The 114,645-nt window shown below is 47.3% G+C and carries 122 protein-coding genes and 3 tRNA genes (2 of these 125 running past the window's edge); 87 read left to right on the top strand and 38 right to left on the bottom strand.

Translation table 11 applies throughout. The features are described from left to right. The 9 genes in view from ptsN to FIU82_RS13410 are tightly spaced (at most 25 nt apart) and all read right to left on the bottom strand, a layout consistent with a single transcriptional unit that may run on beyond the window. On the bottom strand, positions 1–313 hold the 5' portion of the coding sequence (ptsN, locus tag FIU82_RS13450) for a PTS IIA-like nitrogen regulatory protein PtsN (RefSeq protein WP_022945549.1). 134 nt of this gene lie to the left of the window's left edge; the window shows 313 of its 447 coding nt (coding positions 1–313); the start codon lies at positions 311–313; its stop codon lies off the left edge, out of view. Position 314: 1 nt separating this feature from the next. Beyond that, positions 315–602, bottom strand: coding sequence for a ribosome hibernation promoting factor (gene hpf / locus FIU82_RS13445; protein ID WP_022945550.1), 288 nt, complete (start codon positions 600–602; stop codon positions 315–317). Positions 603–627: 25 nt separating this feature from the next. Beyond that, the gene (locus tag FIU82_RS13440) at positions 628–2,124 is read right to left on the bottom strand and encodes an RNA polymerase factor sigma-54 (protein ID WP_022945551.1); all 1,497 of its coding nucleotides are present in this window, start codon (positions 2,122–2,124) and stop codon (positions 628–630) included. A gap of 24 nt (positions 2,125–2,148) precedes the next feature. Further along, a complete protein-coding gene (gene lptB, locus FIU82_RS13435; protein ID WP_022945552.1) occupies positions 2,149–2,874 on the bottom strand; it encodes an LPS export ABC transporter ATP-binding protein in 726 nt (241 codons plus the stop codon). Then, on the bottom strand, positions 2,874–3,398 hold the full coding sequence (lptA, locus tag FIU82_RS13430) for a lipopolysaccharide transport periplasmic protein LptA (protein WP_130147159.1): 525 nt from the start codon (positions 3,396–3,398) through the stop codon (positions 2,874–2,876). Before lptA ends, lptB begins: the two co-directional genes overlap by 1 nt. Further along, complete coding sequence (gene lptC, locus FIU82_RS13425) at positions 3,388–3,942, bottom strand: LPS export ABC transporter periplasmic protein LptC (RefSeq protein ID WP_152441272.1); 555 nt, start codon at positions 3,940–3,942, stop codon at positions 3,388–3,390. The genes lptA and lptC overlap by 11 nt, the downstream gene beginning before the upstream one ends. Beyond that, positions 3,939–4,490 (bottom strand): 3-deoxy-manno-octulosonate-8-phosphatase KdsC, encoded by a 552-nt coding sequence (gene kdsC, locus FIU82_RS13420; RefSeq protein ID WP_022945555.1) that lies wholly within the window; start codon positions 4,488–4,490, stop codon positions 3,939–3,941. Before kdsC ends, lptC begins: the two co-directional genes overlap by 4 nt. Further along, complete coding sequence (locus FIU82_RS13415; protein WP_152441271.1) at positions 4,490–5,458, bottom strand: KpsF/GutQ family sugar-phosphate isomerase; 969 nt, start codon at positions 5,456–5,458, stop codon at positions 4,490–4,492. The genes kdsC and FIU82_RS13415 overlap by 1 nt, the downstream gene beginning before the upstream one ends. A gap of 9 nt (positions 5,459–5,467) precedes the next feature. After that, positions 5,468–6,439: a calcium/sodium antiporter gene (locus FIU82_RS13410; RefSeq protein ID WP_152441270.1), complete on the bottom strand. Its 972-nt coding sequence runs from the start codon at positions 6,437–6,439 to the stop codon at positions 5,468–5,470. Between the two features lie 204 nt (positions 6,440–6,643). Here FIU82_RS13410 and FIU82_RS13405 point away from each other — a divergent pair, with 204 nt between their 5' ends. The 7 genes from FIU82_RS13405 to murA are packed head-to-tail and all read left to right on the top strand — an operon-like array spanning position 6,644 to position 11,294. Further along, positions 6,644–7,438, top strand: a complete 795-nt coding sequence (locus FIU82_RS13405; RefSeq protein ID WP_081604435.1) for an ATP-binding cassette domain-containing protein — start codon at positions 6,644–6,646, stop codon at positions 7,436–7,438. Between the two features lie 8 nt (positions 7,439–7,446). Next, positions 7,447–8,226, top strand: a complete 780-nt coding sequence (mlaE, locus tag FIU82_RS13400; RefSeq protein WP_026111194.1) for a lipid asymmetry maintenance ABC transporter permease subunit MlaE — start codon at positions 7,447–7,449, stop codon at positions 8,224–8,226. Positions 8,227–8,238: 12 nt separating this feature from the next. Beyond that, a complete protein-coding gene (mlaD, locus tag FIU82_RS13395; protein WP_022945560.1) occupies positions 8,239–8,793 on the top strand; it encodes an outer membrane lipid asymmetry maintenance protein MlaD in 555 nt (184 codons plus the stop codon). A 5-nt stretch (positions 8,794–8,798) separates the two neighbouring features. Further along, positions 8,799–9,476 carry a phospholipid-binding protein MlaC gene (locus tag FIU82_RS13390; RefSeq protein ID WP_152441269.1) on the top strand — a complete coding sequence of 226 codons (678 nt, stop codon included), beginning with the start codon at positions 8,799–8,801 and terminating at the stop codon, positions 9,474–9,476. Continuing rightward, positions 9,469–9,759: a lipid asymmetry maintenance protein MlaB gene (locus FIU82_RS13385; protein ID WP_152441268.1), complete on the top strand. Its 291-nt coding sequence runs from the start codon at positions 9,469–9,471 to the stop codon at positions 9,757–9,759. The genes FIU82_RS13390 and FIU82_RS13385 overlap by 8 nt, the downstream gene beginning before the upstream one ends. A gap of 5 nt (positions 9,760–9,764) precedes the next feature. Further along, the gene (locus FIU82_RS13380; RefSeq protein ID WP_026111196.1) at positions 9,765–10,022 is read left to right on the top strand and encodes a BolA family protein; all 258 of its coding nucleotides are present in this window, start codon (positions 9,765–9,767) and stop codon (positions 10,020–10,022) included. Between the two features lie 12 nt (positions 10,023–10,034). Continuing rightward, positions 10,035–11,294, top strand: a complete 1,260-nt coding sequence (gene murA, locus FIU82_RS13375) for a UDP-N-acetylglucosamine 1-carboxyvinyltransferase (RefSeq protein ID WP_022945564.1) — start codon at positions 10,035–10,037, stop codon at positions 11,292–11,294. A gap of 74 nt (positions 11,295–11,368) precedes the next feature. On the opposite strand, the gene FIU82_RS13370 is transcribed toward murA, so the two are convergent. The 3 genes from FIU82_RS13370 to FIU82_RS13360 form a co-directional block, all read right to left on the bottom strand. Continuing rightward, positions 11,369–12,451 (bottom strand): trypsin-like peptidase domain-containing protein, encoded by a 1,083-nt coding sequence (locus FIU82_RS13370; protein WP_152441267.1) that lies wholly within the window; start codon positions 12,449–12,451, stop codon positions 11,369–11,371. Positions 12,452–12,555: 104 nt separating this feature from the next. Beyond that, positions 12,556–13,908, bottom strand: a complete 1,353-nt coding sequence (locus tag FIU82_RS13365) for a DegQ family serine endoprotease (RefSeq protein ID WP_152441266.1) — start codon at positions 13,906–13,908, stop codon at positions 12,556–12,558. Positions 13,909–14,029: 121 nt separating this feature from the next. Beyond that, positions 14,030–14,479, bottom strand: coding sequence for a YhcB family protein (locus FIU82_RS13360; protein ID WP_045979162.1), 450 nt, complete (start codon positions 14,477–14,479; stop codon positions 14,030–14,032). Positions 14,480–14,580: 101 nt separating this feature from the next. Between FIU82_RS13360 and zapE the strand changes: the two genes are divergently transcribed. The 12 genes from zapE (at position 14,581) to FIU82_RS13300 (ending at position 25,113) form a co-directional block, all read left to right on the top strand. Further along, a complete protein-coding gene (gene zapE, locus FIU82_RS13355; protein WP_130147171.1) occupies positions 14,581–15,669 on the top strand; it encodes a cell division protein ZapE in 1,089 nt (362 codons plus the stop codon). A 230-nt stretch (positions 15,670–15,899) separates the two neighbouring features. Then, positions 15,900–16,328, top strand: coding sequence for a 50S ribosomal protein L13 (rplM, locus tag FIU82_RS13350; RefSeq protein ID WP_022945569.1), 429 nt, complete (start codon positions 15,900–15,902; stop codon positions 16,326–16,328). 11 nt (positions 16,329–16,339) lie between these two features. After that, positions 16,340–16,729, top strand: coding sequence for a 30S ribosomal protein S9 (rpsI, locus tag FIU82_RS13345; protein WP_022945570.1), 390 nt, complete (start codon positions 16,340–16,342; stop codon positions 16,727–16,729). 467 nt (positions 16,730–17,196) lie between these two features. Then, complete coding sequence (gene petA, locus FIU82_RS13340) at positions 17,197–17,793, top strand: ubiquinol-cytochrome c reductase iron-sulfur subunit (RefSeq protein WP_022945572.1); 597 nt, start codon at positions 17,197–17,199, stop codon at positions 17,791–17,793. Further along, entirely contained in the window at positions 17,793–19,058 is a 1,266-nt protein-coding gene (locus FIU82_RS13335) for a cytochrome b N-terminal domain-containing protein (protein ID WP_045979164.1), read from the top strand. Before petA ends, FIU82_RS13335 begins: the two co-directional genes overlap by 1 nt. Then, positions 19,055–19,792, top strand: coding sequence for a cytochrome c1 (locus FIU82_RS13330; protein ID WP_022945574.1), 738 nt, complete (start codon positions 19,055–19,057; stop codon positions 19,790–19,792). The genes FIU82_RS13335 and FIU82_RS13330 overlap by 4 nt, the downstream gene beginning before the upstream one ends. A 127-nt stretch (positions 19,793–19,919) precedes the next feature. Next, entirely contained in the window at positions 19,920–20,546 is a 627-nt protein-coding gene (sspA, locus tag FIU82_RS13325) for a stringent starvation protein SspA (RefSeq protein ID WP_022945575.1), read from the top strand. Next, positions 20,546–21,034, top strand: a complete 489-nt coding sequence (locus FIU82_RS13320; protein ID WP_022945576.1) for a ClpXP protease specificity-enhancing factor — start codon at positions 20,546–20,548, stop codon at positions 21,032–21,034. The genes sspA and FIU82_RS13320 overlap by 1 nt, the downstream gene beginning before the upstream one ends. Positions 21,035–21,253: 219 nt before the next feature. Next, a complete protein-coding gene (gene aroK / locus FIU82_RS13315) occupies positions 21,254–21,772 on the top strand; it encodes a shikimate kinase AroK (protein WP_022945577.1) in 519 nt (172 codons plus the stop codon). Between the two features lie 21 nt (positions 21,773–21,793). Beyond that, positions 21,794–22,864 (top strand): 3-dehydroquinate synthase, encoded by a 1,071-nt coding sequence (aroB, locus tag FIU82_RS13310; RefSeq protein ID WP_152441265.1) that lies wholly within the window; start codon positions 21,794–21,796, stop codon positions 22,862–22,864. Beyond that, entirely contained in the window at positions 22,864–24,165 is a 1,302-nt protein-coding gene (locus tag FIU82_RS13305; protein ID WP_152441264.1) for an SPOR domain-containing protein, read from the top strand. Before aroB ends, FIU82_RS13305 begins: the two co-directional genes overlap by 1 nt. A gap of 69 nt (positions 24,166–24,234) precedes the next feature. Further along, the gene (locus FIU82_RS13300; RefSeq protein WP_022945580.1) at positions 24,235–25,113 is read left to right on the top strand and encodes a Dam family site-specific DNA-(adenine-N6)-methyltransferase; all 879 of its coding nucleotides are present in this window, start codon (positions 24,235–24,237) and stop codon (positions 25,111–25,113) included. Here the strand turns inward: FIU82_RS13300 and FIU82_RS13295 are convergent. Both FIU82_RS13295 and FIU82_RS13290 read right to left on the bottom strand, forming a co-directional pair. Further along, entirely contained in the window at positions 25,069–25,248 is a 180-nt protein-coding gene (locus FIU82_RS13295; RefSeq protein ID WP_022945581.1) for a DUF2970 domain-containing protein, read from the bottom strand. The two genes, FIU82_RS13300 and FIU82_RS13295, sit on opposite strands and share 45 nt — an antisense overlap. Positions 25,249–25,263: 15 nt before the next feature. After that, complete coding sequence (locus tag FIU82_RS13290) at positions 25,264–25,569, bottom strand: hypothetical protein (protein WP_026111197.1); 306 nt, start codon at positions 25,567–25,569, stop codon at positions 25,264–25,266. A gap of 253 nt (positions 25,570–25,822) precedes the next feature. On the opposite strand from FIU82_RS13290, the gene rpe reads away from it, so the two are divergent. The 11 genes from rpe (at position 25,823) to speD (ending at position 36,110) form a co-directional block, all read left to right on the top strand. Beyond that, the gene (rpe, locus tag FIU82_RS13285) at positions 25,823–26,497 is read left to right on the top strand and encodes a ribulose-phosphate 3-epimerase (RefSeq protein ID WP_022945583.1); all 675 of its coding nucleotides are present in this window, start codon (positions 25,823–25,825) and stop codon (positions 26,495–26,497) included. After that, the gene (locus tag FIU82_RS13280; RefSeq protein ID WP_053909869.1) at positions 26,494–27,153 is read left to right on the top strand and encodes an HAD-IA family hydrolase; all 660 of its coding nucleotides are present in this window, start codon (positions 26,494–26,496) and stop codon (positions 27,151–27,153) included. Before rpe ends, FIU82_RS13280 begins: the two co-directional genes overlap by 4 nt. 19 nt (positions 27,154–27,172) lie before the next feature. Next, on the top strand, positions 27,173–28,177 hold the full coding sequence (trpS, locus tag FIU82_RS13275) for a tryptophan--tRNA ligase (protein ID WP_022945585.1): 1,005 nt from the start codon (positions 27,173–27,175) through the stop codon (positions 28,175–28,177). Positions 28,178–28,244: 67 nt separating this feature from the next. Beyond that, entirely contained in the window at positions 28,245–28,826 is a 582-nt protein-coding gene (locus FIU82_RS13270) for an aminodeoxychorismate/anthranilate synthase component II (RefSeq protein ID WP_152441263.1), read from the top strand. A gap of 62 nt (positions 28,827–28,888) precedes the next feature. After that, on the top strand, positions 28,889–30,046 hold the full coding sequence (locus tag FIU82_RS13265; RefSeq protein ID WP_152441262.1) for an HDOD domain-containing protein: 1,158 nt from the start codon (positions 28,889–28,891) through the stop codon (positions 30,044–30,046). 328 nt (positions 30,047–30,374) lie between these two features. Beyond that, the gene (locus FIU82_RS13260; RefSeq protein WP_138508063.1) at positions 30,375–31,574 is read left to right on the top strand and encodes an aspartate aminotransferase family protein; all 1,200 of its coding nucleotides are present in this window, start codon (positions 30,375–30,377) and stop codon (positions 31,572–31,574) included. A 118-nt stretch (positions 31,575–31,692) separates the two neighbouring features. Further along, positions 31,693–32,709 carry an arginine N-succinyltransferase gene (gene astA / locus FIU82_RS13255; protein WP_022945589.1) on the top strand — a complete coding sequence of 339 codons (1,017 nt, stop codon included), beginning with the start codon at positions 31,693–31,695 and terminating at the stop codon, positions 32,707–32,709. 10 nt (positions 32,710–32,719) lie between these two features. Next, positions 32,720–34,189 carry a succinylglutamate-semialdehyde dehydrogenase gene (astD, locus tag FIU82_RS13250; protein WP_152441261.1) on the top strand — a complete coding sequence of 490 codons (1,470 nt, stop codon included), beginning with the start codon at positions 32,720–32,722 and terminating at the stop codon, positions 34,187–34,189. 158 nt (positions 34,190–34,347) lie between these two features. Beyond that, the gene (locus FIU82_RS13245; RefSeq protein WP_022945591.1) at positions 34,348–34,698 is read left to right on the top strand and encodes a DUF3802 family protein; all 351 of its coding nucleotides are present in this window, start codon (positions 34,348–34,350) and stop codon (positions 34,696–34,698) included. Between the two features lie 101 nt (positions 34,699–34,799). Continuing rightward, on the top strand, positions 34,800–35,207 hold the full coding sequence (locus FIU82_RS13240; RefSeq protein ID WP_022945592.1) for an OsmC family protein: 408 nt from the start codon (positions 34,800–34,802) through the stop codon (positions 35,205–35,207). A 96-nt stretch (positions 35,208–35,303) separates the two neighbouring features. Next, positions 35,304–36,110, top strand: a complete 807-nt coding sequence (gene speD / locus FIU82_RS13235) for an adenosylmethionine decarboxylase (RefSeq protein WP_130147193.1) — start codon at positions 35,304–35,306, stop codon at positions 36,108–36,110. Positions 36,111–36,117: 7 nt separating this feature from the next. On the opposite strand, the gene FIU82_RS13230 is transcribed toward speD, so the two are convergent. After that, positions 36,118–37,017 carry a phosphoribulokinase gene (locus FIU82_RS13230; protein WP_022945594.1) on the bottom strand — a complete coding sequence of 300 codons (900 nt, stop codon included), beginning with the start codon at positions 37,015–37,017 and terminating at the stop codon, positions 36,118–36,120. A gap of 126 nt (positions 37,018–37,143) precedes the next feature. On the opposite strand from FIU82_RS13230, the gene FIU82_RS13225 reads away from it, so the two are divergent. Beyond that, positions 37,144–38,028, top strand: a complete 885-nt coding sequence (locus tag FIU82_RS13225; RefSeq protein WP_045979173.1) for a hypothetical protein — start codon at positions 37,144–37,146, stop codon at positions 38,026–38,028. Here the strand turns inward: FIU82_RS13225 and FIU82_RS13220 are convergent. From FIU82_RS13220 to FIU82_RS13200, 5 genes are all read right to left on the bottom strand, one after another. Beyond that, on the bottom strand, positions 38,025–38,699 hold the full coding sequence (locus tag FIU82_RS13220) for a hypothetical protein (RefSeq protein WP_026111199.1): 675 nt from the start codon (positions 38,697–38,699) through the stop codon (positions 38,025–38,027). The two genes, FIU82_RS13225 and FIU82_RS13220, sit on opposite strands and share 4 nt — an antisense overlap. A 3-nt stretch (positions 38,700–38,702) precedes the next feature. Next, a complete protein-coding gene (locus FIU82_RS13215) occupies positions 38,703–39,059 on the bottom strand; it encodes a DUF2750 domain-containing protein (RefSeq protein ID WP_152441260.1) in 357 nt (118 codons plus the stop codon). Next, a complete protein-coding gene (locus FIU82_RS13210; protein WP_152441259.1) occupies positions 39,059–39,640 on the bottom strand; it encodes a glutathione S-transferase family protein in 582 nt (193 codons plus the stop codon). Before FIU82_RS13210 ends, FIU82_RS13215 begins: the two co-directional genes overlap by 1 nt. 88 nt (positions 39,641–39,728) lie before the next feature. Next, complete coding sequence (locus FIU82_RS13205) at positions 39,729–40,010, bottom strand: peptidylprolyl isomerase (protein ID WP_022945599.1); 282 nt, start codon at positions 40,008–40,010, stop codon at positions 39,729–39,731. 105 nt (positions 40,011–40,115) lie between these two features. Next, positions 40,116–40,655: a glutathione peroxidase gene (locus FIU82_RS13200; protein ID WP_130147203.1), complete on the bottom strand. Its 540-nt coding sequence runs from the start codon at positions 40,653–40,655 to the stop codon at positions 40,116–40,118. Between the two features lie 78 nt (positions 40,656–40,733). On the opposite strand from FIU82_RS13200, the gene FIU82_RS13195 reads away from it, so the two are divergent. After that, complete coding sequence (locus tag FIU82_RS13195; RefSeq protein ID WP_138508054.1) at positions 40,734–41,222, top strand: GNAT family N-acetyltransferase; 489 nt, start codon at positions 40,734–40,736, stop codon at positions 41,220–41,222. Here the strand turns inward: FIU82_RS13195 and asd are convergent. Both asd and rsgA read right to left on the bottom strand, forming a co-directional pair. Next, positions 41,211–42,077, bottom strand: a complete 867-nt coding sequence (gene asd, locus FIU82_RS13190; RefSeq protein ID WP_045979179.1) for an archaetidylserine decarboxylase — start codon at positions 42,075–42,077, stop codon at positions 41,211–41,213. The two genes, FIU82_RS13195 and asd, sit on opposite strands and share 12 nt — an antisense overlap. Before the next feature lie 74 nt (positions 42,078–42,151). Beyond that, positions 42,152–43,210: a small ribosomal subunit biogenesis GTPase RsgA gene (gene rsgA, locus FIU82_RS13185; RefSeq protein ID WP_152441258.1), complete on the bottom strand. Its 1,059-nt coding sequence runs from the start codon at positions 43,208–43,210 to the stop codon at positions 42,152–42,154. A 144-nt stretch (positions 43,211–43,354) separates the two neighbouring features. Here rsgA and orn point away from each other — a divergent pair, with 144 nt between their 5' ends. From orn to FIU82_RS13150, 7 genes are all read left to right on the top strand, one after another. Then, a complete protein-coding gene (gene orn, locus FIU82_RS13180; RefSeq protein ID WP_152441257.1) occupies positions 43,355–43,900 on the top strand; it encodes an oligoribonuclease in 546 nt (181 codons plus the stop codon). Between the two features lie 131 nt (positions 43,901–44,031). Continuing rightward, positions 44,032–44,107 (top strand) — tRNA-Gly (locus FIU82_RS13175). Positions 44,108–44,175: 68 nt separating this feature from the next. After that, a tRNA-Gly gene (locus tag FIU82_RS13170) sits at positions 44,176–44,251 on the top strand. 68 nt (positions 44,252–44,319) lie between these two features. Continuing rightward, a tRNA-Gly gene (locus FIU82_RS13165) sits at positions 44,320–44,395 on the top strand. Between the two features lie 220 nt (positions 44,396–44,615). Beyond that, positions 44,616–46,727, top strand: coding sequence for a methyl-accepting chemotaxis protein (locus tag FIU82_RS13160; protein WP_152441256.1), 2,112 nt, complete (start codon positions 44,616–44,618; stop codon positions 46,725–46,727). A 102-nt stretch (positions 46,728–46,829) separates the two neighbouring features. Beyond that, positions 46,830–48,815, top strand: a complete 1,986-nt coding sequence (locus FIU82_RS13155) for an ATP-binding protein (protein ID WP_253946323.1) — start codon at positions 46,830–46,832, stop codon at positions 48,813–48,815. Positions 48,816–48,843: 28 nt separating this feature from the next. Then, positions 48,844–49,968 (top strand): PleD family two-component system response regulator, encoded by a 1,125-nt coding sequence (locus FIU82_RS13150; RefSeq protein WP_152441255.1) that lies wholly within the window; start codon positions 48,844–48,846, stop codon positions 49,966–49,968. Between the two features lie 26 nt (positions 49,969–49,994). On the opposite strand, the gene queG is transcribed toward FIU82_RS13150, so the two are convergent. After that, positions 49,995–51,164, bottom strand: a complete 1,170-nt coding sequence (queG, locus tag FIU82_RS13145) for a tRNA epoxyqueuosine(34) reductase QueG (protein ID WP_022945608.1) — start codon at positions 51,162–51,164, stop codon at positions 49,995–49,997. Positions 51,165–51,175: 11 nt separating this feature from the next. On the opposite strand from queG, the gene FIU82_RS13140 reads away from it, so the two are divergent. The 23 genes from FIU82_RS13140 (at position 51,176) to FIU82_RS13030 (ending at position 72,466) form a co-directional block, all read left to right on the top strand. Then, entirely contained in the window at positions 51,176–52,663 is a 1,488-nt protein-coding gene (locus FIU82_RS13140; RefSeq protein ID WP_152441254.1) for an NAD(P)H-hydrate dehydratase, read from the top strand. A gap of 6 nt (positions 52,664–52,669) precedes the next feature. After that, entirely contained in the window at positions 52,670–53,140 is a 471-nt protein-coding gene (gene tsaE, locus FIU82_RS13135) for a tRNA (adenosine(37)-N6)-threonylcarbamoyltransferase complex ATPase subunit type 1 TsaE (RefSeq protein WP_026111201.1), read from the top strand. Further along, positions 53,133–54,473, top strand: coding sequence for an N-acetylmuramoyl-L-alanine amidase (locus FIU82_RS13130; RefSeq protein WP_022945611.1), 1,341 nt, complete (start codon positions 53,133–53,135; stop codon positions 54,471–54,473). Before tsaE ends, FIU82_RS13130 begins: the two co-directional genes overlap by 8 nt. Before the next feature lie 9 nt (positions 54,474–54,482). Continuing rightward, positions 54,483–56,297 carry a DNA mismatch repair endonuclease MutL gene (mutL, locus tag FIU82_RS13125; protein ID WP_152441253.1) on the top strand — a complete coding sequence of 605 codons (1,815 nt, stop codon included), beginning with the start codon at positions 54,483–54,485 and terminating at the stop codon, positions 56,295–56,297. 5 nt (positions 56,298–56,302) lie between these two features. Next, a complete protein-coding gene (gene miaA / locus FIU82_RS13120) occupies positions 56,303–57,220 on the top strand; it encodes a tRNA (adenosine(37)-N6)-dimethylallyltransferase MiaA (RefSeq protein ID WP_082079304.1) in 918 nt (305 codons plus the stop codon). A 78-nt stretch (positions 57,221–57,298) separates the two neighbouring features. Next, entirely contained in the window at positions 57,299–57,559 is a 261-nt protein-coding gene (hfq, locus tag FIU82_RS13115) for an RNA chaperone Hfq (protein WP_022945614.1), read from the top strand. Positions 57,560–57,578: 19 nt separating this feature from the next. Continuing rightward, positions 57,579–58,862: a ribosome rescue GTPase HflX gene (gene hflX, locus FIU82_RS13110; RefSeq protein ID WP_022945615.1), complete on the top strand. Its 1,284-nt coding sequence runs from the start codon at positions 57,579–57,581 to the stop codon at positions 58,860–58,862. 147 nt (positions 58,863–59,009) lie between these two features. Beyond that, positions 59,010–60,188 (top strand): FtsH protease activity modulator HflK, encoded by a 1,179-nt coding sequence (hflK, locus tag FIU82_RS13105; protein ID WP_022945616.1) that lies wholly within the window; start codon positions 59,010–59,012, stop codon positions 60,186–60,188. Between the two features lie 2 nt (positions 60,189–60,190). Beyond that, positions 60,191–61,069, top strand: a complete 879-nt coding sequence (gene hflC, locus FIU82_RS13100) for a protease modulator HflC (RefSeq protein ID WP_022945617.1) — start codon at positions 60,191–60,193, stop codon at positions 61,067–61,069. A 68-nt stretch (positions 61,070–61,137) separates the two neighbouring features. Continuing rightward, on the top strand, positions 61,138–61,332 hold the full coding sequence (locus FIU82_RS13095) for a DUF2065 domain-containing protein (protein WP_045979187.1): 195 nt from the start codon (positions 61,138–61,140) through the stop codon (positions 61,330–61,332). Positions 61,333–61,446: 114 nt separating this feature from the next. Further along, entirely contained in the window at positions 61,447–62,763 is a 1,317-nt protein-coding gene (locus FIU82_RS13090; protein WP_022945619.1) for an adenylosuccinate synthase, read from the top strand. A gap of 131 nt (positions 62,764–62,894) precedes the next feature. After that, positions 62,895–63,500, top strand: a complete 606-nt coding sequence (locus FIU82_RS13085; protein ID WP_235045749.1) for a tetratricopeptide repeat protein — start codon at positions 62,895–62,897, stop codon at positions 63,498–63,500. A 77-nt stretch (positions 63,501–63,577) separates the two neighbouring features. After that, entirely contained in the window at positions 63,578–65,980 is a 2,403-nt protein-coding gene (gene rnr, locus FIU82_RS13080) for a ribonuclease R (RefSeq protein WP_138587788.1), read from the top strand. Between the two features lie 9 nt (positions 65,981–65,989). Then, the gene (gene rlmB, locus FIU82_RS13075) at positions 65,990–66,727 is read left to right on the top strand and encodes a 23S rRNA (guanosine(2251)-2'-O)-methyltransferase RlmB (protein ID WP_022945622.1); all 738 of its coding nucleotides are present in this window, start codon (positions 65,990–65,992) and stop codon (positions 66,725–66,727) included. Positions 66,728–66,962: 235 nt separating this feature from the next. After that, the gene (gene rpsF, locus FIU82_RS13070) at positions 66,963–67,304 is read left to right on the top strand and encodes a 30S ribosomal protein S6 (protein WP_022945623.1); all 342 of its coding nucleotides are present in this window, start codon (positions 66,963–66,965) and stop codon (positions 67,302–67,304) included. An 18-nt stretch (positions 67,305–67,322) separates the two neighbouring features. After that, positions 67,323–67,652: a primosomal replication protein N gene (priB, locus tag FIU82_RS13065; protein ID WP_022945624.1), complete on the top strand. Its 330-nt coding sequence runs from the start codon at positions 67,323–67,325 to the stop codon at positions 67,650–67,652. An 11-nt stretch (positions 67,653–67,663) separates the two neighbouring features. After that, a complete protein-coding gene (gene rpsR / locus FIU82_RS13060; protein WP_022945625.1) occupies positions 67,664–67,891 on the top strand; it encodes a 30S ribosomal protein S18 in 228 nt (75 codons plus the stop codon). A 35-nt stretch (positions 67,892–67,926) separates the two neighbouring features. Continuing rightward, positions 67,927–68,379 carry a 50S ribosomal protein L9 gene (gene rplI, locus FIU82_RS13055; RefSeq protein WP_022945626.1) on the top strand — a complete coding sequence of 151 codons (453 nt, stop codon included), beginning with the start codon at positions 67,927–67,929 and terminating at the stop codon, positions 68,377–68,379. 528 nt (positions 68,380–68,907) lie between these two features. Beyond that, positions 68,908–69,333 carry a type IV pilin protein gene (locus FIU82_RS13050; RefSeq protein WP_152441252.1) on the top strand — a complete coding sequence of 142 codons (426 nt, stop codon included), beginning with the start codon at positions 68,908–68,910 and terminating at the stop codon, positions 69,331–69,333. Then, entirely contained in the window at positions 69,308–69,802 is a 495-nt protein-coding gene (locus FIU82_RS18755; protein ID WP_239385572.1) for a GspH/FimT family pseudopilin, read from the top strand. Before FIU82_RS13050 ends, FIU82_RS18755 begins: the two co-directional genes overlap by 26 nt. Then, complete coding sequence (locus tag FIU82_RS13040) at positions 69,793–70,203, top strand: prepilin-type N-terminal cleavage/methylation domain-containing protein (RefSeq protein ID WP_022945629.1); 411 nt, start codon at positions 69,793–69,795, stop codon at positions 70,201–70,203. The genes FIU82_RS18755 and FIU82_RS13040 overlap by 10 nt, the downstream gene beginning before the upstream one ends. Then, entirely contained in the window at positions 70,200–70,724 is a 525-nt protein-coding gene (locus FIU82_RS13035) for a PilW family protein (RefSeq protein ID WP_022945630.1), read from the top strand. Before FIU82_RS13040 ends, FIU82_RS13035 begins: the two co-directional genes overlap by 4 nt. Then, positions 70,721–72,466, top strand: a complete 1,746-nt coding sequence (locus FIU82_RS13030; RefSeq protein ID WP_152441251.1) for a hypothetical protein — start codon at positions 70,721–70,723, stop codon at positions 72,464–72,466. Before FIU82_RS13035 ends, FIU82_RS13030 begins: the two co-directional genes overlap by 4 nt. A 93-nt stretch (positions 72,467–72,559) precedes the next feature. Here FIU82_RS13030 and yidD read toward each other — a convergent pair whose 3' ends face one another. Together yidD and FIU82_RS13020 are read right to left on the bottom strand one after the other, a co-directional pair. Then, positions 72,560–72,898, bottom strand: a complete 339-nt coding sequence (gene yidD / locus FIU82_RS13025; protein WP_216651814.1) for a membrane protein insertion efficiency factor YidD — start codon at positions 72,896–72,898, stop codon at positions 72,560–72,562. A 64-nt stretch (positions 72,899–72,962) separates the two neighbouring features. Continuing rightward, entirely contained in the window at positions 72,963–73,430 is a 468-nt protein-coding gene (locus tag FIU82_RS13020; RefSeq protein WP_152441249.1) for a hypothetical protein, read from the bottom strand. A 195-nt stretch (positions 73,431–73,625) separates the two neighbouring features. Here FIU82_RS13020 and FIU82_RS13015 point away from each other — a divergent pair, with 195 nt between their 5' ends. The 7 genes from FIU82_RS13015 to FIU82_RS12985 all read left to right on the top strand — a co-directional run bounded on the left by FIU82_RS13015 (position 73,626) and on the right by FIU82_RS12985 (position 81,900). Next, positions 73,626–74,189: an RNA polymerase sigma factor gene (locus tag FIU82_RS13015; RefSeq protein WP_152441248.1), complete on the top strand. Its 564-nt coding sequence runs from the start codon at positions 73,626–73,628 to the stop codon at positions 74,187–74,189. Beyond that, on the top strand, positions 74,182–74,676 hold the full coding sequence (locus FIU82_RS13010) for a hypothetical protein (RefSeq protein ID WP_152441247.1): 495 nt from the start codon (positions 74,182–74,184) through the stop codon (positions 74,674–74,676). The genes FIU82_RS13015 and FIU82_RS13010 overlap by 8 nt, the downstream gene beginning before the upstream one ends. A 10-nt stretch (positions 74,677–74,686) precedes the next feature. Further along, the gene (locus FIU82_RS13005) at positions 74,687–75,640 is read left to right on the top strand and encodes a DUF4097 family beta strand repeat-containing protein (RefSeq protein WP_152441246.1); all 954 of its coding nucleotides are present in this window, start codon (positions 74,687–74,689) and stop codon (positions 75,638–75,640) included. A 129-nt stretch (positions 75,641–75,769) separates the two neighbouring features. Then, complete coding sequence (gene dnaB / locus FIU82_RS13000; RefSeq protein WP_152441245.1) at positions 75,770–77,149, top strand: replicative DNA helicase; 1,380 nt, start codon at positions 75,770–75,772, stop codon at positions 77,147–77,149. 5 nt (positions 77,150–77,154) lie between these two features. Continuing rightward, the gene (gene alr, locus FIU82_RS12995) at positions 77,155–78,240 is read left to right on the top strand and encodes an alanine racemase (RefSeq protein WP_152441244.1); all 1,086 of its coding nucleotides are present in this window, start codon (positions 77,155–77,157) and stop codon (positions 78,238–78,240) included. A gap of 111 nt (positions 78,241–78,351) precedes the next feature. Further along, positions 78,352–79,335 carry an FHA domain-containing protein gene (locus FIU82_RS12990; protein WP_045979202.1) on the top strand — a complete coding sequence of 328 codons (984 nt, stop codon included), beginning with the start codon at positions 78,352–78,354 and terminating at the stop codon, positions 79,333–79,335. A 9-nt stretch (positions 79,336–79,344) separates the two neighbouring features. Further along, positions 79,345–81,900 carry a serine/threonine-protein kinase gene (locus FIU82_RS12985; RefSeq protein ID WP_152441243.1) on the top strand — a complete coding sequence of 852 codons (2,556 nt, stop codon included), beginning with the start codon at positions 79,345–79,347 and terminating at the stop codon, positions 81,898–81,900. Between the two features lie 5 nt (positions 81,901–81,905). On the opposite strand, the gene FIU82_RS12980 is transcribed toward FIU82_RS12985, so the two are convergent. From FIU82_RS12980 to FIU82_RS12965, 4 genes are all read right to left on the bottom strand, one after another. Beyond that, on the bottom strand, positions 81,906–82,448 hold the full coding sequence (locus FIU82_RS12980) for a DP-EP family protein (protein ID WP_022943880.1): 543 nt from the start codon (positions 82,446–82,448) through the stop codon (positions 81,906–81,908). Between the two features lie 381 nt (positions 82,449–82,829). Beyond that, positions 82,830–83,267: a secondary thiamine-phosphate synthase enzyme YjbQ gene (locus FIU82_RS12975; protein WP_022943881.1), complete on the bottom strand. Its 438-nt coding sequence runs from the start codon at positions 83,265–83,267 to the stop codon at positions 82,830–82,832. Further along, complete coding sequence (locus FIU82_RS12970) at positions 83,264–83,731, bottom strand: chemotaxis protein CheX (protein ID WP_022943882.1); 468 nt, start codon at positions 83,729–83,731, stop codon at positions 83,264–83,266. The genes FIU82_RS12975 and FIU82_RS12970 overlap by 4 nt, the downstream gene beginning before the upstream one ends. Before the next feature lie 73 nt (positions 83,732–83,804). Then, the gene (locus tag FIU82_RS12965; RefSeq protein WP_022943883.1) at positions 83,805–84,239 is read right to left on the bottom strand and encodes a transcriptional repressor; all 435 of its coding nucleotides are present in this window, start codon (positions 84,237–84,239) and stop codon (positions 83,805–83,807) included. 115 nt (positions 84,240–84,354) lie between these two features. Here FIU82_RS12965 and FIU82_RS12960 point away from each other — a divergent pair, with 115 nt between their 5' ends. Continuing rightward, positions 84,355–84,963 carry a MarC family protein gene (locus FIU82_RS12960; protein WP_022943884.1) on the top strand — a complete coding sequence of 203 codons (609 nt, stop codon included), beginning with the start codon at positions 84,355–84,357 and terminating at the stop codon, positions 84,961–84,963. A 28-nt stretch (positions 84,964–84,991) separates the two neighbouring features. Here the strand turns inward: FIU82_RS12960 and FIU82_RS12955 are convergent, their stop codons facing one another. After that, the gene (locus tag FIU82_RS12955) at positions 84,992–85,633 is read right to left on the bottom strand and encodes a LysE family transporter (RefSeq protein ID WP_152441242.1); all 642 of its coding nucleotides are present in this window, start codon (positions 85,631–85,633) and stop codon (positions 84,992–84,994) included. 760 nt (positions 85,634–86,393) lie between these two features. Between FIU82_RS12955 and FIU82_RS12950 the strand changes: the two genes are divergently transcribed. The 6 genes from FIU82_RS12950 to FIU82_RS12925 all read left to right on the top strand — a co-directional run bounded on the left by FIU82_RS12950 (position 86,394) and on the right by FIU82_RS12925 (position 91,298). Next, positions 86,394–87,392 carry a substrate-binding domain-containing protein gene (locus FIU82_RS12950; protein ID WP_235045722.1) on the top strand — a complete coding sequence of 333 codons (999 nt, stop codon included), beginning with the start codon at positions 86,394–86,396 and terminating at the stop codon, positions 87,390–87,392. A 161-nt stretch (positions 87,393–87,553) separates the two neighbouring features. Next, positions 87,554–88,561, top strand: a complete 1,008-nt coding sequence (gene dusA, locus FIU82_RS12945; RefSeq protein ID WP_152441241.1) for a tRNA dihydrouridine(20/20a) synthase DusA — start codon at positions 87,554–87,556, stop codon at positions 88,559–88,561. Positions 88,562–88,767: 206 nt separating this feature from the next. After that, positions 88,768–88,914 carry a PspC domain-containing protein gene (locus FIU82_RS12940; RefSeq protein ID WP_253946322.1) on the top strand — a complete coding sequence of 49 codons (147 nt, stop codon included), beginning with the start codon at positions 88,768–88,770 and terminating at the stop codon, positions 88,912–88,914. Positions 88,915–89,046: 132 nt separating this feature from the next. Then, complete coding sequence (locus FIU82_RS12935; RefSeq protein WP_022945388.1) at positions 89,047–89,532, top strand: copper chaperone PCu(A)C; 486 nt, start codon at positions 89,047–89,049, stop codon at positions 89,530–89,532. 8 nt (positions 89,533–89,540) lie between these two features. Further along, a complete protein-coding gene (locus FIU82_RS12930) occupies positions 89,541–90,527 on the top strand; it encodes a DUF2333 family protein (protein ID WP_152441240.1) in 987 nt (328 codons plus the stop codon). 12 nt (positions 90,528–90,539) lie between these two features. Next, a complete protein-coding gene (locus tag FIU82_RS12925; protein WP_152441505.1) occupies positions 90,540–91,298 on the top strand; it encodes a TIGR04219 family outer membrane beta-barrel protein in 759 nt (252 codons plus the stop codon). A gap of 43 nt (positions 91,299–91,341) precedes the next feature. Here FIU82_RS12925 and FIU82_RS12920 read toward each other — a convergent pair whose 3' ends face one another. Continuing rightward, positions 91,342–92,220, bottom strand: a complete 879-nt coding sequence (locus FIU82_RS12920) for a TIGR03899 family protein (protein WP_022945391.1) — start codon at positions 92,218–92,220, stop codon at positions 91,342–91,344. After that, positions 92,210–92,749 carry an SRPBCC family protein gene (locus FIU82_RS12915; protein ID WP_157795500.1) on the bottom strand — a complete coding sequence of 180 codons (540 nt, stop codon included), beginning with the start codon at positions 92,747–92,749 and terminating at the stop codon, positions 92,210–92,212. The genes FIU82_RS12920 and FIU82_RS12915 overlap by 11 nt, the downstream gene beginning before the upstream one ends. A 142-nt stretch (positions 92,750–92,891) precedes the next feature. Between FIU82_RS12915 and FIU82_RS12910 the strand changes: the two genes are divergently transcribed. Then, the gene (locus FIU82_RS12910; RefSeq protein ID WP_152441239.1) at positions 92,892–95,084 is read left to right on the top strand and encodes an EAL domain-containing protein; all 2,193 of its coding nucleotides are present in this window, start codon (positions 92,892–92,894) and stop codon (positions 95,082–95,084) included. A 70-nt stretch (positions 95,085–95,154) separates the two neighbouring features. On the opposite strand, the gene FIU82_RS12905 is transcribed toward FIU82_RS12910, so the two are convergent. From FIU82_RS12905 to FIU82_RS12895, 3 genes are all read right to left on the bottom strand, one after another. Further along, the gene (locus FIU82_RS12905) at positions 95,155–95,943 is read right to left on the bottom strand and encodes an META domain-containing protein (RefSeq protein ID WP_022945394.1); all 789 of its coding nucleotides are present in this window, start codon (positions 95,941–95,943) and stop codon (positions 95,155–95,157) included. A 91-nt stretch (positions 95,944–96,034) separates the two neighbouring features. Further along, positions 96,035–96,601 (bottom strand): alkylphosphonate utilization protein, encoded by a 567-nt coding sequence (locus FIU82_RS12900; protein ID WP_152441238.1) that lies wholly within the window; start codon positions 96,599–96,601, stop codon positions 96,035–96,037. A 63-nt stretch (positions 96,602–96,664) separates the two neighbouring features. After that, the gene (locus FIU82_RS12895; protein WP_172972731.1) at positions 96,665–97,363 is read right to left on the bottom strand and encodes an ABC transporter substrate-binding protein; all 699 of its coding nucleotides are present in this window, start codon (positions 97,361–97,363) and stop codon (positions 96,665–96,667) included. Between the two features lie 183 nt (positions 97,364–97,546). Here FIU82_RS12895 and FIU82_RS12890 point away from each other — a divergent pair, with 183 nt between their 5' ends. The 7 genes from FIU82_RS12890 (at position 97,547) to FIU82_RS12860 (ending at position 105,777) form a co-directional block, all read left to right on the top strand. After that, positions 97,547–98,809: an EAL and HDOD domain-containing protein gene (locus FIU82_RS12890; RefSeq protein ID WP_152441236.1), complete on the top strand. Its 1,263-nt coding sequence runs from the start codon at positions 97,547–97,549 to the stop codon at positions 98,807–98,809. Positions 98,810–98,853: 44 nt separating this feature from the next. Next, positions 98,854–99,480: a paraquat-inducible protein A gene (locus tag FIU82_RS12885; RefSeq protein WP_152441235.1), complete on the top strand. Its 627-nt coding sequence runs from the start codon at positions 98,854–98,856 to the stop codon at positions 99,478–99,480. A gap of 23 nt (positions 99,481–99,503) precedes the next feature. Continuing rightward, a complete protein-coding gene (locus FIU82_RS12880) occupies positions 99,504–99,854 on the top strand; it encodes a hypothetical protein (protein ID WP_151173436.1) in 351 nt (116 codons plus the stop codon). Between the two features lie 65 nt (positions 99,855–99,919). Beyond that, entirely contained in the window at positions 99,920–101,377 is a 1,458-nt protein-coding gene (locus FIU82_RS12875) for an efflux RND transporter periplasmic adaptor subunit (protein WP_152441234.1), read from the top strand. After that, positions 101,374–104,493: an efflux RND transporter permease subunit gene (locus FIU82_RS12870; protein ID WP_152441233.1), complete on the top strand. Its 3,120-nt coding sequence runs from the start codon at positions 101,374–101,376 to the stop codon at positions 104,491–104,493. The genes FIU82_RS12875 and FIU82_RS12870 overlap by 4 nt, the downstream gene beginning before the upstream one ends. Further along, entirely contained in the window at positions 104,490–105,212 is a 723-nt protein-coding gene (locus FIU82_RS12865; protein ID WP_053909820.1) for a glutaredoxin, read from the top strand. Before FIU82_RS12870 ends, FIU82_RS12865 begins: the two co-directional genes overlap by 4 nt. A gap of 109 nt (positions 105,213–105,321) precedes the next feature. Continuing rightward, positions 105,322–105,777 carry a hypothetical protein gene (locus FIU82_RS12860; protein ID WP_026111172.1) on the top strand — a complete coding sequence of 152 codons (456 nt, stop codon included), beginning with the start codon at positions 105,322–105,324 and terminating at the stop codon, positions 105,775–105,777. Here FIU82_RS12860 and FIU82_RS12855 read toward each other — a convergent pair. The 3 genes from FIU82_RS12855 to FIU82_RS12845 form a co-directional block, all read right to left on the bottom strand. After that, a complete protein-coding gene (locus FIU82_RS12855; RefSeq protein WP_253946321.1) occupies positions 105,763–107,253 on the bottom strand; it encodes an exopolyphosphatase in 1,491 nt (496 codons plus the stop codon). The two genes, FIU82_RS12860 and FIU82_RS12855, sit on opposite strands and share 15 nt — an antisense overlap. Beyond that, complete coding sequence (gene ppk1, locus FIU82_RS12850; RefSeq protein ID WP_152441232.1) at positions 107,240–109,315, bottom strand: polyphosphate kinase 1; 2,076 nt, start codon at positions 109,313–109,315, stop codon at positions 107,240–107,242. The genes FIU82_RS12855 and ppk1 overlap by 14 nt, the downstream gene beginning before the upstream one ends. 111 nt (positions 109,316–109,426) lie before the next feature. Further along, entirely contained in the window at positions 109,427–109,927 is a 501-nt protein-coding gene (locus FIU82_RS12845) for a glycine cleavage system protein R (RefSeq protein ID WP_022945406.1), read from the bottom strand. A gap of 331 nt (positions 109,928–110,258) precedes the next feature. On the opposite strand from FIU82_RS12845, the gene FIU82_RS12840 reads away from it, so the two are divergent. The 3 genes in view from FIU82_RS12840 to pstB are tightly spaced (at most 29 nt apart) and all read left to right on the top strand, a layout consistent with a single transcriptional unit that may run on beyond the window. Further along, positions 110,259–112,490: an ABC transporter permease subunit gene (locus FIU82_RS12840; RefSeq protein ID WP_152441231.1), complete on the top strand. Its 2,232-nt coding sequence runs from the start codon at positions 110,259–110,261 to the stop codon at positions 112,488–112,490. Between the two features lie 16 nt (positions 112,491–112,506). Further along, positions 112,507–114,156, top strand: a complete 1,650-nt coding sequence (pstA, locus tag FIU82_RS12835) for a phosphate ABC transporter permease PstA (protein WP_152441230.1) — start codon at positions 112,507–112,509, stop codon at positions 114,154–114,156. A 29-nt stretch (positions 114,157–114,185) separates the two neighbouring features. Further along, on the top strand, positions 114,186–114,645 hold the 5' portion of the coding sequence (gene pstB, locus FIU82_RS12830; RefSeq protein WP_022945409.1) for a phosphate ABC transporter ATP-binding protein PstB. It continues 365 nt past the right edge of the window; only the first 460 of its 825 coding nucleotides appear in the window; its start codon is at positions 114,186–114,188; its stop codon lies off the right edge, out of view.

The following is a 114,645-nucleotide window of genomic DNA, read 5'->3' as shown; positions in this document are numbered from 1 at the left end:
CTAAAAGTGCGACAAAGATATCCACTGGACGGTTATCAATGGCATCAAAGTTAATGGCTTCGCGATTAGTTACAACAATGGCAATCGTACTGTCGATACCATCGAGACGGCCATGCGGAATAGCAACGCCTTTGCCGATGCCGGTACTGCCCAGCTTTTCGCGGGTCAGCAGAGCATCAAGTACCGATTGCTCGCTGAGGTGAGGACTGTGCTGATGAGCCACCTGAGAGAGGTACTCCAGCATTCTTTTTTTGCTATTAAAAAGGACCGCAGCTTTGCTGCAGTCCTTGGTAAAGAGTGAATCTAGGTTCATGTTAGTGACGAGATAATTTCTCTTTATGTTTAATCACTTGACGGTCGAGCTTATCAATTAAGCCGTCGATCGCCGCATACATATCTTGGTGCTCTGCGGTTGCGAACAGTTCACCACCGTTAACGTGAAGAGTAGCTTCTGCTTTTTGTGTTAGTTTTTCAATATCAAGAATGACATGCACATTATTTATATGGTCAAAGTGACGCTCTAATTTTGCAAATTTGCTATTCACATAGTTGCGAAGAGAATCAGTGATTTCTACGTGACGACCGGTAAGATTTAATTGCATAAGCATTTTCCTTCTTGTCTAACGTCTATATCAAACTTTTACGCTGATTTGACGGTGGAATGGCTAGCGATTCACGATATTTAGCAATCGTGCGCCGAGCCACTTTAATTCCTTGCTCGGCTAGTACGTCGGCAATCTTGCTATCACTCAACGGTTTAGCAGGATTCTCCGCAGCTACTAGCTTTTTGATCAATGCTCGAATCGCTGTAGACGAGCATTCACCTCCGTTTTCGGTTGTAACATGGCTGGAGAAAAAGTACTTCAGCTCAAAAATACCCCGTGGTGTATGCATATACTTTTGGGTGGTCACACGGGAAATCGTTGACTCATGCATTTCCACCATTTCGGCAACGTCATTAAGCACCATTGGCTTCATTGCCTCTTCACCATGTTCAAAGAATGCCTGTTGTTGTTGAACAATGCAATTAGTTACTTTAAGTAGCGTATCATTGCGTTGTTCCAAGCTCTTTATAAACCATTTCGCTTCTTGTAAATGCGAGCGAATAAATTGACTATCGCTTTGTGACTTACAGCTTCGCGACATTGATGCATAGTGATCGTTAACGCGGATCTTAGGCATACTATCTGGGTTTAATTCAACCACCCAGCGGCCTTTAACTTTCTTCACCGATACGTCTGGAATCACATACTCTGACTGCTCTCGCACAATCGTGGCTGCAGGAGTCGGATTTAAACTGTGTATCAGTGTCATCACCTCTTTTAACTGCGCTTCTTTAAGCTTAGTCTTTTTCATCAAGGTGCGATAGTCGCGACTACCAAGCAAATCAATATAGTTACAAACTACCTCTTTGGTCTCTTCAAGCCAAGGGGTTTGTGGGTCAAATTGCTTGAGCTGGATCAACAAGCACTCTTGTAAAGAACGTGCACCAATTCCTACTGGATCAAAGAGTTGGATACGCTTGAGAACGGCTTCAATTTCATCGAGCTCGATACCATCGTCTTGTTCATCATGATTCAAGCTTTCCAGCAGATCTTCACAACTGACCGTTAAAATGCCGTTGTCATTGATGGCTTCAATGATGGCTGTGGCGATAGCCTCGTCGGTGGCACTAAAAGGTGTTAATTGCAGCTGCCACATTAAATAATCGTGTAACGACTCGGTGGTTTCGCCTTGATAGATAGACTCATCTTCTGGCATAGGCCCAGAGGAGGCAACGGGAGCCGCACTAATATACTCATCCCAAGACACATCCATGGGCAAGTCTTCACTGATGGACTCGTTGTTCATGGCATCAGCACTTTCAACTTCGTCCTTACTGGCGCTGGCCGTCTCGGCGGTGTCGTTATTTTGGTTGTCGGACGTCGACTCTTTTTGCTCTTGGTTGTCGTTATTATCGGCGTAATTGTCTTCTTCAACTTCAAGTAATGGGTTGGCGTCCAACGCCTCTTGAATTTCTTGTTGGAGATCCAAAGTACTGAGCTGCAACAGGCGAATCGCTTGCTGCAATTGTGGGGTCATTGTTAATTGCTGGCCTAGGCGCAGCTGTAATGATTGCCTCATGTATCTCTAACAATCCTTTAATCGTTATAATCTAAACTGCTCACCCAAATAGACGTCGCGAACCGTTTGATCGGCAAGAACTTGCTCTGGAGTGCCAGAAGCAATGAGCTCGCCATGGGAAACAATGTATGCGGTTTCACATACGTCTAGGGTCTCTCGCACGTTGTGGTCGGTGATTAATACACCAATGCCACGATTGCGCAGATGCTCTATGATTTTCTTTATATCTAACACTGAAATAGGGTCGACACCAGCAAAAGGTTCATCCAACAAGATAAACTTGGGATTTGCCGCCAATGCTCGCGCTATTTCTACCCGGCGACGTTCGCCACCAGATAACGCCATTCCTTGTGAGTCTCGAATGTGCTGTATATTAAACTCATCAAGTAGGCCCTCAAGCTCGCTTTCACGCTCTGCTTTGCTTAAGCCCTTGCGGGTTTCCAGGATGGCCATCAAATTTTGAAAAACTGTCAGCTTTCGAAAAATAGATGATTCTTGCGGTAAATAACCAATACCTAAGCGCGCACGAGAGTGCATCGGCATCAAGGTGATATCCTCATCATCAATACTGATGGTGCCTTTATCACTGGGTACCAAGCCAACTATCATGTAAAAAGTAGTTGTCTTACCGGCTCCATTAGGGCCGAGCAAGCCGACGATACTACCTGCTTGTACTTCTAAGCCCACACTTTTGACGACCTCCCGGCCTTTATAGCTTTTCGCTAATTTTTGTGCTTTAAGAGTCGCCATTATTGCTCTTTCTCCGGCGTATCGTCACTTTGTGGTGTTAATGTTGTGCGCACTCGTGTGCTGGAGTTTTCATCCTTTTCGGCGGTGATCAGCTGTTTGGCAATATCATAGCTTATGGTTTCGGCAACGATATGCTGGTCGGCCATGGCAATCTTAGCATCACCTTGAATTTTAAGGGTCTCAGAGGCGACGTCATAACGAATTTCCAGCGCCTGTGCAGAAATCTCAGTGCCATCTTCCATCACTTCGGTGTACACTGCTGGTGAGCCGGTGGCTACGAGCAATTGCTTGTTATCACCCAATTCTGGACGACGGTGAGCCTCAAGGCGGTCAGCTTTTATTTCCCGTTTGCCGTGAACAATATGCACGTTCTTATCAAAAATAGTGATATTTTCTTTGATCAGTGCTTGTTGTTTGTCGGCATCAATTAACACTTCCTTGGCGGTGATTTGCTCAGCAATAGCGCTGGCAGAGCACAAGCCAATTGCGATGGATGTAATTAATGCACTGATTTTATTGGTCATAATATATTGTTCGCGTATGTTCTGTTAATTCAACTATCTCTGTATTGAGGTCTGCTTTCAAGCCTTGCCCGGTGATCTTCATATTCGGGCCACTTAATACTACAGCCTGCTCGGACTCCATGCGCTGGCTATCTATATCAACTTGAATGGCCTCAGCGCTGACCTTCTCAATCATCGCCCCTTCTTTTAAGTTGGTGGCGGTGACGTTATTTTCCAAGATCAAAATGTTGTTGTTGTATAAAGTCGCTTCATCGGCGTTTACCTGCCAATTTTCTGTTTCACCATATAAGGTAAATACCGGCTTGGTGAAATGCGTAAACCCGAGCTCTTGATACAGCTCCATTTCCTCAGCATAAACGGTGTGGCTTAACTCACCCTGATCGTTATAACTAGTCTGACTTAGCCCAGTTGCGATATAGTCGGGTGTGGCAATATGGTCTTGCTGAGCGACACCATTATCTGTCGACTTCATAAAATAAGGGTACCAAAGCCACGCCATCGCGACGATAAATAGCAGTGATATGAGCGCTCTCGCTGCGTTCATGTGCTACTTCCCTGTGTTCCCAGGCTATGTCCTTGGGCCAGCATCAGCAAATCTGTGAGCTCACGCACAGCACCAAAACCGCCCGGTAGCAAGGTACTGTAATGGGCTATTCGCTTAACCAGTGGATGAGCGTCGTTAACCGCTACGGCGAACCCGACTTGCTCCATCACCGGTAAATCAGGGCCATCATCACCAATGTAGGCTATTTGCTCATCGCTTAGGTTTAATGTGCGTTTTAACTGTGCATAGGCTTCGAGCTTATTCTCTTTACCTTGATAAATGTGGGGGACACCCAAGCTTTGCATTCGCGTTTGTACTATCTGTGATTGTCGTCCGGTGATAACAGCAACTTCAACACCCGCATTGAGCAACGCTTTAATGCCGAACCCGTCTTTGGTATTAAAGGCCTTTAATTCCTCGCCTTGATTGCCTAAGTAAATACGGCCATCTGAAAACACGCCATCAATATCGCAAATTAACAATCGAGTACGCTGTGCACGTTGCCATGCGCCTTCGTCTATGGCTTGGTATAACTCTGAAAACAACACTAAATCACCCCCGCGCGCAATAAGTCTTGCGTGTTCAGCGCGCCAACGGGACGTTGCTCGTGATCGGTCACAATGAGTCCATTAATGCGTTTTTGCTCCATAATTTTCAGTGCTTCCGCCGCCAGCATATGAGCATCGGCTGTGGTGCAGTTTGGAGTCATTACCTCAATCAGCGCGGTGTTGTGAATATCCACTCGCTGCTCCAATACACGGCGTAAATCGCCATCGGTAAATAGCCCTACTAGTCGGTCAGTATCATCGACAACAGCGGTCATTCCTAAGCCCTTGCTTGAGATTTCTAACAAGGCTTCTTTAATGCTTTGTGATTGGTGACTGCGTGGCACGTCATTGCCGCTATGCATAACATCACTCAAGGTCAGTAATAAACGTTTACCTAAGCTCCCGCCGGGATGAGAGAGGGCAAAGTCATCGGCAGTAAAGCCTTTGGCTTCTAATAAAGCAACAGCGAGTGCATCGCCCATTGCCAAGGTTGCTGTCGTGCTTGCGGTGGGGGCTAAACCCAGTGGGCAGGCTTCTTGCGATACTTTAATACATATATGGGCATCAGCTAAGGTGGCCATACTTGATTGACGGTTGCCGGTCATGGCAATCATGGGCGCACCAATACGTTTAATTACCGGAATAATGCTCACAATTTCGTGCGTTTCGCCAGAGTTAGAAATGAGCATAACGATGTCATTTTCAGTGATCATGCCTAAATCTCCATGGCTGGCCTCACCTGGGTGCACGAAAAACGCTGGAGTGCCGGTACTTGCTAGGGTCGCGGCAATTTTATTGCCAACATGTCCTGATTTACCCATGCCAATAACGATGACTCGGCCGCTACAAGCCATGATCATCTCGCACGCTTGAATAAATTGTGCGTCTAAATACTGATGTAACTCCTGCAAAGCGGTTCGTTCTATTTCTAAAACCCGTTGTGCGGTGGCAATAAAGCTTTGGCTCATACTATTACTCTAGGCTAACTGACTAAAAATATATCCTTGGTAGGCAAAAAATGCGACTAGTAAAAAGCCGCCCTCGATTCTGTTGATACGCCGCGCGCCACGAAAGTTCAAACTCATGGCAATAAGCACCACCGTTGCCGCAATCATAATTAATGCATCACGGTTAGCGGCGGAGGGGTCGATAACCGATGGGTTTAAAATACCGGCGATGGATAGGACAGCGAGAATATTAAATAGATTCGAGCCGACAATGTTGCCCAGTGCTAAGTCATCTTCATTTTTCAGCACCCCAGCCACACAAGCAGCAAGCTCCGGTAAACTAGTGCCAATGGCAATGATGGTAAGCCCAATGACTAAATCAGAAAGGCCAAAATACTGGGCTATATCCACTGCTGAGTCGACAATAAAATGCGAACTGATGGGCAGCATCGCCATCCCAATAATTAACCAAATCAGTGCGGACTTGGTGCTCACCCCACTGGGTATTTCATCACAGACTTCATTCACCAAGGGATCGTCATCATTACTTTTTTGATTGCGTGAAATAACAATCAAAAAAACGATAAAGGTGACAAAACCGCCTGCCAATAGCCATCCCTCAAGCTGAGAGAAATAATTATCGGTAAACATATACCATGCAATCAGTGACACCACGAGCACAATGGGCATTTCGCGCTTTAGCGTAATAGAGGACACTGAAAGTGGGCGTAGCAAAGCGGTAATACCTAACACCAAAAGAATATTGGTAATGTTTGAACCAATGGCATTGCCGACAGCGGTATCGGTTTTATCTGCCAGTGCCGCAGAAGCTGATACCATCATCTCTGGTGCCGACGACCCCATTGCGACCACAGTCAAACCGATGATTAGGGCTGGCACCCCTAAGTTGCGTGCCAGCGCAGCTGCGCCATAAACAAAACGATCCGCACTCCATACTAGGGCGACAAAACCAGCGACTAGAATGGCGAAAGAGGTGAGCATGATTAATGAGCCATTGATGTAAGTGAAACCTTGGCGCAGATAGTAACAAACTGGGCTGTGTTTGTGTAAGAAAACCGTGTGTTTAGGTGTTCCACTGAGCAGGAATTTGAACAGGCTTACAAAAATTTACAGAATCTTTTTTCCCTCAGCGTAAAAAAACTTTAAAATACGAGGTCTAATGATAGAAATGAGCGGGAGAGCGACTTGTCGCAACCAATAGTAGAAATCAAGGATGTTACCTTCTCGCGCGGAGAGCGTGTTATCTATCAAAATATGGACTTTACCATTCCGAAAGGGAAGATCACTGCTGTTATGGGCCCAAGTGGTATAGGTAAAACCACTTTGCTCAGGCTGATTGGTGGGCAATTAAAGCCCGATTCGGGCGATATTTTATTTCAAGGCAATAGCATTCCAAGCATGTCACGTTCGGCGCTTTATCAAGCGCGAACAAAAATGAGCATGTTGTTTCAAAGTGGTGCGCTGTTTACCGATATGTCGGTGTATGACAATATCGCCTTTCCTCTTAGAGAGCACACTGAACTCAGTGAGGAGTTAATTCGCTTGGTGGTGTTAATGAAGCTACAAGCGGTTGGCTTACGTGGCGCAAAAGATTTAATGCCTGCTGAGTTGTCCGGGGGGATGGCACGCCGCGCTGCTTTGGCTCGCGCAATAGCCCTAGACCCTGAGTTTATTATGTATGATGAGCCTTTCGCCGGACAAGACCCCATCTCAATGGGCGTGTTAGTGCGGCTAATTAAATCACTCAACGAAGTGTTGGGGTTGTCTTCTTTGATTGTTACCCACGATGTGCAAGAGGTGTTGAGTATCGCCGACCACGTGATTATTCTCGCCGACAAAGGGGTGATTGGCAGTGGCAGCCCGGCACAAATGCGCGAACATGAATCGCCCTTAGTGCAGCAGTTTCTGCAAGGGCTGTCCGATGGGCCAGTGCCTTTTCACTTTGATGCTGAGCCTTATGAACAGGAGTTGTTGTCATGATGCAGTCGCTGCTTAATTTGTGGCAACGCCTTGGACATAAAAGTCTAAGCCGTTTCGCGTCGATGGGGCGCGCTACACAGATGTTGCTGGGTGCCTTAATTAGTGTTCCTAATGTGCGCAAAGGCACGCCCTTATTAATTCGACAGCTGTATATGGTGGGTTTTCAGTCACTGATTATTATTTTGGTGTCAGGGCTGTTTATTGGCATGGTCTTAGCTCTGCAAGGTTATACTGTATTAGTTGATTACGGCGCTGAAGATAGCTTGGGGCCCCTGGTTGCTTTGAGCCTATTACGCGAACTAGGGCCGGTGGTGACGGCGCTGTTATTTGCTGGTCGCGCTGGTAGTGCGTTAACCGCCGAAATTGGTTTAATGAAAGCCACCGAGCAGTTAACGAGTTTAGAAATGATGGCTGTAGACCCGCTAAAGCGCGTCATTTCACCACGCTTTTGGGCCGGCATGATTAGTATGCCGCTGCTTGCGCTGATCTTCTCTGCTATTGCCATCATCGGCGCACATTTAGTGGGCGTAGATTGGCTTGGCGTAGATAGAGGCAGCTTCTGGTCTATTATGCAAGCGCAAGTGTCGTTCGAAAAAGACGTTCTCAACGGCCTGATTAAAAGCTTTGTCTTCGCCTTGTTGGTAACCTGGATAGCCCTATACAAAGGCTATGACTGTATCCCGACCTCTGAGGGGATCAGTAAAGCGACCACAGAAACCGTTGTGCATTCATCATTAGCCGTTCTTGGCTTCGATTTTATTTTGACCGCCGTAATGTTTGGCGGCTAAAGGATTAACACCATGAATTCGAGAAAAATTGAAATTTTAGTCGGCTTCTTTGTCACTCTTGGTGTGGCGGCGCTGGCAATTCTGGCTTTAAAGGTCGCTAATGCAGGATTAGCTGGTAGTAATGGCACTTATTCATTGCAGGCTAAGTTTGAAAATATAGGATCGTTGAAAACACGCGCTCCGATTAAAGTCGGTGGCGTTGTGGTTGGCCGTGTTGAGGGCATCCAAGTGCACCCCAGTGAATTTGTTCCTGTGGTTGAAATGGCCATCGACAACCAATATGAGTGTAAGTTTTCCGATGCCACATCGGTATCGATATTAACCTCGGGCATACTCGGCGAGCAGTATTTGGGTATTTCCCCGGTCATAGCGAGTGACTCGGCACAGCAAAGTTGTTTAGGCAATGAAGTGGCGCAGGCACAAAGCGAGGATGAGCTTTCGATAGATGCCGTATTTGGCGTACAAACGAAAGCGCTCAAGGATGGCGATATGATCACTGACACCAAATCAGCCTTGGTTTTAGAAGAGCTTATCGGCCAGTTTTTATTTAATCAAAGTAGCGAGTAATGATTATGCGTAAGCTGTTCATTGTTTTAACTGCCGTACTCTTGGCCGCCACTTCTAGCTTACAGGCACAAGAGGTGGATTTAAGTGAACCTTATAAAATGGTGCGTCAGGTTGCTGATAACACCTTTAAACGTGTTGAGCGCGATCAACAGAAAATTCAAGCCGATAAAGAATATCTAAAGGTCATTGTCGAAGAAGAGCTGTTGCCCTATATCGACTATAAGTATGCGTCTTATCGTATGCTCGCAAGCTATATTCAAAAAGCGCGCAGTATCGAAGACCCCGAAGAGAAGAAGCAGGCGATAGCCCATATAAAGCGCTTTATTGATGTCTTCAGAAACTACCTGGTAACTACCTATGCTGGGGTGTTTACACAGTACACGAACCAAAAGGTTGAGTTTGCCGCGCCTCGCGATATTGGTGATGCGAATGTGGTTGTGGTAAAGACCACCATTAAGGACCCAGGCAAACCAGACATTGATATTGGCTTCAAAGTGCGTAAGGATAACGACAACCAATGGCGTGCTTATGACATGATCGCCGAAGGCATCAGTTTGCTTGATGCCAAGCAAAGCGAAATACACGGTATTTTGCGCCAAGAAGGTATTGAGCACGTGATTGATTTACTAGATAAGAAAAGCCAGTTACCTGTGCAATTTCGAGGTGATGGTGTCGATGAGTAAGCTGTCGCTGCAACAAATAAAGCCACAGCACTTTGCCATTGCCGGTGAGCTAACTCGCTACAGCGTTGCCGATAAACGCTTAAGTGAGCAGCTTGTGCAAGGCCTAGAGCAAGTGGAAATCGATTTGAGCGAAGTGACGCGAGTCGATACTGCAGGCTTAGCGTGGCTTATTCAGGCATCGTCGCAACTGCAACGCCAAGGGCGCCAGTTACAACTAAACCATATACCTGAGCAGTTGCATAAACTTATGCAGTTGGGACAGGTCGAAAGTATTTTTGAGTGAGAGTGATGCAAAGCAGTCAAGTAGAAGCTTTATTAAAACAAGAGCTAGGTCTTGAAGAGATAATCGTAAAAGTAGAAGGGACCCATTACCAAGTAATTGCCGTGGGTGACTGCTTCGATGGGCTCACACCAGTGAAAAAGCAACAGCTTGTTTATAAACCACTGATGGAAAAAATCTCAGACGGCACTATTCATGCGGTTTCTATTCGCGCTTTTACGCCAGAGCAATGGCAACGCGAACGTAAGTTTATCCTTCCGCAGTAATTAGGAATCAGCATGGACCATTTTATTATTCAAGGCGGCACACCGCTCAGCGGTGAGCTCACCATTTCTGGTGCTAAAAATGCAGCATTGCCAATTTTATTCGCAGCGCTGCTGGCTGATTCACAAAGCACGTTTAGCAATGTTCCTAAGCTGCGGGATATCAATACCACCGAAGCGCTGTTGAAAGAATTAGGCGCAGGAGTTCGTTGGCAAGACGAGCAATTACTGATCGATGGTGGTTCTGTCGATAAGGTGCTTGCTCCTTACGACTTAGTAAAACAAATGCGCGCATCGGTGTTGGCCTTAGGCCCCTTACTTGCACGCTTTGGCCAAGCTCAAGTTTCTCTGCCCGGTGGCTGTGCCATTGGGGCACGACCTGTGGATATTCATATTCAAGGTATGCGCCGTATGGGAGCAACCATTGAGGTTGAAAATGGGTACATTAATGCCCATGTCGAAGGTCGGCTGCAAGGTGCGGAAATCTTTATGGATACCGTCAGTGTGGGGGCAACCGAAAACCTGTTGATGGCGGCAACCTTAGCACAAGGTAAGACGGTACTCGAAAACGCGGCGCGTGAGCCGGAGATTAGCGATTTAGCCAAGTACTTGAATAACATGGGCGCTAAAATCAGCGGAGCAGGAACCAGTCGCATCGAAGTGCAAGGCGTAGAGCGTTTGCAAGGGTGTGAGCATGCGATTTTACCGGATCGTATAGAAACTGGAACATTCCTAGTTGCAGCGGCCATGGCAAAAGGCGATGTGTTATGCAAAAACACAGATTATCATAGCCTTGAGCCAGTTATTGAAAAACTGCGCGAGGCGAATGCACTTGTTGAAGTGACCGACAACAGCATCTACCTAGATATGCGTGGTCGTGAGCTCAAAGCTGTGAATATTAAAACCGCACCTCACCCAGGGTTTCCTACGGATATGCAAGCGCAGTTTACGGCGCTAAATGTGGTTGCTAATGGCAGCGCCACAATCACGGAAACTATTTTTGAAAACCGGTTTATGCATGTACCTGAACTTCAGCGCATGGGAGCCAATATTCGCCTTGAAGGGAATACCGCAATTTGTGGCGACAGTCCTAAATTGACTGGCGCACGGGTTATGGCGACCGACTTGCGGGCCTCTGCAAGTTTGATCTTAACCGGGATCATTGCCAGTGGTGAAACCCGTGTTGACCGCATTTATCATGTTGATCGTGGTTATGAGCATATTGAAGACAAACTCAGCGCGCTTGGTGCCAATATTAAACGTGTGAGTGAGTAGTCTCGCTATTGACTAGGTAATAGAAAAAGGCCGCTGATAGCGGCCTTTTTAGATGGTAATCTGGGTGTGTTCGATTATAACCGGGTTTCTAGTTCAGCGACGGTGACCGTCAAGGTGTGCGGCTCACCATCACGGTAGAGTTCCACCTCAAGTTCAGTCCCCGGTTCGGTATTGGCAATGCGCTCCAGAGTCTGTTGGATATTACTCACCGAATGCCCGCCCATGCTGACGACAATATCGCCTTCTTTGATACCAGCTCGCCACGCCGGCCCGAGTGGATCCATTTTATTAATACGCATACCGGCGATGGCCATATGGTTATTAGTGACTTCCCGACCTTGCTGATCGACAGCGGTTACATCCATGCCCATGTAGCCACGCACAACCCGACCATAGCGAATAAGCTTATCCATAACATCCTTAGCGAGAGAGTAGGGAACAGCAAAGAAGATCCCTTGAATATCGAGGTTCGCTCGGGTTTTAAACTGTGCTGAGGTAATGCCAACCAAGTCGCCATGAGAATTCACTAAGGCACCGCCTGAGTTACCGACATTTATTGCGGCATCCATTTGTAGCAAGCTACTGTGGGAGCTGTCGGTTACTCGTTGCTTTCCGGTGGCACTAATAATCCCCTGAGTAATGGTTTGCCCTAAGTTAAGGGGGTTACCAATAGCCAGCACCACATCGCCAACCTGAGGTTTGAAGTCGTTATCAACTGGGATAGCTGGTAGATTCTCCCCCGCTACTTTCAATAATGCCAAATCAGTAACGGTATCGAACCCTACTAACTGCACCTCACTAAAACGGCGTCCGTCAGCAAGAATGACCTCGACTAAATCAGCATTATTAATGACATGGTAGTTAGTCAAAATGTAGCCGTCTGGACTCATTAGTACGCCTGAGCCGAGTTCAGATACGGTGTTCTGTCTTTGCATGTAACGTGGCTGAGTCGAGATGCGCTCAGAATACACTGTGACCACTGCGGGCGCGGCGCGGCGTACCGCTTTGGCGTAGCTCATATGGGAGCCAGTAAAGCCATCAGCGGAGAGAATGGGGAGCAAAGCATCACGCAAAGACGGAGTGGCGAGCACAATAACAAAGGCGATACCCAGACCACTTAATAGCGGCAGCAAGGCGAACTTAATCTTTTTCAGCACGAGATAATAATTATTATTTATTTATAAGCTTAGGCAATGATGGCACATAAACGACAACAGCGGCAAGGGCGCCGCTGTTGAATGTTGTTAAAGCACAGCAGGGGTTACTGAATAGGCGCGAAGAAGGTGCTATTGCCACGGCGTACTACCAGCACAATATTACCTTGAATATCTTTGATTAGATTAGCAAGTTCACGCACGGTTTCTACCCGCTCACGGTTGACCTGAGTAATAACGTCTCCCTCTTCCAAGCCTAGTCGGGCAGCAACGGAACGGGGGTCTACCGAATTGATAATAACCCCTTTGATACCGTTACGTTTGCCGGACTCAAGCTCTGCACCGGCTAAGGCGCGATGAATTTCGGCGGCTTCCTCTGTAACGTTGTCCGCTGCGGCTAAGGTCACGTCTAACTCGATTTCTTCATCATCACGGAAAATACCGATTTCCACTTCCTTGCCCTCACCTAGGGTAGCAATTTTGCCGGCTAATTCAGCAAAGCTCTTAATATCGTCACCGTTGACGCTGATGATAACATCGCCAGCTTTGATGCCTGCTTTCTCGGCAGCCGAGTCTTCAACGACGCGCTCAACCATTGCACCTTGTTTAACATCGAGATCCAAGGCTTCGGCATAGCCTGCATCTAATGTGCGCCCAGCAACACCCAATGAACCACGGCGCACTTGTCCGTACTCAACAATCTGATCGACTAAGTTTTTCATCATATTAGAGGGGATGGCAAAGCCGATACCAACGTTACCACCGGAAGCACCTAAAATAGCAGTGTTAATACCGATTAGTTCACCTTTGAGGTTAACTAGCGCTCCCCCTGAGTTACCTTGGTTGATAGCCGCATCGGTTTGAATAAAGTCCTCATAGCCTTCGATATTAAGCCCACTACGCCCTAAGGCACTGACGATACCTGAGGTGACCGTGTGGCTTAAACCAAATGGGTTACCGATAGCGACAGAAAAGTCACCAACACGGAGCTTGTCAGAGTCAGCGAGTTTGACTTCAGTAAGGTCTTCGCCATCAACTTGTAACAGCGCGATATCTGATTCTTTATCAGCGCCCACGAGCGTCGCTTCGAATTCACGACCATCTTCTAAGGTCACCACCATTTCCTCGGCATCGGCGATAACATGGTTATTCGTCACTACATAACCTTCATCGGCGTCGATGATGACACCGGAGCCTAGGCCACTAAATGGACGCTTTTGTGAACGAGGTTGAGGGCGCCCAAAGAAGAAGTCAAACGGGTCGACACGGCGACGCACTTCTTTTGAGCCGGATACACGAATACTCACTACGCCAGGAGTGACGCGCTCGAGCATAGGTGCAAGCGTAGGTAACTGCTGTCCATCTACCGCGACGGGCAGCTTGGCATGAGAGATACTAGGTTGAGCAAGTAAAGTGGCCGATAAAATAGCGGCACTGATGATTGATAACTTCATTTTCATAGTCTGGGCAAACTCCACAATACAGGGGCTGCTATGCAGCCCGATACCTATAAAGCTATTTCCTATACAGACTATGGGGTCGTTAATTTAGTTCCTCAAGAGATAAATAACTGCCTATTTATCAGGCAGGTTGCTTATCGTTAGACTTTTGCTCACCACTAAATAACCCTGATTCGCCGCTGGCATAATCGGTTGGCTGACTGTCGTGCACGCTGCGAGTGGGTTGGCGCTCGGGACGCTGATTTAAAGACGCATGCAGTTGCTCAGTGGTTTCTTTTGAGAAAAAAGGCTGGCTTAAATCAACATCTTGCTTTGCAGTTAATAAGTGGTCGCTTTGCTGTACATGGTTAACTAACTGTTCGTAGTTTTCCTTGAGCTTAGCGATTAATTTATTGGTGTTATCTAAATGATCAGCGACATCTTGACGGTAACGCTCAAGGTCATTTTGCGCTTGTTGCGCTTGCTCTTCTAATTCGCCCTGTTTGAAGCGGCGTTTAGTCATCCAGCTGCCAACAAAAAAGCTGCATGCAGCAACAATAATTACGATACCTAGCCAAGTAGTGGTATACATAAATTTCCCCTTTTGAAAACTTTACTGAGTCAAATATACGCTTTGTTGTCAGCCGTGTTAAGATAGCGCGAAAATTAATCCCTAGTATTGCTCCTATCACCATGACACCTTGGCAAAAATATCAACAAGATTTACAGCGCGATGACTTCCTCCATGATGAAGCACAAGAAAACGCGGTGCGCCACCTGCAACGCCTGTATGATGACATTGTTGCTCAGCCTGAAAAGCCGCGCGGTTTTTTCTCTAAGCTGTTTGCCAAGGATAGCACGAAGGCCATTAAAGGGCTTTACTTTTGGGGAGGAGTAGGGCGTGGTAAGACCTATCTGGTCGATACCTTTTACGAGGCTCTGCCGACTGAGCGTAAAATGCGTGTGCATTTTCACCGCTTTATGCACCGTGTACATCAGGAACTAAAACAATTACAAGATGTTAAAAACCCGCTGTTGGTGGTGGCCGATAAACTCAAAGCCGAAACCGACATCATCTGCTTTGATGAGTTTTTTGTTCAGGATATCACTGACGCCATGCTATTAGGTGGCCTAATGGAAGCGCTGTTTGCGAGAGGGATTGTATTAGTTGCGACGTCTAATATTGTGCCTGATGAGCTGTATAAAAATGGCTTGCAGCGGGCACGTTTCCTGCCCGCAATTGAGCTGGTAAAGGCTAATACTGAGATAGTGAATGTCGATTCCGGCGTTGATTATCGCTTGCGCACCTTAGAGCAAGCGGAAATTTTTCACAGTCCGCTTGATGAGCAAGCGGATCAAAACCTATTTGCTTATTTCGAGCAACTATCCCCCGAACCGGGCAGAGCAAACGAGGCCATTGAAATTGAAGGGCGGATGATTCAAACACGCATGGTTAGTGACTGCATTGTGATGTTTGATTTTGCCGAACTGTGTGAAAGTGCGCGCTCGCAAGTGGATTATATGGAAATCTCCCGCCTTTATAACACCGTGTTACTGGCCAATGTGAAACAAATGGGGCAACACAATGATGACGCTGCGCGTCGTTTTATTGCGTTAGTCGATGAGTTTTATGAGCGTAATGTGACGCTGATTATCTCCGCACAAGCGCCCATCGAAGCGCTCTATACTCAAGGGAACTTAAACTTTGAGTTCAAACGCTGTGTCAGCCGATTGCAAGAGATGCAATCACGCGAATATCTAGAACGCCCTCATTTAGCTTAGCCGGTTCGTTTTTACAGCTCCTATCACTGCATAAAAAATCAGCGCGGCGGTAGCCAAGGGATTTTCAAACTGCTATACTCCCGCGCCTGCCACGTTGCGTTCTATCACTGTATTTAGCTTAGCCACTATTTACAGTATCAAGTCTTAAACTCGAAGGGGTTAAAGCATTAGTAGAGCGGCAGTTAATAAACTGCCTGTGGTTTTAAAATTGAAAACATTGGATTTTTAGAATGAAAACGTTTGTTGCTAAACCAGAATCAGTAAAACGTGACTGGTACGTAGTTGACGCCGAAGGTAAAACTTTAGGTCGCATCGCTACTGAAATCGCTCGTCGTCTTCGCGGTAAGCATAAAGCAGAGTACACTCCACACGTTGACACTGGTGACTACATCATCGTAATCAACGCTGACAAAGTTACTGTAACTGGTAACAAAGCTCAGAACAAAATGTACTATGCGCACACTGGTTACCCAGGTGGCCTGAAGTCTACTAACTTTGAGAAACTTCAAGCTAGCAAGCCTGAGATGATCATTGAAAAAGCGGTTAAAGGCATGTTGCCACGTGGTCCTCTAGGCCGTGCAATGTTCCGTAAGCTTAAAGTTTACGCAGGTACTGAGCACAATCACGCTGCACAGCAGCCTCAGGTTCTAGACATTTAAGGAGCACAGTCATGGCAAATCAATACTACGGTACAGGTCGTCGTAAAAGTTCAAGTGCTCGCGTATTCCTACGCCCAGGCACTGGCAACATCGTAATTAATCAACGTTCTATCGAAGAATACTTCAGTCGTGAAACGTCTCGCATGGTTGTTCGTCAGCCATTAGAGCTTGTTGAAATGACTGAAAAGTTTGACCTATACATCACTGTTGAAGGTGGTGGTTCTACAGGTCAAGCTGGTGCAATCCGTCACGGTATTACCCGTGCGCTTATGGAGTTCGACGAGTCACTTCGTTCAGACCTTCGTAAAGCTGGCTTTGTTACTCGCGATGCTCGTAAAGTTGAGCGTAAGAAAGTGGGTCTTAAGAAAGCACGTAAGAACACTCAATTCTCGAAGCGTTAATTTTTTACGTATCCAGAATTTCAAAACCCGGCTTTGCTTTGGCAAACTGGGTTTTTTACTTTAGGCAATGATAAAGTGCCATCTCCCCCGTTACTGCCTTAAAGTTTGATATTTTTCTATTATTTCCCTCATTTAATGCCCATCGCGCCACTATTTTTGATAAAATTTTGCTACAATTGCGTGGCAAATAAACCGATGAAGTGATTTTTAATACTTTGCTGAACCGATATTGATCTTTGTCACCGTCACCAGCAAGTAACCGCGATATGATCGTTCACGCTGATCTATGCCGTAAAAAGTTGCATGGCAATAATGGCGGTGTTTATTGGCGGTGAGACAATGAATAACCTTGTTTTAATCAAGGCTTTTATTTATGATCGCTTCTATTTTGTAACTTCAAAAATTAACCTGCTGTAACTGATGTTCTCAATATAGCAAGTGTTGAGAATCATAGTGGAGATAAGTGGATGAGCAATGCGCCTGTAGACAACAGCCGACGCCGCTTTTTAACCATAGCTACCTCTGTTGTAGGTGGTGTTGGTGCGGTTGGAGCTGCTGTTCCTTTTATCGCGTCTTGGAACCCAAGTGAGAGAGCTAAATCTGCGGGTGCTCCCGTAGAAGTTGATATCTCGAAGATTGAGCCAGGACAACTAATCCGTGTTGAGTGGCGAGGCAAACCTGTATGGGTTATCTCGCGTACGCCTGACATGTTAAAACAACTTAAAGAGCACGAAGATCAGCTGCGAGATCCTCAATCTGAGGAACCACAACAGCCTGAATTTGCTAAGAACCCAATGCGTTCTCGCAAAGACGATATCTTTGTCGCTGTGGGTATCTGTACTCACTTAGGTTGCTCTCCTAGCTTCTTACAAGGTGGCTTTGGCGAGAAAGTGGAAGGTACTGATGATGGTTTCTTCTGTCCATGTCACGGTTCTAAGTTTGATATGGCAGGTCGAGTATTCCAATCGGTTCCCGCTCCACTGAACCTTGAGATCCCTCCTTATTACTTCATTGATGACACCACGATTTTGGTCGGTGGTGAAAAAGGCGAAGGGGCAGCATAATGTTTGGTAATATTATCAATTGGATTGATGAACGTATTCCCATGACTCGCGTCTGGAATATGCACATCGCACAATATCCAGCACCGAAAAACTTTAACTTCTGGTACTTCTTTGGCTCATTGGCCATGCTCGTGCTAGTAAACCAAATCGTCACGGGCATTTGGTTGACCATGAACTTTGTACCTTCTGCTGAAGGTGCTTTTGCTTCCGTTGAATATATCATGCGTGATGTTGAATACGGCTGGCTACTGCGTTATCTCCACTCTACAGGGGCATCTGCCTTCTTCGTGGTGGTTTATTTGCACATGTTCCGTGGCATGATCTACGGTTCATATCAAAAACCGCGTGAGCTATTGTGGTTGTTTGGTATGTTTATCTTCCTAGCATTAATGGCTGAAGCCTTCATGGGCTACCTATTACCATGGGGTCAGATGTCATTCTGGGGTGCTCAGGTTATTATCTCACTGTTTGGTGCGATTCCGGTTATTGGTGATGATCTAACACTGTGGATCCGTGGTGACTATGTTATCTCTGGTGCCACTTTGAACCGTTTCTTTGCATTGCACGTTATCGCGCTGCCATTAGTGCTCGTTATTCTCGTGTTCTTACACATTGTTGCGCTGCACGAAGTGGGCTCTAACAACCCTGACGGTATCGATATTAAACGTAAAAAAGGTACTGTTGCGGAAGAAGACAAAGCGAAATTCAAATTCCACGAGTATTACACCGATAAGAAAGATATTGTCGATGCCATACCGTTCCACCCTTACTACACAGTGAAAGACATTGTTGGTGTGGTTGGCTTCTTGATTATTTTCTCTTATATCGTGTTCTTTACGCCAGAGATGGGCGGCTTCTTCCTGGAAGCACCAAACTTTGAAGCGGCGAACCCGCTGAAAACGCCTGAGCATATTTTCCCGGTATGGTACTTCACACCGTTCTACGCAATCTTGCGTGCAATTCCAGATAAACTACTGGGTGTTGTGGCTATGGGTGCTTCTATTGTGGTGTTAGCTTTACTACCTTGGATTGACCGTGGTCGCGTACGCTCTATTCGCTATCGTTGTGGTTTCCACAAATTGAATATTGCCCAGTTCGTTGTGACCTTTGTTATTCTTGGTTGGGTTGGTGCAACACCGCAAACTGATTTCAAAACAATTCTGTCGCAGATTTGTACGGTGACCTATTTCATGTTCTTTGTGTTACTGTTCTTCTACAGTAAAAACGAGAAAACCAAGCCATTGCCAGAGAGGTTGACGAAATGATGAAGAAACTAGTTATCGGTTTATTCGCATTGCTGCCTACTTTGTCGATGGCAGCAGGTCCTTCAATGCCGCTGCAAGACGCGAACATTGACCTAAAGGACCAGGCATCATTACAGCGTGGTGCCAAGTTGTTCATGAATTACTGCTTAGGTTGTCACCAAATGCAGTATCAACGCTACCAGCGTACTTTCCGCGATATCGGTATTCCTACTGAAATCGGCGAAGAGACGCTTATTTTTGATGGTTCAAAAGTAGGTAGCCATATTAAAAATGCGATGGGTGAAGAAGATGCAGCGAAATGGTTTGGTGCGGCTCCGCCGGATTTAACCTTAATCGCACGTGTTAAGTCACCTGACTACATCTATACGTACTTAAAGTCGTTTTATAAAGATGAGTCGCGTCCTTTTGGTGTGAACAACGTAGTGTTCCCATCAGTAGGTATGCCGCACGTGTTGCAAGAGTTGCAAGGTCTACCAACGCCAATTTACGAAGAAGTTGAGCAAAATGGTAAAACAGTACAAAAAGTTGTGGGTACTGAGACCGATGGGACCGGGGAAATGAGTGTCGATGAATACGACCAAGCTGCCCGCGACCTAGCAAACTTCATGGCGTATGTAGGTGAGCCTTCGCGCTTAGATTCAGAGGCGCTGGGTATTAAGGTCATCGGCTTTTTGGTGATTCTGTTTATCCTCGCTTTCTTTTTGAAGAAAGAATACTGGCGAGATGTTCATTAATTAGAATATTCAACCAGTTAACTCAATAGGGGCAACATGCCCCTATTGCCGTTTAAAGTCATTGCTCAAATTTTGGGCCATGACGCAAAAGTATTTTGTACTTTGTGATTTTTTGATGGAGGTAGGCATGGCCGTTGCTGCCAATAAACGCCCTGTAATGACGCTGTTTTCCGGTGCTAATTGTATGTACAGCCACCAAGTTCGTATTGTCTTGGCGGAAAAAGGAGTTAGCGTGGATATCCACTTGGCGGAGAAGGATAACTTGCCAGAAGCGTTACACGAGATTAACCCATATGGCACTGTACCCACTCTGATTGATCGTGAACTTGGTTTATACCAAGCGAACATCATTATGGAATATCTGGATGAGCGTTTTCCACATCCTCCATTAATGCCTGTTTACCCAGTCATGCGTGGTCGTAGTCGCTTGATGATGCACCGTATCGAAACAGACTGGTACTCACTGGCAGCGAAAATTTATGCCGGTGGCAGTGATGCTGAACAAGCGCGTAAAGAATTGACCGAAGCATTACTTGCTGTGGCTCCTATCTTTAACGAAGCGCCTTATTTTATGAGCGAAGAGTTTAGTCTTGTTGACTGTTACCTTGCGCCACTATTATGGCGTTTACCTGAATTAGGCATTAGCTTAGAAGGTGCTGGTAGCAAGGAGCTGAAAGAATACATGATTCGTTTGTTTGAGCGTGAGTCATTCCAAGCATCACTAACCGAAGCCGAACGTGAGATTCGTCTATAATGACGCCTAACAGACCTTATCTGCTACGCGCCTTTTACGATTGGATTGTTGACAACCAGTGCACACCGCACTTGGTTGTTAACGCCGATTTTCCTAACGTGCAAGTGCCTACTCAGTTTGTTCAAGATGGACAAATTGTGTTGAATATAAGCCCAAGCGCGGTTACTCAGTTCTCAATGGACAACGCTCTGCTGACATTTAATGCTCGATTCGGTGGTCAGCCGATGCAGGTCTATGTGCCAATGGGCGCTGTGTTAGCGATATATGCACGGGAAAACGGTGAAGGGACGGTGTTTACTCAGGATGAAACCTACGAAGAGCAAGAACGCTCAGGTGTAACGCCTTCACAGCCACAGTCTGAAGAGTTGCCTGAACCGCAGCCTGGACTGGAGGCCATTGACAATCCAAACCCACAAGCTAGCCGTGAAACCAGTCAGGAAGACAAGAGTAAGGGCAAAAAAGGCAGTCACTTAAAAGTGATCAAATAGCCTAGCTACACCTTTGGCTAAAACAGCTCACTCTCGGTGAAGGTCATCTACACTACTTCCCGAGGGCTGTTTCCGTGACCGACCGCCTACTGTAATTATTTACTGTATTATGCTTGAAAACAGGCATAAATTACTGAGATAATCTCCCCCTTGATTTTGGGGCCAGTCGCGAGGCGGGGTTTTTAATTCAAATTTTAGAGTTCGTTTGTACTAAAAAATATGGCTGAGAAACGTAATATATTTCTAGTAGGCCCAATGGGGGCCGGCAAGAGCACAATTGGTCGTCACATCGCAGATCAACTACACCTTGAGTTTTATGACTCAGATAACGAAATTGAGCGCCGCACTGGTGCCGATATTGCGTGGGTGTTCGATATTGAGGGCGAAGAAGGTTTTCGTCGTCGCGAAGAGACTGTGATCACTGATTTAACCGAGCTTCAAGGTATTGTACTTGCAACGGGTGGTGGCTCTGTAGTCAGTAAAGAAGTACGCAACAAACTGTCTGCACGTGGTATCGTGGTATACCTAGAAACCCCAATCGAAAAGCAAGTGGCTCGCACCCAGCGCGACAAACGTCGTCCGCTACTGCAAACTAAAGAAGATCCACAAGACGTGTTAGAGCGTCTAGCTGAGGAGCGTAACCCGCTCTATCAAGAAGTGGCTGACTTCACGGTTCGCACCGACGAGCAAAGCGCCAAAGTGGTCGCTAACCAAATCATTGAGAAGCTTGATTTCTAAATAAACCAGGGAGAATTGCGCATGCTGGAACTTAATGTTGAACTAGGTGAGCGCAGTTACCCCATTTTCATTGGTGATAATTTACTGCGCGATTCTGAGCGTCTAGGGTCATTCTTAGGTCAAAATCGACCAGTGATTGTCACCAATGAAACCATCGCCCCGCTGTATCTAGATATCCTCATAAATACCTTGCATGAACACCAACCATTAGTGTTCGTGATGCCTGATGGTGAGCAATTTAAAACGCTGCAATGGTTCGAGCGCTTAAATGCGTTTTTGCTTGAGCATAATTGTGGACGTGACACTTGCCTGCTAGCGCTAGGCGGAGGTGTCATTGGCGACCTTACCGGCTTTGTTGCGGCGTGTTATCAGCGCGGCATCGACTTTATACAAATTCCAACGACTCTGTTATCGCAAGTTGACTCGTCTGTCGGCGGCAAAACAGCCGTTAATCATCCCCTTGGGAAAAATATGATTGGCGCTTTTTACCAGCCGCAAGCGGTATTTATTGATAATCGTGTGCTCAACACTTTGCCGAGCAAGGAATTTGCTGCAGGAATGGCGGAAGTGGTCAAATATGGGCTAATTTATGATGCCGATTTATTTGCACAACTAGAACAGCACAGTGATGAAATCAAGGCACAGCACCCGCAGTTGTTACCGAAAGTTATCCATCGTTGCTGTGAAATTAAAGCACAAATTGTTGCCCAAGATGAGAAAGAAGCGGGCCTGCGTGCTCTGCTCAATCTCGGTCATACCTTTGGCCATGCTATCGAGGCACACATGGGCTATGGCCAGTGGTTACATGGTGAGGCCGTAGCCGCCGGGATGGTATTAGCCGCGAAGTTAGCCGTGATGCGTGGTTGGCTTAGTGAACAAGAATTAACGCGCATTGTGACTTTATTAGCGAATTATGATTTACCAACCAGCGCGCCAGAGCAAATGAGCTGCCAAGACTTTATCGTGCATATGAGAAAAGATAAAAAGAATAAGGCAGGCCGCATACGCTTTATCCTTCCTACTGCTTTTGGTCGCTGTGAACTTATCGATGATGTATCAGAGGCCGAGTTAGATACTTTGTTTTCACGCTAATGCAATCGCAAATACTTCCCTCGCGAGCAGCCTTAGCTAAACGCATCGCGCTGCAATTTAGCTATGGGCAAAACCTTATTCATTTGGTTGCCGCTCCAGGATTCGGTAAGAGCTATCTTTTAGAGCACTTTGTAACCGACCACTACGAACCCTTTAGTAAGGCCTATATTGAAGTTGGCGCTAAGACGCGGGATGAAGATGTGGTGACTCACCTGTTGGAGCATAGCTTTTCTTATCCTTTGGTGGATGTAAACGAGACCCTCAGTGATAACTTCTATCGGTTAGTAAAGGAGCAGGGGGAGCGACAGTTACTTTGGGTTATAGATAACGCCAAACAGCTATCGCAGGAACTGATCATTGAGTTAGAAAAGCTTGCGAAAACAGCGCCAGGCGTTCTGTATATTCTCTGTGCATCTTCTCGCGCAGAACTATTTGAAAACGCCGTAGATATTCATCTAGAACCGCTATCCGACTCGGAAAGCATACGTCTTATGCAAAGCTTTTATAAGACCTTACCACCGGCAGAAGACCCCATTTTTGCTGAATTCGTGCGTCAATGCCACGGCAATCCAGCATTATTGTTACAGTGGCACCAAGAACAGCAGATGCCAAAACACACGGCAAAGCCAACCCGGCGATGGTGGCTCGTGCCGACCATGATTGTTGCTATTTTGATTGTTATTGGCTTGGTTTATCAACGTGATGAACTAACGGTCATGCTGCCACAAAGCGAGAATGCGCCGGTGGTTGCTAACGATGCGGTCTTTGCAAAGCAGCAACAACCCTCGCAGGGCGAACATGAGGGCAACATGCAGCAGCCTGAGCAAGCGAGTGACGACAATCTCATCACTGAAAAGCTAGAAAATGATACTCAAGCTGTGGTTGCAGCACTGCAACAGCCAGCCACGCAGGCGGCTACAGAGCAGGCACAGCCAGTAGAGGAAGCAGAGCCTGAACAGCGACAGAGCGTACCGACCAATAGCCACACGCTGCCATATGATCATCACTGGTATAACCGCCAAGATGATAATTTATGGTTATGGCAACTAACTGTGATGTCTAACGAGCAGCAGGTAAAGGCGTATATTGCCCGCCATAATCTCGAGAAAAAAGTACGTCATTATCAACGCGCTGATAAAGGATGGCATATTCTGACTTGGGCACAGCCCGCTAGTCGTAGCGCAATTGATGCACAGCTTACAGAAATTGCAGAGCTACTGCCTAGTTTAGAGCCCTACGCAAAGCAAATCAGTAAGATAAAAGCAGAGATAGACTCGCAACCTAACCCTGAGTTGCGGTAGAATCTTGCGTTAACATCGCCCGCCGCGATGCTGTGATATTTAATTCATAACCGATGAGCAAGTGATTTAATGCAAAAGAAAACCCGTGCTTTCCTGAAGTGGGCGGGCGGCAAATATAGCTTGGTAGATGATATTGCCAAGCGCTTAGATACCGCACAGGCGCTGACGGGCAATCGCGCTACGACACTGGTCGAGCCCTTTGTCGGCGCAGGCTCGGTGTTTCTTAATACGCACTTTGATCATTATGTACTCAATGATATCAACGCTGATCTTATTAACCTTTACCGTGAATTAACCCACGCCCCTGATGAGTTTATCAGTGACGCTCGTAAATTATTCAGTGCGGTCAATAATGATGCTGATATTTACTATGGTTTGCGCAAACAGTTTAATGCCAGTCGCGATGCCTACGAGCGTGCCATATTATTTTTGTACATGAATCGTCATGGTTACAATGGCCTGTGCCGCTATAACCTAAAAGGCATTTTTAACGTCCCATTTGGCAAATACAAAAAGCCCTACTTTCCAGAGAAGGAAATGTACTTCTTTGCTGAAAAGGCGCAGCGAGCGACATTTACTTGTTTGAGCTATAAAGATGTTTTTGCCCAGTTGCCAAAAAATGCAGTGGTGTACTGCGATCCCCCTTATGTGCCATTAAGTAAAACCGCATCGTTCACCTCTTATGCAAAAGGTGGTTTTAATCTTGATGATCAGGCTAACCTTGCCAATTTAGCGGAGCAAGCAGCGGGAGTAAGTAATACTTCGGTGTTGATCTCTAACCATGATACCCTTTGGACGCGCAAAATATATGAGCAAGCGAGTATTGATGTGCTGAATGTAAAGCGCACAATTAGCCCCAAGGGACATGCTCGCAATAAGGTAAGTGAGTTGATGGCGATGTATTTATCTGGCCGGCAATACCAATTGAACCAAACCAAGCACGCCTAAAATAAACGCGATAAATAATACGATAGCGATAGCAATAAGCACTTTTGGATTATGGTGCTTAAAGTCATGCTCTCGCTTGGCATTACTTTGAACCCCAAAAAATGCGGCGATAACGCTTTGCAGTTGCGACCACATAAGTAGAGTCGTGACTTAGTAAGATTTGCTTGAGAATTGGCGAGACTTGTTGTCGTCGCGGGTCAATAGTTCGAGTAAATCGAGGTAGTGAAATTGTGCGCTGCGGCTGTCGCCAGTTAACCATGCGAACCAAGACTGTTGGGCTTGGTGGTTACAGGCTTGCTTCATATCGATATCGTAGGTAGAGGCGGAGCCATTACATTGGCATTGTTCTAACGCCACTTGTTGCGCTTGTACTGAGCTGTTTATGCTGAAGGCAGCGACTGTAACACCCAATGCAGCGGCTGCTACAAGCAGTGTACGAGTTTTAAGGCCAAACATATCCATCTCCAGTCCATTAGTATTAACCAGAGCTTACTCAATATTGATTAAAAAAACAACTGAATATTAACTGAGAAACAAAACTTTTTCTTTAAAAATAAGGGTCTTATGTTTAATTAATGTTAATTTTTGTTTTTAAATTATTGTTTCTTTTCACTTATCTGTGCAGCAAAGTTCGCAAACTTAATTTACTAAGCTGACACGCTCGTCTGTTTTCCGTTAAAGTAACGGCTAAGTTCAAAGGAGCCGTAATATGAAAGATTACCTGATAGCGCCGTCTATTTTAGCAGCCGACTTTGCTCGCCTCGGTGATGAAGTAGAACGCGTATTGGCGGGTGGAGCCGATGTGATTCATTTCGATGTAATGGATAACCATTATGTTCCCAACCTTACTTTTGGCCCTATGGTGTGCAAAGCGATACGGGACTTTGGTATTAGTGCACCGATTGATGTGCACCTAATGGTTAAGCCTGTTGATAGTTTAATTCCGCAGTTTGCACAAGCCGGTGCCAGTATTATTACTTTCCACCCCGAAGCCAGTGAGCACATTGATAGAAGCTTAGCGCTAATCAAAGAACAGGGCTGTAAAGCCGGGCTGGTCCTCAATCCTGCAACACCTTTGCATATTTTAGAGCATGTGATGGATAAACTGGACGTTATTCTTCTGATGTCGGTGAATCCAGGTTTTGGTGGCCAAAGCTTTATTCCCCATACACTAGAAAAGCTGCGCCAGACCCGTGCATTGATTGACGCCAGCGGCCGTGATATTCGCTTGGAGGTGGATGGCGGCATAAAAGTAGATAACATTGCTGAAGTTGCAGCAGCCGGCGCCGATATGTTCGTGGCTGGTTCGGCGATTTTCAACCAACCCGATTATAAAGCGGTGATTACGCAAATGCGCGACCAATTGGCAAAGGTGCAGGCGTGAAGTATCAAGCGCTGCTATTTGACTTAGACGGCACCTTGGTGGATAGCGCTGAGGATATGTATATTGCTAGCAACTTGATGCTAACTGATTTAGCACGGCCCATCGTCTCGCAAACTATGGTGCGTCAGTTTGTAGGTAATGGTATTGAGATGCTAGTGAAACGACTCCTGAGCGGTGACATGGCGGTGAATCCCCACCTAAGCGCTGCAGATATAGAGCGAGCGACCTCGCTGTTTTTCAGCCATTATGAAGCGGTAGTCGCTGAGCATAGCGCGCTCTATCCCCATGTAGAAACGGTACTTGCAGCATTTGCACATATTCCCAAAGCCGTGGTGACTAATAAAGCGCGTCGCTTTACCTTGCCGCTGTTAGAGAAAATGGCCATTGCTCGCCATTTCGATGTTGTTGTATGTGGCGATGACGGCGACAAGAAACCGGCCCCGACACCGCTTTTGAGTGCGAGCGAACAATTAGCCGTTGCACCTAAGGACTGCCTTATGATCGGAGACTCCAAATCTGACCTATTGGCTGCGCAGGCAGCCGCAATGGATTGCCTTGCACTCACCTATGGCTACCATCAAGGCGAAGATTTAAGGCAATACAATCCACAGTACCTCTGTGACCAATTCTTAGATATAATCACGACCATTAATTGATCAGTAATAAAGGAACATCATGAGTAAACCCGTAGTGTTAAGTGGCATTCAGCCAACCGGTGGTATGACAATAGGCAATTACGTTGGCGCCATTAACCAGTGGCTTAGCTTGCAAGAGCATCATGAAAGTTACTTTATGCTTGTTGATTTGCACGCCATCACCATTCGCCAAGAGCCAGAGGTGTTAAAATCGCGAGTATTAGATGGCATTGCTCTGTACACCGCATGCGGTATCGACCCACAGAAGTCAGCGTTATTCGTGCAATCACAAGTGCCAGAGCATGCCCAATTGGCATGGGTGCTAAATTGCTACGCACAAATGGGTGAGCTTAACCGCATGACCCAATTTAAAGATAAATCATCCAAGCATGCTAACAATGTCAATGTTGGTTTGTTTTCTTACCCGGTATTACAAGCGGCTGATATTCTTTTATATCAGGCTGACCAAGTGCCTGTTGGCGAAGACCAAAAGCAACACTTAGAGTTAACCCGTGATATCGCGACCCGCTTTAACAACCTATATGGTGAAGTCTTTAAAATTCCTGAGCCATATATCCCAGAATTTGGGGCTCGGGTAATGAGCTTGCAAGATCCATTGAAAAAGATGTCAAAGTCGGATGATAACCCCAATGGTTACATCATGTTGTTGGATGAACCTAAGAAAATAGAGAAGAAGCTGAAAAAAGCGGTGACCGATTCCGATGAACAGGCGCGTATCTATTTCGATCGCGAAGAAAAGCCAGGGGTGTCTAACTTGTTGACCTTACTGTCAGTGGCGACCAAGCGTAGCATTGATGAGTTAGTCCCTGAATATGAAGATAAAATGTATGGGCATTTGAAGAAAGATACTGCTGAAGCGGTGGTTGGTATGATTGAGCCAATCCAACAGCGCTTCAAGGAGATCCGTGAAGATCAGCCACTGCTTGAAAAGATCATGAAAGAGGGGGCCGAGAAGGCCAGTGCGAAAGCCGCCCCCACTTTGAAAGCGGTGTATGACGCATTAGGGTTTATCCCACGCCCATAGATGGCTTGCCAGTGTAAATGACCACAAAAGCCAAGCGCGAAAGCTTGGCTTTTTAATGGAAGATTCCATGTTATTGATGATAGATAATTACGACTCCTTCACCTTTAACCTGGTGCAGTATTTCCAGCGCCTTGACCAAGAAGTGCTGGTAAAGCGCAATGATGAACTCACGTTAGCTGGTATCCGTGCGTTAAACCCAGCACATATCGTGCTTTCACCGGGCCCTTGTAGTCCCAATGAGGCGGGGGTATGTGTGGATGTGGTGCGTCGCTTTGCCGGACATATTCCTATTTTAGGAGTTTGCTTGGGGCATCAAAGTATCGCCCAAGCTATGGGGGCGCAGGTGGTGCGTGCCAAGCAAGTTATGCATGGAAAAACGTCAACCATCTATACTAAGGAGCAGGGCGTATTTGCGGGGTTGCCGCAGCATTTCGAAGTATGTCGTTACCACTCTTTAGTGGTGGCCCCAGCGTCTCTGCCAGAATCCTTAGAAATTACGGCGTGGACACAAGATGAGCACGAAAACATGGATGAAATCATGGGTTTGGTTCATACTTCTAAGGCATTGGAGGGCATTCAATTTCATCCTGAGGCCATTCTAACTGAACATGGGCTCACGATGTTGCAGCACTTCATTCAAAGGTACTAGGGCTTATAAGCGTTAGCAGCCTCAACGCAGCAAAAATATAGAAGCGGTATAACTTAGTAATTATGGTGACTAAAACAGAGCAAATTCGCCAACGTGTGGATGCCCTAGAACAGCGTTTTAATGACTTGCTGTTAGGGCATAGCTTTGCGCAGCAACAAATAGGTTTTATTAAAACCTTTGATATTCAATATGGTAAACCTCTTAAGCAGCGGACCTTATTGGAGGTCGAGCAGGCGGCGCACAGTCAACGGCAAAAACAAAGCTCAGAAAAGCTGCAGTTCAACGCCAAAGTCAGTACCAAATTACACGCGATCATTGAGAATGCAATCAATGAGCAGCTCCACAATGCTGATAACCTATATTCCGAAGTGTTAGGTATCCAAGATGCGGTCCCCACTATTTTAGATATCCTAGGCGCAAAAGCGGCGAGCGTTGGCCGCTTAGAGCCGCTCGTTAATGATTTGAGTTGGCTCGGGCGAGAACTCGTTACCTTAGTGAACTTACCTCAGTATCGCCAAGAGCGAGCCAATCGTGGTGTGAAGATTGACACCCCAGCGTTGGCGATTCGCTATTTGGGTTTAGATAACCTCCGCCTAACCATTCCTACTTACGCTATGCGCCATTGGTTGCCACACAGCACTGAGCCTTTTAGTTTATTGAAGCGTAAGTTACGCGAATCAGCAATGAGTCGAGCGATAGCAGCGTATGAGCTGGCTCAACTACAGGGTCTTAATCCATACAGTGCGTATATCGCTGCGTTGTTCTTGGATTTAGGCCGGGTCGCGCTAACACGACTGTATTTACGTTTGTTCCAACAGATTTGGCAACGTAAAGTGACGTTGGCACGAGATGAAGGCAACAAACGCCTCCATGATGCGCTCATTGCTATCGAGCCTGATCCACTGTACTTACGTAACCTTTTCGTTGAGCGCTCGTTGGAGATCACCCGCTCATTGGTCGAGAAAATGGGCTTTCGCTATATCGGCCTTAACGCACTGCTGGATGATTTTGCTTTGGTCGAAGCCAGTGAGCAGTCTGGCTTGGCGCAGGTTTTGGTGCATGCCAGCTGCTACAGTCAATATTTGATGCTGCACGAGCATCAACTTATTGAAGATGACGAGCGCACCCTGTGGTTCAACTATGTGGGTCTGCAAAGTGACCATGTCCAACACCTAGAAAAGACCAATTTGCACAATTTAGCACTGCAAATTGACGGCTAACTGAAAATTTTTTGTAAATTTTTTTGCGTATATTCATTCATTATTCACTCCTTGGGCTCTTTCGGCGCTGCGCGTAAGCTATAGTTCAATTTCCTAAAATAATACCAAGATAGTTATTCACTGATTATGAAAAACTATCCTCAAAGCCTTTGTTTTCAAGGGCTGCATGAAAGCTTTGCATGAGACTTTAAGGTCTTTTTCTGAAATAATGGGATATCAACTAGTGTACTGCGCTACTTAAAAGTAGGCCGTATTTATCGCTTTTCGTGTCCCGCCTGTCGGCGTGCTTTAGATGCGACACAAAAGTAATACTCAGTGAGGAAATGAAATGACAGTTAATCGCGCTTTATTCGACGAGGTAATGGTACCTAATTACAACCCTTCAGCGGTTATCCCTGTACGCGGCGAAGGTTCGCGGGTGTGGGACCAGCAAGGCAAAGAGTTTATCGACTTCGCTGGTGGTATTGCGGTTAACTGTTTGGGTCATTGTCACCCTGCCTTAGTCAACGCATTGAAAGAGCAAGGTGAAAAGATTTGGCACCTGTCGAACATCTGGACCAATGAACCAGCCTTGCGTTTAGCAAAGAAAATGACCGACAACACCTTTGCTGACAAAGTGTATTTTGCTAACTCTGGCGCTGAAGCCAATGAAGCTGCACTAAAGCTGGCACGTCGTTGGGCAATCGATGTGCACGGTGAGCACAAATCGAAAATTATCTCCTTCAACAAAGGTTTCCATGGGCGCACCTTCTTTACCGTGACCGTAGGCGGTCAGGCTGCGTATTCTGACGGCTTTGGCCCGAAACCGGGTGACGTCGTTCACTGCGACTATAACGACCTGGAAAGCTTTAAAGCGCTGATTGACGATAATACCTGTGCGGTGATGATGGAGCCGTTGCAAGGTGAAGGCGGTATTATCGCGCCGGAGCAAGCATTTGTTGAGGGTGTGCGTGAACTGTGTGACCAGCACAATGCTTTACTTATTTTTGATGAAGTGCAAACAGGTGTAGGTCGTACCGGCGAGCTTTACGCTTACCAAGGTCTTGGCGTGACGCCAGACATTCTAAGCTCAGCAAAAGCGCTCGGAGGTGGTTTTCCTATCGGCGCAATGTTAACCACGGCAGAGATTGCACAGCATCTTAAGCCGGGTACACATGGCTCTACCTATGGTGGTAACCCACTTGCTTGTGCGGTAGCCGAAGCGGCATTTGACACCGTAAACGACGCCACGGTACTGGCCGGTGTTAGAGAAAAAGAAGCGTTATTCAAATCGCTACTTAACGACATCAATGCTAAATACGACGTATTTTCTGAAATTCGCGGTAAGGGCTTGCTGTTAGGTGCAGTTGTTAACGATAAATTCAAAGGTCGTGCACGTGAATTCTTAGTCGCGAGTATGGAGCAGGGGTTGATGTCGCTTGTTGCGGGTGCCGATGTAGTACGCTTCACTCCGTCTTTAGTGATCCCTGAAGCCGATATCCGTGAAGGCATGGCGCGCTTTGAAAAAGCGGTAGCAAGCCTAGTCTAACCTGCCAGGGGCTGCAAAGCCCCATCCTGTAGTAAGTAAATTGCTGGAGTTCCACCTTACCTTCTCGGTGAGGTTGCGGGCTCCTTTGGTATTTAACCTTTAGGGAGTAAGCGAGTCGATGATGATTCTTCGCCCAATCCAACAAGATGATTATCAGGATTTATTGATCATGGCCGAAGAGTCGGGCCATGGTTTTACATCCTTGCCGTTAAATGAAGAGTTGCTGCAGAATAAAATCGCACGCTCCGTACAGTCATTCGCGAAGCCGACTGAAAAGGCTGGAGACGAGGGCTATTTATTCGTATTGGAAGACAGTGAAACCGGTGAAATTGCGGGAACCTGTGGTATTGAAGCTGCAGTGGGCCTAGACGATGCATTTTACCACTACCATCTCAGCAAAGTGATTCATTCTTCACGCACTTTGGGAGTGTATAAAGCCGTTGATATTCTTACTTTATGTAATGACTATACCGGTGCAACAGAGCTGTGTACGCTGTTCTTGAAGGAAAAATACCGACAAAAATACAACGGCAAACTATTATCGAAGTCACGTATGCTGTTTATTAATCAGCACCGACAACGTTTTGCCGATACCGTTATTGCAGAAATGCGCGGCGTGTCTGATGAAAATGGCGATAGCCCATTTTGGCAGTGGTTGGAAGAGCACTTTTTCTCAATGGATTTTCCGACTGCTGATTACCTCACTGGCATTGGCCAGAAAGTATTCATCGCTGAGTTGATGCCAAAATATCCGATTTACGTCAACTTATTGAGTAAAGAAGCACAACAGGTGGTAGGGGAAGTGCACAGCAATACTCGCCCTGCCATTGAGTTGTTAAAAAGTGAAGGTTTCACTTTTAATGGCTATGTCGATATTTTCGATGCCGGACCGACGGTTGAAGCGAAAGTTGATAACATTCGTACTATTGCAAACAGCTCGTTACGTGAAGTGGTTATTGCAGATAACCCAGGTGAGCAAGCAGTATTAGTAGCGAACCAAGGCCTGCAAGACTATCGTGCTGTGGTTATTGAATGCGAATACAACGACGGCGAACAACATATCACACTAAGCCAAGCAACGGCGGATGCTTTAAAGGTTAAAGCAGGCGAGCGCGTTAGCGTGGCAGCATTATAAGGAGCAAGCAATGTCTCATTTAGCTCAATTCATTAATGGTCAATGGACAGCAGGTGAAGGCCAGGCCTTCAATTCCATTAACCCAGCGAACAACGACGTGATTTGGCAAGCAAACAGTGCCACACCTAAGCAAGTTGATGCAGCGGTAAAGGCAGCGCGAGAAGCGTTTATTCCTTGGACAGATAAAACCATAGAGCAGCGTTTAGAGGTGGTTAAAGCCTTCGTTGAGCAACTTAAAGAAAACAGCGAAGAGCTGGCACTGATCATTGCTCAAGAAACCGGAAAACCATTATGGGAAACGCGCACAGAAGCAGCCGCGATGATTGGCAAAGCAGGCATCTCAGAGCGTGCTTATCATGAGCGCACTGGCACAGTAGAAAACCCAATGCCAGTAGGTAAGGCTGTTATTCGCCACCGTGCACATGGCGTGGTTGCTGTATTTGGCCCATATAACTTCCCGGGTCACCTACCAAATGGGCATATCATCCCAGCGCTGTTAGCGGGTAACACGGTGATCTTTAAACCGTCAGAGCTGACCCCAGCAGTGGCGGAATTCACCTTAAAGTTATGGCAGCAAGCTGGGTTACCTCAAGGGGTGATTAACCTCGTTCAGGGTGAAGTTGAAACGGGTAAGGCCTTAGCTTCTCACCCAGGTATCGACGGTCTATTCTTCACCGGTTCATCGCGCACAGGCCACGTGTTACATGAGCAGTTCGCAGGTCAGCCAGGTAAAATCTTAGCGTTGGAAATGGGTGGTAATAACCCTCTCATTGTTAAGGATGTAAGCGATGAAAAAGCAGCAGTACATGATATTTTGCAATCAGCCTATATCTCTGCTGGACAGCGTTGTACGTGTGCCCGTAAGTTATTCTTGCCTGCGGGTGAGCAAGGCGATGCGATTCTTGCTCAGTTAGTTACGGCGACTAAGAACATTAAAGTGGACGTCTATGACGCACCAGAACAGCCGTTCATGGGGTCCATGATTTCTGAAGCAGCGGCAAAGGGCCTGGTTGCGGCGCAGCAACAACTGGTTGAGCTCGGTGCAGAAGTGTTAGTAGAGCTTAAACATACAGCGGGCACGGGCTTTGTGACTCCTGGAATCTTGGAATGTAGCAATGTTAGTGATTTCCCTGATGACGAGCATTTCGGACCACTTTTGAAAGTATTCCGTTACACGGAGTTTGATGACGCCATTAACAAAGCCAATGATACAGCTTATGGCTTATCTGCAGGCCTGTTAAGCGACAGTGAGCAAGACTATGAATACTTCTTGCGTCGCATTCGTGCCGGTATTGTTAACTGGAACCGTCCAATTACGGGCGCATCGAGCGCAGCACCTTTCGGTGGCATTGGTGCCTCAGGCAATCACCGTGCAAGTGCTTACTACGCAGCGGATTACTGCGCCTACCCAGTTGCTTCTGTGGAACTTGAGAAAGTAACGCTTCCTGAAAAGTTGAGCCCAGGGCTGAGCCTCGACTAATAGCGACTTTATCTGGGTCATAAAAAAGCAGCTTAGGCTGCTTTTTTTTAGTGCTAAGCAAGCATTTCAAAGTGGCTATAAAAGCATCGTAAGTCCTAGCTTTTCGGCAAAGTTTCTGCTTAAATCTAGAAAGATTTATAAGAAGTTAATGGTGTTTAATGGTTCTCGACAGACAAGGCTATGATGATCTCATCATGTACCTCACGCAAAACCTCTCGTTGTTTGAGAAGTCCGGTGAGGTCGCTCCTGATGCGCCGACGGTCATGGAGCTTATAGAAGATGTGATCGCCGAGCATGTAATGCTCATCTGTCAACAGCACACCGAGCTCGATACCGAGCAGCGCAGTCAAATCGTACGTGAAGTCGACGGCATTGTGTACGACCTTCAAGAAGTTCTCAGTAGTGTCACTAATCAACCTGTAACGAAAGAGCAGCGCGAGTTTATTGACGAGTTTGCCGGGTTGATTAAAAACTTATTTGATAACGCCGTCGCTCGCGTATCGGCCTAAGCCATCACCTTTGCGTACCAAGGGCAAGCATCGTTTAAACTTTGCATTGCCGGTAGCCTCATTTACAATCGCTGTAAACTTATTACCAATAAGAGGTTTACATGCAAGCGAAAGTAAAATGGGTAGAGGGTGATACCTTCATCGGCACATCTGACTCTGGCCACAATGTAGTATTCGATACTGGCAGTGATAGCCATGCCCCTTCACCGATGGAAATGGTTCTTATGTCAGCTGGAGCTTGCTCTTCGGTTGATGTGGTGAGCATTCTAAAGAAAGCTCGACAGCAAGTGAGTGACGTACAAGTTCAGCTCAGTGCCGAGCGCGCGCCATCAGCCCCAAAAGTGTTCACTAAGCTTAACCTGCATTTTGTTGTAAGTGGCAAAGAGGTCAGTGAGAAGCATGTTGAGCGCGCTGTTTCACTGTCTGCGGAAAAGTATTGCTCGGTAGCATTGATGCTGGAAAAATCAGTGCAAATCACGCATAGTTTTGAAGTACAAGAAATCGCTTAAAAAGTGCTTTTTCAAGGGGCCAAATTGGGCTAAAATCCGCGCTCTTTTATGGCCCTGATGTGGCTTTTAGCGACTAGGTTTTAAGGTTGGTTTATAGTGAACAAACCCTTCGATAAAATTAAACTTCATGGTTTCAATAACTTAACCAAAAGTTTAAGCTTCAGCATATACGATATCTGCTATGCCAAAACAGAGCAGCAGCGTAAAGAGTACATTGAGTACATTGACGAGCAATACAGTGCTGACCGCCTCACTGATATTTTAGGTGAAGTCGTAGACATAATCGGCGCCAATATTCTTAACGTGGCGCGTCAGGATTATGACCCACAGGGCGCGAGTGTGACTATCTTGGTTTCTGAAGAGCCAGTGCATGAACAAAGCTTTGATAGCGAGGAAACACCAGGCCCGTTACCGGACTCTGTCGTGGCGCACTTGGATAAGAGCCATATATGTGTACACACTTATCCGGAAGCTCATCCTCATGATGGAATTTGCACTTTTAGGGCCGATATTGAAGTATCGACCTGTGGCGTGATCTCGCCATTAAAAGCGCTCAACTTCTTGATCCATTCGTTAGAGTCCGATGTTGTGACCATAGACTATCGCGTCCGTGGCTTTACTCGCGACGTTAATGGCGTGAAGCATTATATCGACCATGCCATTAATTCTATCCAAAATTACATGACAGAGGATACCAAAGAGCTCTATCAGATGATGGATGTGAATGTGTACCAAGAAAACTTGTTTCACACCAAAATGATGCTTAAAGAGACAGACCTGAATACCTATCTATTCGGCGTTACCACCGATGAGTTAGAGCAACAAGAGATTGAAGAGATCCGCACGCGTCTCAACCGTGAGATTCAAGAAATCTTTTACGGTCGTAACCTGCCTGACGCGTAGCGATAACTCAGATAGGCAAATCCACCGGCGCTAAATGTTCAAGGGCCCGCTTTTTCACTAGCAGGTCCTTGATCAGGGGCGTTAAAAGTAACTCCATGGCCAAGCCCATTTTGCCACCAGGAACGACCAGCGTGTTCATGCGTGACATAAAGCTTCCTTCAATCATTTGCAGAAAATAAGGAAAGTCGACATCGTCTATGCCGCGAAAACGGATCACCACAAAACTCTCATCTAAAGATGGAATATCTTTGGCGCTAAAGGGGTTAGAGGTATCTACCGTTGGTACTCGCTGAAAATTGATATGGGTGCGGGAAAACTGCGGGGTGATGTGGTTAATGTAATCATCCATGCTGCGAATAATCGACCCCATAACCGCTTCGCGAGAATGACCGCGCTCCGATGTGTCTCGGATCAGCTTTTGGATCCACTCTAAGTTAATGATTGGCACCATGCCAATGAGTAAATCCACATGCTTGGCAACGTCGTAGTCTTCATCAGCAACCCCGCCGTGCAAGCCTTCGTAGAACATCAGATCTGTGCCTTGCTCAAGTTCTTGCCAAGGGGTGAATGTGCCTGGTAACTGATTATAGGGAACGGCTTCGTCAAAGGTGTGGAGGTAGCGACGGACCTTACCATTACCAGTCTCGCCGTAATTGGCAAACAGCGACTCTAGCGCCTCAAAGTCATTGGCCTCACGACCAAAGTAGCTAATATGGCGTCCTTGTTGCTCCGCTTCACGAATCTTCTTGTCCATTTCTGGGCGGGTATAGCGATGAAAGCTATCACCCTCAATAAACGCGGCATTTATGTCTAGTGCACGGAAAATGTGCTTGATTGCATTGGTTGTTGTGGTTGTGCCTGCGCCTGAAGAGCCAGTAATTGCCACAATAGGGTGTTTCGCCGACATAAGATTAACCGTTTGTTAATTAGAATACCCTTTATAAAGGTGCAGTGCAGTGAAATCAAGCCTAGTTACTTGCGAGACGGTGAATTCACGTTAGTATAGGGAGATTGCCAATAACAATAAAAAATTATGCGTAAATTCAAAAATCTACTGCTTGGTAGTGCCGCTCTTATCGTCACTGCCTCGGCGCCAGCTTGGGCGTTAGATAGCCAAGTATTGCTTTTGCGGGAACATTCGCAAGGTATTGATGTTTCCGCCATCAGTGATAAAGCAGGGTACAGCAATCAACCTTGGCTTACCGCCAAGGGGGTGTATTACACCCAAGCGGTGACTCAAGCACAGCAATCACAAACAGATATCTTCTTTTACGACTTCGCCACCAACAACCGAGTGAACGTTACACAAAGCAAAAACAGTAGTGAGTATTCACCAACGATGATGCTTGATGGCGATGCAATCTCTGCCGTGGTAGTCGAACCGAATGCGGCACAAAAGTTATGGCGTTTTCCGTTAGATGGCACGGCGCCGCAGCGAATTTTCGACAACGGCATGACCATAGGTTATCACGCTTGGGGGCCGCAAGGCGTGATGGTTTTTGCCTTAGGCGAGCCACATAGTATTCATTATCTGCCTCTTAAAGACCCCAAAAAGGGCAAACACATCGTTGATAACCCCGGTCGCACACTGAGCTATAACTCGGCACTGCGGGTTTACACTTACACCTTTGAGGAACAAGGGCAGAGTTGGTTCGCCACCTATGCAGTTGATGATGATGTATCGAGCAAAGCCTTTCGCCTACCACAAGGTGTCCAAGATTACACCTGGTTTGACGCGCAAACGGTGATTTATGCAAATCAAAATCGATTATATAAGAAACAGTTGGGTAATGCTCAGCCAGCGCAGCTATGGCACGACTTAAGTGCTCATTGCCAAGGTACCATTACACGCGTGAGCTACCTAGCTACAGAGAAGACCTTGGCATGGGTATGTAATGCCAAAGCTAAAGAGAGTTAATGGCGATTGCAAAAGCGTTGCCAGTGGGTGTGGGCATTTACAACGCGCACCCCTCGAACTATCTTTTGCAATAAGCGCATATCGGCGAATTCTCGTTGTGGGTATTCCTTGAGGCCGAGCAGATAACAAAACCCAGCTTTACTGCCTAACTGCATGGCACTAATACGAACCTGCTGCTCGAAGTTTAGACGTAAACTACTCAAAGCGGTTTTATGGCCGTGCTGATCCACGGTGGGCAAAGCACATTTCTGTAGGTAGCCAGCGCGCTCTCCCTCGCCGGAAAACCAAATCCGTGCCTTTTCACTGTAACGACCAGATTTTGCAGGTAAATCAAACAGTAAGCGCTGATGTCCATGATCTGTCAACCATTGCACATATTCATGTAAACCACAGGAGAATAAGTGTGGATGGATGGGGATTTTACGCGCTTTGATTTTGCCATGAGTATGCACATGCAAATAAGCGGTGCCAGTGCCTAAATGCACATCTTCCAAAGTGAGGCTGCCAAGTTCATCACTAAAGCCGCCGGTATAATAGGCCAGTAGAGGCAGCCAGAAATGCCAATGCTTGGCTTGCTCACGTGGTTGCTTTTCGTCGCCATACACATACCCTGAAAACAGGGTGTGTAATTCCATAGCAGAAAATGGCCGCCGTCCTAGATGGGTTTTCACAGCTTAGTCGGTCAGTGCATTCACTAATGATTGGGCACTTAACTCACTGCAAGCACCTTCAGCCCAATTAACACCTACCCACACGCCATCATCATGCAAAGCGGGAGCTAATTCATCAAGATACTCACTAAGCGATATATCAATGGCTGTGTAGTCTTGCCACTCATTTATGCATTGTTGCTGCGCTAGCGCTTCGCTGTGCCACAGTAGCAGCACATCTTTGTTATCATCGTATGCCGAGGTCACACTGGCTACACCGCCATCTGGGGCGCTCAATAGCCATAATGTTTGCTGTTCACGGACCTGCTCACAAAAGCTATCAAGTTGTGATTCTATTTTTATATCGTTGCTATTGTTCATTATTCGGCCTTTCTTGGATCGGTTTGTTGGGCCAGTTGTTCACGGCTGTACTGTTGCCAAAACGCATGTAATTGCGAATAAACGCTGAAATCGGTGAGTTGACGAAACGCCAACCAATCTAACAGGCAAAATAGGCTGGTTAGTACATAAGCATGCTTTATTTTACCACTGCTAAGTAATTCTTCTAACACCCCTAAACATTGGCTAATGCGCTGGTGTTGGAGGTTAAAAAATAACATATCTTGTGTGGTGTCAAACCCTGAACGCTGGCATAACAGTAGCTCAACACCGGAATCATTAGCCGCGTTGATAGTTGTTAGTTGGTTACGCTCATCCCAATGTAATGGTTTGAGCTGATGGGCTTGGCTTAAGTATTCAAAAATTACGGTGGAGTCATATATACTCTGCTGCCCGTCGACCAGTACTGGAATTTTCGCCACTGGCGTGTGTTGTAATAGCAGTTTTCGCCCTGTGGGGGAGAAAATATCTATATGTTGGTAAGGAACATCAAGTGTGTGCTGGGCGCACCAAATACGCAGGCGGCGTACGTAGGGGGAGGTATCAGAGCCATACAATTGCATTGTAAAACCTGCCTTGTGAGCAACAATCTCAATAACTGAGCTCCAAAATAGCAGGCTTTACAAGCAATGCAATAGAAATTTGGTGAGCTTAATCGCTGCGGCTAGTCACTTCGAGTAAATGATAACCAAATTGCGTTTGTACTGGACCTTGTACTTGGTTTAATGGGGCTGAAAACACCACTTTATCAAACTCTGGTACCATCATCCCTGGGCCAAACTCTCCAAGCGCTCCGCCGTCTTGTGAGCTCGGACACATGGAGTGTTGTTTTGCCAGTTCTGCGAAATCTTCTCCCTGTTCAATCTTATCTTTTAAATCTAGGCACAGGGCCTCGTTATCCACCAATATATGACGCGCACTTGCCAAAGCCATAAGTTACTCCATTTGTTAATATCATGATTCTGTTAGGCCCTTCGCCGTGGGTGAGCCGGACCTTTTTTACTGCCATTAAGTTTAGACAAACATAATGATTTGTCATTATAGCGCTTGCTCAACAGCTTGGGTAAGCGTTTCTGACATTGGTTTTGTGCGGCTGTTAAAGCGTTGCACCTGTTGTCTATCCTTTGACACTAAGTACTTGTAAAAATTCCAATTTGGAGAGCTGGTTTGCTCGTTCAAAAATTGAAATACCGGATGAGCATCGTCGCCCCTCACCGGCGTCGGCGCGAGCATAGTGAAGGTCACACCATAATTGATGTAGCACACTTCAGCAGTGTCTTTTTCGTCATCTTCCTCTTGGAAAAAATCGTCAGATGGAAACCCTAACACCACCAAGCCTTGATCTTTGTACTTTTGATGCAGCTGCTCAAGCTCTTTGAACTGCGGTGTAAAACCACAGTTGCTGGCCGTATTAACAATAAGCAAAGGCTTATCTTTAAATTGGCAAAGATTAATGCTTTGCTCTGAGCGTAGCTTACGCACTTCAACATCGGTGAAATCGCCACATTCGCTGGCTTCGACTGTAGAGCTAAGCAGTAATAACGCAGCGCTTAGGGTGCTGAGAGTGAATCGGATCATGACCGTCGCCTTTTCATTGTTTGTCTCGCAGAGTACGATACTATCAATGTAAATGATCATTTTTAGCAACCATTATTTATGTTTGAAACCGCTGAATTAAGTGATTTGCCTCGTATCGTAGATATTTACAACCAGACTATCGCCAGTCGCATGGTGACCGCAGACACTGAGCCGGTCACTGTTGAAGAGCGTCGCTCGTGGTTTCTAGGTCATACGCCTGAGCGGCCCATTTTCGTTTACAAACAAGATGAGCGAGTTGTGGGTTGGTTGAGTTTCAAATCTTTTTATGGCCGTCCCGCTTACGACGGCACCGTAGAGGTTGCCATTTATTTATGTGAATCGGTAAGAGGACAAGGATTGGGACGAAAAGCGCTTAACTTCGTCGAAGCTCATGCCCATACACTGGCAATTGAGAATCTCTTAGCTTTTATATTTAGTCATAATAAACCCAGTATCGGGCTTTTTACTTCGGCGGGATTTTCGGTGTGGGGGCAACTGCCAGATGTAGCGAGAATGGATGGTCAATTATACAGCTTGACCATCCTTGGCAAGTCGCTAGTCGCGTAGTTTTGCAAACGCTGTGCCCATGCGCGTGGTGGCCTCGGGAACTTGATCGTCAAGAAAGTCAGCCTGATTAGCTCCCCACGCTAGAATGACTGTGGAGCCAAGCTTGAAGCGGCCCATTTCCTCACCTTTTTTCAGCTTCACTGCGCGGTTTCCTTCGCTTGGGTAATCCCAGCTGAATACATCTTTACCTGCTGGTGGCGTGACTGTCCCAGCCCACACAGTTTCGATGCTGGCAACAATGGTAGCGCCTACCAGTACCATCGCTAGCGGGCCAATGTCTGTATCAAATATTGCCACCACGCGCTCGTTGCGGGCAAATAAGTTGGGTACGTTTTGCGCCGTTAATGGATTTACAGAGAATAAATCGCCAGGTACATAGATCATCCGTTTTAAGGTGCCGTCTACTGGCATGTGAATACGGTGGTAATCTTTCGGTGCAAGGTAAATGGTGGCGAACTTACCGCCTAAGAAGGGCTCTGCATCGGCTTGGTTGCCTCCAAGTAAAGTCTGCACACTATAATGATGGCCTTTGGCTTGCAGTAATTGACCCTCATTAATATCACCAAGTTGGCTAATGGCCCCATCAACTGGGTGAGCGATAATATTGTCGTCTTCGCAAAGCGGGCGGATACCGGCTTTGAGTGGGCGAGTGAAAAACTCGTTAAAGCTTTGGTAGTGACTTGGGTCCTCATGCTGCGCTTCGCTCATATCAATTTTATATTGCTTGATAAAAAGCTTAATGAGTGAGGTGGTAAGCTTGCCCGCCTTTGCTGCGGCTAATTTTCCAACTAAGCGTGATACGCCGTGTTTTGGTAGCGCATATTGAAAAGCGATTTTTACTTTGTCTAAATTCACTGTGTAGATTCCACTGTAATTTGTTAAATGGTAACGAAACCAAAGAGTAAAGGCCAGTTACCGGCCTTTGGGTGCTACACTCGTGGATTGCGAGCGCCAGCACGGCCATCGGCCATTGATTCTATTATGCGGTGATAGTTCTCAAAGCGAAAATCGGCAATTTCGCCTTGTTCTACAGCCTCTCGCAGTAGACAGCCCGGATCATCTAGATGTTTACAATCACGGAACTTACAGCCGCCCAAATATTGACGAAACTCTTTAAAGCACCAAGCGACGCGCTCGGGCTCTAAATGCCATAGGCCAAATTCGCGGATCCCTGGGGAGTCGATTAAGTTGCCGCCACTGGGGAGATGATGTAAACGAGACACGGTTGTGGTGTGTTGACCTAAGCCGCTATTGCTCGATACGGTCTTGGTAAGGATATCGGCATCAGGCAACAAGGCATTGACTAAGCTTGATTTGCCAACCCCACTTTGGCCAACAAAGATGCTGTTGTTATCCGCCAACATTGCCTTTAGTGTATCCATGCCTTCACCGCTTTCGCTACTGACCATCATCACCTGATAGCCTAAATGAGCGTACTCAGCGAGGTAATCGGCAAATAGCTCACGGTCCTCATCGTCGAGTAGGTCCACTTTATTCAAAAGCAGCACGGGAGGAATACCCATGTCTTCACACGCGACGATATAACGGTCGATTATTTGTGTGCTAAATTCCGGCACCACCGCAGAGATCATTAGAATTTGATCGACATTGGCAGCCACTACTTTGACACCATCGTAAAAATCAGGGCGGGTTAGTTGCGAATGTCGCTCTTCTACTAACTCAACCACTCCGGCGATATCGCCTTCACTGACTTTTGCGCGGCGGAACATCACTTTGTCACCACAGACCAAGCTGGATATCGTGCGGCGAATATTACAGCGTAATACTTCGGCATCCGCTGTTTCCACATCGGCATGCTGACCGAAGCGGCTGACAACGAGAGCCGGTTCAGCCGCGCCTAAATTCTGGCTATCAAGCTCCAGCTCTGCCGCCTTGCTGGCATCGGACTTTACCCGCTGTAAGCGTTTCTGGTGATTAGCGCGTATACGTCGCGCTTGCCCTTTCGACAATTTCTGTTTTTTGGCCACGGAATCTCTTTCGTTCATGCCCATCTTGGCACTGTCCTATTTGGAGTAAATAAGGACGGTGTAAAAAAGGCTTTAGGTCTGCGTATGAAGCTAATATGATATAACTAATCGCAGCAAACCGAAAGAGAAGCAGGGCGCACGACTATGGCTGTAAGCAAAACAAACCTGGTCTGGTTAGACTTGGAAATGACCGGCTTGAATCCCGGTCACGACCGCATTATGGAAATTGCCACCATTGTTACCGACAGCGAGTTAAACATCCTCGCCCAGGGCCCAGTGATTGCTATTCACCAAAGCGACGAATTACTCAACAATATGGACGCGTGGTGTACTAACCAACATGGTAAATCGGGATTGACTAAACGCTGCCAACAAAGCGAGGTTAGCGAGCATCAAGCCATGGCTGAAACATTGGCGTTTTTAGAGCAGTGGGTCCCTGCAGGCGCATCGCCTTTATGTGGGAACTCCATTGGTCAAGACCGTCGCTTTCTAGTGCGTTACATGCCTGAGCTCGATAATTTCTTCCATTACCGCAACATCGATGTCAGTACCATTAAAGAGTTGGCTCGACGTTGGCAGCCTGAGGTATTAGATAAAGTTGAGAAAAAGGGCTCGCACTTAGCATTGGACGATATCAAAGACTCAATTATGGAATTGCAGGTTTATCGTACAGAAGTGTTCAAAATTTAAAAAAACCGCAAAAAAGGGCTTGCAAAGACAAGGTATTCTTGTAAAATCCTGCCCCGCTTAAGACGAACACCCCGCATTAGTCGGTGTGCTTAAATTAAGCGCTATGTAGCAGTCTCGCTGTTACACATGAAGCGGCACTAGCTCAGCTGGTAGAGCGCAACCTTGCCAAGGTTGAGGTCACGAGTTCGAACCTCGTGTGCCGCTCCAAACTTTTACTGTTGTTGCTAACAGTTTGCAGCCCAAGCTCAGCTGCACAATCCAGAGCAAACAATGAAGCGGCACTAGCTCAGCTGGTAGAGCGCAACCTTGCCAAGGTTGAGGTCACGAGTTCGAACCTCGTGTGCCGCTCCAAACTTTTACTGTTGTTACTAACAGTTTGCAGCCCAAGCTCAGCTGCGCAACCCCGAGCAAACAATGAAGCGGCACTAGCTCAGCTGGTAGAGCGCAACCTTGCCAAGGTTGAGGTCACGAGTTCGAACCTCGTGTGCCGCTCCAACTCACTAAACACACTCAAAACTCAGTTTTATTCCCACATGTATCGCGTATAAAGCATGCAGCCAAGCTGGTATTGTTGATGTATTAAAGATCTCCCCCGCAGTGGCTATGACTGCATGTATTTTGGTGCTCTTTTGTGCTGATCCTCGTGATGGCGGTTTCCTATTCTGGCTGGCTCGACTAAGCTTTATTTCAGGTTCGTTCAAAAGGTAAAGAAGTAATGCGAAATCAGTCTCTTGCTAAAAAACTCTTACTTGCTAGCTGTGGTGCCTTATTGGTCACTGTGTTGCTGCTTATTGGTATTTTATGGTGGCAATTGGAGCAAAGTAATAGCGCCGTTTCCAGTGAATCCAGGGTGCTTGTGCGCCAAGAGGTTGAGGATAAGCTGTTGGCTAAGGCCGGCTTAGATGGTGAGAAAATCCTTGGTTTTATCAATGAAGCCTATCGAATTCCTTATACCTTAGCTGGGATTCTTGGTCGTACAAAAAACCAACCACTGGACAGGGATGAAGTGGAGCGAATAGACCGGGCGATATTGGCGCAAAATGAGCTGGTATCTTCCGTTTATACTCAGTTTGAAGATAATGCCTATGACGGTTTAGACAACCAGTTTATCAGCGGCCACCAACATTCTGTACCTGGTCATGGCTCCTTGGAAATCTATATGACTCGAAGCCAAAGTGGTTCAATTGAGCAGCAAGTTGTGGAAGATGCGAGAGAAAAACACGTCGCTACTATCAATGATATGGGGTTGCGCGAAGCCGAGTGGTATCTGTGTGCGAAAGATACACTCAAACCTTGTTTAATGGAGCCCTATCTTTATGAGATTTCGCCAGGGTATTCCGAGATGATGACCTCGCTGACCGCTCCCATCGTTCATCAAGGGCGTTTTTTAGGCGTAGCCGGGGTCGATTTAAACCTACCTATTTTTCAGAAAATCACTGAGCAGCTCTCGGCGAACCTCTATCAAGGCCAAAGCAAAGTCTCTTTAATAAGCTCAATGGGATTGGTGGTGGGCAGTAGCCATTACACCGAGCAGTTAGGAAAACCATTTGCTGAGGTGGTGGATAAACCACTTATGGCGGCAATAAAGAGCAGTACAGCAAGCGTTGAGCTGGTGGGTGACGCATTCGTTGTTAATTACCCACTGGATGTAAAACTAGCCGACTCTACTTGGCGTTTGGTTGTTGAAGTACCTGAGTCACTGGCCATGGCGGGCGCTCAGGAGTTACAGCAAAACTTGGAAGATAACGCTGATGCGCTGAAGTCAGTACTTATTATCGTTGCCATTGCGGTACTTGCAGGCGCTGCGACTATGATGTACTGGCTTACCCGAACCATTGTAGGCCCTATTGATACCATTCGTATGCGTATGGAAAACTTGGCCAGCGCTGAGGGAGATTTAACACAGTCGCTGAATGTTGATACGCACGCCGAACTTATCGCTTTGGGGAGCGGTTTTAATGCCTTTATCGACAAATTACGTATTCTTATCTCTCAGCTTAAGCAACTCTCATCACAAACCATGGAGCAAGCCGACAGTGCCTCGCAAGTGGCCACACAAACCCAAGAAAATGTAGAGAAACAGTTTGCTGAAATTGAGAGTGTAGTGGCGGCAATGAACGAAATGAGCTCCACGGCGTTGGAAGTGGCCCGCGCCTCAGAGCAATCAGCACAGCAAACGGAAGAAATTAATAAATTAGTGCAAGCCAGTGAGCACAGTTTGTCGCAAGCTGTTGACCAAGTACAAACCATGTCTACGGAGATCAATGATGCCAATGTGGCGGTGGGTAAGGTCGCTTCACGCAGTAATGACATTAATCAGATACTCGATGTGATCCGCACCATTGCCGAGCAAACGAATCTGCTTGCACTGAATGCTGCTATCGAAGCGGCTCGAGCAGGTGAACAAGGACGAGGCTTTGCTGTGGTGGCTGACGAAGTTCGTGCACTAGCGTCGAAAACACGTGCTTCCACAGACGACATCAGTGAGCTTATTACCCGCTTGCAACAAGAAGTGGGCAGTGCATCAACCATCATAGAGCAGGGTGTGTCACGCGCCGATACCGCTGTATCGCAAACGTCATCCGCGTTTGATGCGCTTCATGAAGTGGTAGAAAAAGTGAATGAAATTACCAATCAAGTGACTCACATAGCCACAGCTGCTGAGGAGCAAAGCTCGGTCACTGAAGAAATCAATCGCAATTTAACGCTCATTTCCGATGCTGCCTCGCACTTGGCCGACTTGGCCCAGCAAACAGGGTCTGGGTCGAAAGAGCTCATTGCCTTGGTTGAAGAGCAAGATGCGCAACTGAGTCGTTTGAAGACTTAAGCGCTTCTTCTTTAGGTTCAATGGCTTAAGTTGAATATAAAGTTGCCAACTAGGCAAAAGTACGTCTACGTTTAAAACTAGGGTAGAGGGCTTGGTGAAAGCATGGTGAAGCGACGGATATTGATCATAGATGCAACAACAGTGCTTGCTATGCGTATTAAAGTACTGCTAGAGCTGCTCGATTGTGAGGTCGAGCTGCTGCACTTTGCTAATTTAGAGGCCATGGAGCCCAATGATTATGATATGTATATCCTTGCCCATGGCATTCCCATGGCGCTCGCTTGTGACCTCAAGCAAGCCCTCAGCACCTGTAATGTCGCGTTATTGGCGCCCAAGGCTGAACAAGGGGAAGTATTTGCAAGCTTCGCCGAGCTCAATAAGCTGTTTATTGAAGCTCAGGTTATTTATCCTTTTTATGAAAACAAAGAAATCAGTGCGCTATTAGAAAGCATTTTAGAGATTGACGGACCGCAGTCGATAGCCTTGCCGCAAGTGCTTCATGTGAGTCCACACGATAGCCAGGCACATATCCAACAGTGGCTGACAGGCGCGCACATTAGCGTACTCGGTGCTCACTCTCTTACTCAGGCGTTGGAAATTGCCAACGGAACACATATTGATATTTTGCTCTGTCATTACCAAGTGCAAGGGGATAGTGGCAGTGATGTGTATTTACAGGTTAAAAGGATACAATCACATTGCCGTTGTATCTTGCTTATAAACCAAGGAGATAAAGCAAATTTACTGGAAGTGATCCGCAGTGGTGTGGATGATGTTATTGAGCTGCCAGCGGATCAAAGTATTGTCCTTAAATCGGTGCATAAAGCATGGCAGACAGAGCTCCTCAAACGTAACAATGCGCAGCTACTTGAGCGGTTACAAGACACCGTCGATGCACTCATTGAAAAAGACAGTTTGTTACGCGTAGTATTCAAAAACACCCCTGACGCAGTGATTTTGTTTGCCCGTAATGGCAGCCTGATTGACGCCAATGACGCTGCGGCGAGGTTACTGAACCTAAATCAAACTGAGCTCGCAAAGCACACCCTGTTTCAATTTTTGAGCCCAAGCTCAGAGCAAACCTTACTGCAAACTATGCGTTCGAAATCTAGCTTAAACCAGCATAGCTGTGAGCTTGAAGTGCAAACCTCGAAGCGCGGACTGATCCCTATGGTCGGCTCCTTCAGTGAAATTGACTATCACGGTGCGATTGCCTACGCCGTCATCTTTAAAAATGTGACTAATCTAAAAGAACGTCAAGTGTTACTTGAAGAAGCGCGAGATGAGCTCGAAATCCGCGTCAAGGAGCGCACTCGGGAGCTGGAGTTAGCTAAGGACCAGGCGGAAGCCGCAAGCCGCAGTAAATCAGAGTTCCTGGCCAATATGTCCCACGAACTGCGCACCCCGATGCATTCTATACTCAGCTTTTCGCGATTCGGGCTCGACAAGTTGGGCAATGGCGAAACACCTATTGATAAGTTAAGCAAGTATCTCAACCGTATTCATACTAGCGGCGAGCGCTTACTGTCATTACTTAATAACTTACTTGATTTGTCGAAATTAGACGTTGGCAAATTTCCTTTTTGCCCGAGCCGAGCTGACGTTTGTAAGTTGATTGAATCGAGCATTACCGATGTGTCTGGCACGGCGATGGAAAAACACATCAATATAAAACTCCATGATAACGGTGTGAATAGTCACATTGACTGCGATGGTGCGCAAATAACTCAAGTAATAACTAATCTATTAGGAAATGCGCTTAAATTTAGCACCGAAGGAAGTGAAATAGACATTTACTTACATGAGGATGGTGACAACTTGGGAATTCAAGTGGTTGATCATGGTGTAGGTATCCCAGAAAACGAGCTAGAACATGTCTTTGATAAATTCTCCCAAAGTAGCCAAACCAATCGAGGGGCCGGGGGAACAGGTTTAGGATTGGCGATATGCCGAGAGTTTGTGGCGCTGCATCATGGCCGCATTCATGCTAAGCAAAATCCTAAAGGAGGCACTATTATAGAAATAAGCTTGCCAAAAGTTCAGCAAGCACAAGAAACTCAGGCGCCGCCGCATAAGCAGGTAGAATAACAAGCTTGAATAAGGGAAGGTCAATACGATGACAGTGCAACGGGTATTAGCAGTAGATGATGAAGAATATAATCTAGAAATCATTGAAGAAATTCTCGATGATCAGGGGTTTGAGCTGAAAATGGTCGACAGTGGGCCAGCTTGCCTCGCGGTGGTGGGGGAGTTTAAGCCGGATATTATTTTGCTTGATGTCAGCATGCCAGATATGAACGGCTATGATGTCTGTCGCCAACTTAAAGCGAACCCAGAAACCGAAGATATTGTGGTCATGTTTGTATCTGCGCGGGGCACGGTAGAAGAGCGCATGGAGGGTTACGCTGTAGGCGCAGAAGACTACATTGTTAAACCTTTCAGTCACGATGAACTCAAATCAAAGTTGATGAAGCTCAAAGGGTATCTTGACGAGCAAGAAGACTTACAAAAGCAAGTTGACGATGCCACGTCCACCGCTTTTAACGCTATGGCTAATAGCAGCGAAATGGGCGAAATCGTCAATTTTGTTGAGCGTATTGGGCAAATTTGGGAGCCCCAAGAGTTAGGCAAAGAACTGCTCAGCTGTTTAAACCGTTTTGGCTTACAAAGTAATGCTGAGTTGCGATTGGATGACGGCGTACAGCACTTCTCATTAAGTGGAGGGTGCTCCCCCATTGTCGTTGAGCTTTTCGATATGCTAAAAACCCGGGGGCGTTTACACGAGTTCTCGCAGCGATTGTTGGTTAACTACGAGAAAGTGAGCTTACTGATCCTGAATATGCCAGAGAAAGAACCCGAAAAGCATGGCCGTATTCGCGATCATGTATGTTTTTTAGTCAGTGTGACCGAGCAGCAACTCACCGCCATTATGACCAAACAAGCGCTGCAAAAGCGCCAAGCGCAGTTGGGGGAGGCGGTATCGCGTATTGAAGCACAATTCCGTGAGCTCATCGGTGCGGTGAATCAAACGCGCAGCGATAATGAAAAAGTATTTCGCGCGTTACAAGAGGAGCTTGAGGAGCGTATTCCCACTATGGGCTTAGACGATGATCAAGAAGCTTTTATCTACCAAAAGGTAGACGACACTATCCAACGCTCGGTGGCCCGAGAGGAGTCGGTGGAGAACTTGCAGGCAGCATTTTCTCGCATTGAGCAAGATCTCGCTAAATTGCTCAACTAACGTGGTAAAAATAGAGCGCTCTGAGATTACTCTGCGTCTCTGGGAAGCCCTTTTTGTACGGCGCGGATCAATCGCTGAGTTTTCTTTGTATGTGCCGTGACTGTCACGCTCAGTGCCTCACGCTTTTGTTGTTGCTGCGCGAGTGCCCAATGAATATGCTCTGCAACCAAGTCACTAGCTCCTTTCAACCTAGCCATTAACGCCTCTACAATAGCGCTATCGTAGGGCGCGTTACCCAAGGCAATGGCAATATTACGAAGCCAGCGTTGGTGGCCAATACGGCGGATGGGGCTGCCTTCGGTATTAGTTAAAAACGTCTCTTCATCCCAGCTAAATAGCGTCAATAGTGGCTGATCTTTAAGCTGGGCGCGGGCATGGAAGTCAGACTCTGCGGTGATCTCGCCATAACGGTTCCACGGGCAAATTAACTGGCAGTCGTCACAGCCATAAATACGATTGCCCATCGCTGTTCGGTATTGCTCAGGAATAGCGCCTTTAAGCTCAATGGTTAAATAGGAAATACATTTTCGCGCATCAATCACATAGGGTTCAACGATAGCCCCTGTGGGGCACATGGTCATGCACGCGACGCAACTGCCGCACTCTCCTTGGGTGGCTTGTCGGATGTCAGGGTCATCAACTGGCAGCGGAATATCCACAAACAGCTCCCCGAGGAAAAACCATGACCCTGCTTGTTTGTCTATCAATAAGCTATGCTTTCCGGTAAAGCCTAAGCCAGCCTTAGCCGCAAGCTGGCGCTCAAGCACCGGCGCGGAGTCAACAAAAGGACGAAACCCCAAACCTTCAGCAACTTGCGCAATACGCTGGCCGAGCTTTTTTATACGGTTACGCATCAGCTTGTGATAATCGCGGCCCAGAGCATAACGGCTGATATAGGCCAACTGAGGGTTCTTCAGGGTGCGGGCAAAGCCCGCGTCTGGGGGTAAATAGTGCATCTTTAACGCGATGACGCGCTGAGTACCCGGTACCAGTTCGTCTGGCCGGGAGCGCTTGGTGCCATGCTCGGCCATAAAGTTCATTTCGCCATGATAGCCAAGCTCAAGCCAACGTTGTAATTGTGCTTCATGAGCACTGAGATCTATGTCACAAATAGCCGCATCGGCAAAACCAAGCTCGCTCGCCCATTGCTTAATTTGCTGTGCTAGTTCAGGATAATTAATGGTGTTATTCGGCAAAAGTGAAAACCATGGATAGTCATTACAGTACTAATTTACCACAGCTGGTATTTACTCCCCAACAATTGCAGCAATATGAAGCTGCCGCTGCCAAGCACAGCGGAGTGAGTATGCAGGAGCTAATGCACCGAGCGGGTAGTACCGTGGCTCATTGGATACAACAACACTACGACGAAAAAAAACGCGTTATTGTGCTTAGTGGTGGTGGTAACAACGCCGGTGATGGCTTTGTGGTCGCCACTGAATTACGCCAACAAGGGTATGATGTTAAGGTATGGCCGTTGGTCGCTTTGCATACTCTGAAGGGAGATGCCGCAACCATGTACGAGCGCTTTAAACAAAGCGGTGGGGAGTGTGTTCAAGACGCAAGTCTACATCATTATCATATAGTGGTGGATGCTATCTTTGGCATTGGCCTTAATCGTGCTTTGCCGGAACCTATTGCTGATGTATTGGCAAGAGTAAATGCCGCTAAGGTGATGCGTATCGCCATTGACGTCCCCAGCGGGGTCGATGCCCACAGTGCGCAGGTACATAATAATGCCTTTAATGCCCACCATACACTGACGTTTATTGCCTTAAAGCAGGGTCTATTGAGCGGTCGTGCTAAAACCCAATGTGGTCACTTATGGTTTGCGCCATTGGCAATAGAACAGGCTTTTTACCGCCAGTGTAGTGCAGTGGCTTGCTTGAATGATCATGCATCGATGATGCGCAAGCGGCCAGTTCGGGATCTAGGCAGTCACAAGAATAATGCCGGTCATGTTTTAGTTGTCGCGGGGGGGCTAGGAATGGCGGGCGCAGCGCGATTAGCCAGTGAAGCGGCACTACGAACAGGGGCCGGTTTGGTGAGTGTGGCTACCCATCCAGATAATGTGCAAACCATAAGCCAAGGTTGCTATGAGCTTATGGTTCACGGGGTAACAACTGCTCAGCAACTCACAGCACTATTGGAAAAAGCCAACGTCGTCGTTATTGGGCCTGGATTAGGGCAGTGTCAGTGGGCGCAACAGATGCTCAGCACGGTTCTTGGCTATGAACACAAACGATTAAAAGTGCTGGATGCGGATGCATTAAACCTATTGGCACAGCATCCACAGCGACTCTCTGATTGTGTTTTGACGCCGCACCCCAAAGAGGCTGCGCGATTATTGCAAAGCTCCGTTACTGAGGTGGAAGCCAATCGCTTTGCCAAGGTGCAGGAGTTGGCGCGTTCATACCAAGCAACGGTGCTGTTGAAAGGTCCGGGTACACTTATTTGTAGCGCTGATAAATTAACAATTAACAGCAGTGGCAGTAACGCACTAGCGAGTGGCGGCATGGGTGATGTATTATCTGGTATAATTGGCGCGTTGCTAGCGCAGGGCGTTAGCTCACATGACAGTGCCTGTGTGGGAGCTTATGTGCACGGCTTAGCGGCCCAGCAAGCAAGCAGTGAGGGCAGCAAAGGGTTGCTCGCCAGTGATTTATTTCCAGTAGTACGAGCTTTGATAGGGTAAGCAATAATGACCATGCGGTTTGACCAATATTTAGCGGATGAGCAAGCAACCGTCGCATTCGGGGCGCAACTAGCTCCACTTATCGCTGACGGTGCGGTGATCTATATGTACGGTGACTTAGGGGCGGGGAAAACCACGCTCACGCGTGGAATCGTGCAAGGGCTGGGTCATAAAGGTAAGGTTAAGAGTCCAACTTATACCTTAGTTGAACCTTATGAACTAGCGCAGGTCAAAGTATATCATTTTGATTTATATCGATTAGCTGACCCAGAAGAGCTCGAATTCATGGGCATTCGGGATTATTTCGATAACCGCGCGGTGTGTATTTTGGAGTGGCCTAGTAAAGGTGAGGGGGTAATTCCTCGCGCTGATTTAGAAATCACGCTAGAGTATACAGGGGAAGCGCGTGAGATCAGTATCGACGCAAAATCTGAGCGTGGCGCTGATGTAGTAACAAAGTTAAAAGGCAATGCTTAAAATAATCATAACCGCAAGCAAGGCAACCTTGTGCGCCATGTTGCTCGTATGGGCAACAGTGGCGGCAGCTAAAAACACCATAGAAAACGTGCGTGTATGGCCATCACCCGATAGCACGCGGGTGGTGTTTGATATGCAAGAAAAGCCAGACTTCAGCTATTTCATGCTGAAGAATCCATTACGCCTCGTCGTTGATATCAATAATACTGCGCATCGTAAAGACTACCCAGCAATTGAAAAGAAGCACCAAATTGTTGATAAAATCCGTCCTAGCACGCCGAAAAAGTCGGGTTCCACTCGAGTGGTGTTTGAGTTACTCAAAGCCACTAAGCCGGTTATTTTTTCTTTGGCTCCTACTGGGCCGTATAAAGACCGATTAGTCATTGACCTTTACGATAAAAGTGACGGTCAACAAGCCCAAAACATACCAAAAAATAGAGTATTAGAAACCAATCGTGACATTGTTATCGCGATCGATGCGGGTCACGGCGGTGAAGACCCAGGCTCTATTGGCCCAAGCGGCACCTATGAGAAAGACATCACTTTGCAAGTAGCTAAACGCTTAGAGCGATTGATTAATGCCGAGCGGGGCATGCAAGCCTACATGGTTCGCAGCGGAGATTATTACGTCAAACTCAATAACCGCAGCACCAAAGCGCGCAAACGCAAAGCTGACTTTTTAGTGTCAATCCACGCTGATGCCTTTACCAGCCCACAGCCGCGAGGAGCGTCGGTGTGGGTGTTGTCTCTGCGTCGGGCTAATTCAGAAATAGGTAAGTGGATTGAGGATAGGGAAAAACACTCTGAATTACTTGGGGGGGCTGCGGATGCCATCCGCGACACGGCCAGCGAAAAGTATTTAGCGCAGACGCTACTCGACATGTCCATGGATCACTCCATGAAAACTGGCTTTAAAGTGGCTGAAGAGGCCATCAAAGAATTACGAAAAGTGGCGAAAATGCATAAACGCTATCCGCAAGCGGCGAGTTTAGCAGTACTGAAATCGCCAGATATTCCCTCTATCTTGGTGGAAACGGGGTTTATATCCAATCCTCAAGAAGAGCGGTTGCTGAAAACGGCGGCGCACCAAGAAAAACTAGCTAAGGCAGTGTTCAGATCAATTCGTGGTTATTACCGTAATAACCCCCCTGATGACTCGCTCTTTGCAACGATTAAGGCACAAAACCCAACACGACATAAGATTCGTCGCGGTGAGTCGTTAAGTGTTGTGGCGAGTCGTTATGGCGTCTCTGTCGGGGCTATTAAACGCGTCAATAAGCTAAAAACAGACACAGTCTACATTGGCCAAGTGTTAACCATTCCTAATACCTAACGAGCGTATATGAGTATAGCGATATTACCGGCGCGATTAGCTAACCAAATCGCTGCCGGTGAAGTAGTTGAGCGTCCCGCTTCTGTCGTGAAAGAGTTGGTTGAAAACAGCTTAGATGCGGGAGCGACACGTATTCGCGTTGATATTGAACGCGGCGGCCATAAACTGATCCGCATTACCGACAATGGTTCGGGTATAGTCAAAGATGAGCTCACCCTCGCGCTTTCACGCCATGCTACCAGTAAATTAAAAACACTGGATGATTTAGAATGTATTAACTCCTTAGGCTTTCGTGGCGAGGCGCTCGCCTCCATAAGCTCGGTATCGCGACTAACGTTAAAGTCCAAGCCTGCCCAGCAAAATGAAGCTTGGCAAGCCTTTGCTGAGGGACGTGATATGGCCGTGCAGGTGCAGCCAACAGCGCATCCTGATGGCACCACCATTGAAGTTAAAGACTTATTTTTCAACACCCCCGCACGGCGCAAATTCTTACGAACCGAAAAAACTGAGTTCAACCATATTGATGAGCTGCTAAAGCGCATTGCCTTAAGCCGCTTCGATATTGCCATTACCTTAACCCACAACGCTAAAGTAGTGCGCCAATATCGGCCAGTGTCGGCGGACGACGCGGGTGCAGTAAAGCGTATTGCTCAGGTCGCGGGCAAAGGCTTTGCCAGCCAGGGAATGCATTTACAAAGTGGTGACCAAGGGCTGTATTTGCATGGCTGGATTATGCCTCAGCACACGCAAACAGAGCCGCAGTACACCTATGTTAATGGCCGCATGATGCGCGACAAATTGATTTTACACGCTATTCGTCAAGCCTTTGAAGAACATACCCAACAAGCGCAAGTGCCGGCATTTGTACTTTACCTAGAAGTCGACCCCCGCCAGGTTGATGTTAACGTGCATCCGGCCAAGCATGAGGTGCGCTTCCATCAGGCGCGATTAGTCCATGACTTTATTTTACAGGCGGTGCAACAGCTGGTGGCCAGTGAGCAAACGCTAATACCGCAACCCTCGATATCACCCGCAAGCGCTGCTCACAGTGACAGTCCTGCTTACCCCAAATCGCAATTGCGTCCTAGTCCTGATAATCAGCAATCGGGACAGCTTATGGGAACGGCCAGTCGCTCTGGTTCAAGCTATCGAGATTCAGCGCCAGCGAGCACGCGTGCGCACCCTGTTGATGCCCAACGTATTGCTCAAGCGAATCAGTTTTATCAAGGGATCAGTGAAGTACAGGCTCATGAGTTCAATCATGTGGCTGAGTCAGCCCCTGCGGAGCATGTAGCCGCTGAGAGTGTGTCACTTCTGCCCTTAACGGATGGCCACTGTGCAGTGAGTGTGCAAGGGCAGTTACACCTTAGCCACTGGCGTCAGGTGTTACCGCTGGCTTGGCAGCAGCAACTCGAAGCTGAAGCGCAGCTAAGTAGTCGTGCATTGTTGTTACCTGTGCGTGTGGCCTTGCAAGATAAGGAGTTGGCGTGTTTGCAAGGACTGCAATCCTGGCTCTCGGTGTTAGGGTTCGATATCCAGCTTGAAAAACAATTTGCCATGGTAAAGCGTCTACCTAGCAGTTTATATGCCAGCGATGCCAAGCGAGTGATTGAGCAGATACTCAGCGCGCAGTTGACGGCTGAGAGTTCACAGCAGGATTTTCTCACGTGGCTTGCGGCATCTACGCCGAGCAATTATTTCAATGGTAATGACTTTGCAACTTGGCAGACACAGTTACAGAATACTCCAGAAATTGTTCAGCAATTACAGCAAAAAGCCGTTAAAATAGAGCTATCCCAATACGTCAGTCAATTAAGTGTTTAAGCCTTGTGAGTTCATTGCCCGTTATCTGTTTAATGGGGCCTACCGCCTCAGGAAAAACCGCCTTAGCCATTGATTTATGCCAACACTTCGATACCGAAGTGATCAGCGTCGATTCCGCCTTGGTGTATAAAGGAATGGATATCGGCACCGCCAAACCTGATGCGCAAGAACGTGCGTTGGCACCCCATCGACTTATTGACATTGTTGACCCGGCACAGAGCTACTCCATGGCTGACTTTCGCCGCGACGCCCTAGCGCACATCGAACAGCTACATAATCAAGGCAAAGTACCCTTGTTAGTAGGTGGTACTATGATGTATTTCAAAGGCTTACTCGAAGGGCTATCGCCACTACCTGAAGCTGATGCAGACATTCGAGCTGCCCTCGAAGCCGAAGCAAAAGAGCATGGATGGCCGGCGTTACATCAGCAGTTACAGCAGGTGGACCCGCAGGCAGCGGCGAAAATTAACGCCAATGATTCACAGCGAATTAATCGCGCCTTAGAGGTATACCGTATCAGCGGTAAGAGTATGACTGAACTGCAGCAAACGAAGGCACAATCCCTAGGGTTTCCAGTTCATCAATTTGCTATTGCGCCAAGCGATCGTCGCGTTTTGCACCAGCGTATAGAGAAAAGATTCCAAATAATGCTCGAGCAGGGGTTTGAAAACGAAGTTTTGTCCCTATATAACAGGAAGGATTTGCACCCGGATCTGCCTTCTATTCGTTGCGTAGGGTATAGACAAATGTGGGATTACATCGCGGGTGAAATTGATTATGATGAAATGGTTTTTCGTGGAGTAGCTGCTACGCGTCAGTTGGCGAAAAGGCAGCTAACCTGGCTTCGAGGTTGGCAGAACCTAACGTGGCTTGAAAGCGGGGACCAAGAAAACTTGCAACGTATAGTAAGTTCGCTAAGCTAGTATTATTGGGACGTTTTTTTCTTTAGAGTCAGTCCTGAACTAGATACATAATAACACCTAAAACGAAGGAAAATAACAATGGCAAAAGGCCAATCGTTACAAGACCCATTTTTGAATGCGCTACGTCGTGAGCGTATTCCTGTTTCAATTTTTTTAGTCAACGGCATAAAACTGCAAGGCAAGATTCAGTCTTTCGACCAATTTGTCATTTTATTAGAGAACACTGTAAATCAGATGGTATATAAGCACGCAATTTCCACTGTTGTGCCAGCCCGAGCAGTGAATTTTCATGGTGCGCAAGGACTCGACGCACCGGAGTCAGAAGAAGGGAATTATTAAATCAGTAGGAGCATAATGCTTGTTTGACCGTTATGAAGCCGGCGAACAGGCAGTCTTAGTTCACATCGAATTTCCCCATGAAGGCGATAGAGAAGATCTTCATGAGTTGGAAATGTTGGTATCTTCTGCAGGTGTTAGCAGTCTGGCGGTTGTGCAAGGCAGTCGCCAGGCACCACACCCGAAGCTTTTCGTCGGCACGGGGAAGGCAGAAGAGATAGCTGAGATTGTCAAATCCCACAACGCAGATGTCATTATATTCAACCACGAATTAAGCCCATCACAAGAGCGCAACTTGGAAAAGTTGTGTCAATGTCGTGTGCTCGACAGAACTGCCCTTATCCTTGATATTTTTGCTCAGCGCGCCCGCACCCACGAGGGTAAATTACAAGTTGAATTGGCGCAGCTACGGCATATCTCCACCCGTTTAATACGTGGTTGGACGCACTTAGAAAGACAAAAGGGCGGTATTGGCTTACGCGGCCCCGGTGAGACGCAACTCGAGACCGATAGACGGCTGTTACGAGGGCGCATTAAAAGTATTTTAAAGCGTTTAGATAAGGTCGCTAAACAGCGCGAGCAGGGTCGTCGTGCACGTAACCGCAACGAAATCCCGAGTGTCTCTCTGGTTGGCTACACTAACGCTGGGAAATCAACGCTATTCAACCGCATTACCGAGTCTGAGGTATATGCTGCGGATCAATTGTTCGCGACCTTAGACCCAACACTTAGAAAGCTTGAAGTGCCAGACATCGGTAGTGTTATTTTGGCCGATACCGTAGGTTTTATCCGCCACTTACCGCATGACTTAGTCGCGGCCTTTAAAGCGACGCTGACCGAGACTCGTGAAGCCGATTTACAGCTCCATGTAATCGATGCGGCAGACTCGCGTCGTAAAGAGAATATAGAGCAGGTGCAAGAAGTACTAGAAGAGATTGAGGCGAACGAAATACCGCAGCTACTCATCTACAATAAGATTGACCAGCTTGAAGACGTTGAGGCGCGCATTGACCGCGATGATGAAGGCAAACCGATGCGAGTTTGGCTATCGGCGCAGCAAGGTCAAGGAATGGAGCTACTGAAGCAGGCTATTAGTGAGTTGCTCGCGAAGCAAATGCTTAATGCCGACTTGCGTGTGCCCCCCTCACAAGGGCGGCTGCGCGGCGCGTTATACAATCTCAATAGCATTAGCTCAGAGGACTTCGATGAGCAAGGAAACTGGCTGCTTAGCGTTAACGTACCAATGAGTGAATGGAATAAATTGAAAAAGGAAATTGGTGAACAAATTGATGGCTACCTTACGTAGTGCATGAAAATGCGCTAAAGTAGCGACAACCATGATTTTCTTGCGTCAACTTGGGGGCATAAATCTGTCGACTAAGTATGACAACAACGGTAATGCTGCGATAGCATTACCCCTAGCAACAAACATTGATAACTATGGAGTATGGCTATGGCCTGGAACGAGCCGGGTAACAATGGCAACGACAAAGATCCTTGGAACAATAAAGGTGGTCGTGACCAAGGACCGCCAGATTTAGACGAAGTACTGAAGAAGTACAGCGATAAGTTTGGTGGCTTGTTTGGTGGTAAAAAAGGGGGCGGTAACAATAAAAACGGCGGTTTAGGCGGCGTTGGATTGCTTATCGTGCTTGTAATTGCTGCGATCATCTGGGGCCTAAGTGGCTTCTACACCGTCAAAGAAGCCGAGCGAGGTGTGGTGCTACAATTCGGTAAGTTTGACCGTATTGCGCAGCCAGGTTTACGCTGGAAAGCGACCTTTATCGAGCGTGTTATCCCTGTTGATATCGAAGCAGTGCGTTCGTTGTCTGCTTCCGGCTTTATGCTCACCGAAGATGAAAACGTCGTGAGCGTTGAGTTTGAAGTGCAGTACCGTGTGGTTGACCCTTATCTTTACAAGTACAGTGTAACTGACGCTGATCACAGCCTGCAGCAGGCATTGGACAGTGCTCTACGTTATGTTGTGGGCCACTCGCAAATGGACCAGGTACTCACTACAGGTCGTGAAATTGTGCGTCAAAACACCTGGGATGAGCTTAACGACATTATCGAACCATATAACCTTGGCCTGATAGTGACCGACGTGAACTTTAAAGACTCACGCCCACCTGCTGAAGTAAAAGATGCGTTCGATGATGCTATCGCTGCGCAAGAGGATGAAGAGCGTTTCATCCGCGAAGCTGAGGCGTACGCCCGTGAAATTGAGCCACGCGCCCGTGGTCAAGTAACGCGTATGACCCAAGAAGCTGAAGGTTACCGTGAACGCGTTACCCTGGAAGCACAAGGTGAGGTGGCTCGTTTTGAAAAGCTATTGCCTGAATATGCAGCAGCGAAAGATGTGACCCGCCAACGCTTGTATCTAGAGACTATGGAGCAAGTACTAGGCAGCAGCACGAAGGTGCTTGTTGATGTCGAAGGTGGCAACAACATGATGTATCTACCGCTGGACAAACTGCTAGATAAGCATCAGTCAGGGCAAAAAATCACCTTGCCTAGCGCTAATAGCATTCAAGACTTACGCAACAAGTTAGGTGCCAATGCATCGCGTAACAGCCAAGTAAATTCTGGCAATGATCGTTTCTCTAAAGACCGCTTTAACGGAGGAAGATAGCAGTGAGAAATTTTAGTATAATCCTCATTATTGCTGCAGTAGTACTTTCGTTTTCTTCGGTGTTTGTAGTACCAGAAGGGCAGCGCGCTATTGTGTTGTTATTCTCTAAAGTACAAAAGGACGATACCGACAACGCTGTGGTGTATGAGCCAGGCTTGCACTTTAAAGTGCCTTTCGTGGCGCAAGTGCGTAAGCTCGATGCGCGTATTCAAACCCTCGACGGAACTCCGGATCGCTTCGTAACCAGTGAGAAAAAAGATCTCATCGTTGATTCTTACGTGAAGTGGCGAGTACAAAACTTCAGTGATTTTTACCTACGTACCCGTGGCGATAAAAATTACGCTGAAACGCTACTAAAGCAAAAAGTAAACAATGGCCTTCGTACCAACTTCGGTGCGCGTACGATCAAAGAAATTGTTTCTGGTGAGCGTAGTGAGTTAATGGAAGAAGCTTTGGTTCAAGCCTCTGAAAGCGCTCGCGAGCTCGGAATTGAAGTCCTCGACGTACGGGTTAAACAAATTAACCTACCAGACGAGGTGAGTAATTCTATTTACCAACGTATGCGTGCTGAGCGTACCGCTGTAGCGAAAGAGCACCGCTCTGAAGGTCAAGAGAAAGCGGAAGAAATCCGTGCCTCAGTGGACCGTCGGGTGACGGTTATGCTCGCCGATGCTGAGCGTAATGCGCGTTCTGTACGTGGTCAGGGTGATGCACAGGCGGCAAAAATCTACGCCAACGCTTATAACAAAGACCCTGAGTTTTTTGGTTTCTTGCGTAGCTTAGATGCATACAAGAAAACCTTTAAAAACAAGCAAGACGTGATGGTGATTGAGCCGGATGGTGAATTCTTCAAGTACATGAAGAACGCAGAACCACAGTAATCTCGTCATAGTCAGTAATAGCCCCGAGTGCAATCGCCTCGGGGCTTTTTTGTCACTGAGAGAGTCTAATGAGCTGGCAATTGTTAGTAAGCGCCTTTGCGCTTATGCTTATTTTCGAAGGGCTAGGCCCAGCACTGTTTCCAAAAAAGTGGCGTGCATACATGGCGCAGCTAGCGAGCAGTGATGAACGCACCTTGAAAGTGGTGGGTATCATCTTAATCCTTACTGGCGCGCTTGTGTTCCACCTTATTAACCTCGTCTAGCTTGCTGAGCTAGCAATGAATTTTCTATTAGCGGAAAAAATAACCAAAACGGGGTGATCTGCCCCCGGCTTTTCTGATAAAATCTGCGCCTAATTTTTTCTAAGTGAATTTGCAATGGGTAAAAACGTCGTTGTACTAGGCACCCAGTGGGGTGACGAGGGGAAAGGAAAGGTCGTAGACCTCCTTACAGATAAAGCATCTTTAGTGGTCCGTTATCAAGGTGGGCACAATGCTGGTCACACTTTGGTGATTGATGGCGAGAAAACAGTTCTACACCTGATCCCATCGGGTGTGCTACGTGACAACGTAAAATGTGTTATCGGTAATGGCGTAGTTCTGGCCCCCGACGCATTGATGAAAGAAATTACTATGCTTGAAGAGCGTGGCGTACCGGTGCGCGAGCGTCTGCTTATCTCTGAAGCGTGTCCGCTTATTCTGCCGTATCACGTTGAGCTTGATATGGCACGTGAAAAGGCGCGTGGCGCTAAAGCCATTGGTACCACAGGTCGTGGTATTGGTCCTGCGTATGAAGACAAGGTTGCACGCCGTGGTCTTCGTGTTGGTGACTTGTTCAACCCTGAGCAGTTTGCCAATAAGTTGCGCGAAATTCTTGAGTACCACAACTTCACTTTAGAAAACTACTACAAAGTTGAGCCAGTCGACTTCCAAAAGACGTTTGATGATGCCATGGCTGTGGCGGATATCCTTAAATCGATGGTTGTTGATGTGACTGAGCTATTGGATCAGACCCGTGAAAAAGGCGACAACATTCTGTTCGAAGGTGCACAAGGCACGTTGCTGGATATCGACCACGGTACATACCCATATGTTACTTCATCTAACACCACCGCCGGTGGGGTGGCGACAGGGGCAGGTTTTGGCCCGCTGAACCTAGATTATGTGTTGGGTATTGTTAAAGCTTACACTACGCGGGTGGGTTCAGGTCCATTCCCAACAGAGCTTTATGATGGCGTTGATAAGCAAGACCCAGTGGGTAAACACCTTGGCGAAAAAGGCCACGAGTTTGGTGCTACGACCGGCCGTTTGCGCCGTACAGGTTGGTTTGATGCTGTGGCTATGCGCCGTGCGGTACAAATCAATAGCATCTCAGGGTTCTGTATGACCAAACTGGACGTACTTGATGGCCTAGAAACTATTAAAATTTGTACTGGTTATCAGCTTGAAGACGGCACTGTTACTAACGTTACACCGCTTGCTGCTGAAGGCTACGAAAAAGTAACGCCAGTGTATGAAGAAATGCCAGGCTGGAGCGATAACACCTTCGGTGTTACTCGTGTTGAAGACTTGCCTAAAGCGGCAATCGACTATATCAAGCGTGTTGAAGAAATCACCGGTGTTCCGGTTGATATTATTTCAACCGGCCCTGATCGTGTTGAAACCATGATTGTGCGCAACCCATTTGCTGAATAAGCGTAGGGTGTGAAAAAAGCTGCTGCGGCAGCTTTTTTTGTGCCTGCACATACCAATTTTGGCACTGGTTTTGCTATAAATTGATGAGAGAGTTGATTCGTCAAAGGAGCGTCATGCGCCATTTGTTAACCATGTTATTACTGACCAGTGTGCTCAGCACCACAGCTCATGCGGCAGAGCCGTTAGAGGCCGTACAGCTGTATACACAGGATGAGTTGGTTAAATTGATACGTAAAAACGCCCATTTAAAGCGGGTGCAGGATGATGATTGCCAACTTGTGCAAGATATTGCCGCGCGCGCGAGTAAAATGAAGTTGCCCAGTTATCAGTTCCTCTACGGTGATATGCTCGCTTACAATGTGTGCGTTGAACGAGATGTGGACTTAGGTGTTTACTACATGCGCCAAGCCGCTGAGCAAGGCTTAGCAGAGGCGTTAGAGCAGCTGGGACGCTACTATGATATTGGCCGCTTAGTTCAGGCCGATAAAGCCATGGCTATCGTGTATTTGCGTGAAGCCGCTGCACAAGGCAACCTGCCAGCGCAAATGCGTTTGGTAAAGCTGTTTAATCAGGGCTACGGCAGTCCACGCGACTATGAAGATGCTTATCGCTGGCTGTTTCATACCCAAGTTGCAGATCGCAACCTACACAAGAAAATTGGTGCGCAGTTAAGTAAATTGGCGCAAAAAATGCCCGATAGCGTGGTTGCACGGGCACGATTACCCGTTGATCAATAAAGTTTAACAGTATTTACCTGTTGCCTTTTCCCGATATGGGTTAAAATAACACCATAAGTCACCGTATAAGTTATTGAATGACCAAACAGGATCCATACCTCGATAGAGAACAGCAAAAATACGAAAACCCCGTCCCCAGCCGAGAGTTCATCCTCGACCACATTAAAAAACGCGCTAAGCCTGCTAATTTCAGCCAACTTTGTTCCGAGCTGGATGTATATGACAGTGAGCGTCAAATTGCCTTTAAGCGCCGCCTGCGCGCCATGGAGCGTGAAGGGCAGCTGCATTTCAATAAGCACAAATGCTACGTTATTCCCGATGATAGTGGCTTAGTCAAAGGTAAGGTCATTGGCCACCGTGATGGCTTTGGTTTTTTGCAAGTCGAAGGTGAACCTAAAGACTGGTTTATTGCTCGCCACCAAATGAACACCGTGTTACATGGCGATGTGGTGTTAGCTAAAGCGGGCTCACGTGGCCAAGGTGGCAAGGTTGAAGCACGCATTGTGAAAGTACTTGAAGGCGAGCGTGCGCCAATCATTGGCCGTTACTTTGTTGAGCATGGTATGGCCGTGGTTGTGCCAGAAGACCCACGCATTACGCAAGATATCATTATTGTCCCTGGGGCAGAAAAAGGTGCGCGCCACAACCAAATGGTGCAAATTGAGATCACCCAAAGCCCAAGCCGCCATATGAATGCGGTAGGCAAGGTCACAGAGGTGCTCGGTGAGCATTTAGCACCGGGTATGGAAATTGAGGTAGCGCTGCGAAATCATGAAATCCCTCATCAGTGGCCACAAGAAGTTGAGGAGCAGGTGGCTCCTTTAGGCGAGCAGGTGGCAGAGCAAGACAAACAAGGGCGCGTTGACCTGCGTCATTTGCCCTTGGTCACCATTGATGGCGAAGATGCCCGAGATTTTGATGACGCTGTATTTTGTGAGCGCAAAAAGTCCGGTGGTTGGCGCCTATGGGTGGCGATTGCTGATGTCTCCCATTATGTGCAAAAAGGCTCCCCTTTAGATCAAGAAGCGATTAATCGCGGTAACTCAGTGTATTTCCCTGAGCAAGTTATTCCCATGCTCCCTAAGGTGCTATCCAATGGCTTGTGCTCACTGAATCCGAAGGTCGACCGCCTGTGTATGGTTGCGGAAATGACCGTCTCCGCAGCCGGTAAGCTCTCAGGCTATCGTTTTTATCAAGCATTGATGAACTCGCACGCGCGCCTTACCTACACCAAGGTGCACGCAATTTTAGAAGGCGATGAAAAATTGCGTGAAGAGTACGCGCCCCTAGTGGGTCATCTGCAAGACTTGCAGCAGATGTATATGGCGCTAAAAGCAGCGCGTCAAGAGCGTGGTGCCATCGAATTTGAAACCCTGGAAACACGGTTTGTGTTTAACGCGCAGCGCAAAATTGAGTCTATAGTACCCGTCGTGCGTAACGACGCCCATAAGCTTATCGAAGAATGCATGATTTTAGCGAACGTGTCAGCGGCGCGATTGCTAGAAAAGCACGAGGCCAGCGCCTTGTATCGTGTGCATGATGAACCGGACAGTGAGAAGCTTGGACACTTTCGCCAGTTCCTTGGTGAACTCGGCATCGAGAACCCCTTTGGGGATTCTCCCGAGCCAGCGGAGATTACCGCTGCCATCGATAAATTAGCCGATCGCCCAGAGTTGGGACTGATTCAAACTATGTTGCTGCGAGCGATGAAGCAAGCCGTTTATCAGCCTGACAACATTGGTCACTTTGGTTTGGCACTGCCCGCTTATGCGCACTTTACCTCACCAATCCGCCGTTATCCCGACCTGGTGGTGCATCGCGCTATCAAGGCCATACTCAAAGCGCAAGGGCAGCAAACCAGTGGTGAGTATGAATACAACGATGATGAAGCAGATCAACTCGGTGAGCAGTGTTCAATGACCGAGCGCCGCGCTGATGATGCGACTCGTGAAGTCGCTGATTGGTTGAAGTGCGAGTATATGCAGGATCATGTTGGCATGCACTTTGGCGGGGTTATTTCGTCGGTCACTAATTTTGGCTTGTTTGTACGCTTAGATGATCTGCAAATAGACGGTCTGGTTCATATTGCTAACCTGGGTGATGAATTTTTCCACTTCGATGGCGCTAAACATTGCCTTGTCGGTGAGCACAGTCGTACTGTGTATCGCATGGGTGATAAAATATCGGTGCAAGTGGCTTCGGTTTCTTTGGAGGAACGCCGTATCAATCTTGCTCTGGCGCAACAAGAGCCTGATCGTTATGCTCGGCGCAAGGCGAAAAAACCTTCGGTGCGCGATAAGCTTAAAGCGGGCGACATTCCAGGAAAAGGTAAGAAGCCAACACCCAGTGGTAAGAAAAGTGGCGGTAAAAAGAAAGCCTCTAAAGACAAAAAAGCAACAGCTGGCAAAAATGTAAAGGCCAGTAAAAGCAAGAAAAAGTCACGAGCAGGTAAAAATGCTCGTAAGAAAACGAAAAAGTAGAGAGTCCCAGTGAGTAACGAATTAATCTTTGGTTTTCATAGTGTCGAAGCCATCCTCAGCCGCGAGCCCGAGCGCTTCATTGAACTGTATGCTTTAAAAGGGCGTGATGATAAGCGTCTAAATGCGTTGATCAATCAGGCTCGGCAATTCGGTATTTCGGTGCAGTTTATGCAGCGTAAAGCGCTGGATGACAAAGCCCGAGGCGAACAGCATCAAGGCATTATTGCTCGAGTTCGCCAAGGTAAACAATATAACGAGCGTGACTTAGACGCCATTATTAGCCGAGAGCAAACGCCCTTCTTGTTGGTCTTAGATGGCATCACCGATCCCCACAATTTGGGGGCCTGCCTGCGTAGTGCGGACGCTGCCGGTGTGCACGCGGTTATCGTGCCTAAGGATAAGTCGGCGAAGTTAAATGCGACGGTACGAAAGGTCGCTTGTGGTGCTGCTGAAGTGGTGCCGTTAGTGCAAGTGACTAACCTCGCACGGACCTTGCGCGAAATTAAAGACGCGGGGGTGTGGGTTGTCGGCACGGCAGGAGAGACCGATACCACATTGTTTGATGCCAACCTCACCGGCCCTATCGCCATGGTCATGGGTGCTGAGGGCGATGGTATGCGCCGTTTAACGCGTGAGCACTGTGATGTGCTGGTGAAAATCCCTATGGTGGGCACGGTATCTAGCCTAAATGTCTCGGTCGCGACTGGCATTAGCTTGTTTGAAGTACTCAGACAGCGAAGCGCATAACGCCAGTTAGGCATGCACCCCCCTTGATATTGTAAGGTGTGTGCCTGGCTCCGTATTCTATGTCATTACCTCGCATCAATCAGGCGTAATTTACTGGTATTCGCCTTCTTTTAAGTTGCTTAATTTGCCAACAATGCGTAGAATACGCGCTCATTTCGGCCATTTAACATTAATTCCTTGCCTTAAACCGACCGGCCGAAACGGTGGAAGGCTATATTAACCGTAAGGAATACCCATGCGTCATTACGAAATCGTATTCATGGTTCATCCAGATCAAAGTGAACAAGTTCCTGGTATGATCGAGCGTTATACTGGTTCTATCACTGAAGCTGGCGGTAAGATTCACCGTCTAGAAGACTGGGGCCGTCGCCAACTGGCTTACCCAATCGAAAAGCTTCACAAAGCACACTATGTTCTAATGAACGTTGAAGCACCTACTGAAGTAATCAACGAGCTTGAAACTTCTTTCCGCTACAACGATGCAGTGCTTCGTAACCTAGTTATGCGCACTAAAGATGCAGTAACTGAAGCTTCTCCTCTTGCAAAAGAAGAGAAAAAAGAAGCTGCTGAAGCTTAATCGTTCTGCGTGGTTGTAATGGCTGAAACGCCTAGTGAGCAAGCGCTCAATCTAGTCGAATTAGGTGGCACTGTTTGTAAGGCCCCTAAGTTCAGTCAAAGCCCGGCCGGTGTCCCCCACTGTATTTTCGTGCTAGAGCATCGTTCAATACAGGTTGAAGCGCAACTAAACCGTCAAAGTTATGTGCGTATTCAGGTGGTAGCAAGTGGTTCGGAGCATCAATCAGCAACACAATATTTGCAAGTTGAGCAGTCAGTGCGAGTGCGGGGGTTTTTAAACCGCCACCAAGGTCGAAACGGCCTCAGTCAACTGGTACTGCATGCTCAGCAAATTGAAAGAATTAATTGAGGAAAATACTCATGGCACGTTACTTCAGACGTCGTAAGTTCTGCCGCTTCAAAGCGGAAGGCGTAAAACAAATCGATTATAAAGATCTAGCTACTCTTAAAAACTATGTTACCGAAAGTGGCAAAATCGTACCTAGCCGTATCACAGGTACTAGCGCTAAGTATCAGCGTCAGCTAGCAACTGCTATCAAGCGTGCTCGCTACCTAGCCCTTCTTCCATACACTGACTTACACAAGTAAGCAGCGGATTAACAGTTTTTAAAAGGTGTAGAGACATGCAAGTTATTCTACTAGACAAGATCGCAAACCTAGGTGGCCTAGGTGACCAGGTTTCTGTTAAATCTGGTTTCGCACGTAACTTCCTGTTCCCGAAAGGTAAGGCAGTTCCTGCAACTAAAGCTAACATCGAAACTTTCGAAGCACGTCGTGCTGAGCTTGAAGCGAAAATCGCTGAAGAGCTAGCTGCTGCTACAGCTCGCGCTGAGAAACTTGAAGCACTTGCAGAAGTGACGCTAGTTTCTAAAGCTGGTGACGAAGGTAAACTATTTGGTTCAATCGGTACTCGTGACATCGCTGATGCGATCTCTGCAACGGGCATCGAAGTAGCTAAATCAGAAGTTCGCCTACCTAACGGTACTATCCGTGAAACAGGTGAATTCGACGTAGCAATCCAGGTTCACGCAGAAGTGATGGCTTCTATCAAAGTGATCGTTATTGCTGAAGCTTAATCGTCGATTAGCTTTATAAAGACCGCGCTTAGGCGCGGTTTTTTTATGCCTGTCTGATGTTGGCATTGCTCGTTTCTTGCAGAACTTGTCATCCTCAAGCGGCGACAGTGAAGCTGTTCTTTCTTATACCCGCCTGCAGTCCTATTCGTTGTTTCAAGCGCATTCCACAAAAAGTCTAGCTCGACAGCGCGAATCAAAAAGATTGACTTCTGTAGGTCAGGTTTCAACCTGACAAAGCGCTTTATATTAGGGGGTGATGCTCTGCGTCGAGCAAATGCTTACAGGTAGATCTTGTCGTATGTTTTCGTTACCCAGGCTAATACTATCCTCATACCTATACCTTAGATAAGGGAAAGAACCTACAACTTAGATGTTATTTTTATTCGTTTATAAGTCATTAACGAAATTGCTGTTACTTTTGCATTAAATTAAAGAATAACTTATGCACAAATGTGGAGTAATAAAATTGACTTTGACAGCGTTGTCATTATATCTTAACCCAGTCTTAATAAAATTCTAGGCAAAACAATGCGCTTACAAGGAATGCTTCAACGCGGTTTTACCCTGATAGAAATGATGATAGTGGTCGCTATTATCGGTATTTTGTATGCAGTGGCGATGCCAGCCTACAGCGAGTATATGGAAAAAGGACGCCGTGCGGATATGCAGCAAAATATGCTGCAAGTTGTTGCCGTGCTTGAACGTACATATTCTCGTATGGGCGGATACCCTAGTAACTTTACCCTCCCCAGATCTGATTATTACACCTTGCGGTATGCCCCGCAGCCAACTATCTCTAGTAGCGGCGGCGCACATTATGATGCTAAAAAGTTCACCTTGCGGGCTATTCCCAAAGCGGCACAGAGTGGCGACGAGTGTGGCACCCTGAGTATCAACGAAGTCGGTCAGCAACGCGCTAGCGCTGGTGATGACGACGATTGTTGGGGGAATTAACCCAATGCATCAAGGACGATATTCAGCCCTAGGCTTTACTTTAGTTGAGTTAATGGTGGTGGTAGCAATCATCGCTATCGCCGCTATTATCGCCACGCCGTCGTATATACAGTTCATAAAGCAAGACCGCATTGTCAATCACGCGAACCAACTTCATAGTGTGTTTAAGTTCGCTCGCAGCGAAGCTGTTAAGCGTGAGCGAGCTATTAATTTGCGCGCTTCAGCCGAACAGTGGCAAGTGGTAGCCAATCCAGGTGAAGCAAATGAAGCCGTGCTAAGAGCTTTTACCAAGCAACATAGCTCGCTAACGATTGCGCTGCCTAACCGCATTGTTGCGATCACTGGTGAGCTTAACAACGCCACTAATATATTGATCACTGACAATGATGCCAGTACCACGGACTATCGCTTATGCGTACTACGCAGCGGTCAAAGCTGGCTAGCTGAGGAAGGTGAAGCATGCGTGTAAAAGCAATCCAGTCTGGCTTTTCGTTATTAGAAATTATGGTGTCGGTGGCGATTGCAGCCATTGCCTTGTTGGGGCTGGGCAGCGCACAACTCAAGTCATTGCAGTATGCGACGAGCAGTTTCAACTACACCATGGCTATTGTACAGGCCAACAATGCTGCAGAGCGCATCTGGCCAAATTTATGCGCGCTCAAGCATGGTGGTGGTTTTAACGGCAACTTCAAAAACACCACCTTAGCACCGCAAATCGATGACTACAGCATTACCTTTCCCGCTAATTTTAACGACGATTTAGCCATTGAAGTGCAATGGCCAGATAGTCGCCTTGATGATGGCCTGCAATCTAAGTTGCGCATTTTTGCTCAATATCCAACGCTCTCGGCTGCGGAGTGTGGCTTATGAAACGCGCTCATTTAGGTTTTACTTTAGTTGAGCTAATGGTTGCTTTAGCCGTAGGTAGCTTTTTAATCGCTGGCGTTGGGCTTTCTTACGCCACTATCAAAGGCACTGTAAGTGCGACTAAAGAGCTAGAAAATGCCCAAGAGGTGGTTCGTTTCACTTCTCAGGTGCTCACTCGCAGTCTTAAACAAACCCCATTTGCGCCTGTGGTCAGTGCTGATGGCAGTACGCTGCGGGTTCAGCAACAGGCGGGCGTTTTATCGTGTTTGGGCACTACGCCTAGCGCTGATTATATTGAGCAATACCGCTTGGTTGATGGGCGTATACAGTGTGATATGGGCGCTGGCGGCGAAGACATCCTGACCGGTGTGACGGCGCTCAGTTTTAGCTATGATGCGACCACCAAGCTCACCACCATTAATGTTACTCCTCAGGGACTGCCGCAGCAGTTTGGAGGCCAAGTACAAATCGATATTGCAGCGTCGCGATTAATTTTAAGTGAACTATATGGAGCAAGTTCATGAAGCAACAGCAGGGCTTCACTCTAGTCAGTGTGATGTTATTAACCGTGGTCGCTGGCGTGGTGGTATTTACTTCGCTAAAAGACAGCATCGTGCAAGAGCGCCTCAGTGGCAACTTTCAGAAGAAAGTTAATGCGCGGATGATGTCTGAACGAGCCGTTTTTGCTCAGGCTGAGAAAGTGCAGCAGCAACTGCATGCAAACCCTGATGCTGATATTGACGATCTCGTAGCGCAAACTCAACAAGCACACAGTGGCTCCATTCATAAGGGAGACCTAAAGTATCGTGCACAACTAAATAAAAATGGGGCGGGTGAGCTGGAAATCGCTGCGTTAGGAGAGCGTTATGCTGGTGAAGCAGAGGCTAATTTAGTGGCCAGATACGGTGTTACCAGTAACGGTGGCTATGCGCCTTTTAACACCGCCATAGTTGGCTGTGATGGAGTCTTAAATTCAGCGGGTGGGAACATAGATAGCTATGATTCGCAGCAGCTTGATGGCCAGTATGATCGTGACAACGCCTCAACCCAAGCGCATGTGAAAACGATTTCACCTAATGCGGATATCGTTGTCAGTGGTGGTTCTTCCACGTGGGGTGATGTCCGTGCAACAGGAAACATCAACATTACCGGAGCAGGATTTATATCCGGGACTGTTCATGCCAATGGCGATATTGATGTCAGTGGTGGTAGCTCAGGAGATTATACGATACCGCCTGGTTTTCCTGTGAAAACGCGAATTGGCGGTGATATTTTGGCAAAAGGCAGTGTTACTTATCAGGGGCGCCATATATTAGGGGTGGTAAGAGCCGAGCAAGATGTTCATTTTACTCCCTCATTTGCTGTTAGAAATATCAACAATAATGGGTTAGCCGTTCTGTATGGTGGTAACAATACCACGGAAGAAAATAATAAAGACTCTATCGCCGGCACTAATTATAAAGGTGCGCCTTATCACCAAACTGTTACCGTTCCCGCTGTTCCTGCCAGTAATAGCGAGGATCCTAACCACGACCCTAAAGACCCAGACACCAACTGTGATCCTTACTCGTTGCCCTCTGAGTTAGCAAAGCTGCAGCAAAAGTTGCCTCGTCAGGGACTCAATGTGACAGGATGGGGTAATCATGCACAGTTCGACGACGAACAAGGCCGTGATAGTTTTGGTTCTATCTACATGCCAACCTCAACTTCTATATTGGGGCGGCAATACGGATCGGTATACTTTCTAGATGATCTGATTATTAATGGAGCTGAATTGACGATTGCAAAGGGAGATGTCGTTTTTTACATTAATGGCGATTTCAAGCTTACAACCAATGGTAATAGCGCACTAAATATCAATGAAGGTGCAAGTTTGACGTTATTTGTTCAAGGTAAAAGTCAAATTCAGCAACCCGTTAACGTGCTCAAGAAAACACTTAATAGCAACAAGCTACCGCCTTTCAGTCTGTATTCTGGGTATCAAGATAACTCCGCAGCAACCCAATGCGGGGGCGACTTTGGTGTTGAGCTATCGGGCACGGGACAAATGTACGGAACTATTTATGCACCCTATAGCAATGTAAAGTTTGGTGCCAGTGGTGAGCTGTACGGGGCCATTCGGGGGAAAAGGGTCAGTGTATGTGGTGATGGTGATATTCATTACGACACCGCGCTGAAAAAGTCACAAGGTGGAAATTTAGGCGGTCAGCGCCGGGTGATATTCCTTGGCTGGCAGTATAAAACCCCGAAGGAGCTATCACCTTAGCGAGTTTAACTATCCCTACTACCAATCTCAGCCCCTATAAAGGGGCTTTTTAGCGCATTGCACCTATGCGCAAGGTAAAGCCAGTATTTGTACCTAAGGCCAACAACTGCAAGGTAGCTCGGCTAAGTCGCAATGCTTACCTTTGCCGGCACAGCTGGCTGCGTCACATGCTGCGGATGGGTCGCAGCAGTCATCGCGGTTTTCTTTCTTTTTGCGTTTGTTGCTATCTTCTTGAGCGTTGAGTTGCAGTGTGGCGTGAGCTAATTTACAGGCATGCAATCGTGCTTTGATATTGGCATAACCATGAAAAAAGCCGTGTTGCTTTACTATGGCAAGGACGGCGTTAGAGCAAGATGCACCTTTATGTAAGCACGCATGGGCGCAACGAAATCCCTTGTAAGGGGAGACAAAGCGTTGATATAGACGTATCACTATGATTGCTATGTTATTCAAATGTAGGCCTTTATAAGTTTTCCCGTTGAGCGTTTGCCATAAATTAATCCTGAGAGGGCTTTTTAAAGCGCATCGACAAGGCCATAGCCGTGCCGGTGACAATACCCATGCCGATAGCGCCAGGTAGCCCCATCGCCACTAAAATCGGTATGAATAGCAGGCGATGCACGAACACCAAAGGCAACACGGCAATAGCCAAAGCAACATAGTTCATGCGAACCTCGAAGTGCGCGCCGCAGTGCGGGCATGTTTTGATTTTCCCCCAAGAGTTTGCCGCTTTAGAGAAAAAGCTAATGGACTTAAGGCAAGAGGGGCATTTAAAAAACTGCTCATTATCTGAGTGCTCAATGTTAGCTTGTTTAGCGGCAGTATGTTGTGCGCGTTTGATTTGTAGCTCTTGCTTAATCGCTTGCACTCTTTGCGGGTAGGCCTCGCTGTCCACGTGCCTTAATGCGTCTTCAAGTTCGTCTATTGAATAGCTTGCATAGTTGGGCTGTATTTCGTCTATCATCCTTGAATCTCCGTTATTGCTGCGTATTCCTTGCACCACAAGATTATCCTATAAGCCCTAAAAATCCAATGTCCTTACACTTTCCAGTGCACGCAAAAAAATAAATAAAAAAATTTAAAACCCATTTAAACCCTTTGTACTTTAGTGCGCGTCTAATACAGTAACAAAGCGAATAACAACAACAGGATATATCGCATGCAGGGTCATGCCGCAGAGGCAAGGGCAACCGCACCACCGCCGCCAAGCGAGGCAGAACTGATACAACAGGTGAAAAAGGGCAATCAGCAGGCCTTTGCACAGCTGTATCAGCAGCATATTAAGCGAGTCTATGCCTTGTGTTTGCGTTTGGCGGCTGACACCACTCAGGCGGAGGATGTGAGCCAAGAGGTGTTTGTGCAGTTGTGGCAAAAAATACACAGCTTTGATGGCAAAGCGCAATTTAGTACTTGGTTGCATCGCGTAACCAGCAATATTGCCATTAGCCATTTACGCAAACAAAAAAACTGGCTGCAACGCGTCGTGAGCAGTGAAGCGCAGGGCATGGAGTATGAACAAGTGGCTCAATGCCAAGAGCTTAACGGCCTTGATAAACTCATAGTGCGGCTACCTGAACGGGCACGACAAGTTTTTGTTCTGCACGCAGTAGAGGGCTATCGCCATGAAGAGATAGCCAAGATTATGAATATGGCGGTGGGGTCTTCAAAGTCACAATACCATCGCGCCCGAGGGCTGTTAAAGGAGTGGTACGAGCATGAGTAAACCTGATTTTGAGCAGTTTCTAAACCAGCAACTGCAACAACAGCAAAAAGAGATCAGCCCGGAGCGCGATCTTTGGCCCGGTATTGAGCAGGGGATTAATGCGCACACGCATACAGCTGATAAAAGCTGGTTTAAACCAGCTTTGGGTGGTGCCGCCGCTGCCATTTTAGTCGCCGTAATCGGGCTCAATTTACCAAGCCAACAAGGCTCGCAACCGAGTAACCAATTCGCGGTGATAAGCGATGTATTCGAGCAACAAAAGCAGAGCCTACTGGTGCAGTATCAAGCACAACCGGCGCTGACCGATAATTGGCAACAGCAATTGCAAGAGCTCGAGCAAGCGGAGCAAGCAATCAAAACCGCGCTTGAAGAACAACCTAACAACCGCGCTTTGCTTAATATGCTCGCGCAGGTTTATCAACAACAACTGAATTTAATTAACAACGTACACCAGCCCAAGCAGGGCGCAGTATTACAGCGTATTTAGGAGCATAACAATGAAAGCAATTATTTATACATTAGCGCTAGCCCCGGTTTTGGTCTTCGCTGGCGAAAAAATTGATGAGCAACTTGACGTGCCAAAGGATGGTCGTATTTATATCGATAACCAACGTGGCGAAGTCACTATTAAAGGTTGGGACAAAAACACCTTTAAAGTGACCGGCGAGCTGGATGACAAAGCCGAGGGTTATACTCTTGAGAACCGTGGTCAGCGTACGGATTTTATTGTTGATATGCCCAAGCGCTACAATCAAGGTTGGGGGCATAATAATGATAATGACGAGGGGTCTAAGTTAACCATATACATGCCCCATGCCAGTGCCTTGGTGATGGAAGGGGTGAGTGTTGATGTGATAGTCAGTGAACTGCACAATGATACCCGTGTGGAAACGGTGAATGGCGATATTGACGCCAAGCAGTTACAGGGCAAGCTCAATTTAGAGACCGTAAATGGCGATATTGACGGCGTAAACCTAGCTGGAGAGATCCGTTATCAAACCGTCAATGGTGATATCAACGACCTTGATTCACAAGGGCAATTACAAATGACCTTAGTCAATGGCGACGTGGAATCGAGCACCCGCGCTGAAGATATCCGCTTTGAAAACGTCAACGGTGATCTACAGCTCAATGCTCAAGCCCTAGGCAGCTTAAAAATTAATACCGTCAATGGCGAGCTTGAGGTCCGTGTGGCGAAGCTTCATACCGACGGGCAAATCCGCGCCGAGAGCGTCAGTGGTGATTTGGACCTCTACCTACCCAGCGATCTGTCAGCACGGTTTGATTTAGAAGCCCATGCTGGCGGCGATATTCGCAACGAACTGAGCGATGATAAAGCCGTGGAAGCCAAGTATGGTACGGGTGAAAGCCTGCACTTCACACTAGGCCAAGGCGAAGCCGAAGTGCAAGTAACCACCATTAGTGGCAACACCCACTTACGTAAAAACTAACCCAACCTCGGCGAGCCCTTAGGGCTCGCTATTTTTCTTGTTTACCAGTCAGCAAAAAAGCGAAGCAGTTGTTGCACTGCGATGCCAAGCCGATAAAATAAAGCCATTCACCCCGCCTTTTGAGTATGTATGGCAAAAATAGACAAACAGGTTGATAGCCTAAAAGTTCCTCCCCACTCCATTGAAGCCGAGCAATCCGTGCTTGGTGGGTTAATGCTCGATAACGAGGCCTTTGACCGTGTTGCTGAGTTGGTCGTGGCTCAGGACTTTTATACGCGTACCCACAGACTGATTTTTGAGGCTATGGAGCGCTTGGTTGAAGACAGCCAGCCTATCGATCTGATCACTATTTCTGAGTCGTTAGAGAAAAACAATCAACTCGACAGTGTGGGTGGCTTCGCTTACCTCGGTGAAATAGCTAAAAACACTCCCAGTGCCGCTAACATTAGCGCTTATGCTGCTATTGTGCGTGAGCGGGCGGTGATCCGCGAAATGATTGGTGTTGCCAATGAAATTGCCGAAGCCGGGTTTAACCCCGAAGGGCGCGGCAGCCATGATTTGCTCGACTTTGCAGAAAGCAAAGTATTCAAAATTGCTGAACAGCGCACTAAAAGCTCTGAAGGGCCGCAAAATATCCACACTATCCTAGAAAAGACCGTGGATAAAATTGAAGAGCTTTACCAGTCGCCACAAGACGGGGTTACGGGAGTCAGTACCGGTTACTCTGACCTTGATCAGATGACTGCGGGTTTGCAGCCCTCGGACTTAGTCATTGTTGCAGCGCGCCCATCCATGGGTAAAACCACGTTTGCCATGAACTTGGCCGAACATGCGGCGATGACCCAAGATAAGCCGGTGCTTATTTACTCGTTGGAGATGCCCTCAGAGCAAATCATGATGCGTATGCTCGCCTCGCTCGGGCGCATAAACCAAACCAAGGTGAGAACGGGCCAGCTGGACGACGAGGATTGGGCACGCTTGTCCTCAACCATGGGCTTGTTGATTGAAAAAGGCAAAATGTACATTGATGATGCCTCGGGCCTAACTCCTACCGATGTGCGCTCACGCGCGCGGCGAATTGCTCGCGACCACGGTGGCATTAGCATGATCATGGTCGACTACCTGCAATTAATGCGGGTACCAAGCTTATCGGACAACCGAACCTTAGAAATTGCCGAAATATCGCGCTCATTAAAAGCACTGGCGAAGGAACTCGAGTGTCCTGTTGTGGCGCTTTCACAGTTGAACCGGACACTTGAACAACGTGCTGATAAGCGCCCAGTTAACTCGGATTTGCGTGAATCGGGGTCAATTGAGCAGGACGCCGACTTAATCATGTTTATCTACCGCGATGAGGTGTACAACGAAGACAGTCCAGATAAAGGTACTGCAGAGATTATCCTTGGTAAGCAGCGGAATGGTCCTATTGGTAAGGTCAGGTTAACCTTCCAAGGGCAATACTCACGCTTTGATAATTACGCTGGCCCGGCGATGGACGACGAGTATTAACCACTATGGCGTTGGCAACCGCAACCATTGATTTTTGTGCCCTGCGCGCTAATTTAGCGCGCGTTAAAAGTCTTGCTCCAGATAGCCAAGTAATGGCCGTGCTTAAAGCTAATGCCTATGGCCATGGCTTAGTGCCTATTGCGCAACAGCTCGCCGATGCCGATGCCTTTGCCGTTGCTCGCATTGAAGAGGCTCTGGCCCTGCGCACCGGTGGCATTACTAAGCCCATTGTGTTGCTGGAAGGTTTTTTTAAAGCCAGCGATATCGAAATTATGTTGGCTAATAACTTCCAAACAGTGGTGCATGATGAATACCAGCTTGAAGCCCTAGAGCAGGCCCAGTTAGCAGGGGCCATTAAAGTATGGTTAAAAGTAGACACCGGCATGCATCGTTTGGGCATAAACCCAGACAGCATCAATACCTTCTATCGCCGCTTAAAAGATTGCCCTCATGTGCAAGATGAAGTAAATCTAATGACTCACTTTGCTTGTGCAGATGACAATCAGGATGCCTACAATGAGGCCCAGCTGCAGTTATTTCAAACCTTAGTAGCCGATAAACCTGAGCCGCTGTGTTTGGCGAATTCTGCCGCCATCATTAATTATCCGCATAGTCACGGTGATTGGGTACGCCCGGGGTTGATGATGTACGGTGTCTCGCCCGTGAAAAATATTTTTTCTGCGCAACTGCAGCTGACCCCCGTGATGACCCTCAGTAGCGAAGTGATTGCTGTGCGTCCGGTACGCCAGGGCGAGCCGGTGGGGTATGGCGGACATTGGCGAGCCGACAAAGATACCTACCTGGCGGTGGTGGCCATTGGTTATGGAGACGGCTATCCGCGTCATGCTCAAAACGGTACGCCTGTGCTTATAAACGCACAGCGCTACCCGTTGGTTGGGCGCGTGTCTATGGATATGATCACCGTTGATATTGGCCCAGACCCCAGCGCTGTTGCAGTAGGTGATGAGGCCATTATGTGGGGACGCGAGTTAGCCATTGAAGAAATTGCCGCCTGCGCCGACACCATCGCTTATGAACTTCTATGCAATATTACCCCGCGCGTTAGTTATCAATATATCGCATCAAGCTGATACTATTCCCACAATTGTTAAGCAGCTGTTTATTTTTGTTCGAAAAAAGCAGAGAATAAGCCACTCATCCCTTATAATAATAATTAGGTACAAAAGGCGCTCGGAGCGATTATGGCTTACCTTATCGAAGCGGATACGGACAATGTGATCTATTTGCACGCCCACCATAGCTTTGGGCGTTTTCAGTACAGTGTAGACACGCTGATCAGCGATCCTAGCGTGTCGAAAATTCATACCATCATTGAATGGCAGGGGAATGAATGGCAGGTTCGTGACCTCAGCCGTAACGGCACTTGGCTTAATAGCAAACGCTTAGATAAAGATCACAGCCAAACGCTTAAGCTTCATGATGTGATTGCTCTGCCAGGAAATGATGGCAAGCAATTCAAAGTTGCGAATTTAGATAAGCCGCAAGACTTATTGATCGTCCTTGATGAATACGCCAAGCCTACTTCGGAGTTTATTTGCCTAGCAAATTACAACCTTATCCCTGAAGAGTCCCCAGAAATAGCCGTATTTAACCAACGTGAGAGTGGTTTTTGGTGCTTTGAGCACCTGGATGGGCCGATGCTTGATCACACTATTTTAATAGAGAACGATCAACTCAGTGATAGCCAGCGAAGCTATCAATTGCATTTAAGCCATTTGGAAGAAGCCACAGCGCTGCGTGATGTAAGCAATACCCAGTTAGCCGACTTAAACTTTATTTTTCACCTTACCCTAGATGAAGAATCTGCAGAGCTTACGGTCAGAGGCCCAGGTGAGGAAATTGATTTGCATGAGCGTTGCCATCATTATCTAACGTTAAATTTGGCCCGTTATAAGGCTCAAGATGCCGCCAACGGCGTACATGAGCTCAGTCAAGGTTGGGTCGAAACTGAAGTGATAGCCCGCGATTTGGGTATCGATTCTCGCTATCTAAACATTCAAATTCACCGCGCCCGTAAGCAATTTAGCGATGCCCTTGCGCATATAGAGGATGCCGATAGTATCATCGAGCGTAAACTACGTAAGGTGCGCTTTAGCGCCAGTAATTTCGAAATCTATAAAGGCCACCAACTCGAAGAGTCGGTTAAACGCGCATCCTCCAACTAGGGAAACTCTATGCGCACGCTTGCTCATTATGAATTGAATAAAGTGGTGTACCAGGGCGGCATGGGCACCATCTACGAAGCTTTTGATACTAAACTAGAACGTACCGTGGCACTTAAGGTGCTTAATACTAGCGGTGACAGTGAATTAGACGAAGATGCCCTTAGTGAAGCGCGCTTTCTGGCACGCTTAAATCACCCCAATATTATTCAAGTATTTGACTGTGGCCAAAGCGATGGCCAGCAGTATTTAGTGATGGAGTTTTGTCGCGGTAAAAACCTGCTGCAATACCAGAAGCAGCATGTGTTAACGCTTGAACAAAAGCTGGCTATGCTGGTGGATATTGCTAAGGGTTTAGAGCATGCGCATCGCAACAGCATTATTCACCGTGACTTGAAACCGAGCAATATCTTGATCAGTGAAGCTGGGCAAGTCAAAGTGGCTGATTTTGGTATTGCTGGCTTCGTGGGCGGTAACAGCCATGTTAGTCAAAGCGCAGGTACTAAGGGCTATATGTCACCTGAGCAGTTGCAAGGGCAAGCACTTAGTCACCACAGCGATTGGTTCTCGTTTGCCGTTGTTGCAATTGAATTACTAACAGGCGAGCACCCCTTTGCTGGACAAGGTGGCCAAGATATCAGCGCGGCAATATTGCAAGGACACCACTTAGATCTCAGCACCACGCAATTACCGCAGCAGTTGCAAGCAATATTAGGCCAAGCGCTTAGCGTAAAACCTGCGGCGCGCTTAAATCTGCGCCGAGGCCCTTTTAGCAAACAGTTTGAGCAGTTACTGCAACAACGAGTTCAAGCCGCTATTCTAGAGCAGCAAACAGAACCGGTTACACCATCAAATAGCACGCAGAAAAGCGCACCATTAAGAGCAAAGAAGTTGCGTTGGCGTTATCTTGTGATGGCCTTTGTCTGTGCGGCAGTGTTGGTGGGAGGCTACTTGCTACGCCCTTATCTGTTACACCAGCCTGTGGTCGCGATTCTACCCACTCAGATCTATAACCTACCTGATGAATTTAAGCATTATGAAAGCGCTTTGAAAGGCTCGGTACAAAGTGCTATGTGGCAGCAGTTGCTCCAGCAAGACCAGCAATTAGTTAGCCGTGCAGAAATGAATATGTTGGCGCAAGGCCGAGATAGTGATCAATTTAGAGACCCTAAAAGCTACTTTCAGATGCTGGCCGACTACACCGGCGCCGATACCCTGATTAGTAGCTCGTTGGATTGTCAGCAACGCCACTGTAGCGTTGAAATAAGTACGCTACGTGCTCCCAACTGGCAAGTGCAGGAGAGTATGCAGTGGCAGACAGATATTGCAGGCACAACTAATTTACATGACGTGGCGAAATACAATACTGCACGCCTTATTTCCCCGGGCATTGATAGTGAACAGTATCGCTCGCTATCAACAATGAAAAGTAACAGTCCATTATTTGAGATGTATACGTTGTTTTATGTCGACAACGTAGCAACGCCGGAGATGTTTGAGAAAAGTCTGGCGACGGTCAAAGAGAGTGCAACCAGTGTCGAGGGTTATAACCTTCTACGTGAAATTGCGCTGCAGCTGTATCACTCAACCCATGAAAAAACTTATCTTAAGCAGGCAATTTCAGCAATCCATAATGCCCCAGGTGAATTTAAAAAGTTGTCCAGCTACTACAAAAGCCTAGTGCTGCTCAATATAGAGCTGGGGCAAATAGAAGAGGCCAAGCATGCTTTGGATATGTTAACCAAAGTGAGTCATGACCAAGCTGCTATTTTGAATTTGGAGGCTTCAATTCTGCTTGCTGAGGGTGAAGATAAACAGGCCAGAGATAAGTTAGAAGTAGCGTTGAGCTTGAGACCCAATTTGCGGTTACAAAGGAAGCTTGCGCTCGTTTTGTATTGGCTGGGTGATTTTCAGTCAGCGAAAAACTTGCTCGCTGATTTAGTTGAAAAAGTCCCTAGTGATAGAAGAACTCACCAGTACCTAGCTGATATTGCTTTAATTGAAGGTGACTTCACCTCTGCGATAGAAAGCTACAGCAAAACACTCAATGAGAATAGTGACAGCATTGATTTATCAAACCTCTCTATCGCCTACATGATGGTGCAGAACTACCCTATGGCAGAAAAGTTTGCCAAGCAAGCGCTGTTGAGCTCCCCAAAAAACACTGGGATGATGCTCAATATGGCAGACATAAATATGCTCAACGGTAAGCTTGTGGAATCAAAAGAGCTGTATGAGCGCTTATTACAGCTAAATAACGGGCGTGAATCAGCCTTGGCGTGGTCTGAAAATGCGCAGGCCTATGCTCAATTGGGTGACAACGAGCAAGCTATTAAATCACTGAAGCATAGTTTCAAGTTGGCAGAAGATAAGTCAGAGTTAAGTTATACAGCGGCATTAGTGCATGCACTGGGCGGAGACTTTAACTCCAGTCTTTACTATGTGGAAGAGGCTTTAAAAAGTGGTTACCACCAAAACTGGTTTTTACAGCCTTGGTTTAAACCACTTTGCGATTTTGAAAAGTTTAGAGCGATGGTCAGCTCCCACTCTCAGCTCTGTGTGAACTGAGTTAATTAATCTTCATCTGGACGGCGAACTATCACGCGAGGGTCTTGCGACATATAGTATTTACCGTTCGCGGTGTTCTTCGCAGTAAAGCGGAAACCGATACTCAATGGCTCAGCAGTACTCGAAGGGGCAACCTCAATAACTTGATCAAGAGGGCTGTCGTCTGCTTTACCGTAACAAAACGTGGTATCTACTTGATGAACCTTGAGAGTCAGCTGCTTCTTATCGGCACTGATAGACGAGTCGACATTGTAGTTACAGTTGCTGTAGTTTTTTATGTATTCCACACCGTTGCCAAAAAACTCCCAATCATTATCACTAATGGTGACAACTAATTCAGCATGTTGAGTCGGTTGTAAATCTGCATGAGCTGGGTTGTTAGTGAATAGAATAGGGTAGTCTTGGCCGTTGATATTTTGCTTACTGCCATTAACCACAACATATGTTTGCCAAGGCTCGTTAACGCTTGGGATCAGCTCTAGCTGCTCTTGGACCGAAACATTACCAGGCTCACATGGGACTTGGATTTCAGGGGCTTGTTCAGACATGATCATTTCCTTATTAAGACAATGGACCGTTTTTGATTACTTTATCTGGGAATGGCTATAACTATAGCGCGTAAGTGAGGAAAGTATAGTTTTTGTAATCGCTTGTAAGGCAACAACTTATTGAGGCAATGAAAGGCGCATGCTGCATAGGGTTCAAGGCGTTATCGTTCTTAAGTACAGAGTAATTTTTACTTTCGAGCGCTGTTACAGCGACGCAGACACCTAGTTGAAATTATGGGCTCAGGATGAAGAGCTATTACTGGGGGAGTTTTGGCGTTTTTTTTCGCCGCACAGTGACAGGTCCACACCGCTTTATGTCACGCCAACCTTAGCTAAAGTCTGCGCACAGCGCATATCAGTGTAGATAGCGTGAAAAATAAGCTATCCAGAGGTTATTAGCTGTCCCTGCAAGGTGGCAACAATACGACGAGAACCACCTTGGTCGCGGTGCTCACCCAGGTAAATACCTTGCCATGTGCCGAGCTGCAGCTGGCCATGACTGATTGGCAAGGTGAGTTCACACCCTAAAGTACTGGCTTTAATGTGCGCGGGCATATCGTCATCACCTTCGTAGGTGTGGCGATAAAAAGGTTGGCGCTCGGGAGCGGCCCAGTTAAAGTGCGCTTCCATATCTTGGCGCACAGTGGGATCGGCGTTTTCGTTAATGCTCAAACTTGCAGAGGTGTGTTGCAGCATTAAATGCAGCAGGCCGACCTGATAATCTTGAATTTGCGGCAGCGCGCGCAGAATTTCCTCATCAATTAGATGAAAGCCCCGGCGCTTTGCGCTTAAAGTAATGCTGTGTTGTTGCCAACTCATAAGGTGTCGAAGCTGATCTCGATGTGGGCATTGCCATCACCTGAGGTGAAAGGCATGATAATTGTGGTTCCTTCGCATTTGTGGGTAATGGTGTGGCCAGTGCCTGAAACCACTGCTGGAGTCGCCATATCAAAGTCATAACCTTTTTCACCCAGTAAGTTTTTGGCGCCACCAGTAACCATGTTGGTGATTTCGCCAACCATGTCGGTCACTTCTTCATTAATGGCACTGGGGCGCTCGCCTAGCATACGTTCCATGATGGTAAGCGCTAGGCTTTCATCGAAGGTGATAGAGAGTGAGCCCTTTGTTTGAGGGCCGACCATACCGATTAACCCTGACACATCGCCTGCCGCGACCTCGTCCTTTTTAACGCGAGGTTTACCCGGTTTTAGTTCAGTTTGTGCCATCGTGGCCAACACATTGACCAAAGAAGAAAGAAAAGGGTTAATAAACTCGACGTTCATTGTCCATACCTTTGTTCGCAGAAGGTGAATTTTGCTGTTCTTGCAGCACGTGTTTTACCCTAGCAAGTTGTTACTAAGATTGACAGCGTTTACAAATGCCATGCGCTTCAATAGTTTGCGAGCTTACACTAAAGCCGCTTTGTGAGGCGAGCTCACTTAACTCATGCGACAGCACGCTCGAGTGCAGCTCGTCTACGTGACCGCATTGATCGCAGATAAGCAACTGCACCGGATGAATTGAATCAAAATGGTGGCACAACATAAACGCGTTGGTGCTTTCTATTTTATGAATAAAGCCTTGTTCAGCTAAAAAGTCCAGTGCGCGATAAACCGTCGCAGGTTTTGCGCTGGTTTCTGTCACTTTTAATTGCTCTAATAAGTCATACGCACCAACACCGCTTTTAGTGCTGGCAAGTAAACGGAATACTTTTTCACGGATGGGAGTAAAGCGGGCGCCTTTGCTGTCGCACATTCTTTTAGCTTTACTGACAAGCGCATCTACATTCATAGCTAACCTTCGTTCATCTTAACGCCACCTATACTAGCATACTATGACGCATAAAAATTACTATCTCTGTCTGCATGAGAGCGGTATAATTTTGTTTTAATTTTCAGGAGCAAGTGTGCACGAATTACTGGCCACCTTTATTTTCTTTTTTGCGGTAATTGACCCCATAGGTACAGTGCCGGTATTTATTGCCGTTACGCGCGGCGAAGATGCCGCATTTAAGCGCAAAGTGGCTTACAAAGCGGTGCTGGTATCGGCGTTAGTACTGTTGCTGTTTGTCGTTGTCGGTGAGTTGCTGCTCAACGCTATTAGTATTCCGCTTGCGGCGTTTCAGATTGCCGGTGGCATTGTACTGCTGCTGTTTGCGCTGACCATGATTTTTGGTGAAGGCAAGCCCGAGTCGGAAATTAAAAGTGTGCGCGACTCCACAGAAACCGCCATATTTCCTTTAGCCATCCCATCAATAGCCAGCCCAGGGGCTATGCTAGGGGCGGTGCTGATGACTCGTAATAATGAATATACTTGGGTCGAGCAGGCCATTACCTCATCAATGATGCTTAGCGTCTTAGGCGTGGTGTTATTGTTACTTTTGCTGGCGCGCTACGTACATAACCTCATTGGTGATGGCGGTGCAAGCATTATCTCCAGAGTCATGGGGCTGATCCTGAGCTCCGTGGCGGTGACAAATATTCTCGGTGGCATTAAAGACTACTTCGCGCTGTAACTCGCGGCCGCTGCCAAAACTAAGCTACTTATTGGCTAAGTGTGGCAATGCGAACGCCTAAGCCCATTAATATGACACCCAAGGTTTTTTCAATAAGCCGTTGATAACGTTGTAGGGCGTGTACAAATGCAAAGTGGCTAAAAAACATGGCTACCAACACGAACCACAGTAAGTGTGCCAAAGAAATAATAATCCCATACACAAGCTGGATGGCAACGGGCGTATCGGCGCTCACCAGCTGAGTAAATATACTTAAAAAGAACAACGTGGTTTTGGGGTTTAGGGCATTAGTTATAAAACCTTGACGCAGAGCCGAGCAGGCGGATAACGCTTTGCTGGGCGCTGCCTCGTGCGCTAGCTCCAAGGCGATATGGTGCTTTGCTCGCAGGCTTTGATAGCCAAGGTAAATTAAGTACGCTGCGCCGATGTATTTTATCACCGTGAATAGCACCACCGATTGGGCAATGAGCAGCGCCACGCCGGCTATGGAATAAGCAAGGTGAATCCAAATCGCTAACCCCACGCCCAGCGCCGAATAAACACCGGCACGACGTCCATATACTAGGCTATTGCGGGTGATCATGACAAAGTCGGCGCCGGGGCTAATGGCCATGATCGTTGCTGGCGTAGCGATGGACAATAACTGGGGTAAATAGGCTGACAGCTCCATAGATTATTCCGTTTACCGGGTTAGGCCTGACACTGTATCTCGAATTACGCCTGTTTGCATGGCTAGCATCGCTCATGCTGGATACTGAGTTGCAAGGTTATCTGTATTGGGCTAAAGCCCAACCTACCGATTTTGTTGGGTCTGTTGTAGGCAAGGCTTCAGCTTTGCAAAGGACGTGATTGGGTTAAAGCCCAACCTACCGTTCTTGTTGGGTCTGTTGTAGGCAAGGCTTCAGCTTTGCAAAGGACGTGATTGGGTTAAAGCCCAACCTACCGATCTTGTTGGGTCTGTTGTAGGCAAGGCTTCAGCCTTGCAAAGGGCGTGATTGGGCTAAAGCCCAACCTACCGATCTTGTTGGGTCTGTTGTAGGCAAGGCTTTAACCTTGCGAAGGGCGCAATTGGGTTAAAGCCCAACCTACCGATTTTGTTGGGTGTATTGTAGGTAAGGCTTCAGCCTTGCAAAGAGCGCGATTGGGCTAAAGCCCAACCTACCGATTTTTGTCGGGTTTATTGTAGGCAAGGCTTCAGCCTTGCAAAGAGCGTGATTGGGCTAAAGCAGCTCCTAAAATAATCTAGACTGATATTTGCTATTATCGAGGGCATCACACCACTGATTGGCTCGTGGATTCTATATTCACATTTGAGTACAGTGGCTTAAATAATCATCAGTTGTTTTTGTTTTGTGAACTAAATGTTGCCTTTAATGCCGGATGAGCTACTCTAAACCAAAGTTTCTTGGGTAGTTGTACTGGGAATTATTTTGCACTGTTTTAATCTTCGCTCATCAGCATTAGTGCTTATTTCGGCGCTCTGCGCGATGTTGTCTTTTGTTGCTTATGGCCAGTACACCTTTGCCGTCGTAGGCAAAACCAAGAACGACAGCTTTTATGAACAATCCTTCAAAGGTTGTCAAGACTTTGCCCAGCGCCAAGCCGATTTGCGCTGTATTTATGATGGCGCTTATGACTACCAAGACGCTCGTACCCAAGCACTGGTAGTGCAAGATTTAGTTGCTCAAGGTGTGGACGGTATATTGGTGTCTACCACCGACTCGCAGCACTTGGTCAACAGAGCGCTAAAAAAGGCCCAAGAGCAAGGGATTGCGGTGATCACTTTTGACTCAGACTTGGCACCACAACATCAAACTTACCGTTTAGCCTATGTGGGCACTAATAACTTTGATTTTGGCGTGGCACTTGGTGAGGCGGCAAAGCAGTTTAAACGAGAGCACCCACAAACCTTGTGTATTCAATCGGGACATCACACTACGCCGAATTTAAACAAGCGCATCGACGGTGTGCGTTATGCCTTGTCAGGGAGTACCAAACGTTTGAACGGTGAGAATGGTTGGCTGGAGCATCCTCGTTGTCCGCTTTTCACTGCTGGGCGTCGCGATGATGCCCTCAAGCAATTACGCACCATTATCAGTTACCCGCAGCCGACAATCTTTGTTGCCGTCGCTGGCTTTGCACAGTTTAATCCTGATTATCAACAGGTGATGACAGAGTTTAAACAGCAGCTAGCTAAGAAGCAGCGAGTGATTATCTCTGCTGATACTGAAACACTGCAATTGCAAGCGTTAGCGAGCGGCCTTGGCACCATGAATATAGGTCAAAATCCTTATGAAATGGGCCGTAAGGGCGCACAGCTACTTTATGATGCAGTAAAGCACCAACACCTTCCTGAACAAGAGCAATATTACTTACCTTTTCATTACTGCACCCCTGATAACGCGCAGAGCTGCGCGAAAAACCATTAATACTCAAAGGTAAAATCAGTGAACCTCTTTAGGTGCGGGTTGCTGTGAAAGTCGGTATTGGCCTAGATAATACCAATCAGGGTGTGATTGACGTATAATTGCGCGCCCACAACTCGGCGCAAAGAGCCCGTTGGTTTTCTTGGTAATGCAGGCACAGGTTTATGAACGAAGCGACAACACAGACTCAACTCACCCCTTCTTGGCAACAATCGACTTTTCGTCGCTTCAGTGTCGCGCCAATGCTGGATTGGACTGATCGCCACTGCCGTACTTTTCATCGTATTATGAGTAAAGAGGCGGTGCTGTATACCGAGATGATCACTACCGGTGCTATTATCCATGGCAAGGGTGACTATTTGCACTTTAACCAGCATGAGCAGCCAGTGGCGCTGCAATTGGGTGGCTCAACCCCTGACGAGTTGGCTCATTGCGCGAAGTTAGCGGCACAACGAGGCTATGCGGAAATCAACTTAAATGTAGGCTGTCCATCGGACCGCGTGCAAAATGGTCGCTTTGGCGCCTGCTTAATGGCTGAGCCTGAGCTAGTCGCACAGGGGGTGGATGCAATGAAGGCGGTCACTGACGTCCCCGTGACGGTAAAAACCCGTATCGGCATTGATGAGCAAGACAGTTACGAGTTCTTGCTGGCGTTGATAGAGGCGAGTCACAAGGTCGGCTGCGATGATTTTATCATTCATGCCCGCAAGGCGTGGCTGCAAGGTTTGAGCCCGAAGCAAAACCGTGAGGTTCCCCCCCTTGACTACCCGCGTGTGTATCAGCTTAAAAAAGATTTTCCCCACCTTCATATCAGCATCAATGGGGGGATTAAAACCATCGCTGAATGTGAACATCACTTGGCGCATGTTGACGGTGTAATGATTGGCCGAGAAGCATACAGTAACCCTTACTTACTGGCCGAAGTAGATGCCGCATTATATGGCTTAGAGGGTTGCACACTGAGCCGCCATCAGGTAGCAGAAAAAATGCTTAGCTATATTGATGACGAGATGCGCCAAGGCGCTCGCTTTTGGCATATCGCTCGGCATATGTTGGGGTTATTTCAGGGCATGCCAGGTGCCCGTGGTTACCGTCGTCATTTATCTGAAAATGGCCACAAGCAAGATGCCACGGCCGATACTTTAGTCACAGCACTGAGCTTTGTCCGCTAACTTTATTGCTAAATACACTAAAAAATAGCTATTTTGCTAATTACATAAAGGTGATTTAAATCGAAACCCTTTATTTTTCAGTGTGATGAGTTTTGGCATGTAACTTGATGCTCACTTAGTGAATTAAACTAATAGGAGTATTCCATGCGAGACTCTAGCTATCAACGCTTTTATCGCGATGCCTTGGATAAGAAGTTGTCGGGTGTGTGTGTGCCGGGTTTGCGAAACGTCATAACCTACCTGTTTGGCTCACCCGCGTAGCGATGGTGATCTTGTTCTTAAATGCCCCAGTGCTGGTGGCAGCTATCTACCTTATTTGTCATTTCGTGTTTGACGAGCACATCGTGGTTTAGCCATATAAACACGTACAACCATGGCTGCAAATAACGCTCTATTTGCGGCTAGTACACTGATTTTATTACAGACACTCAGGCGTCATTAAGCTATATTAGGGTACAGTTAAAGTAACATAACAAGGAAGCGCTATGCTGCGTACAACCCTAGGTACCCTCATCTGTGCAGTGTCGTTACTGCTCAGTTTTCACAGTGCTGCTCATGGCGAACTTATGGTGAGTGAAGCCAAGGTGCGGACCTTCTTACCTGCTAGCGAGAGCTCGGTAGGATACCTTACGTTAATGAACCACAGCGATCATGACCGCGTACTGAAAAAGGTCGAGATCGAGACCCTCGGGCGTGTGGAGATTCATACTCATGAACATAAAAATGGCATGATGCAAATGCGTAAGCTTGAAGAGTTACAGGTTCCTGCGCACCAAACCCTGGTATTTCAACCCGGTGGACTACACTTAATGCTATTTGCGCCAAGTCAGAAACTGGTGGCCGGTGAGCAACTGAAAATGACCCTGTATTTTGCCGATGGCGACCGTGTGTTCACACAGGCACGCATCTATAACTTGCTTGAACAGTCGCAAGACAATAACAGCGATGAACATCAGCACCATCATCACTAGGAGTTATTATGTCTCAGCATAAAGGAAAGATTGCCGCAGCCATTGCTGCATTGTTTTTATTATTTTATCTCATTGCCGTTTATTGGAGCATTGAGCCCGATCGCTTCGATGTCGTAGAAAAGGCAAAACAGCAAGCTAGCGAACGAAATGAGCGCTTAGTAACAGGTTATGTGACCACGTCGACGTTGATTAACGTCGCGCAAACATTACTCGACAAACCGGGTGGCTACCTTAGTAACGATATGGCTCCACCCAGCGTGTTGATGGACAACATGCCGGCTTGGGAATACGGAGCGCTGGAGATGACCCGTGATTTAGCGTTGTCGATGCGTAAAGACTTTAGCCGTTCACAGTCGCAATCCACGGAGCACCCGTCACTGAAAAAAGCGCAGCCGCAGTTTAATATCAGTAGCACTGCTTGGATGTGGCCCAGTGCCGAAGGTGAGTATCAAAAAGGCATTGATTACCTGATTGTCTACCGTAGCCAAATCGCGGACAGTAACGACAGACAAAGCCAGTTTTATGCCCGTGCGGATAATTTACGTACTTGGGTAAAAGAGGCTGAAAAGCGTTTGGGTAGCCTCAGCCAACGCCTCAGCGCCAGCGTAGGACAAGAGCGTGTTAATACCGATTTGGCTGGCGATCGCGAAGCACATCAAGCGACATATGCACCCATGCAGCAAGAGGTGCGCACCTCTTGGTGGGAAATTGACGATGTGTTTTATGAATCTCGGGGAGCTACCTGGGCGTTGCTGCATTTCTTGCATGCTATTGAGCACGATTTTGCCGATGTTTTGGAAAAGAAAAATGCTAAGGTAAGCGTCCAGCAAATTATTCGCGAACTGGAAGCAACGCAAGAGCCTGTGTGGAGCCCTATGGTGCTTAACGGCAGTGGCTTTGGCCTTGTAGCTAACCATTCGTTAGTGATGGCAAATTATATTTCTCGTGCTAATGCGGCACTAATTGAGTTAAGCGAGTTACTCGCACAAGGATAAAAAGGGTAGATGATGAAACAATACTTTGTGGCTGCAGGTTTATCGCTTGCAGCGATGGCGCCAATGGCCCATGCCGATACCGTGTTAGGCCTTTATGTGGGGGTCGAAGGTTGGCAGGCTGAGCCAGAAGGTAGCTTTGGCAGCAAAGGCTATGCGCAGCAAGATTTCAACTTCGATGATGAAACCTTCACCAGCTACTACGCAGCATTGGAGCATCCAGTTCCTTTGGTTCCTAACGTCAAGCTACGTTACACCGAGATGGACATCAGTGGCGGAGCACTGCTTAACCAAACCTTTGAATTTGAGGGAGTCGATTTTGCTGTAGGCAGCAACATCATGACTAATGCAGAGCTTAGTCACACCGATTATGTGCTTTACTATGAGATTTTTGATAACGATGCAGTATCGATTGATTTAGGTTTGAGCGCGAAACAGTTTGACGGCGATATTTATGTTGCCCAGGCCGACAACAGTTCGTCTGTGCGCGTTGATTACTCAGGGTTTGTGCCGCTAGTGTATGGTCGCGGTGAAGTGGGCTTACCTTTTACTGGCTTGAGCGCATTTGCTGAGGGCAGCTTTTTCGCATTAGATGACAGTACCGTGCATGACTACCAAGTCGGGGTGCAGTGGGAGTTTATTGATAATCTAGCGGTGGATGTGGCTGTACGTGCAGGCTACCGAGCGATGATGATTGAACTTGATGATGTTGATGATATCAATACTGATATTGATGTTTCAGGCCCCTTTGCAGGGCTACAAGTTCACTTCTAAATAGTAAACTTTGAAAAAGCGGCGCAGGCCGCTTTTTCTGTATTTATGACCACTCTAATTCGAAGTCACGCTGCAGTGCTTGCTCTATTGCTTGCTTAAACGTAGGGCTCAATGTGGCACGCAGCAACCGCCTTAATTCATCACCCGTTTGGGTGAATTTGTAGTAGCTCAGAACTAAGTCACTGTTTTTGGCTGTGAGCGTTAATGAGGTATCGTAAAAGCGCAGTTTTAGCTGCTGTTTGGCGCGAAAGTTCGCTGACTCAATTTCTTTGCGATACAGCACAGCGCAATCCATCAAGGTCAATATTTGAGGGTAACTGAGTCCCGCCTTGGCCAAGTTGAGTTGCTCCTTATTGCCTTTGCGCAGTAAGTCGAATAACGACGGGCGTTTGTAATAACCCAATAAAATAATATGAGAATGATCAAAGTCGAGCTGAGCACACAGTGCAGCGGCTTTCTGTATAGCCAGTGCCTCGCGCTGGGTCATTTGCTTTAGGGTTTGCAAGCTCTTGATACTAAAGGTCCCCGGAGCCAGCGTTTCTCCAGCAAGAATTTTTGCCCATAACTGCTGCATGGACGCTGTTGCGGAGTCTTCGGCAAGCGACATAAAGCGCTCAAACCAATCAGGGTCAACATAGCCATCGGTTTTAGTGTCTGGGCAGTATTGCATGGCCTGGGCGAGTATTGACTCTATATTGTGTTGCTGCCTTAGGCGCTTGAGCTCTTCACGTTTAAGGGCTCGTTCTGCAAGAGGCACTCGTTGATCGAATACAAACCCACTGGGGCGAGCTCCTTGGCGGGAATAGCCCCCTTCTTGGGCCGGGACAGGTAAAGAGTTGCGCTGTTTTTTTATCTTAAAACCAACTCGTTGGGCAATAAGTTGCGCCAGTTTGGTTTGCGCGGTGAAGGTTTTACTGCTCATCCTTGTGCTCCAATTCCACCACTGTTTTTAAATTATTTAGGCTATGAGTCATGGTGTTAGCGAGGGTATGTTCGGTAAACCAGACCAAATAGGGGCCAATGACGGGTAGAGTGATTTCACCTTGTTGCTGCCATAAGATACGGGTCTGCTCCCCTGAACTGATTAATTGAAACTGGCCATGCGAGAGGTATTCGTTATTGACCAGTAACTGATAGTTGAGAGTAGATGCACTGTCGCTGACAATACTTAGCTCCCCTCGGGAGCGTTGCCCTTGCCAGCCTAAATGAGCGCCAACTCCCTGGGCTTGCGCACGAACTTCTAAACGAGCTTGTTGGTCGAATTGGCGTAGCGCTAACCATTGTTGCCACTGAGTTAAATCCCACAGCCAAGGCTTTATCGCTGCGCTTGGCACATCCAGGGTAATACTGCGCTCAACGCGATAATGTTGCTTGGCGACAAGGCCAATCAGCACCAGGATGAGCGCGAGTAAAACTAGAGTTTTTATTACATTGCGTGCTAGGGTTATCACAGTACCTCTGCGCAGAAACACAAAAAGCATAGTCAAAAGATTAGACTATACTGTTAGAACTTAATTTTCTATCTCCGTAGTTGTGAATATTGCTCATCTAAGTAAGTGAATATTCGATTGTTTACGGTTTCGAAGGAAGGCTATGTCTTCGCCAAGTAGTGATTTTATTTTTCTTAATGAAGAATTTGACGAGGAGCCGGCTAAACCCCAAGAGTTTTGGGATGTGCTCATTGTTGATGACGACTCTGAAATACACTCAGTGACGGAGTTAGCCTTGTCTAACTTTGAGCTCAACGGTAAGGGGTTGCGCTTTCATCACGCTTTTAATGGTACGCAAGCGGTTGATATTTTGCGTGACAATCCGCTTATTTCGGTGGTGTTACTTGATGTTGTTATGGAAAGCGACGATGCCGGGTTAATTGTTGCCAAACGGGTGCGTGAAGAGTTAAAAAATCACGTGGTACGCATTGTGTTGCGTACAGGGCAGCCAGGTTATGCCCCTGAAGAGCAGATCATCCGCCAATACGATATTAATGACTACCGCACTAAAACTGAACTGACCCGCTCGAAGCTTGCCACTACCATGGTAACGGCCTTGCGCTCGCACCAGCAGGTAACGCAATTATCTTTGCAAAGTCATGCTCTTTCCCAAGTGCTGCTGGCAAGCGAGCAAATACTGAATTTCAGCCAGTTACTGCCTTTGAGTCGCGCAGCGATTAAACACCTTGCTCACTTTACAGCGGGTCCGCAACAAGGGGTGGTGTGTGGCTTAGATGATGACGGCGTGGAGATTGTCTATGGGGGCACCGGTGAGTATCAAAATGTGCATCACCACCATCTCGAAGAAAGCGCTTTAACGGCCTCTGTAAAAGAACAGATCAAAGCCAGCTTTAAATTAGCTCAGCATCAGCACAACGAACACTCTGTGAGCTTTTTCTTTCGTGCCAAACAACAGCAGTATGTCATTTGCCTTGAAGGTGAGCACATTATTGAGCATGCGCTGATGCAATACATTGACCTACTTTTGACCAATGTGGGGGTAGGCCTCGACAATGTGCTGTTGGTGGACAGGTTACGTAATGTTGCGTTTAAAGACTCACTTACGGGGTTATGTTCACGTAACGGCTTTATCGCCGCTTTGGAGCGCTTACAAAAAAACACCAACGCCCACGATTATTTAGTACTGATTGATATTGCCCGGTTTGCCGACATCAATGAAGGGCTCAGCCACGATATTGGTAATTTACTGTTAGTTGCTGTGGCGCAGCGTTTGCAAGGGCAGCATCAACAGGCGCAAGTCGTAGCGCGGCTTGGCGCAGATCTCTTCGCTGTAGTAAGTAATGAGGAGCAACTCCCCTTTGCGCAATTACACCAGTTGTTGCGTGCGCCCTTTATCGCGGCTGAGCATCAGCTGCATTTAAATTTTACCTTTGGATTGTGCACTCAGCCTCATTTTGACAGCAGTGCGCTGGGCACCTTAAAGCGAGCGTCGATCGCGTTAAGTCATGCTAAAGCCGATATTAGCCATAGTTACTGCTACTTTGATAAACAAATGGAAGAGCAGGTGAGCCATCGCTTGGCGATGATAAGACGCCTACGGGAAGACTTTGCAGATGGCAAACTAGAGGTGTGGTACCAACCGCAAGTAGATTTGGCAACGGCGCAGCCTTATGGTTGTGAGGCACTATTGCGTTGGCCGATAGGACAAGGTCAGTTTATTTCTCCGGCCGTATTTGTGCCTTTGGCTGAAGACGCGGGGATGATTATAGAGATTGGCCAGTGGGTGCTTGAACAGGCCTGTGCCAAACAGCGAGAGCTAGCCCAGCATGGCGTTGATATGCAAATATCGGTGAATGTCTCGGTGCCACAGTTTAAAGCGTCTGATTATGCTCAGAGCGTTGCGCAAACCTTGGCGCGCTTTGCCGTACCCAGTGATAAAATAGAGTTGGAAATCACCGAAAGCGTTGTTATGGACGAGGTTGAGCAGGTTACACGCACGCTTAATGAGCTCAAAAGTTACGGTATTGATGTGGCGATTGATGATTTTGGCACTGGGTTTTGCTCGTTAAGTTACTTACACAAATTACCCTTTGATCGGCTCAAGATAGACCGAGCTTTTGTTAAAGGGATCCCCGAACAGGATAACGGTGAAATCGCCGAGCTAGTGGTCTCGTTAGCTAACAGAATGAATTTACGGGTTATTGCAGAGGGTATTGAGACCGAACAACAGCTGCAATTTCTAAAATCCATTGGTTGTCACGAAGGGCAGGGTTATTACTATGCGCAGCCCCTAGATGGCAAAAAACTTGATACTTACTTAAAGGTGAGCAACTAACCTTCACTAGGCTGGCCGCGATTTAGGGCTAACGCTGTGCTAAAACACCAGCGTTAACCCAGTAGCTTCTTTAGTTGAAATAGACAGCTTGAAAGGTGGCTAAGTTGCTCCCTTGCTCGTCACGCAAAACGAGTTTTTCACCCATGATGTCGTAGCTGAACGTGTTCATTAACGCTTCACTCATTGCACTTTCTTGCGCCATCGAGTCCATACACATTTTCTTGGTGCTAGCGACTGCTTTAAAACGCAAGCCGAAATGTTGTCCCTTAACATATTGGCCAGTAAAGTTGTTGCAGCCTAAGTAACCACTTACTTTACCATCATCGTGAAACTGCATATGCGGCTCACGTTCAGTTACTTGTACCTTGTTACCTTTCAAGGTGATGGCTTTCCAATAGGTATTCGTCAGAGACACATCGGGCTTCGCAACTTTTTCCATCATGACTTTGATTGGGCTTTGTGACTGCACGGTGCCAAAGGGATCGTTGTGCTCAGTGGTAATGTAGAGTAGCTCGCCATTACGCGTGACTTTGGCACTCACACTGTAACGCATATTGGCGATTACTTCAGACGAGTCGAAGGTGAGCTCAACGTTATACGGGGGCGCTCCCTCCAAGGGCAGGGTTTTACTTGCCAGTTCTTTTGCGGGTGCGTCCATCAAGGAAACATCGGCCAAGGTAACCTTTAGCTCAGCCCCAGGCGGAAGCAAACTGCGGTCGCGGTACATAACCTGAACCTGCATGGTTTTGCTCTGCACCGCAGGAGCTATATTTTGCTGTTGCGGCTCAACTGAGCTGCTACAAGCGCCAAGTAGAAGTGTGGTCAGAGCCACGGCGGGTAAAGTGACATTCATACTCATTACATAAACTCCTTAAATGCTAACGAAAGTGTAAGAAAATATGCATTAATAGGTACTTAATGTAGTACATCGCCATGACACTGAGGGGTTTTTATTTTTTTACATATTGCGTGACAATGACTATGCGCTGTCCGTCTACACGTCCTTCGATGTGCTCAGGGTTAGAGGTCAAGCTGATATTGCGCACGGCGGTGCCACGTTTCGCCACCAAGCTTGAGCCTTTTACATCTAGATCTTTAATAAGTGTCACGGTATCACCTGCATTTAAGCGCACGCCATTGGCGTCGAGGTGAATAACATCTTCTTCTTCAGCGATGGCAGCCTGAGCCCATTGCTGCGTAGATTCATCCAAATACAGCATATCAAGCATGTCCATGGCCCAGCCGTGCTCGGTACTTAATTGATTCAACAACCGCCAAGCTACAACTTGTACTGCTGGGATTGGGCTCCACATACTGTCATTTAAACAATGCCAGTGGGTTGCGCTGAGTTGCTCATCACCATTGAGCTGCGCTGCACAGGTGGCACAGACTAAAATAGCTTTATCTGAATGGGCTTCGCCTTCAGGTGGTACCGCATAGACGCTGAGGTTATCTTGACTGGCGCATAGTTCGCAGGTGTTATTACTACGCTGTTTGAGGGTCTGTTCAATACTCATAGTTAACTTTTGGTAGGGAGAAATGGCAATTATAACCAAAATAACCTTACAAAAGGTAATGTTTTACAGGTAAAGGGCGACATATCGCTGCTTTAGCTTCTCATACAAACCTTGGCTTTTTAGCTCCTCAATTGCTTGATTCACTCGAGGCAATAGCGGCTGATGTTCACGCAGCAAGCGGATATGCATCTGTCCGCTTGAGTGGCGAGCCCCTAAAACGATATCAACACCCAAACGATGAGCCCAATATTTAGCCGGTAAATCGCCGATGATCGCCACATCAATGCGACCTCGATGTAGAGCTAGGATCAACTCTCGTTCGCTATTAAAATCCATACGTTCGAACCTATTATCATCATGATAGTAATACCCTCTTACCGTGCCCACTGTTTGGCGGAAAATGCTGTCGCGTGTTTGGTATTGATGTACTTTAGATGTCAGGGCCACTAGATACTCATCGACAGGAAACAGCGGTGCAGAGAATACAAACTTTTCGTCGTGGCGCTGCGCTTGGGAAAGCCAACTAGGACTGATGACTTCAAAATCCAGTTGCTTTGCTTGAATGGACTGAACGGTGCGTTTAGGAGGCAAACTCACATGTTGGCTGGCAATCTCTGCTTCGCTCATTACTGCCGCGATGTATTCGCGAACAATGCCTGGGTGTTTTGCGCTTTGCGTAGCATAGGGGTACCAACTTCCACTGGCGTTGACATTATATTTTAACGGCTGGGCACTGACCGATGAAGAAATCAGCAAGGCCATGACACATAAGCAAACTACGTAGAACCGCATTCGTTTTAAGAAATTAAGCTATTTACTAACTAGCATAGTGGTAATTCAACTATTGCGCAGGTGTGAAAAGAAGAAAGTGAAACTTTACAGTGACAACTCACCGATTAAGCGTTATATCAGTAGTAGAGCGAAGAGTTTAGCGACAGGTGGTAAATGCAACAATCAGACTCCCAGACCCCTTCACAGCTGGAGGAGCAATATGTCGCCCGGCAAGCGCTTTTCTCAAGCACCGGCGAATTAGTTGCTTATGAACTTCTCTATCGGGATTCGCCACAAAATTGCTTTCCTCAAGGAATGGGAGACTCAAAAGCCACGGGCCGCATGTTTTTCGACCTTATTTTGTTGCAAGGGCTTGAAAAAGTCAGTGCTGGCTTACCTGCTTTTTTAAACTTGGCCACAGACGCATTGCTTGAGCAAATCCCCCAGCTACTTCCTAAAGATAACACGGTGATTGAGATTGTTGAGCGCAGCCGAGGTGTCTCTGAACTTGTTCATGTCGTCAGTGCCTTAAAGAAAAAAGGATACCGATTTGCACTGGATGATTATGATCAAGATCCCAAGTGGCAGCCACTGTTAGAGCTGGTGGATTACATTAAAATTGAAATGGAGCCAAAACTTATCAGTACAGTGATGCTGATAAAAAAATTGCGCATGGTGTATCCACAAGCACAAATTATTGTTGAGCGCATTGAGACCCCTGAGCAGGCAAAAGCTGTGGTGGGGGCCGGAGCCGATCTGTTACAGGGGTATTTTTTTGCCAAACCCGCGATGCTGGAATTTAAAAATATTAGTCCTGCCAAACGTGTGATTATTGAATTACTGCAGTTAACCATGAGTGCCGAAATTGATTTCAAAGAAATCGCCAAACGCATTAGTGTCGACGTTTCGTTGACCGCGCGGATATTAAGAATGGCTAATGGCCTCAGTGGTACGCGCGCCAATATCAGCTCCCTACAACAGGCAGTGACTTACCTTGGTGAGCAAAGTATTCGTCGCTTTATTCGTGTTCTCGCACTGGGAGAACTAGGCGCCCAAAAACCTGCAGAGCTGACTAAGCTCGGGTTAATGCGTGCCCAGCTTATTGCCGAATTAGTGTCGCCAGCAGGCAAGGCGATGGTAGAGCAGGGTTATCTTCTTGGGCTGTTATCTGTACTTGATGCCGTGTTGGATGTGTCGCTGGAAAACTTGGCCAAGGAATTCTCCCTTGATGGGGCGCTCAGCGGTGCCTTGCTTAATGCCCAAGGAATGCTGGGCCAAGCTCTTAACTTGGCGTACGCATGCGAACAATGCCAGTGGCCACTCGCCGAGGAAATTCTGCAAACCATTCGCCCAGCCAGTGAACCGCAGGTATTGTATGCAGCGCTGTCACAATCGCGAATTTACTGCGATAAAACCATGGAATTGCTTAGCGACTAGCGACACAGTATGCTGACCTTGAGTTATAAATTTGGAGCGCGTTTGTGGGTCGCATTGTTATCATATTGTTTTTGCTTGGGTCCTTGGCGCTTCTTGCGGTGGCGGTTACTCAGCCGGCGTTGACTATCGAGGCAAAAATTGAAAAGTCACAACTAGCCAATACCGCAGTGGATGCCTTGGTAGCTGAATCCGACTCGCAGAGTCGGCGTATGCTCAGTATGCTGTCACAAATGTTGGGACTAGATAAGCTCGAGGGGCAAATAGACGCCTACGGCAAAACGCGCAGTATTTGGGGGACGGTGAGTGAACTCTATCACCATGACAACGTGCTGGTCGCAGTATTAGTGGGAGCATTTTCACTGCTTATACCGCTGTTTAAAACCTGCTTACAATTATTAGCAATGCTGATAAACACACGGCAATGGCGTTTAAAGCTACATTGGCTAAGTGCTCTGCTAAGTAAGTGGAGTATGGCAGATGTCTTTGTTTTAGCGCTAATTATTACCTACCTGGGAGGTAATGCTGATGACCACTTTGGGCAGCTTGTGGATATGAACGCGCAGCTGCACATTGGTTTTTGGTTGTTTTTCGCGTATTGCCTGATGTCGATTATATCAAGTATACTGATTAATCAAGAGACGCGGCGCGAGCTGCAAACACATAGCAAATAACCTAACCAAGGCTTTCATTCACTATGGCGAAAGTGACGCATTACATCATCACCTTATTGCTGCTAGTTTTAACTAGCACGCCGGTGAGTGCGTCGGTGCAAAGCCAGTGTACTCATATGCAACAGCAAAATGATGCTATGAGTTCGATGATGGCACATCACGCGGTTATGGCCGATAGCCAGCCCAGTCAACATGACTGTTGCGAGCAGGATATGCAGTGCACCTGCCCAGATAGTTTGTGTCATGCCCAAGCTTTTATAGCCAACAGCATGGTTGTTGCAAGTACCGTTGTTGCGACGAAGTCACATCTACAACCGAGTCGTGCCCCCACGCGACTCGCCACCAGCCTATTTAGACCCCCTATTATCGCTTGACCTAGCACCAGTGCGTCCGGCGCACAGCAACATACTGTTGATATCTCTATTTCTAGGTAAGCAAAATGAAACAATTAGTGAAGTATGCACTCGCGATGGGTATTGCGGCTGCAGTTACTTGGGGTGTGACCCAAGTAAGTCACGATGGTGTACCAGCATCATCAACCGAAGAACAACAAAGCGCTGAGAAACAGCCGCTCTACTGGGTCGCGCCAATGGACTCCAGCTATCGCCGCGATGGTCCGGGAAAATCTCCTATGGGGATGGATTTGGTGCCTGTCTATGACGAGCCTGAAGATGAGCCGGGCGTCATTGCCATTAGCGCCAGTGTTGAGAACAACCTCGGTGTTCGCAGTGCGCAAGTGTCAAAGCGGCAACTGGTTAACTCGATTACATCGTTTGGCAATATTCGCTACGATGAAGAAGCCATGGTTCATGTGCACCCGCGAGTGGCGGGTTGGGTTGAACAGCTTTATGTCAAATCTGCAGGCGCGAAAGTCAGTCAGGGCCAGCCTTTATACACTTTGTATAGCCCTGATTTAGTCAACGCTCAAAAGGAATTTATTCTTGCCCTTAATAGCCAAGACGAGGTGCTGCGCAGCGCCGCAGTCGCTCGCCTGAAAGCGTTTAAAATTGCCCCCAGCTTTATCGAGGAGCTCACCGAAACACGCAAGGTGCAGCAGAATATCACCTATTATGCGCGACAAGACGGTGTGATTGAGCAGCTTAATGTGCGCGAAGGCTTTTACGTTAAGCCCGAAAATTCATTAATGGATATCGCCGCAACCGACCAAGTATGGGTGATTGTCGATGTCCATGAGCGTCAATTGCCGTATTTAAACGAAGGCGCAGACGCGGTTATGACGCTGGATTACTTACCACAAATGCGCTGGCGTGGCAGCGTTGAATACGTCTACCCCAGCCTTGATACGACGACGCGCACAGCCCAAGTGAGATTGCGCTTTGCCAATCCAAATGGTGCGCTCAAGGCGAATATGTTTGCCAAAGTTGTCATTGATGCCAGTAATAACGCCCCGACCTTGAGTGTGCCCCAGCAAGCGGTAATTAATACCGCGCAAGGACAGCGTGTGGTGCTGGCTCTTGGCGATGGACGCTTTAGATCGGTCGCGGTGCACACCGGTCGCGTGGCCGATTCATGGGTCGAGATTCTCGCTGGCTTAGAGCCAGGCCAAGAAATAGTGACCTCGGGTCAGTTCTTACTGGATTCTGAGTCAAATAAACAAGCTGAGCTGGCCCGCTTGGATAAACGCGATTATGCCCATGCTAGGGTGAACGGCGAAGTGAAAGCCATTAATCACGCTGAGCGTACCGTGCGTATCGCGCGAGGTCCGATTGCAAAATGGAATCGCGAAGCGACGACCATGGATTTCAAATTAGATGCTGGGTTGGCCACTGATTTTCTCAGTGTAGGTATGCAAATCCGCTTTCGTTTTGAGATACGCGCAGGGCAATTTGTGATCACCGATATTGAGATCCTAAGCGAGCAGGAAGGTGCATCATGATCGCGGCTATTATTCATTGGTCGATAAAAAACCGAGCTTTAGTGGTTTTAATGACCTTGATGCTCACTGGGGCTGGTTTATATACCTTAAAGAACACCCCGGTCGATGCAATTCCAGATCTGTCCGATGTGCAGGTGATTGTCAAAACCAGCTACCCTGGTCAAGCCCCTCAGGTGGTACAAGATCAGGTCACCTTTCCACTCACCAGCGCCATGATGTCAGTGCCGGGGGCAAAAACCGTGCGCGGTTTTTCGTTCTTTGGCGATTCTTACGTCTACATCATTTTTGATGATGACACCGATATGTACTGGGCCCGCTCACGCGTACAAGAGTATTTGTCACAAGTAGAGGGAGACTTACCGAGCAGCGCCCAGCCGCGCCTGGGTCCCGATGCCACCGGGGTCGGGTGGGTGTACATTTATGCCCTCACTGACACCACAGGTAGCCATGATTTAAGTGAACTGCGCAGTATTCAGGACTGGTTGCTAAAGTACGAACTGCAAGCGGTGCACGGGGTGTCCGAAGTGGCCACGGTCGGTGGCATGGTAAAGCAGTATCAAATTGAGCTCGACCCGCAAAAATTACGCGCCTATGACATTCCTGTGGCGATGGTGGCACGGGCGGTAAAAGATAACAACCAAGCGATTGGCGCCTCTGTTATAGAACAAGCCGAAGCCGAGTATATGGTCACTGCCACCGGTTATATTCAATCTACTGACGCACTAGCGCAAACGCCGTTGGGGATTCAAAACAATGGTGTGCCCTTGCTGCTGCGCGATGTAGCGCGAGTGACGCTGGGGCCGCAAATGCGCCGGGGTATAGCTGAACTTAACGGTCAAGGTGAGGTTGTTGGCGGTATTGTGGTGATGCGCTTTGGTGAGAATGCTCAGCGTACGATTGATGGTGTTAAGGCGCGCCTAGATGAACTGCGTGGCAGCCTTCCTGAAGGCGTGGAAATTGTCCCGGTGTACGACCGCTCAAATCTCATCGGCAACGCCATTGATAACTTAGCTGATAAGTTGCTTGAAGAGCTTCTCATTGTGGCGTTGGTGTGCGCGGCCTTTCTTTTTCACCTGCGCTCTTCGCTGGTGGCGGTGATCACCTTACCGCTGGGTATCTTAGTGGCATTCATCGTCATGTATATGCAGGGGATTAACGCCAATATCATGTCTTTGGGCGGAATTGCTATCGCCATTGGGGCAATGACCGATGGCGCCATTGTGATGATAGAAAACATGCATAAACACATGGAGCGAGAGCCGCTGAACAAGGATAACCGCTGGCGTATTGTTGCGCAGTCAGCGGCCGAAGTGGGGCCGGCGCTATTTTTTAGCTTGCTTATTATCACGGTGAGCTTTTTGCCGGTGTTTATTCTTGAAGCCCAAGAGGGGCGCTTGTTTGCGCCGCTGGCGTTCACCAAAACCTATGCAATGGCGGCCGCTGCCGGCCTTGCTATTACCGTGGTCCCTGTGCTTATGGGCTACTTTATTCGTGGCAAGGTAGTCAGTGAGAATAAAAACCCATTAAACCGGCTATTGGTTGCGTTTTATCGGCCGCTGCTCGGTGGCGTATTGCGTTTCCCTAAGATTGCTTTGTTATTAGTGCTGGCAGTGGGTGGGGCAACCTACTACCCACTGAGTAAGCTGGGGAGTGAGTTTATGCCGCCTTTGGATGAAGGCGACTTAATGTACATGCCCACCACTTATCCAGGGTTATCAATCGGTAAAGCGCGTGAACTGCTGCAACAAACCGATAAATTGATCAGCACCGTGCCCGAGGTGGCATCGGTATTCGGTAAAATAGGCCGCGCCGATACCGCCACAGATCCTGCACCATTGACCATGATTGAAACCTTTATTCAGTTTAAGCCAAAGAGTCAGTGGCGTGAGGGCATGACCATCGATAAGCTTAAGGACGAGCTAGACGCCCTCGTTAAATTTCCTGGGTTAACTAATGCTTGGGTGATGCCGATAAAAACCCGGATCGATATGCTCGCCACCGGTATTAAAACCCCGGTGGGGATCAAAGTGGCGGGGCCAGATTTAAATAAAATTCAAGAAATTGGACAGGATATTGAGCGTTTATTGAAAGACTTTCCCGGCACCGCCTCGGTGTACTCTGAGCGGGTGGCAGGAGGACGCTATTTAGATATTCGTTTTGACCGCGCGCTGCTTGGCCGCTATGGGCTGTCTATGGCGCAAGTGCAAAGCATGATTGCCACTGCGGTAGGGGGGCAAACCCTAACGCAAACCATCGAAGGGCAACAGCGTTACCCCATTAACCTGCGCTTTCCGCAAAGCTACCGTGATTCGCCACAAAGTTTAGGGAGGTTGCCCATTATTACTCCTACTGGCGTGCAATTACAGCTCGATGATGTTGCCGGCATTCGCGTCACTTCGGGGCCTGCGGGGATCAAGAGCGAAAACTCGCGCATTAACGGCTGGACGTTTGTCGATATCAATAACGTCGATATGGGCAGCTATGTTAGTGAAGCTAAAGCCTATCTGCAGCAGTCTTTGGAGTTACCTCCTGGCTACTCACTGCGTTTTGCGGGTCAGTATGAATATATGGAGCGGGCGAAAGCCAAGCTCAGTTATGTGGTGCCCTTGACCCTCGCTATTATCGCTATTTTGTTGTTTTTAAACTTTCGCCGTTTTGCTGAGGTCGCCATTATCATGGGCACGGTGCCATTGGCGCTTATCGGTGGGGTGTGGTTGCTTTACCTGATGCAATTCAATCTGTCGGTGGCTGTGGGTGTGGGCTTTATCGCTCTTGCTGGTGTCGCCGTAGAAATTGGTGTGATTATGCTGGTGTATTTAAATCAAGCTTATGATGAGGCCAAGCTCCAGCATGGGCCATTAACACCGGCTCAGTTACGCCAAGCGATTAAAACCGGTGCTGGATTGCGAGTGCGCCCTGTAATGATGACGGTTGCGACCATTATTATTGGGCTGTTACCCGTACTCTATGGCAGCGGTACCGGCAGTGAGGTAATGAGCCGCATTGCCGCGCCTATGGTCGGTGGCATGGCAAGTGCATTGTTGCTGACACTGATCGTTATCCCGGCTGTGTATTTCTTATGGCGGGTAAAACACACAAACAAGGAGTCGAGATGAGTAATAATCATATTTATCGCAAACCGAGTTGTCCATTTGGTGAAAAGGCCATTGCGCTCCTTGATAGCCAGAATGTTGACTATGAAGATCATGTTTTTGCCGATAAGGAAGAGGAGCAAGCACTTAAATCTCGCTTCGATGTTGGCACTACACCGCAAATCATCTTGGATGGTGAGCGTATCGGCGGTTTTGATGATTTACAGCAGCACTTTGGTGTACAGAGCGATGAACAAGACGATGAGCAAAGCTATACGCCCGTTATTGCAGTATTTAGCACCGCTTTTGCTATCGCCCTTGCGCTAAGCGCTGGGCATATGGGATGGCAATTATCCACCTTAGTGATGAGTTTTATGGGCGCATCACTGTGTTTATTGGCGCTGTTAAAATTGATGGATATAGGCAGTTTTGTTAATGGCTTTAAACAGTATGATCTACTGACCATGAAGCTCCCTGCTTATGGGTACATTTATCCGTTTTTAGAGCTTGCCGCCGGACTGGGGATGCTCAGCGGCTTATGGCCATGGGCGACGGCTGTGATCGCGACTTTTGCTGGTCTCATTGGCGGGATATCGGTATTTAAAGCCGTATATATCGATAAGCGTGACCTCAACTGTGCGTGTGTTGGTGGTAATCAATCAGTCCCTCTAGGGGCCGTCAGCTTTTCTGAAAACGCCATCATGTTGGTAATGGGTCTTTGGATCTTTTACACCCTAGGGTGAAATAATTACCTAACAGTGAATGCCCATTGCATTAAGAAGCCCGTGTGACAGCGGGCTTTTTTTGTGCATGAAACTTGCTGTGTATAAAACACTATCTAAAGGAGGCTATATGCAAGTTAAAAAGATTAATCATGTACTGGATTGGACAGTGGAATTTCACAACCGACTTGCTGCCAATTTTGAACAGCTCGGCTTAAGCAGCGATAAGCGCTGTGCCATGCTGTTAGATTATCTAAGTGGGTATGAGGGGAAGCTTGCTGCTGATGTTGCCAGTTTTAAAATATTAACCAGCTCTAATGCGTTAAATACTTGGTGCTATGAGTATTTTGCCGAAAATCCAGAGCTGATTGACTTCGAATCATTAAGTGCCGATATGGCCCATGATGAGCAGCAAGTACAAAACTACCTAGCCAAAAAACATCAACAGGTTATCGATCTATATCAGTACCTTACCGAGCGTGCAGAGATTGAAGATTGTAAAGACGTGCTTTCGCAAATACTGCTCACTGAACAAAATGCGCTACAACAAATGATGCAAAGCGCTAATCGCCTAAAAGACGTGTAAATCTAGCCCTAGCTTTTTCCATTGTTGCTGCTCGGCCTCAAGGTCGGCAGCGAGCAAGGTGTTATCAGACAGCCACTGCTTGCCAAGTTGCAACGTGAGCGCATGACTTTCTGCGCTGATTTTATAGTCAGGCTTTTGCTTGGCTTGGCGCTTTTGATTCATTAATACAGCAAGGCGAAATAGGGCAATCATGCGCTGCAACGTTAGAGAAGGAAGCGCAATAAACTCAGGCAACGCTTTGAGCTTAATTTTTTTTCTGTAAAAGCGAATAAGACATGCAAGTAACTGCTGTTGCTCTTGGGTAAACCCCGGAAGTTGGCTATTAGCAATAATGTAGGCACTGTGTTTATGTAATCCAGATGAGTTTATGCTTAAGCCGACCTCATGCAGCTGAGCTGCCCATAAAAGCACGGGGAGATCATCCTCATGGGTTAACTGCCAAGGCTGCTCAATATGAGGAAAGAGCCATTGCAAGGTGGCACTGACATTGGCCGCATGTTCACTGTCAACCACATATCGAGTGGAAACATTGGCTATCGTGGCAACACGTATATCTTTGTGCGCGTGCAGCTCTGTGAGCTCGTAAAGAATGCCCTCGCGCAGTGAAAAGTCACAGTAGGTGAGTGCATCAATATCAAAAAACGTCATCACGGCGTAAAGAATCGCTAGGCCACCACAGAAAGTGGGTCGGCGCTCTTCGCTGAGCTCGGCAAATTCTAATTGCTCTATATGGCCTGAGTCGCAGCTCGCTTCAATCAAGGTTGCCAATGCTGATTGGATGAGTGGCTGGGTTAAGTCACCTTGATGGCACAAAGCGCTGAGCATTTTGGCTGTGCCTGAGGTCACCAGTACATGTTGCCAACCTAATTGGGTGAAGCTATTCGCGATAGACTCTAACTCTTGCTCGGCTTTAACAATTGCGCGTTTAAAGCGCTTTTTTGAGATACGCCCGTCAGCAAAAAACTGTTGCGAATAGCTCACGCAACCCATGTTTCTGCTGCTCAAACGCAGGTGTTGGTGATGCTCTCCGATGGCCAGCTCGGTACTACCACCACCGATATCAATCACCAAACGCAGCCCCTCGTGGTGTACATGTTGGGCGACGCCTTGATAAATGAGGCGTGCTTCTTCTTGGCCAGAGATAACATCGATATGAAATGGAAACACCGAACGGGCACGGCGCATGAAGCTTTTGATATTGCGCGCCCGGCGTAAGGTATAGGTCGCAACCACCTTAACGTTGGCGGCAGGAAAATCGATGAGAGTGCGAGCAAATTGCCGTAAAACGCTGACCGCTCTTTCTATGGCCTCATCACTCAGGCAGTCGTTGTTATCAAGGCCAGCGGCAAGATATACGCGCTGCTTTTCTTTGTGTAACACCTCTAAACGACCATCAACCTCTCTTGCTAGCAACAAGTGAAAGCTATTGGAGCCTAAATCGACAGCAGCGAAAGTAGTGACATCATTGGTGTGCACGATTGCTTTCCCATTTCTTTAAGTAATCATGAATGGCAATTTGCGAGCGGATTTTTTTCTTGTTCCCTCGACGAACGTAATGATTTCTTTGCTCGGCGTCAATCACACGGGCTTTACTGCGATCGCGCCACTGTAACTCGAGTATATCGATGATTACCTGCTGTAAGCTGCGATTATAAACAGGGACGCCTACTTCTACCCGGTGATCAAGGTTACGTGTCATCAAGTCAGCGGATGAAATAAATACCTGGGTATGCTCAGCACTGCCAAAGACCATCACCCGAGGATGCTCTAGGAAACGATCTACGATACTAATGATTTTAATATTGTCACTGAACCCCTTGATGCCGGGTACCAAAGAGCACATGCCACGAATGATCAGCCTTATTTTAACCCCTGCCTGGGCCGCGATATACAGCTTATCAATTAACTCTTTATCAACTAAGTTATTGACCTTGATAAAAATGTGACCTTTCTTTCCTAGCGTTACTTGCTCATCAATCAACTCATCGATACGTTCACGCGCATTCACAGGTGAGACCATCAGATGCTTAAACTTAAAGTGTTTGTAGCTGTGCTCGATAAACTTAAACACGTTATCGCACTCTTCGCATATCTCAGGATCGCGAGTGAATAAGCTAAAGTCAGTGTATATTTTTGCTGTCTTTTCATGGAAGTTGCCGGTGCCAATATGTGCATATTGCACAATCTGCCCGTGCTCTTTGCGATGAATCACGCACAGTTTGGAGTGCACTTTGAGAGAAGGGATGCCAAAGATCACCTTGATCCCTGCTTCGTCCAAGTTCTTTGCCCATTGGATATTATTTTGTTCATCGAAGCGCGCTTTTAACTCCACCATAACGGTGACTTTCTTGCCATTCTTTGCCGCATTCACCAGCGCACCAATTAACCGCGACTGACTGGCAACGCGATAAATATTGACCTTTATATGTAATACGTCAGGGTCGAAAGATGCTTGGCGCACATAGTTCAAAAAGTGATTGAAGGTATGGTAGGGGTAATACAGCAGAATGTCTTGATGGCTAATGGCATCAAATACGCTTGTGAAATGATCAAAAGTGTGTGAGCGAATGGTTGCCAGTGGGCGGTTCTCAAGGTAGCGCCGGCCGACATTGGGAAAGGCTAAAAAGTCGCGAAAGTTGCGATAGCGGCCGCCTGGGATCAGGGCATCATAGCGAGTGATCCCCAAGCGTCGTCTTAGTGCTTTAAGCATCTCCCCGGGCAAGGCACTGTCGTACACTAAACGCACAGGCTCTGAGCGCAACCGCTGTTTTAGACCTTTTGACATTTTATCCAACAGGCCTTCTTCGATTTCATCGTCGAGGTTATATTCAGCATCACGAGTGAGCTTAATGGCGAAACCACGAATGGCGTCAAAGCTAAAAAAGCTGGCAAATACCTGTTCAAGATAATAGAGAATGATGTCATCAAGCAGGACGATAGTTTTGTGGCGGCGGGTCTTTTCCGCAGGTAATTGCACAAAACGTGGTAGTCGGTTGGTCGGCACTTCCAACAATGCATAATGGCTTTTCTCATGACGCATTTCGACAAATAAATAGGTCATGGTGTCGTTGATATGCTCGGAATAGTTTTTGTTTTGATCAAGCAGAATGGGCGACAGGTGCTCTAATACCTCAGATTTAAAATATGCTAACAGCCATTGCTGGTGAAAATCACTGAGCTGCTCGGGTCGATCAACATGAATATTGTGCTCGTTAAGGGCCACTAAGATATCATCATAGATAACGTTAAAGTCTTGCCCTAGCTTAAGTACTTTGTCCTGAATTTGCTGCATCAGGGCTTCATCTTCATCGAAGTTTGCATCAGGAAGTTTGTTCAGCAGGATGCGGCGTTTTACGTCAGCAACGCGCACTTGAAAAAATTCATCAAGATTGTTGGAAAATATGCCCAGAAAGCGAATGCGTTCAATGATAGGGTTGTTTTTATCTTTTGCCTCTTGCAGTACGCGCTCATTAAAAGAAAGCCAACTGAGCTCTTTGGGGTAGTAGCTCGCCTGCATAACAATGTGTTCCGGTTTCATAATACACTCAGTGTAGAAGAGAGTCTGCGTGAGTGTATTAATTTATTACCGCAGTATGACCAGAAGATGACATAACAGCGCTGTCATCTTCTTAGTAGATACAAGTTGGTTTTAACTTTCTATATCAACGATAACATCTGGAGTGATTGATTCCAGAGCGTCGATCACGACATCGCGCTGCATCCCCGCCGGCAGGGTAACCGTAGCAACCGCACTGAATAAGGGTGAACCCCAGTTGGGCGCGCTTTGTTGCTTCGACGTCAGGTGCGTGATGTTGGCGCCTTTGTGACGGATCACTGCGGCTAATTCTTGCACTATACCAGGTCTATCATTTCCTGTGATCGCAAGGTTTAAACATTCAGGCGTGTCATTGGCGAGTTTATCTCCTGATTCAATACGGATCTCTAAGTGAGGGGATTGTTGTAGTGCGTCTTGAAGCTCTTTCAGGTGCTCTTCAGCGACCTCGACCTGAACAATACCAGCAAACTTACCAGCGAGATGTGAGAGGTTGCTGGCTAGCCAATTGCCGTGATGATCTAAGATGACGGAGGAAAGTTCTTCAACGAGGCCGGGACGATCTTGGCCTAATACGGTCAGTACTAACTGCTGCATAAATAACGGTCTCTTTATTATTGTGGAAATTTAGTCAGCTCATGCGGCTGCCTTTTTCGAGCACAGCCTTAAAGTAAGATAGATAAACGTATAATTATTAAAAAGTTAAGGTGGTCTTCACGTGCTCGCTATGAGCAAGTATTGACCCCTTTTCGGGGTTTGTCCAATTCTTCGCAATGGCAATTTGCTATAGGTCATAACCAGATGTAAAAACAGTCTTGGTAGTGTTGGTTGTTTTTTACTCATTTCGTACTAGTTTTTCCGTTATGTAACAAAACTGTCATTTTGATGAAATATAATCCGCGCATCGTAAAGATATAAGGGTGTATTGATGACTTCCAATCCGCAAAACTTAACATTTAGCACGGATAGAAGCCGTCTATTTAAAGACAAGATAGCCCAGTTTGGCATTACCTCTGGCGGGGTAATGGTGCTCGTGGCGCTGTTGCTGATATTTTTCTATCTCCTCTATGTGGTGCAACCTATTTTTGAGTCTGCGCACATCGAAGAGCGTGCAAGCTTTGATGTTGCACAACAGGATGTTGTCGGCTTAGGGCTTGAAGAACAAACCGAAATTGCCTATCTGCTTAAGCGTGATGGGGCGGTGGACTTTTACAACATTCAAGAGCAAGGCTTTGGTCAACAAGTGACCGAGCTGAAAACGGCTCTTCCTGCAGACGTGACCAGCTTTGCGTCTAGCGCACCGCACCAAGGTTTATATGCCTATGGGTTAAGCAATGGTGAGGCGGTTATCGTCAAGCCAAGCTTTATGGTGAGCTTCCCTAATAATCAGCGCAAGTTGACTCCACGTTTGACTTACCCATTAGGCGAAAAGCCGCTAGAGGTTGACCCACAAGGTCAGGCCATTACACGTTTTGCGTTCTCGCAAAGTGAAGAAAAAGTGGTGATGGTGGCCCTAACCGCAGACAAGCGAGTGGTATTTAGCGCCTATGTCGGTGAAGAAAACTTCATGACCGGCGAGGTTGAGTGGGTGGCTGAACAAACCGAGCTTAACATCGATGGCCGCATTGATGAGCTGTTGATCTCGCCCGACGGCAGTCGCGTTTTCGTGCGTTCAGCCAACCAAATCTATATCTATAACAGCCGTTATGCCAGCGACGTTGAGCTGACTCAAGTACTTGCTGCTAACGAAGAAAATGCCAACATTATTTCCGCGCAGCTGCTTGCTGGCGCCAATTCACTGATGCTGGCAAACGACAATGGCGAGGTATCGCAGTGGTTTGAGGTGAATACCGATGACGGCAAAGCCTTTAAGAAAATCCGCGCCTTTGAAACTTCAAAGCAAAAAGCCATAGATATTTACACCGAATTTTATCGCCGCACTTTCTTTACTGCCGGTGACAATGGTGAGCTAGGAGTGTATTACACCACCAGTGAAGCGAAACTATGGCAGGGCAAAGTGGCCGATGGCATGATCAAAAACTTTGCCATTGCTCCGCGTTCAAATGCGGCGCTGATCTTGGCTGATAACCAAGTGAAGGTGATAGAAATTGAGAATGAGCACCCGGAGGTAACTTGGTCTGGGTTGTGGCAGAAAGTCTGGTATGAAGGCTACCCTGAGCCTGATTATATTTGGCAATCAACGTCGGCCAGTGATGATTTTGAATCTAAGTTTTCACTGATCCCAATTTCTTTCGGTACTCTTAAAGCGGCGATGTACGCCATGCTATTTGCTGTGCCCATTGCACTTTCTGCTGCTGTGTATACCGCTTACTTTATGTCTAGCGAACTACGTAAAGTGGTGAAGCCCACCGTTGAAATTATGGAAGCCTTACCAACCGTTATTCTCGGTTTCCTTGCTGGTCTTTGGTTAGCGCCTTTGATTGAGGAAAACTTGCCCGCCATAGTCGCGTTGTTGATATTGCTGCCCATCGCTATTATTAGCACCGCCTTTGCTTGGACAAAACTGCCTGAGCAGATCCGTCATCGCATCCCTGATGGAGCGCACTCAATTATTTTGGTGCCGGTTGTGCTACTGGTTGGCTGGGTCTCTTTTGCTATGAGCGGCAGCGTCGAGAACTGGTTATTTGATGGTAATGCACGTCAGTTTATTACCAATGAATTGGGTATGACTTTCGATCAGCGCAACTCGTTGGTGGTAGGTATTGCCATGGGCTTTGCCGTTATTCCGACCATATTTTCGATTGCCGAAGACGCAGTATTTAGTGTTCCTCGTCACCTTACGCAAGGCTCCCTGGCTCTAGGTGCCACCCAGTGGCAAACCTTAGTAAGAGTGGTCTTGCTGACAGCGAGTCCGGGTATTTTCTCGGCGGTTATGATGGGCTTAGGCCGCGCCGTGGGTGAAACCATGATTGTACTCATGGCCACCGGTAATACCCCGATTATGGATTGGAGTATCTTCCAAGGTATGCGTACCTTAGCAGCAAACATTGCCGTAGAGATGCCGGAATCTGAAGTGGGTAGTTCACACTATCGCATTCTATTCTTGGCAGCCTTTGTGCTCTTTATTTTCACCTTCGTGTTTAACACGCTTGCTGAGTTTGTTCGTCAGCGTCTGCGTGAAAAATACAGCTCACTGTAATTAGAGGAGACACGACATGGTAAGACAGTGGTTTAAGTCTGGTTCTCCTTGGATTTGGATGACCGGTGGTGCTGTAAGCATCAGTTTGATTTCTGTAATTGGCTTGTTAGCGCTAATTGCATGGCGAGGCCTGAGCTTTTTCTGGCCATCAGAAGTACACCAGTTTGAAGTGCAAGGCTCTGTACCTCAGCAAACGGTCATTGGTGAAATCTATGATCGCGAGGCGGTGCCTGCGAGTCGAGTACGAGCTTCCGGGGTTGAGTTAAAAAACTATGGCGCCGAAGAGATTACCCGTTACCTAATTAAAACCGGTAACCGCGAGTATGTTGATTTGGATTTCCGTTGGTTATTAGAAACCGACATCCAAAAACAGTCGACGCCGAAAGACCTCGCGGTGTTTGAACGCTCTAAAAACGGTAACTTTTATGGTTATATTGAGCAGGTCTATGAGCAAGGTGAGCTGGTTCAAGGCGACAAGGTTGCCAAACTGGAAGAGCTGGTCGAGCGCGCGGTTGAGCTTAATGAGCAGGCGCTTGATTTACAAAATGGTGAAATCGGTCACATTAACTATGAACTTGAGCAATTACGTCTACAAGAGCGTGCGTATGAGCTTGATAATGACCTAACACCCGAGCACATGGCTGAGCTTGAAGCCGAGCGTAAACGTTTGCGTGAAGCTTATAAAGGCTATGAGAAAGAGCTCTTTGCGTTGCGTGACGCCGCCAAGCGAGACAAAGTGATCGTGCGAGACATGCGTGGTGAAATGGTGACCTTACCGCTCTATCAAGTGCTTGATTTTTGGCAGCCAAATGACATGGGCTTCTTTGCCAAGCTCGGTCATTACTTTGGTCAGTTGGGCAAATTCATCGCCGATGACCCGCGTGAAGCGAACACCGAAGGTGGCGTTTTCCCAGCAATATTCGGTACCGTGTTTATGGTGATGCTAATGGCCGTGATCGTGACACCGTTTGGGGTTGTGGCCGCTATCTACTTACACGAATACGCAGCGAAAAATGCGGTGACGAAGATGATCCGTATCGCGGTGATTAACCTCGCAGGTGTACCGTCGATTGTGTACGGGGTATTCGGTCTTGGCTTCTTTGTCTACATGTTAGGTGGCAGTTTAGATCAGCTATTTTACCCTGAAGCGGCGCCTAGCCCCGTGTTTGGTACGCCTGGGGTAATGTGGTCGGCCTTGACCCTGGCGATTTTGACCCTGCCGGTGGTGATTGTGTCCACCGAAGAAGGACTTTCTCGAATCCCGGGTTCAGTGCGTCAAGGCTCACTCGCTCTAGGGGCGACCAAAGCGGAAACATTGTGGCGTATCGTGGTGCCAATGGCGAGCCCAGCGATTATGACCGGCCTTATTCTGGCGGTAGCGCGTGCGGCGGGCGAAGTGGCGCCGTTGATGCTAGTTGGGGTGGTAAAAATGGCTCCGACCTTACCGCTAGATGGTAACTTCCCTTATGTGCACTTAGACCGTAAATTTATGCACTTAGGCTTCCATATTTATGACGTCGGCTTCCAAAGCCCGAACGTTGAGGCTGCGCGACCCTTGGTTTATGCAACCGCGTTTTTACTGGTGACGGTGATCATCACCTTGAACATCACCGCAATTGGTATTCGTAACCACTTGCGTGAAAAGTTCCGCGCCCTAGATAAGTAATGTAAAGAATTGAGATAGGTAACAAAGTTATGATTACAGTTGCACCCCAGGTAAATGCATCAAGTAGCGATAAGCTAGATTTGAATAACCTAACGCCAGAGCAAACAGCATTGCAGATTAAAAATCTCGACCTTTACTATGGCGAGAAGCAAGCGCTGAGTGATGTCAGTATGGATATTCCTAAAGGTCAGGTAACCGCGTTTATCGGCCCATCGGGTTGTGGTAAATCTACATTACTACGTTGTATCAATCGTATGAACGACCTGGTAGATAGCTGCCGTATCGACGGTGAAATTCTGCTTCACGGCGAGAATATCTACAATAAGCGTGTGGATGTGGCAGCGTTGCGCCGTAACGTTGGCATGGTGTTTCAAAGCCCGAATCCATTCCCTAAGTCTATTTATGAGAATGTGGTTTATGGCTTGCGCCTACAAGGCATTAAAGACAAGCGTAAACTCGATGAAGTGGTGGAAAAGTCATTACGTGGCG

The organism is Pseudoalteromonas sp. THAF3, from assembly GCF_009363775.1.
Taxonomy (GTDB): Bacteria; Pseudomonadota; Gammaproteobacteria; order Enterobacterales; family Alteromonadaceae; genus Pseudoalteromonas; species Pseudoalteromonas ruthenica.
This window is presented reverse-complemented; position numbering and strand designations above follow the sequence as displayed.

Coding starts and splice junctions, on each gene's coding strand:
- hpf (WP_022945550.1), bottom strand. CDS start 602: ATGCAATTAAATCTTACCGGTCGTCACGTAGAAATCACTGATTCTCTT.
- FIU82_RS13440 (WP_022945551.1), bottom strand. CDS start 2,124: ATGAGGCAATCATTACAGCTGCGCCTAGGCCAGCAATTAACAATGACC.
- lptB (WP_022945552.1), bottom strand. CDS start 2,874: ATGGCGACTCTTAAAGCACAAAAATTAGCGAAAAGCTATAAAGGCCGG.
- lptA (WP_130147159.1), bottom strand. CDS start 3,398: ATGACCAATAAAATCAGTGCATTAATTACATCCATCGCAATTGGCTTG.
- lptC (WP_152441272.1), bottom strand. CDS start 3,942: ATGAACGCAGCGAGAGCGCTCATATCACTGCTATTTATCGTCGCGATG.
- FIU82_RS13415 (WP_152441271.1), bottom strand. CDS start 5,458: ATGAGCCAAAGCTTTATTGCCACCGCACAACGGGTTTTAGAAATAGAA.
- FIU82_RS13410 (WP_152441270.1), bottom strand. CDS start 6,439: ATGCTCACCTCTTTCGCCATTCTAGTCGCTGGTTTTGTCGCCCTAGTA.
- mlaD (WP_022945560.1), top strand. CDS start 8,239: ATGAATTCGAGAAAAATTGAAATTTTAGTCGGCTTCTTTGTCACTCTT.
- FIU82_RS13390 (WP_152441269.1), top strand. CDS start 8,799: ATGCGTAAGCTGTTCATTGTTTTAACTGCCGTACTCTTGGCCGCCACT.
- FIU82_RS13385 (WP_152441268.1), top strand. CDS start 9,469: ATGAGTAAGCTGTCGCTGCAACAAATAAAGCCACAGCACTTTGCCATT.
- FIU82_RS13380 (WP_026111196.1), top strand. CDS start 9,765: ATGCAAAGCAGTCAAGTAGAAGCTTTATTAAAACAAGAGCTAGGTCTT.
- murA (WP_022945564.1), top strand. CDS start 10,035: ATGGACCATTTTATTATTCAAGGCGGCACACCGCTCAGCGGTGAGCTC.
- FIU82_RS13365 (WP_152441266.1), bottom strand. CDS start 13,908: ATGAAAATGAAGTTATCAATCATCAGTGCCGCTATTTTATCGGCCACT.
- FIU82_RS13360 (WP_045979162.1), bottom strand. CDS start 14,479: ATGTATACCACTACTTGGCTAGGTATCGTAATTATTGTTGCTGCATGC.
- zapE (WP_130147171.1), top strand. CDS start 14,581: ATGACACCTTGGCAAAAATATCAACAAGATTTACAGCGCGATGACTTC.
- rplM (WP_022945569.1), top strand. CDS start 15,900: ATGAAAACGTTTGTTGCTAAACCAGAATCAGTAAAACGTGACTGGTAC.
- rpsI (WP_022945570.1), top strand. CDS start 16,340: ATGGCAAATCAATACTACGGTACAGGTCGTCGTAAAAGTTCAAGTGCT.
- petA (WP_022945572.1), top strand. CDS start 17,197: ATGAGCAATGCGCCTGTAGACAACAGCCGACGCCGCTTTTTAACCATA.
- FIU82_RS13335 (WP_045979164.1), top strand. CDS start 17,793: ATGTTTGGTAATATTATCAATTGGATTGATGAACGTATTCCCATGACT.
- FIU82_RS13330 (WP_022945574.1), top strand. CDS start 19,055: ATGATGAAGAAACTAGTTATCGGTTTATTCGCATTGCTGCCTACTTTG.
- sspA (WP_022945575.1), top strand. CDS start 19,920: ATGGCCGTTGCTGCCAATAAACGCCCTGTAATGACGCTGTTTTCCGGT.
- FIU82_RS13320 (WP_022945576.1), top strand. CDS start 20,546: ATGACGCCTAACAGACCTTATCTGCTACGCGCCTTTTACGATTGGATT.
- aroK (WP_022945577.1), top strand. CDS start 21,254: ATGGCTGAGAAACGTAATATATTTCTAGTAGGCCCAATGGGGGCCGGC.
- aroB (WP_152441265.1), top strand. CDS start 21,794: ATGCTGGAACTTAATGTTGAACTAGGTGAGCGCAGTTACCCCATTTTC.
- FIU82_RS13305 (WP_152441264.1), top strand. CDS start 22,864: ATGCAATCGCAAATACTTCCCTCGCGAGCAGCCTTAGCTAAACGCATC.
- FIU82_RS13300 (WP_022945580.1), top strand. CDS start 24,235: ATGCAAAAGAAAACCCGTGCTTTCCTGAAGTGGGCGGGCGGCAAATAT.
- FIU82_RS13295 (WP_022945581.1), bottom strand. CDS start 25,248: ATGTGGTCGCAACTGCAAAGCGTTATCGCCGCATTTTTTGGGGTTCAA.
- FIU82_RS13290 (WP_026111197.1), bottom strand. CDS start 25,569: ATGTTTGGCCTTAAAACTCGTACACTGCTTGTAGCAGCCGCTGCATTG.
- rpe (WP_022945583.1), top strand. CDS start 25,823: ATGAAAGATTACCTGATAGCGCCGTCTATTTTAGCAGCCGACTTTGCT.
- trpS (WP_022945585.1), top strand. CDS start 27,173: ATGAGTAAACCCGTAGTGTTAAGTGGCATTCAGCCAACCGGTGGTATG.
- FIU82_RS13270 (WP_152441263.1), top strand. CDS start 28,245: ATGTTATTGATGATAGATAATTACGACTCCTTCACCTTTAACCTGGTG.
- FIU82_RS13265 (WP_152441262.1), top strand. CDS start 28,889: ATGGTGACTAAAACAGAGCAAATTCGCCAACGTGTGGATGCCCTAGAA.
- FIU82_RS13260 (WP_138508063.1), top strand. CDS start 30,375: ATGACAGTTAATCGCGCTTTATTCGACGAGGTAATGGTACCTAATTAC.
- astA (WP_022945589.1), top strand. CDS start 31,693: ATGATGATTCTTCGCCCAATCCAACAAGATGATTATCAGGATTTATTG.
- astD (WP_152441261.1), top strand. CDS start 32,720: ATGTCTCATTTAGCTCAATTCATTAATGGTCAATGGACAGCAGGTGAA.
- FIU82_RS13245 (WP_022945591.1), top strand. CDS start 34,348: ATGGTTCTCGACAGACAAGGCTATGATGATCTCATCATGTACCTCACG.
- FIU82_RS13240 (WP_022945592.1), top strand. CDS start 34,800: ATGCAAGCGAAAGTAAAATGGGTAGAGGGTGATACCTTCATCGGCACA.
- FIU82_RS13230 (WP_022945594.1), bottom strand. CDS start 37,017: ATGTCGGCGAAACACCCTATTGTGGCAATTACTGGCTCTTCAGGCGCA.
- FIU82_RS13225 (WP_045979173.1), top strand. CDS start 37,144: ATGCGTAAATTCAAAAATCTACTGCTTGGTAGTGCCGCTCTTATCGTC.
- FIU82_RS13215 (WP_152441260.1), bottom strand. CDS start 39,059: ATGAACAATAGCAACGATATAAAAATAGAATCACAACTTGATAGCTTT.
- FIU82_RS13210 (WP_152441259.1), bottom strand. CDS start 39,640: ATGCAATTGTATGGCTCTGATACCTCCCCCTACGTACGCCGCCTGCGT.
- FIU82_RS13205 (WP_022945599.1), bottom strand. CDS start 40,010: ATGGCTTTGGCAAGTGCGCGTCATATATTGGTGGATAACGAGGCCCTG.
- FIU82_RS13200 (WP_130147203.1), bottom strand. CDS start 40,655: ATGATCCGATTCACTCTCAGCACCCTAAGCGCTGCGTTATTACTGCTT.
- FIU82_RS13195 (WP_138508054.1), top strand. CDS start 40,734: ATGTTTGAAACCGCTGAATTAAGTGATTTGCCTCGTATCGTAGATATT.
- orn (WP_152441257.1), top strand. CDS start 43,355: ATGGCTGTAAGCAAAACAAACCTGGTCTGGTTAGACTTGGAAATGACC.
- FIU82_RS13160 (WP_152441256.1), top strand. CDS start 44,616: ATGCGAAATCAGTCTCTTGCTAAAAAACTCTTACTTGCTAGCTGTGGT.
- FIU82_RS13155 (WP_253946323.1), top strand. CDS start 46,830: ATGGTGAAGCGACGGATATTGATCATAGATGCAACAACAGTGCTTGCT.
- FIU82_RS13150 (WP_152441255.1), top strand. CDS start 48,844: ATGACAGTGCAACGGGTATTAGCAGTAGATGATGAAGAATATAATCTA.
- FIU82_RS13140 (WP_152441254.1), top strand. CDS start 51,176: ATGGATAGTCATTACAGTACTAATTTACCACAGCTGGTATTTACTCCC.
- tsaE (WP_026111201.1), top strand. CDS start 52,670: ATGACCATGCGGTTTGACCAATATTTAGCGGATGAGCAAGCAACCGTC.
- FIU82_RS13130 (WP_022945611.1), top strand. CDS start 53,133: ATGCTTAAAATAATCATAACCGCAAGCAAGGCAACCTTGTGCGCCATG.
- mutL (WP_152441253.1), top strand. CDS start 54,483: ATGAGTATAGCGATATTACCGGCGCGATTAGCTAACCAAATCGCTGCC.
- hfq (WP_022945614.1), top strand. CDS start 57,299: ATGGCAAAAGGCCAATCGTTACAAGACCCATTTTTGAATGCGCTACGT.
- hflK (WP_022945616.1), top strand. CDS start 59,010: ATGGCCTGGAACGAGCCGGGTAACAATGGCAACGACAAAGATCCTTGG.
- FIU82_RS13095 (WP_045979187.1), top strand. CDS start 61,138: ATGAGCTGGCAATTGTTAGTAAGCGCCTTTGCGCTTATGCTTATTTTC.
- FIU82_RS13090 (WP_022945619.1), top strand. CDS start 61,447: ATGGGTAAAAACGTCGTTGTACTAGGCACCCAGTGGGGTGACGAGGGG.
- FIU82_RS13085 (WP_235045749.1), top strand. CDS start 62,895: ATGTTATTACTGACCAGTGTGCTCAGCACCACAGCTCATGCGGCAGAG.
- rnr (WP_138587788.1), top strand. CDS start 63,578: ATGACCAAACAGGATCCATACCTCGATAGAGAACAGCAAAAATACGAA.
- rpsF (WP_022945623.1), top strand. CDS start 66,963: ATGCGTCATTACGAAATCGTATTCATGGTTCATCCAGATCAAAGTGAA.
- priB (WP_022945624.1), top strand. CDS start 67,323: ATGGCTGAAACGCCTAGTGAGCAAGCGCTCAATCTAGTCGAATTAGGT.
- rpsR (WP_022945625.1), top strand. CDS start 67,664: ATGGCACGTTACTTCAGACGTCGTAAGTTCTGCCGCTTCAAAGCGGAA.
- rplI (WP_022945626.1), top strand. CDS start 67,927: ATGCAAGTTATTCTACTAGACAAGATCGCAAACCTAGGTGGCCTAGGT.
- FIU82_RS13050 (WP_152441252.1), top strand. CDS start 68,908: ATGCGCTTACAAGGAATGCTTCAACGCGGTTTTACCCTGATAGAAATG.
- FIU82_RS18755 (WP_239385572.1), top strand. CDS start 69,308: ATGACGACGATTGTTGGGGGAATTAACCCAATGCATCAAGGACGATAT.
- FIU82_RS13040 (WP_022945629.1), top strand. CDS start 69,793: ATGCGTGTAAAAGCAATCCAGTCTGGCTTTTCGTTATTAGAAATTATG.
- FIU82_RS13035 (WP_022945630.1), top strand. CDS start 70,200: ATGAAACGCGCTCATTTAGGTTTTACTTTAGTTGAGCTAATGGTTGCT.
- FIU82_RS13030 (WP_152441251.1), top strand. CDS start 70,721: ATGAAGCAACAGCAGGGCTTCACTCTAGTCAGTGTGATGTTATTAACC.
- FIU82_RS13020 (WP_152441249.1), bottom strand. CDS start 73,430: ATGATAGACGAAATACAGCCCAACTATGCAAGCTATTCAATAGACGAA.
- FIU82_RS13015 (WP_152441248.1), top strand. CDS start 73,626: ATGCAGGGTCATGCCGCAGAGGCAAGGGCAACCGCACCACCGCCGCCA.
- FIU82_RS13010 (WP_152441247.1), top strand. CDS start 74,182: ATGAGTAAACCTGATTTTGAGCAGTTTCTAAACCAGCAACTGCAACAA.
- FIU82_RS13005 (WP_152441246.1), top strand. CDS start 74,687: ATGAAAGCAATTATTTATACATTAGCGCTAGCCCCGGTTTTGGTCTTC.
- dnaB (WP_152441245.1), top strand. CDS start 75,770: ATGGCAAAAATAGACAAACAGGTTGATAGCCTAAAAGTTCCTCCCCAC.
- alr (WP_152441244.1), top strand. CDS start 77,155: ATGGCGTTGGCAACCGCAACCATTGATTTTTGTGCCCTGCGCGCTAAT.
- FIU82_RS12990 (WP_045979202.1), top strand. CDS start 78,352: ATGGCTTACCTTATCGAAGCGGATACGGACAATGTGATCTATTTGCAC.
- FIU82_RS12985 (WP_152441243.1), top strand. CDS start 79,345: ATGCGCACGCTTGCTCATTATGAATTGAATAAAGTGGTGTACCAGGGC.
- FIU82_RS12980 (WP_022943880.1), bottom strand. CDS start 82,448: ATGTCTGAACAAGCCCCTGAAATCCAAGTCCCATGTGAGCCTGGTAAT.
- FIU82_RS12975 (WP_022943881.1), bottom strand. CDS start 83,267: ATGAGTTGGCAACAACACAGCATTACTTTAAGCGCAAAGCGCCGGGGC.
- FIU82_RS12970 (WP_022943882.1), bottom strand. CDS start 83,731: ATGAACGTCGAGTTTATTAACCCTTTTCTTTCTTCTTTGGTCAATGTG.
- FIU82_RS12965 (WP_022943883.1), bottom strand. CDS start 84,239: ATGAATGTAGATGCGCTTGTCAGTAAAGCTAAAAGAATGTGCGACAGC.
- FIU82_RS12955 (WP_152441242.1), bottom strand. CDS start 85,633: ATGGAGCTGTCAGCCTATTTACCCCAGTTATTGTCCATCGCTACGCCA.
- dusA (WP_152441241.1), top strand. CDS start 87,554: ATGAACGAAGCGACAACACAGACTCAACTCACCCCTTCTTGGCAACAA.
- FIU82_RS12935 (WP_022945388.1), top strand. CDS start 89,047: ATGCTGCGTACAACCCTAGGTACCCTCATCTGTGCAGTGTCGTTACTG.
- FIU82_RS12930 (WP_152441240.1), top strand. CDS start 89,541: ATGTCTCAGCATAAAGGAAAGATTGCCGCAGCCATTGCTGCATTGTTT.
- FIU82_RS12925 (WP_152441505.1), top strand. CDS start 90,540: ATGAAACAATACTTTGTGGCTGCAGGTTTATCGCTTGCAGCGATGGCG.
- FIU82_RS12920 (WP_022945391.1), bottom strand. CDS start 92,220: ATGAGCAGTAAAACCTTCACCGCGCAAACCAAACTGGCGCAACTTATT.
- FIU82_RS12910 (WP_152441239.1), top strand. CDS start 92,892: ATGTCTTCGCCAAGTAGTGATTTTATTTTTCTTAATGAAGAATTTGAC.
- FIU82_RS12905 (WP_022945394.1), bottom strand. CDS start 95,943: ATGAGTATGAATGTCACTTTACCCGCCGTGGCTCTGACCACACTTCTA.
- FIU82_RS12900 (WP_152441238.1), bottom strand. CDS start 96,601: ATGAGTATTGAACAGACCCTCAAACAGCGTAGTAATAACACCTGCGAA.
- FIU82_RS12895 (WP_172972731.1), bottom strand. CDS start 97,363: ATGGCCTTGCTGATTTCTTCATCGGTCAGTGCCCAGCCGTTAAAATAT.
- FIU82_RS12890 (WP_152441236.1), top strand. CDS start 97,547: ATGCAACAATCAGACTCCCAGACCCCTTCACAGCTGGAGGAGCAATAT.
- FIU82_RS12880 (WP_151173436.1), top strand. CDS start 99,504: ATGGCGAAAGTGACGCATTACATCATCACCTTATTGCTGCTAGTTTTA.
- FIU82_RS12875 (WP_152441234.1), top strand. CDS start 99,920: ATGAAACAATTAGTGAAGTATGCACTCGCGATGGGTATTGCGGCTGCA.
- FIU82_RS12870 (WP_152441233.1), top strand. CDS start 101,374: ATGATCGCGGCTATTATTCATTGGTCGATAAAAAACCGAGCTTTAGTG.
- FIU82_RS12865 (WP_053909820.1), top strand. CDS start 104,490: ATGAGTAATAATCATATTTATCGCAAACCGAGTTGTCCATTTGGTGAA.
- FIU82_RS12860 (WP_026111172.1), top strand. CDS start 105,322: ATGCAAGTTAAAAAGATTAATCATGTACTGGATTGGACAGTGGAATTT.
- ppk1 (WP_152441232.1), bottom strand. CDS start 109,315: ATGAAACCGGAACACATTGTTATGCAGGCGAGCTACTACCCCAAAGAG.
- FIU82_RS12845 (WP_022945406.1), bottom strand. CDS start 109,927: ATGCAGCAGTTAGTACTGACCGTATTAGGCCAAGATCGTCCCGGCCTC.
- FIU82_RS12840 (WP_152441231.1), top strand. CDS start 110,259: ATGACTTCCAATCCGCAAAACTTAACATTTAGCACGGATAGAAGCCGT.
- pstA (WP_152441230.1), top strand. CDS start 112,507: ATGGTAAGACAGTGGTTTAAGTCTGGTTCTCCTTGGATTTGGATGACC.